The following is a 112,320-nucleotide window of genomic DNA, read 5'->3' as shown; positions in this document are numbered from 1 at the left end:
ACCGTGAAGTGGCGGTGGTGTTCGGCCCGCAGTTTGTACAGCGCCATGGGTTGGACGTAGCAAAACTTGAAGGGTTGTTCATGGCTCCGCTGAGGTGCCAGCAGAACGCGCTGTTCACCCGCTGGCTCAGTGGCACGCTGACACGTTTGTCGGCACTGACCGACCCCATCAGCCGCGATGCCCTTACCCAGCAACTGCTCGACGACTGCCTGTTTATCCTCGACAACGCCTGCGTGTGCCTGGACCGCGACTCATTGCAAAAGCGCAGCGAAGCACGCCGGTTGATGGCGCGCATCGGCGAATGGACGGCGGATGCGCCGGATGAAAGCGTCAACCTGCTGGAACTGGCGCAGATTGCCGGCGTGCCGTTGCGCCAATTGCAGCAAGGTTTCAAGACCTATACCGGGATGAGCCCGGCGCAGTGGTTAAGGATGCGCCGCTTGAATGGGGCGCGACGGGAGCTGTTGAGCGCGACGAACACGACGGTTGCCGAAGTGGCGATGAACTGGTCGTTCTGGCATTTGGGGCGGTTCTCTAACAGCTATCGGGGATTGTTCAAGGAACTGCCCAGCGAAACGCTCAAGCGCTCACTTTGAAATGCAGTCAAAAATGTGGGAGGGGGCTTGCTCCCGATGGTGGTAGATCAGTCACCTGATACTGAGACTGACCCACCGCTATCGGGAGCAAGCCCCCTCCCACAGGGGATCGCATTTCAAGGCTGGGATTCGAGGAAGGTTGCGATCAGTTGGTTGACCTGTTCCGCCGCTTCCAACTGCACCATATGCCCCTGGCCCGGCAGGATCTCCACCTGGGCCTCCAGGCCCTGGGCATGGTCGGCCGGGATGATTGCATCGTCACTGCCCCAGATCACCAGGCTCGGTTGCTGCCCCACCACGTTGCGCAAATCCACGCGCTGGCGCCCGCCGTCAAACAACTGCGCATTGAGTCGCTTCAAGGCCTGATCCACGCCTTCCAAGCGCTTGAACTTGAGCATGTCCTCCAGCATCTGCCGCGTCACCAGCGCCGGGTCGCTGAACAGTTGCACCAGTTGCGGCTTGAGCGCATTACGGTTGTTGGCCTCGGTAAAACCGTGCAGGTAATCGCCATTGATAGCCGCCCCCAGCCCGGCGCTGGCGATCAGGGTCAGTGAGGCAACGCGCGCGGGTGCCTGGCGCGCGACCGTCAGGCTGACCAGCCCGCCCATGGAGTGCCCGGCCAGGTGCACGCGATCAAGCCGGAGGTGATCGAGCAAGGCCAGCACCGCCTGGCTCAGTTCCTCGGCGTCCCCCGTTTGCAGGGCCTTGCCCGACTCGCCATGCCCTGGCAGGTCCAGGGCGATCACCCGGCGTTCGGCGGCAAGGGCCGGTTGGTTGAACAGCCAGTTGTTCAAGTCGCCGCCAAAACCATGCACCAGCACCAGCGGTGTAGCGCCTTCGCCCAGGTCGAGATAGCGCAACAGGCGCCCGCCCACCTCGATCTTCTGCGCACTCGGCCCGGTGGCTTCGGCTTCGGTGCGGCTGGAGACAAAGCCGGCGTTGAAGCTGTCGATCACCGCATCGATCTGCGCCTCGCTGGCCTCACCTTCCACCACGATCCCCAGCAGCGCGCCCACCGGCAAGGTCTCGTCGCTCAGCGCCAGCACTCGGCGCAATACACCGCTGAACGGCGCTTCGACACTGCTGGAGATCTTGTCGGTTTCCACGTCCAACACCTCCTCGCCCTTCTCCACCCGGTCGCCGGGCTGCTTGAGCCAGACATCGATGCGGCCTTCGGTCATCGACAGCCCCCACTTGGGCATGGTCAAGGTATGGATCATGCGGCATTCCTCCTGTCGGCGATCTTCAGCACCGCGGCCTCGATCTTCGTCGCGTTGGGGATGTACAGGTCTTCCAGCGCATCGGAAAACGGCACCGGTGTGTGCGGCGCAGTGACCATCTCGATCGGCGCACGCAGGAAAGAAAAGCCTTGCTGGGCCACCAACGCACTGATGTCGGTGGCGATGGAACAACGCGGGTTGGACTCGTCGATCACCACCAGGCGCCCGGTTTTTTCCACACTCTCAAGGATGCTGTCTTCGTCCAGCGGGCTGGTGGTACGCAGGTCCAGCACCTCGCAGTCGATGCCCTGACGCGCCAGGTTGGCGGCGGCTTCCAGGGCGACGTGCACCATGCGCCCGTAGGTCACCAGGGTCACATCGCGACCTTCGCGCACAAAATTGGCCTCGCCGAACGGCACGGTGTAGAGCTCTTCCGGCACTTCGCCTTGCAGGCTGTAGAGCATCTTGTGCTCGAGGAAGATCACCGGGTCATTGTCGCGGATCGCCTGGATCAACATGCCCTTGGCGTCATACGGCGTAGCCGGGCACACCACCTTGAGGCCGGGAATGTGCGTCCACATCGAGGTGAGCATCTGCGAATGCTGGGCGGCCGCGCGCAGGCCGGCGCCGTACATGGCACGCACTACCAGCGGCGTGGTGGTCTTGCCGCCGAACATGTAGCGAAACTTGGCGGCCTGGTTGAGCAACTGGTCTAGGCAGCAGCCGATAAAGTCGACAAACATCAACTCGCACACCGGGCGCATGCCACGAGTGGCGGCGCCGACGGCCATGCCGACGTAGCCGACTTCGGACAACGGCGCGTCGAGTACGCGCTCCGGGAACTCAGGGTAAAGACCTTTGGTCACCCCCAGCACACCACCCCAGGCGTCCTGCTCGCCGGGCGAACCGGTGCCGCCGGACACATCCTGGCCAATAATGAACACGCTCTGGTCCCGGCGCATTTCCTGGGCGAGGGCTTCGTTGATTGCCTGCTGATAGCTGATTTTGCGAGCCATGGGATTTTCTCCACCTGTTGTTGTTATTAGCGGTAAGCGACGTAGACATCACTGAGCAGGTCGGCGGCCTGGGGCTTGGGATCGGACTTGGCCAGGCGCACCGCGTCGTCGATCAATTGCGCGACCTCGCGGTCGATACGTTCGAACTGCGCGGCATCGAGCCAGCCTTCGGCATTGCAGCGCTGGCGGAACAGGGCGAGGCAGTCGTGGGATTCGCGCAGGTTCTTGACTTCATCCGGGCCCCGGTAGGTTTGTGCATCGCCTTCGAAGTGGCCATAGAAGCGGCTGAGCTTCACTTCCACCAAAGTCGGCCCTTCGCCCTGCCGTGCGCGCTCCACCGCCACGCCCAGCGCCGCGTGCACCGCGAAGAAATCATTGCCATCGACAATCCCCCCCGGCATGCCAAAGCCTACTGCCCGCTCGGCAATGTCCTTGCATGCCACCGACCAGCCGGAACCGGTGGCCTCGGCATAGCCGTTGTTCTCGGCGACGAACAGGCACGGCAGCTTCATGATCGACGCCAGGTTCATCGCCTCGAACACCGCGCCCTCGTTGGAGCCGCCGTCGCCGAAGAACGCCACGGCCACGCCCTGGCTGCCCTTGAGCTTGGAGGCCAGCGCAGCGCCTGCCGCCAACGGCGCACCGGCACCGACAATGCCGTTGGCGCCGAGCATGCCCTTCTCTTGGTCGGCAATATGCATGGAGCCGCCCTTGCCGCCGCACACGCCGGTTTTCTTGCCGTAGATCTCGGCCATCATGCCGAACACATCCACGCCCTTGGCGATGCAATGGCCGTGACCACGGTGGTTGGAGGCGATGCAGTCTTCATCGTTGAGGTGCGCCATGACCCCGGCAGCGCTGGCTTCCTGGCCGGCATACAGGTGCACGAAACCAGGGATCTCGCCGGTGGCGAATTCCACATGCAGGCGTTCTTCGAAGTCACGAATGGTGCGCATCACTGTGTAGGCATGCAGCAATTGATCGGTGGACAGGTGAGTGGACATCTTGTTGTTCTCCAGGTTGTCTCGACACACAAAAGGCTGGCTGCGGCCAGCTGTAATCGCTTGAGCACAGGCTGTGCCAAGGCCCACGAAAAACCGGCAAAGCCTTGACCCAGAGCAGTGCCGGACGGTTGTAACGCAGCGCCATGCCAGCGCAGAATGAGACCCGCCATTGCACAGTGCAGGCTCCGTCTCAGGCGGACTGAGACGCTGCGTCTCAGCGCTGGCTGTTGGTCAGGCCAACCTTGTCGGTCGGCGCCCATGGGCGCTTAATGGCGGGCATAACAACAAGGATCGAGAACCGGAGGCCTTATGCTCGCCGCGAACTCCAGAGAACACGTCGACTGCGTCAGTCGCGTGGTCCGCAATGCCGATCGACTGCCCCAGGCGCCGGTGCCGGCGCTGATTTTCGATTCATGGCGCCGTTCCATGGAGCAATACCACCTCGACCCCGGGTCGCTGCAGGGGCCGCGCATTCTCACCGAACCCTTGCTCAAGGAATGCCGCGAGCGCGCTGAGCTGTTCATGCGCATCGCCGGCGAAGAAGTCGGGCAACTGCACCACCGTGTGCGCCACGCCGACTACTGCGTGATGCTCACCGACGCCCAGGGCCAGACCCTCGACCACCGCGTGGACACCGCCATTCGCAGCGACTGTCGCAAAGCCGGCCTGTATCTCGGCACCTGTTGGTCGGAAGCCGAGGAAGGCACCTGCGGCGTGGCCACGGTGCTGACCAGCAAAGCCGCCGTGACCGTGCACAAGCGCGACCATTTCCGTGCCGCCTTTATCGGCCTGACCTGTTCCGCCGCCCCGATCTTCGACCCCCAGGGCAACCTGCTGGGGGTGATGGACGCCTCGGCGCTCAAATCCCCGGATGACCGACGCAGCCAGCACCTGGTGCGGCAGATGGTGGCGCAGAGTGCGCAAGCCATCGAAAACGCCTTCTTCATGCACAGTGCCCGCGAGCATTGGGTGCTCCAGGCCCACGGCACACCAGGCTATGTGGACAGCCAGCCGGACCTGCTGCTGGCATGGGATCAGGACGGCCGGCTACGGGCCCTGAACAGCAAGGCGCGCCAGGCATTGCGCCGGCGCTTCGGCCAGGTGCCCGACTACATCGGTGAAGTGTTCGACCTGGATGCGTTGCGCTCGGTGACGGACCAATCGACCCAACACCTGCAATGGCTGGGAGAGCCTGGCGTATTGCACGTGAGGGTCAATACCCCGCGACGCAAACCGACGCGAGCCGTTGCGCACACTCAGGTCGACCCGCGGGTGGAAGAACACCTGCGCCTGGCCGTACGCGTCAAGGACCGCAACCTGCCGGTACTGGTGCAGGGGGAAACCGGCGCCGGCAAGGAAGTTTTCGCTCGCCAACTGCACGAACGCAGCGCCCGGCGTACGGGGCCCTTTGTCGCGGTCAACTGCGCAGCGATCCCCGAGAACCTGATTGAAAGCGAGCTGTTCGGCTACGTGGCAGGGGCTTTTACCGGTGCATCCAGCAAAGGCATGCAGGGGCTGTTGGTACAGGCCGATGGCGGTACGTTGTTCCTCGATGAAATCGGCGATATGCCGCTGGCGTTGCAGACGCGCCTGCTGCGGGTGATGGCCGAAGGTGAAGTCGCGCCCCTGGGCGGGGCCAAGAGCCGCACTGTGGACATCCAAGTGATCTGCGCCAGCCACCGTGACCTGGCCGCGCTGGTCAGCGACGGGCGCTTTCGCGAAGACCTGTACTTCCGCCTCGGCTGCGCGCGCTTTTGCCTGCCGCCGCTGCGCGAACGCAGTGACAAGCTGGCACTGATCAACCGGTTGCTGGAGCAGCAAGCACGCGGCGGCGTCTCGGTCGGCATCGGCCAGGCTGCACTGGAACGGCTGCTGGGCTATGCCTGGCCGGGCAATGTGCGCCAGTTGCACCACGTACTGGCGTATGCCTGTGCCGTGTGTGAGGGCGGGACCATCCAGTTGGCGGATCTACCGGTGCAAGTGCGCGGCGAACAGGTTTCGCTGGCTGCAGAACCGAGCGTGAGCCCCGAACGTCAGGTGGTGCTGGATGCGTTGGTCCGGCACCGCTGGAAGCCGTTGCCGACGGCACAGGCACTGGGTATTTCCCGGGCTACCCTGTACCGCCGGGTCAACCAACTGGGCATCGACATGCCCGGCAAGCACTGATACAACGGGATCGAACATGTGGGAGGAGCGGTGCGACTTGCTCCTTCAGCTTATAGCTATCTAACTGATGCACCACGATCCAAATGTGGGAGGGGGCAAGCCCCCTCCCACATTTGACCGGGCAGGTCTTGAGAGGTCAGCGGTAGACCAAGCCACCGTCGATTAACGGCGCTTGCCCGGTCATGTAGTCCGCATCCGGCCCGGCCAGGTAGGCCACCAACCCAGCCACATCCTCCGGCGTTTGCGCACGGCCCAGGGCAATTCCGTCCACGTACTTCTTGTAGGTCGCCCCCACCTCGGCCCCGGTAATCTCGGCCATGCGCTTGTCGATCTCCACCCACATATCGGTACCCACCACGCCTGGGCAGTAGGCATTGACCGTGATCCCGGCGCTTGCCAGTTCCTTGGCCGCCGCCTGGGTCAGGGCACGCACGGCGAACTTGGTGGCCGAGTACACGCCCAGCAGCGCAAAGCCTTCATGGCCGGCGATAGAGCAGGCATTGATGATCTTGCCCTTTTGCTTGAGCGCCTTGAATTTCTTGCCGGCGGCCTGGATACCCCATAACACGCCTTGCACATTGATACCAAGGGTGCGCTCGACCTGTTCCGGGCTGACGTCCAGCAATGAGTCGATCTGCGCGATACCGGCGTTATTGACGATGATGTCGAAGCCGCCAAGGGTCTGGTGTGCATGCTCAACTGCCGCCACCACCTGATCGCGCTTGGACACGTCGGCGATAAACACCGAGGCCTTGCGCCCCAGGGCCAACACTTCTGCGGCCACGGCTTCAAGCTTGGCACCATTGATGTCGACCAGGGCGATGTCGGCCCCCTCCTGTGCCAGGCGCAGGGCGATGGCCCGGCCAATGCCCTGCCCGGCGCCGGTCACCAGCGCAACTTTTCCAGCAATACTCATGACGATCTCCTGCAAGGATGAGAGAGCCTTGTCTATCGCAGATGCCTGCCGGGGCTGTCGAGGCGCAAGGGGTTTGGCGTAGGGGTTGAGACGCCGTGTCTCAGCACACGCGCGCGTACCGAACGCTTGTAAAACCTGGCCGTTATGCCTAGCTTATGCGCCCCCGCCCTGCGCTATAAGGCCCTGCCCCATGGTTTTGCGTTTTCGTCCCGTCGTCAGTACACGTTTGGCTCTCGGCCTGCTGCTCAGCGGCGGTATCGGCAGCAGCCTGGCCGCGGAGATTGAACTGCCGGCGGTCAAGGTCCAGGGGCAGGATGAGTCCGGCTACCGTAACGAAACTGCCTCGGTGGGCGGTTTCGATGAAGCACCGTTGCTGGACACGCCGGCCTCGATTACGGTGATCAACGCCGCCCTGATCAAGGACCAGCAAGCGCGCCTGCTCAGTGAAGTGCTGCGCAACGATGCGTCGGTGGGTGACAGCTATGCGCCGATTGGCTATTACGAAAATTTCGTGGTGCGTGGCTTCTCGCTGAACGCGGCCAGCAGCTACAAGATCAATGGGCGCACCATCACCGGCGAGCAGAACGTCGCCCTGGAAAACAAGCAGCAGGTGGAAGTGCTCAAGGGCCTGGCCGGGTTGCAGAGCGGCATTTCCGAGCCCAGCGGCGTGATCAACTACGTGACCAAGCGCCCTGAAGATGTACGCTCGGTAACCATCTCTACCGACGATCGCGGCAGCGGCTATATCGCCACGGACGTCGGTGGCTGGTTTGGCAGCGAGCAGCAATTGGGCCTGCGCGCCAATGTCGCCCATGAAGACCTCAATTCCTATGTGGAACACGCCAATGGCCAGCGCGATTTTGTGTCCCTGGCCTTGGACTGGAACATCAGCCCCGACGCCCTGCTGCAACTGGATGCCGAATACCAGAACAAGCAACAGCGCTCGGTGCCGGGTTACCAACTGTTGGGTGGCACCGAAGTGCCCCACGACGCCTCACCGAAGAGGCTGCTGGGGCATCAGAGCGGCGGCAAGCAAGTGGGGATCGATTCGCTGAACCTCAACGGCAAGTTCGAGTACCGTTTCAGCGACCAGTGGAAGGGTAATATCAGCGCGGCGCGTAGCAAGGTGGTGATTGATGACTACAGTTCGTTTGCCTGGGGCTGCTATTACGTCAGCAACTGCAATGCCAACACCTTCAGCCCCGAAGGTGACTACGACATCTACGACTACCGCAGCCCCGACGACACCCGCCGCGATGATGAAATCCAGGCGACCATGACCGGGCTGTTCGACACCGCCGGCCTGGGCCATGAGTTGACCTTGGGCACCAGTGCGTTTCGCCGGGTGGTCGACAAGCGCGACTCGGTCAATGAATACATCGGCAGCGGCAATATCCATCAGGATGCGCCGAGCTTCCCACCCACCGACAAGCCGCTCAATGATAGCCATCGCAACCTCGACAGCCGCCAGTACGGGTTGTTCGTCACCGACCGAATTCGCTTCAATGAGCAATGGCAAACCATTCTGGGTGGGCGTGAAGTGCGCCTGGATGAAAAGGCTTTCGACAAGAACGGCACTGAGTCACGGCATACCCAGCAGTATGTGTTCCTGCCCCAGGCCTCGCTGATCTATAAGCCGATTGAGAACATCTCGCTGTACACCAGCTACAGCAAGGGCCTGTCACTGGGTGGCACCGCGCCGTGGTTCGCTGACAACAAGGATGTAACCCTGGCACCTACAGTGTCACGCCAGATCGAAGCCGGCGTGAAATACGACTGGCGCCGCATCAGTTTCGCCGCCGCCGTATTCCAGACACGCCAGGCTTATCAGTACGCCAAGCCCGAAGGTAGCCACTTCATCTACGTACAACAGGGCCAGCAGAAAAACACCGGCTTGGAACTGTCCGCCAACGGCTGGGCCACCGAGCGCCTGCAAATCGCAACCAGCGTGGCCGCCACCCGCGCACGGGTGAGTGGCAGCGGCACCCCGGACTATGAAGGCCATCAGGCGATCAATGTGCCCAAACTGCGTGCCAGTGTGTACGCCGACTATGCGTTGCCGTGGGTCAATGGGCTGGCGGTGCTGGGCGGTGTGCAATACAGCGCCAGGAAGTCGGCCAACCGCAACGGCACTGTGGAGGTGGGCGACTATGCAGTGGTCAATCTCGGCAGCCGCTACACCACCAAGGTCGATGGGTATGAAACGGTGTTTCGCCTGAGCGTCGACAACCTGTTCGACAAGCGCTACTGGCGCGATGCGGGCGAGTACATGGGCGATGACTACCTGTTCCAGGGCGCGCCGTTGACGGCGCGCTTGAGTGCATCGGTGAATTTCTGATTCACCCGGCCTGCAGAAGTTACTTGGGCATCTTGCGAAAGCCCACCGCCAGGCGGTTCCAGCTGTTGATGGTGGCGATGGCCACGCTCAGGTCGACTTGTTCCTGTGGGCTGAACTCGGCGGCCAGGGCATCGAAGTCTGCATCTGGGGCGTGGGTCTGGCTGAGCAGGGTCAGGCTTTCAGCCCAGGCCAGCGCGGCGCGTTCACGCGGGGTAAAGAATGGGGTCTCGCGCCAGGCCGACACGGTGTACAAGCGCCGCTCGGTTTCGCCACCCTTGCGGGCGTCGGCGGTGTGCATGTCCAGGCAGAACGCGCAGCCGTTGATCTGCGAGACGCGCAGGCGCACCAGTTCCAGCAGCGGCAATTCGATGGAGAGTTTGCCGACCGCCGCTTCCAGCGCCAGCATGGCTTTCATGGCGTCTGGGGAAGCGGTGTAGAAATCGGTACGGGTTTGCATGGTGTTGCTCCAGAACGGTGGGATTGGTGAGCAGGTTAGTCACCAAGGCGTCCTGGAGGAATAGCCAATCCGGGCGAAGAACAGGTGACCAATCTACAGGCCACGCTTGCGCAGCCATTGCAGGAAACCCTTCTTCACCGGCACCACGGGCGCGTCTTCGGTCAGGGCCTGGGCGGCATGCCGACGGAAGTCCAGCAGCGCCTTCATGGCTTCGCCGATATCATGCCGTGCGTCCAGGCAGGGCTTGAGGTATTCATTTTCGATGCGATAAAGCGTGCAGTAGGTCTTGGCCGAAAAATCTGCCAGCGCCGCCTGTTCCGAGAGGATGCCGGATTCGCCGATCACCTCCCCGGGGCCCATGCGCCCAGCCTCGAACTGGTGCCCGTCCTTGACCAACAGCACCGAGACCACGCCGGATTCGATGATGAACAAGTGATCGCTGACCTCCCCCGCCGCCAGGATCATCTCGCCGGCGCGGTAGGTATGCAGGGTCATGTTCTGGCTGAAGGTGTCTTTTTCTTCCTGGCGCAAGGTGGAGAAAATCGACGAGCGTTCCAGCAACGCCCGGGCGCCGGACACGGTTGGCGGCGTGCTGCCCTCGGTGGCGGACAGCAGCCCCACGCCCGCCGCCTGCAAGTGCCGGTAGGCCAAATCGTAAAGCAGGTTGCGCGTTTCGCGCTTGAGGCCCATGGCCGGTACGAACCCGCTGATTTCATATTCGACGCCGCCACTGGTCGAGGCTTTGAACGCCACGCTCGGGGCGGGCTGGGCCAGTAATGGCCGGCAGCCCTGCATTGCCCGTTCCAGGGCCTCGATCACGGTTTGCGGACGTGCGTGGGGGCTGACTTGCAGGCTCACTGCCAGGCCGAACATGTCCGCCGGGCGCGAGAAGTTGATGATCTTAGCCTTGGCCGCCAGGGAATTGGGGATCACCGCCAGGCTGCCCTGGGAGGTTTGCAAACGCGTGGCGCGCCAGTCGATATCGGTGACACGGCCTTCGGTGCCGTCGATGGAGATCCAGTCATCGATCTGGTAAGGCTTGGTGGTATTGAGGACGATCCCGGAAAACACGTCGCTCAAGGTACTTTGCAACGCCAGGCCGACGATGATCGCCACCGCCCCGGAGGTGGCCAGCACGCCCTTGACCGGCAGGTCGAGCACATAGGCCATGGCGGCGATGATCGCGATCAGGAAGATCACCGCGCCCATCAGGTCTTGCAACAAGCGCCCGGTATGCCCGACCCGCTGCATCATCACCGCGCCGAGCAACACCGTCAGGGTGCGCGCAGCGAACAACCACCAGCCGATCTGCAACGCCGTGGCGGCCAGGTGCAAGGTGGTGTCGTCAGCATAGGGCGCCCCTTGCATGGGGTTCATGCCGTCGTTGAACAACACGACGCTGAATACCGCGAAGATCACCAACCGCGCGGCGAGTTTCCAGTTGGCCAGGTCGGCGGAGATAAGACGCCACACGGCGATGTCGATAAAGATCAACGCCACGGCGCACAGCATCGGGTGATCAGCGATAAATGAGGGCATCCAGGCGACTCCAGGGCGAATGCCGAGAAGATCGCATGAAATCGATAAGACGGGTATAGCGCAGGAAAAAATGTGGGAGGAGGCAAGCCCCCTCCCACAAGGGTTATTTAAACCAACCCGGCATTCAGGCGTGCATCTGCCCGAACTTGCCCGACTGGAAGTCGGCGAACGCTTGGTGGATTTCCTGCTCGGTGTTCATCACGAACGGACCGTGGCCGACGATGGGCTCGTCGATGGGTTCGCCGCTGAGCAGCAACACCTTGGCGTCGTCATTCGACTCCAGGGTGACCTGGTTACCGTCACGCTCGAACAGCGCCAGCTGACCTTGGCGCGCAACTTCATCGCCATTGACCAGCACAGTGCCGCTGAGGATCACCAGCGCCGTATTACGCCCGGCGTGCAGGTCCAGCGTGACCGCCTTATTGGCATTGAGGCGCAAGTCCCACACGTCAATCGGCGTAAAGGTACGGGCCGGGCCATGAGCACCGGCGAATTCACCGGCGATCAGGCGCAGGTTGCCAGCGTCGTTCGCCAGTGGCAGCACCGGAATATCGCCATCGATGATGGTCTGGTAGCCGGCATCGGCCATTTTGTCCTTGGCCGGCAGGTTGACCCACAGTTGCACCATTTCCAGCGCCCCGCCGCGACGGGCGAAATCCTGGGAGTGGAACTCCTCGTGGAGAATGCCCTTGGCCGCGGTCATCCATTGCACATCGCCGGGGCCGATCTTGCCGCCGGCACCGGTGGAATCGCGGTGCTCGACTTCGCCGTCATAGACGATAGTCACGGTTTCAAAGCCGCGATGCGGGTGTTGGCCGACGCCACGGCGCTGTTCGGTGGGCGTGAATTCGGTCGGCCCGGCGTGGTCCAGCAACAGGAATGGGCTGATGTGCTTGCCCATGGTGTCGTAGGAAAACAAAGTGCGTACCGGGAAGCCATCGCCGACCCAGTGGGCGCGAGGGCTGGTGTAGATACCAATCAGCTTTTTCATGTGTACCTCCAAAGTGGGTACACAATAAATCGCCTCATCCCTGAGCACTAGACGGCAAAACCGGCCCTGATCGTTCTATGTATAGGACAATGTTTTAAGTTGGCGCTGGCGCAACAGCTGGAATGCAACAAAGGCCGACAGCGCAAACCCGGCTTGAATCATCACCATCGGCGCGGCACTGCCATCGCGCAGCTGGCTCAACAGCAAACCGCTGCAGGTGGCACCGAACATCTGCGCGAACCCCATCAGCCCTGCCGCCAAACCGGCACGGTGCGCATTGGGCATCACCGCGCCGGTCACCGCACCGGGCAACACCAGGCCACCGCCGAGGGTGACCAGGGCAATGGGCACGTCCAGCCCCACCACCGACAGCCCGAACAGTGCGTAGATCAACAGCGCTGCCACCCCGCCGAGCGCGACCATTGTCACGCCCATCGCCACAATCCGCTGCGGCCCCAGGCGCTGGATATTACGCCGGGTATAGGTGGAACCCACGATCAGCATCGACACGATCAACCCGAAGTTGAGGCCGTACTCCAGGCTGCTTAACCCCAGCAGGTTGATGAACACCGCCGAGGAGCCGGCGATCACTGCAAACATGGCGCCGTAGGTGCAGGCCAGGGCCACGGCATAGGCCCGGTACTGGCGGCCTTTGAGCAGGGGCTGGATTAATTTATATTTCGACCATAATATGCGTAAAAAATTATGCCCATAATTTTTTGCCCAATGGTTACCCCTGGAGCCCGCCATGCCCCCTCTCCCCCTGCGTCTTCTCACGCCCCTGGCCCTGTTGATGGTGCTCGGTGGCTGCCACAGCCAAGCTGACAACGCCGCTCAAGCGCCGCAGCCACGTCCCGTATTGGCGGCCACCGTCGAAGCCGCGGGCACCCAGCAAAGCGCGTATACCGGTGTGGTCGCTGCCCGCACCGAAAGCGACCTGGGCTTTCGGGTCAGCGGCAAGGTGATCGAGCGCAAGGTCGACCCCGGCCAGCGCGTTGCCCGTGGCGATACCTTGTTGGTGCTGGACATCGGCGACTTCGAACTGGCGCTGCGCTCGGCCAAGAATCGCGTCAACGCCGCCCAGGCCCAGCTGCGCCAACGCCGCGACGATGAAAACCGCTACCAGCGCCTGGCCAGTACCGGCGCAGTGTCAAGGCAGATCTTCGACCAGTCGGCCACCAACCTGCGTGTTGCCGAGGCGGAACTGGCCGCGGCGCAGTCCGATGCCAGCCAGATCGAAAACCGCCGCACCTACTCGGTGCTCAAGGCCGATGGCGACGGCATCATCACCGACGTGCGAGCAGACCGCGGCCAAGTGGTGGCCGAAGGGCAAATCGTCGCGCGCCTGGCCCACGACGGCGCCCGTGAAGCCATCGTCAACCTGCCGGAAAACCAGCGCGACCTGGCCGCGCAAAAAGCCCTGGCCTTCCCCTTCGGCGCACCTGACCAGGCCGTGGCCGCGAGCCTGCGCGAGCTGTCCGCCAGCGCCGACCCCATCACGCGCACCTACCGCGCCCGCTATGTGTTGCACGGTGCCGTCGAGCGTTTCGCCCTCGGTTCCACCATCACCGTACGCCTGCAAGGCAACGGCCAAGCAGCGCAAACCCGCGTGCCGATTGGCGCGTTGCAGGACGCAGGCCAGGGCCCCGGCGTGTGGCTGATCGGCGATGACAACACGCTGACCTTCGCGCCGGTGAAAGTCGCCCGCCTCGGCCAGGAAGACGCCCTGCTCGACAGCGGCGTTCAACCTGGGCAAACCATCGTCGCCCTGGGTGCGCACCTGCTGCACAGCGGCGACAAGGTGCGCTTGCTCCCCGCCCAGGCCCTGGCCCTCAACCGCAAACAGGACCAATGACCATGCGCGGGCTCAACCTCTCTGAACTGGCGGTCAAACACCGCGCAGTGACGCTGTTCTTGCTCATTGCAATCCTGGTCGCCGGAATGTTCGCGTTCGGCAAACTGGGGCGCGCCGAAGACCCCTCGTTTACCGTCAAGGTCATGACCATCACCGCCGCCTGGCCGGGCGCCACCGCCCAGGAAATGCAGGAACAGGTGGCCGACCGCCTGGAAAAACGCCTGCAGGAGCTGGACTATTACGACCGCGTCGAGACCATCGCCCAGCCGGGTTTTGTGTCGATGCGCATGACCTTTCTAGAATCCACGCGCCCGAGCGAAATCCAGGCACTGTTCTACCAGACCCGCAAGAAGCTCAGTGACGAAGCCGCGCAATTGCCCAAAGGCGTGATCGGGCCGTTTTTCAACGATGAATACTCTGATGTGTATTTCGCGCTGTACGCCCTGGAAGCCGAACACCTGCCCCATCGCCAGCAAGTGCAAATGGCCGAGACCCTGCGCCAGGGTTTGCTCAACCTGCCGGGGGTGAAGAAGGTCAATATTCTTGGCGAGCAGGCCCAGCGGGTGTTTGTCGAGTTTTCCTATGAGCGGCTGGCGACCATGGGCATCAAGCCCGAGCAGATTTTCGCCGCCCTCGCTGCGCAAAACGCGGTGGCGCCCTCGGGCTTTGTCGAAACCGCTGGCGCCCGTGCGTATATCCGTATCGACGGTGCCTTCGACAGCCTGGCGCTGATTGAAAATGTGCCCCTGCAAGTCAATGGTCACGTGCTGCGCATTGCCGATGTCGCCAGCGTCAGCCGCGGTTATGAGGACCCGCCCAGCTACCGTATCCGCCACCAGGGCGACCCGGCGCTGATGCTCGGGGTGATCATGGAGAAACACTGGAACGGCCTGGAACTGGACCAGAGCCTGCAGGCCCAGGAAGCCAAAATCCGCGCCGACCTGCCCCTGGGCGTGAACTTCGTCAAGGTTTCCGACCAGGCGAAAAACATCAGCCTGGCGGTGAATGAGTTCATGCTCAAGTTCTTCGTCGCCCTGGCCGTGGTGATGCTGATCAGCCTGCTGGCCCTGGGTTTTCGCGTGGGCCTGGTGGTGGCGGCAGCCGTGCCGCTGACGCTGTCGATCGTGTTCGTGATCATGCTGGTCACCGGGCGCGAATTCGACCGCGTGACCCTGGGCGCGCTGATCATTTCCCTGGGCTTGCTGGTGGATGATGCGATCATCGCCATCGAGATGATGGTGGTGAAACTCGAAGAAGGCTTTGATCGTATCCATGCGGCGACCTATGCCTGGAGTTCCACGGCCGCACCCATGCTGACCGGTACGTTGGTGACGATCATCGGTTTTTTACCCGTGGGGTTTGCGCGATCCGGTGCAGGCGAGTACGCCGGGAATATCTTCTGGATCGTCGGCTTTGCATTGATTTCATCGTGGTTGGTGGCGGTGGTATTCACGCCCTATCTGGGCGTGAAGCTGTTGCCGCAGATCAAGCCTGTGCCCGGTGGGCACGATGCGATTTATGCCGGGCGTTACTATCAGAAACTTCGTCGCCTGGTGGAGGCCTGCGTGCGCGGGCGCTGGCTGGTGACCGGGCTGGTGGTGGCCGCGTTTGTGCTGTGCGGCCTGGGTATGGCGGTGGTGAAGAAACAGTTCTTCCCCGATTCCGACCGTTCGGAGCTGATTCTGGAAGTGTATATGCCGCCCGGCAGCGCCTTCAAAAGCACTGAGGCAGTGGCGGCGCAGGTGGAGAAAGCCCTGCTGCAAGAGCCGCAGACGAGCATGGTCGACACCTATGTAGGCGGCGGCGCACCGCGGTTCTTCCTGTCGCTGAACCCGGAAATGCCTGACCCGGCATTCGCCAAGTTGATCGTGCAAACCCCGGACTCCCACGCCCGTGACGCATTGAAAGTGCGCATGCGCGAGCGCATCGCGGCGGGTGAGTTTCCAGCGGCGCGGGTGCGTGTCACCCAATTGGTGTTTGGCCCGCCGGTGCCGTTCCCCGTGGTGTTCCGTGTGTCCGGACCGAACCTGGACGAGTTGCGCGGGCTGTCCGAGCAAGTGCGCCAAGTGGTGGCCGCCAATCGGCTGACCCGTGACACCTTCCTCGAATGGGGCGAGCGCACCAGCGGTTATCGCCTGGTGCTGGACCAGGATCGCCTGCGCTTGCTCGGCTTCACCCCCGACGATGTCAAATCCCAACTCAACGCCCTGCTCAGCGGCAACCCGATCACCGAAGTGCGCGAAGGCAACCGCACCGTATCCGTGGTGGCCCGCGCCCAGGGCAGCCAGCGCGAAGACCTCGCCAATCTCAACAGCATGACCCTGACCAACAGCGCCGGCACGTCGGTGCCGCTGGCCCAGGTCGGGCATTTCCAGGCGGTGATGGAAGAGCCGATCCTCAAGCGCCGTAACCGCGCAACCACCGTAGAAGTGCGCGCCGACATTATCGACGGGGTACAACCGCCCGATGTGGAAATGGCCGTGTACAAAGACCTGCAACCCCTGATCGCCAAGCTGCCGCCCGGTTACCACATCGACATCGGCGGCCCGGTGGAAGAAAGCGCCAAGGCCAACGTGGCGCTGGCGGCGCTGTTCCCGATCATGATCCTGCTGACCCTCACGGTGATCATGTTCCAGGTGCGCTCATTCGGCGTGATGTTGATGGTCTTCGCCACCGCGCCCCTGGGCTTGATTGGCGCAGTGCCGACCTTGCTGCTGTTCAATCAACCGTTTGGGTTTAACGCGATCCTGGGCTTGATCGGCATCGGCGGCATCCTGATGCGCAATACGCTGATCTTCACCGATCAGATTCGCCAGAACCAGGACCACGGCATGGCGATTCGCGAGGCAATCATCGAAGCCACGGTGCGTCGAGCGCGTCCGGTGATCCTCACCGCACTGGCAGCGGCGCTAGCGTTTATTCCGCTGACGCTGTCGGTGTTCTGGTCGTCCCTGGCCTATGTGTTGATTGGCGGGGTGTTGGTGGGCACGGTGTTGACGCTGTTGTTCATGCCGGCGCTGTGCAGCCTGGTGCTACGCGACGAGGTTGCTGAAACGTCCCACGTAAACGCCGGATAAGCTCTACTCCCCCTCCCTGCAAACCTCTGCAAAGTCCCTCGCCTGATTGAACAGTGCGAGGGATTGCAGATGGTTTTTCTTGTTAGTGCGCTGGTTGCGTGGCCGTCCCCCGTGGGGAGTGGTCGCGGATGACCCACGCCACCCACATCGCCGCTATCGAACATGAGCTGGATGGTTTCCATCAAAGCCTGGTGGAGTACCGCCAGCAGATGGGTGCCTGGTATTCGCGTGCGCTGGATTCGGTCAGTCATGCAGCGGATATGCCGTCGTTGCTGGGCATGGACCGGGTGTTACGGGTTGGGGATTCCCAGCGTTCGGTAAGCCTTAGCGACGCGGATTTTTCTACCGTGGCCCGCTGCCCGGTGGGTGGCGTGCTGAAGATCGAGAGCAAATTCGAATCAGCGTATGACGTGCCGATTGGCGATATCCCTGTCGAGGTGATTAGCCTGGATGACGGCAGTTCCACGCGGGTGATGCTCGATAAGCACGGCAAGGGTTCGCACTACTGCGCCGCCGGCGGGCGCTATCAGGTGCGGGTTCAGGGTGGTGTTTCAGCGCAGCAAGTGGACGACTTGTTTACCTCCTATGCCGGGCTGACGGCGGACTTGGAACAGTGGCTTCGGTCGCAGTGGAAAAGCTTCAAACCCCACTGGGAAAGCTCTACTGCCAGCGCGATTGGCAGCGGCGTGCTGGCCGGCAGTTGGGCGGCGATCACGGATGTGTGGGACAGCATCAAGCTGGTGCAGGCGATGCTTGAAGACCCGTTGAAGTACGTCGAGCAACTGGGCAGCGAGGCGGCCAAGTTGGCGCAGATCGCCATCGATGCGCCCAAGGTCATGGAGCAGGCGATGCTGCTGGCCAGTGATGAAGCGGCGCTGTATCTGTTACTGCGCACCGCCATGATCTGGCTGGACGCGTTACCGCCCAGTGAAGTTGCGCAGGCAGCCGCCAGATTTATGGTGTCGCTGCTGATTGATCTGGTGATCGGCGCAGTGTTGACCATCGCGTTGCCAGCGGCGGGCGTGGCGTATTTGAGCATGCGCCTGGTCAAGTACGGCAAGCAGATTCTTGCGGCGGCAGTGGGCTTTGTGAAGGGCGTGCTGGCGATTCTCACGAAGTTCATGCAGGCGGTGGACCGCTACAAAGCGGTGGCGGTTCGCGGGGTGGTCGGCGGGCTGAAGCAAGGCACGATGCAGATGCGCTGGAAGGCGCGGCAGAACGCAGTGCTGAAGCAGAAAGAGCGTGTGGATGATGTGCCTGTCGTGGCGTCGAATCCCAAGGGGGATGCGGCGGCGCCTGCGGACAAGACGGTCACTCATGGCTGCCCGGTGTCGATGGTCACCGGGGAGGAATTGCTGACCCTCACCGATGGTGCGCTGGACGGGATCTTGCCGTTTGAGTGGACACGCTTGTATCGCACCAGTGCGGTGGAAGTGGATTGTGGGTTGGGGTTTGGCTGGAGTCATGCGCTGGCGCACCGGCTTGTTGTGTCGGGCGAATCGGTGGTGTGGACCGACCATGAGAATCGCCGTACGCAGTTTCCGTTGCCCACCGATTCTCGACCCGCGATCACCAACAGCCTGGCGGAAGCGGCGATCTACCTGGGCTCGGTTCCCGATGAACTGGTGCTGGCCCAGGCGTCACGGTTTTATCACTTTCGCGACGGTGTGCTGACGGCGATCAGCGATGCGTATGACAACCGCCTGCGCATTGTCCGTGATCGTTCCGGGCGGATTGAGCGGTTGGATAACGGTGGTGGCCGTTCGCTGTTGCTGCGCTATGAGCTGGATCGCATCGTCGCGGTGGACTACCAGGTTCATCGAGCCAAAGACCGTAAGCCCTACGTCTGGGAGACCGAGCAGAACGTTGTTTCCTACGCCTATGACGAAGACGGACGACTGGTTTGCGCGACCAATGCCGTAGGGGAAAGCGAGCGTTATCGGTACGACGAGCAGCACGTCATTGTCGAGCGGCAGTTGGCCGGTGGGGCGAGTTTCTTTTGGGCGTGGGAAGGCTCCGGCAAGGCGGCACGCTGCGTCCGGCATTGGGCGAGTTTTTCGCAGATGGACACGCGGTATGCCTGGGCGGATGACGGCCGTGTCACCGTGCATAACGCTGATGGTAGCCAGGAAGTGTATGTCCACGATCAGCGTGCACGCCTGGTGCAGCGCATCGATCCGGACGGCGCCCAGCATTTCAAATCCTACGATGACAAGGGTCGACTGACCGTCGAGCAAGATCCGCTGGGCGCGGTGACGGCCTATCAGTACGACGAAGCCGGACGCTTGGTAGCGTCGTTTCCGGGAGATGACGAGCCGACGTCCTACGAGCATGACAATGGTTTCGTACGGGTTGTCAGGCGTGGCGAGGCGGTCTGGAAATATGAGCGTAATGACCAGGGCGATGTTACGCGCAGAACTGATCCTGACGGGCAGGTCACGGACTATAGCTACAACAAACGCGGACAGTTAACCGGAGTTTGGTACCCCGATCACAGTTGTCATCGGCTGGTGTGGAACGAGCGTGGACAGTTGCTTGAGGAGCAATTGCCCAATGGCGGGATCAAGCGTTATCGCTATGACGATTTAGGGCGGCAGGTTGCCCGTGAGGATGAATACGGGGCGCTGACCCGTTACGAATGGGACGCCGTAGGACGTCTGCTGAAACTGACCCAGCCCGGCGGCGCTTGCCGGGAATTGAGCTACAACCCCTACGGCAAAATCATCGCCGAGCGCGATGAACTCGGCCACGTCACCCGCTACGAATACGAAGGCGGCCTACACCTGATCAGCCGCCGCCTCAACGCCGACGGCACCCAGGTCAAGTATCGCTACGACAACGTTCGCTTACTGCTCACCGAAATCGAAAACGAAGTCGGCGAAACCTACCAGCTCACCTATCACCCCAACGGCCTGCTCCAGCAGGAAACCGGCTTCGACGGCCAGCGCACCGCCTACGCCTACGACCTCAACGGCAACCTGCAGGAAAAGACCGAATACGGCGACGACGGCAGTCAGCTCATTACCCGCTACGAGCGCGACCACGCCGGGCGTCTTGTCCGAAAAGCTCTGCCCGATGGCAGCGTGGTCGATTATGCCTACGACCGCCAAGGCAACCTCCTCAGCGTCGAAGACGGCCACTGGGCCCTGGCCTACGAATACGACCAGCAAAACCGCCTCGTCGCCGAGCACCAAGGCTGGGGCACCTTGCGCTACGGCTACGACGCCTGCGGCCAGCTACAAAACCTGCGCCTGCCGGACAATAACCGCCTCACCTTCAACCACGACAAAGGCGGTCACCTCGCCACCGTCGAGCTCAACGGCGAAGTGCTCACCTCACACCTCTTCCGTGCCGGTCGTGAACACCAACGCCAACAAGGCCAGCTGCTCAGCCACTACCACTACGACGACCAGCACCGCCTGCACGCCCACGCCATCACCCAACACCAAAACCACCGCTACCAGCGCCAATACGACTACGACAAATCCGGCAACCTCACCCGCCTGCTCGACACCCGCAAAGGCGAACACCGCTACCACTACGACCCCCTCGCCCGCCTGACCCGCGCCGACCATTCGCAGGACGTCCAGGAACGCTTCGCCCACAACCCGGCCGGCAACCTGCTCATGCAAGACCGCCCAGGGCCGGACATCGTCGCGGCGAATCGCCTGGTGATCCAGGGCGACCGCCACTACGACTACGACGCCTTCGGCAACCTGATCCGCGAACGACGCGGCAAGGGTCATCAGCTCGTCACTGAATATCGCTACGACTGCCAGCACCGGCTGATCAGCGTGACGAAGCCCAACGGCGAAACCGCCAGTTACCGCTATGACCCATTCGGGCGGCGCATCAGCAAGACCGTGGAGGGCAAGACCACCGAGTTTTTCTGGCAAGGCGACAAGCTGATTGCCGAGCATCATGCAGAGTGTCACCGCAGCTACATCTACGAACCGAACAGCTTCCGCCCACTGGCACTGCTGGAAGGCTTCGGCCCAAAAGCCACAACGCCCTACCACTACCAACTCGACCACCTCGGCACACCGCAGGAACTAACCGACACCGCAGGCGAAATCGTCTGGTCTGCTCACTACCGCGCCTACGGCCAGATCGCCCGGCTCGACGTGGGCAAGATCGACAATCCACTGCGTTTTCAGGGGCAGTATTTCGATCAGGAAAGCGGGCTGCACTACAACCGCCATCGCTACTACAATCCGGATATCGGTCGTTACCTGACGCCGGACCCGGTGAAGTTGGCGGGTGGGGTCAACGCCTATCAGTACGCGTCCAATCCTACGGGGTGGGTGGACCCGCTGGGGTTGAATAATTGCCCGGGTAGCAATGGGTGTCTGTCAAGGACCGGCCCAGAAAACCCACTTGAGAAAGCAAGAGTTGGTGAGGGGCAACCTTCAGCCCCTCTGCCAGCCGGTGAGCAGAGACGGGATAGAATAAAGGAATTGAGCGAAGCGAACGCAAAACGGCGCGTACTAGAAATTGAAGAAACCTATGACATGCATACCGTTACTAAGCACGGACCTGAAATAACTGACGCCGCATTGAAGCAAAGGGCTATTGACGGAACAGATCCGATCACCGGATTGCCCAACCCGGGTGGAAGAGGCAATTTAAGCTCTCAGTTTCATAGCTGGAAAATGCAGTTGAATGCCTTGAATAAGGCGTTGACACGCAAATCTCTCGGACTCGACCCATTCAATGGCCAAGATCACAATAAAAATCCCACACTAAAATTGGAGTTACCGGGAGCAGGTCGAGGATACAGGCCGAACAACAGAAATCCTGAAAACCCACACCTAAACGAAAACATGAACTGGTTTGAGATAAAGTTTGATAGAAAGAACACCTCTCGACCATTTACCGCGTTTCCTGCCGAGAAAAAATAATGCTGAAAGATCCATTCTTAAACGAACCGTTTGATCCAAGCCTTATGTGGTTTATCGGGACTTTTGATATTTATGACCGTGAGCAAGGGCTCGGCATGGAGCTCGCGCAATATGATCCAAATAAAAAATCCGATAGAAAAAAGCTTATAATAAATTATGCTTTGAACTTGAAATATCTATCATACAGACACAAACACGCTTTAATTGAAAGCTTAAAAAACAAATTGAAGGACGAAAAGTACAACTTCGATAAGTTATTCGAGATAGACGAGAATGAAACTGGATCGTGGCCGAGAGCTGAGTGGTATGCGCTAGATGACCCGAGGGGTTTCTTAATGGACATTTATATTCTCGCTCAAGCTGTCTGGAAAGAAGATCTCCAAAAAGCCAGCCTCGAAGACCCTTCCACATGGTGACCCCCAGTATTGAATACACCGAATATCCAATGTGGGAGGGGGCTTGCTCCCGATAGCAGTGGTTCAGTCAATGCATGTGCAATACTGACCCACCGCCATCGGGAGCAAGCCCCCTCCCACATTTAAATCTGCTTCGCTCTGCAATCCGGCGATCTGATCAGCGCCATCCGATTACTGCGTACACGGAATTCTAAACATGAAGCTCACACCAGAACTATCAATACTCAAAAGCCTACTATTCACCTATAGCATTGAAAACTACGACGACCCTGAAAGAGAGCGCTTCATCGCTTCAAAAAATGTCAACAACGAAACAGAACTCGCTGAGCTTTTTGAAAAACTAACCAAGCCAGAATTCCTATCATACAAACTTGAAATTCAACAATGGCATATTGAAACACTTCAACACTATCTAAATACTGATGAAAATTTTAGTTCTGTTTTTTATCTTCTCGACACCTATTTCGATGACGAGATAATTGACCATAGGCAATTCATGAGCGTGCTATTACGCTGCTTACAAAACTACACAACGGAGGCTGCCGCGAGAAAACAATATGAAAACAAAACTACCCAGCATGTCAATAATCCGTGGACTCCTGTTCACTTACGACATTGAAAATACGGACGACTTAGAACGAGAGAAAATTATTTCATCAAGAAACATAAACAACGACGAAGAACTCGTAAAGCTTTTTGACGAACTGACAAAACCAGAATTCCTGTTTTACACAAGAACCGAGCAAGAGTGGTTCATTGATTCAATATCACACTTCCTAGCTATAAACGACAATTTCGATGCCGTTTTTAAAACCATGTCAACCTACTTTAGTGCACCCGTAACCGATCAGAAAAAATTTATGCAAATTCTTTTAAGCTGTTTGAAAAATTACCATAACGAATCAAATTTAAATTTTTAAAAAAAAGCTCTCCAGCGCCATATTGGCCCCTTGTGGCAAGCGAATTTCCCGCACGGGCTGCAAAGCGGCCCCTGTCCAGAAGACCGAACCAATGCGTGGACCGATATAGTGCAAAACGACATTACAGTTACACGAAGCTAAACAACGTATTTTCTTCATAGTTTTAAGGATCTCGAATGAAACTCAAGCCAAACCTCTCGATACTCCAAGGCCTGCTTTTCACTTACTGCATCGAAAATACCAGGGATGTAGACAGAGAAGAGCTCATTACCTCCATAAACGTGAATCATCACGAGGAGCTTACATGGCTATTCGATGAGCTAACCAAACCTGAATTCATGAAATATAGGCAGGACGAAAGAGAATGGTACATCAACACACTTCAGCATTTTCTTAGCACTGGGGAAAGCTTTGAATCAGTATTTTATCTGTTTGATACTTACTTTGATGATGAAATAATCGACAAACGGCAGTTCATGAAAACATTATTGGACTGCCTCAGCAGATACAACCTTGACATTGTCGAGAGCAGGTCAGACGTACCTTCTGCTAACCAGTAAGTGATGGAAAGATGACCCAAAGCCAGCTTCGAAGTCCACTCACTATGGTGCCCTCAGTTTTGGATGCGCTGAGTATCCAATGTGGGAGGGGGTTTGCCCCCGATAGCAGGGGTTCAGTCAATGCATGTGCAAGCTGACCCACCGCCATCGGGGGCAAGCCCCCTCCCACATTTGGACTGAGGCGCATCAGGTAATATTCGGCGGCTGAGATATCGCCACTGTTGCAAGCCCCGCACATTTGAATCTACTTCGTCCTGTGATCCCGGATCTGATCAGCGCTTGGCCAGTTCCATAATCATCCGGCTCAACAAATACACCCGCGGCACCACACTCTCCACCTCGGCATATTCCTCCGGCGTGTGAATATTCCCGCCCACTATCCCAAACCCATCCAACGTCGGCGTACCTACCCCGGCCGACAAACTCGCGTCCGCCGCCCCACCGCTGCCTTCAATGGTCAACTTACGTCCCAGCTCGGCATAAATGCCCTGGGCAATCGCCACCAATTTATCCGACTCAGCCGTCTGCGGCATCGGTGGCAGGCCGCGTTGCAGGCTGGTCTTCACGTCGGTGTCGGGGATCAACTTGTTGGCTGAAACCCGAGCCAGGTCCTTTTCGATCCGGTCAAATTCTTCCGGCAAGGCGGCGCGGACGTCGGCCTTGGCGGTGGCCTGGTCGGGGATGACGTTGGTGCGGTCGCCGGCCTTGAGCACGGTGAAGTTGATGGTGGTTTTCTTGTCTTCATCGCCCAGCTTGCCCAGTTGCAGGATCTGGTGCGCGGCTTCCATGGCGGCGTTGCGTCCCAGTTCCGGGGCGACGCCGGCGTGGGCGGCCTTGCCTTTGACTTCGACCACGGCGGTGGCGCTGCCTTTGCGCCACACCACCAGGCCGTCGGCTGGGCGGCCGGGTTCGAGGTTGAGGGTCACGTCGTGGCCCTTGGCAGTGTTGCGGATCAGTTCGGAGGCGGCTTCGGAGCCGGTTTCTTCGCTGGCGTCGAGCAGGAAGGTGATTTGCGCGTAGTCCTTGAAGCCCTGGTTTTTCAGGACTTTGAGCGCGTAGATGCCGGCGACGATGCCGCCCTTGTCATCCATTACGCCGGGGCCATAAGCGCGGCCGTCCTTGATGTGGAACGGGCGTTCGGCGGCCGAGCCTTCCTTGAACACGGTGTCCATGTGGGCCATCAGCAGGATTTTGGCCTTGCCTGTGCCTTTGAGCGTGGCGACCACATGGCTGTTGTTGGCGGCTTTATCCGGCACCAGTTCGATACTGAACCCCAACTGTTTCAACTCGTCCACGGCGATGTCGCGCACTTGCGTCAGGCCCGGCTCGTAGCCTGAACCTGAATCGATGTTCACCAGGCGTTCCAACAGTTTCAAGGCCTCGGCCTTGTACTGTTCGGCATCAGCCTGGATCTGTTTGTGGGGCTCGGCGCTGTAGGCCGGCAGGACGAAGGACAAGGCCAGGGTGGCGGCCAGGAGGGTACGGGGGAAGGTGAAGAGCATGGGCCGATCCTTGTTTTTTGTTGGAAAGTGCGCCAATACCCTACCCCACTAGACCGAACGCAACCAACTCCCCAGCACTGCGCTGACGCGGTTGCGCCCGCTGCTCTTGGCTTCGTACAACGCTTGGTCGGCATCGTTGAGCCAACTGATGGCGTCGGCATGGGCCGGCTGATACAGCGCCAGGCCGATGCTCAAGCTGACGCGCAGCGCAGGATCCTGAGCGTAGGCCAAGGCATTGAAGCGATCGCGCAGCGCCTCCATGACCTCAGTGGCACGGTTGAGCGGCATGTCCGGCAGGATCACACAGAACTCATCGCCACCGTAACGTCCGGCCAGGTCGGTGGTGCGCAGGTTCTGGCGCAACACCTTGCTCAACTGGCGCAGCACGATATCGCCGGTCACATGGCCGTAGGTGTCGTTGATGGTCTTGAAGTGGTCGATGTCGATCAAGGCGATGGCTGCACCAGCCGGGCCTCGGCGGCAGCGTTGGAATTCGATGTCCAGGTGGTCTTTCCAGGCCCCGTGGTTGAGCAGGCCGGAGAGGCTGTCGGTGCGGCTCAGGGCCAGCAATTCGCGCTTGTGGCGGGCCAGGGTTACCGCCTGGCGGTAGCATATCCAGCCCAAGGCCATCGGATACAGCATCAGGATCGGCAGGCAGGCATACACCTGGGCCTGGGTGGTCACGGTGATGAACGCCGGGGCGAATATCATCAGCGCCGTGCCCAGCCCCAGCGCCTGTGCCAGCCAGCCGGCGAGCATGAAGCGCGGGCCGCCGATGGCGACGTTGTTCATGCTCATCATCGACAAGGTGGTGACGCTGGGCAGCGGGTTGAAGTGCATCGCGCCGACCCAGAAGCCACCGCAGAAGGAGTCGAACAACAGGCTGCGGCGTTCACTGCGCAACGTGTGGGCCGCACGCAACGAAATTTGAAGAGCCACATGCGGCCACACAAACGCGTTGATCAGCATCCAAACCCACACCCATACAGAGGGACTCAGCGGATACATGCCAAACGCGACGCAGATAAAGCCGAGCGTGAGCCCCAGGACGCGTGATTTGTACAAGCGCGAAGCGAGCGGAAGTCCATTTCCTCCGACGGATGGCATGATGGGGTGCGATCCTGGGTGAGTGTCTCGAGTCTATCAGGGCAGCGGCAAATCGCCACTACCGCTTAGAAGCTGACGTCAGTGTGAAAACCCACGCGCCAGCATCAACGCAACACCCAACAGCAACACTGCGGTGATGCGCTGCAACAACACCCGCCGCTTGGGGTTTTCCAACACGTGCTTGATACGCTGGCCGAAATAGCAATACAGGCAGCCGCTGGCAAATTGCAGCAGCAGGAACGTCAGGCCGAGGATGGCGATATCCGCCGCTGAACTGTGCTCCCCCGACCCGGCGAACTGCGGGAACACCGCACTGAACATGATGATGGTCTTGGGGTTGGAAAACCCGGTCAATAGCCCTTTGCCGAACAGGCTGCGCGAACCCTCCACGGCGCCGGCGTTGTTGATCGCCACACCGCTGCTGGTCCACTGCTTGTAGGCCAGGTACAGGATGTAGGCCACGCCGACAAACTGGATGGTCTGGGTGATGGCGAGGTTGCCCTTGATCAACTCCGAGAAGCCGACGGCAAAGATCAGGATGGAAATCAGGTACGACACGCTGGCGCCGATCTGCGCCGGGATCGAACTGCGCAGGCCGTCCTTCAAGCCCAGGCTCAGCAACAGCAGCGTCATGGGGCCGGGGCTGAAGGTCATGGTGGCGCAAAACAGCAGGAAGTAGAGAAACGAAGACAGGGTTAACGCACTTGTCATGGCCAGGGACCTTGAGTGGATAGAAACAGCAACGGGGCGAGCGCCGCAAGCGCCCACCCCTGGGCCCGTCAGGCGACAGCGATTTCGGTCGTCAGGGATTCGCGGTACATCACCGCCAGGTCAGCCAGGGCTGCCTTGGCAGTCTGGTTACGGGTTTCGAAAGCCACCAAGCCCTTCCAGTTGGTCTCGACGATGGCCTGCATGACGTCGGCATAGTCACAGTTGCCGTCGTGAATGCCGAAATGCTGATCCTGCACGCCATTGTTGTTGCTGAAGGAAATGCCCTTGATCAGGTGGTGATACTTGCGCACCACCTCCGCCGGCAGGCCGTTCTCGATGTTGGCGTGGCCGGCATCGAGGAAAAAGTACAGATTGCTGTGGGCTTGCAGGCGTTCGAACACAAAGGCGTATTCCGCTTCATGGGTGAAGATGTAGTGGAACGGCCGGTAGTTGACGTAGTTGGACAGGTTTTCCAGGTAGATATCCGTGCCCTTGGCCTCGGCGTAAATCGCCAGTTCCTGCACCGACTTGAGGTAATGCTCCAGGGCGACCTTCTTGGCCATCAGCACCATTTTCGGTTCGACGATGCAACCGCCATGAATGATCAGTGGCGCGCCCAGGCGGCTGGCGATGTCGATTTCTTTCTTCACATATTCCACGGCTGCTGCACGGAACGCCTCGACGTCACTGGCCAGCGGCGCCTTGAAGTTGCCATGGAAGATCGGCTTGATGCCGGTGGCAGCGATTTGCGCCTGCAGACTTTCGATGCGTGCATCGGTCCAGTCGTCGACCATTTCGCCAAACAGGCTGCCGTCGATATACCAATGGGTGCAGTTGCCTTCGATGGCGGTTTCCAGGCCTTTCTCGGCGCCCAGGTATTTCTGGTGGGCTACACCGGTGCAGAACGGCACGGTGGCGTTGATCAGTTTGCTTTCCATGGGGCGATTCCTTTCGTGGATGGAGCGTTAGATTTCAATAGCCATGAAGTCGGCCTTGGTCACGCCCCAATCCGGGCATGTCCAGTCTTCAGGCACCTCTTCCCAAGGGGTGCCTGCGGGTATCCCGTCCTCCGGGATACCCAATTCTTCTACGTACATAAAACCGCAGGGAACACACATATAAGTCTTCATGAGAATGCAGAATCCATTGCCCGCTTGTAGGAAACTTCGCCAACTCCTGGCGAGATGCCGCGCAGTCTAGGGGACTGGCATTGCACAAGGCAGGTAAAGTGATGCCTAATCCGGCCTAACTTCACCGGTAAAAGCACCAGCAAAGACAAGGAATGTTCATGTTTGTATCGGCTATCGCCTTTGTGGATGGCACCCCCAAGGTGCAACAGATCGTCGAGGCGTTCAGCCAGGCCATCGAAAACGGCGAATGGGCACCGGGTAGCAAGTTGCCGTCGGTGCGTGAACTGACCCAGGTCCTGGGCGTCAGCAAGTTCACCCTCAACGAAGCGCTGGACCGCCTGCGCGGGCGCCACCTGCTCACCTCCAGCCAGGGTCGTGGGTATTTCGTGGCCATGGACAACGCCCGCCCGGCGTCGGTGACCTGGGTCGACCTGTTGCCCCAGGACCTGCTCAGCGTATTGCGCCGCCCCTTGGTCACCGCCAGTGGCGAGCTGCGTCCCGGTGGCGGGCACCTGCCAGAGGAATGGCTCAATGGCGAGGCAATTCGCCAGGCCATGCGCAGCGTGGTGCGCGCGCCGTCGTTGCGCATCGCCGGGCTGGGCACGCCGGCGGGGTTGCTGCCGTTGCGTCAGGCGTTGCAACAGAAGCTGCATGGCGAGGGCTTGTCAGTGCCGGTGGAGCAAATCATCACGACGCCCAATACCGTGCAGGGCCTGGACATGCTCATGCGCCTGCTCGCCCGGCAGGGCGATACCGTGCTGCTTGATGCGCCGTGCTATTTCAACTTCCACGCCAACCTGGCGCTGCACGGCGTCAAGGTCATCACTATCGAGCGCCGCCCCGACGGCTTCGACTTCACCGCCCTCGAACACCTGCTCGCCGAACATCGCCCCAGCCTGTACCTGACCACCAGCGTCCTGCATAACCCCACCGGCCACTCCTTCAGCCCAAGCCAGGCGTTTCGCCTGCTGCAACTGACCCAGCAGTACCACTGCCATATCGTCGAGGATGACCTCTACGGCGACCTGCACCCCAACCCGCCACCGCGCCTGGCCGCTGTCGCCGGGCTGGAGCAGGTCACCTACCTGTCGGGGTTCTCGAAGATCCTCAGCGCCAACACCCGAGTCAGCTACGTGGTGGCCGCGCCGCAACTGGCCGCCAACCTGACCAATATGAAATTGATGAGCGGCGGCGTGACCTCGGAATTGTTTGAGCAGATCGTCTACCGCATGCTCAGCGAAGGCAGCTACGCCAAGCATCGCAAGCGCATGGTGCAACGCCTGATGGAGGCCGGCGGACGCGTCGAGCAATGGCTCAAGCGTTGCGGCTGCGAACTGCCGATGGCCTATGAAGGCGGGATGTTCATCTGGGCGCGCCTGCCGCCGGGGGTCAACGGTGAACTGCTGGCCCAGGAGGCATTGAAACGCAGCATGGTGCTCGCGCCCGGCGCGCTGTTTGGCTACGACCCGGCCCATCGTGACTCGATGCGCTTCAATGTGGCCCATAGCGATGAGCCACGGGTGCAGCGGGTGTTTGAGGCGCTGTTGTTGCATGGAGTTGCCCAGCGCAATTGCCGCACGTAAGCGTCGCCCAATGAACCTTTCACCCCGGCAGCGGAATCACCCGCAACGGCCGCACCGACTTATAGGAAAAGCTCGAGTAGATCTCCTTGACGCAGGGCAAGGTCTGCAAGACCTCGCGGGCGAACTCGCCAAACGACTCCAGGTCCTTGGCCACCACTTCCAGCAAAAAGTCATAGCGCCCCGACACGTTATGGCAGGCCACGATTTCCGGAATTTCCAACAGCCGCTGCTCGAACGCCCGGGCGATGTCCTGGGTGTGGCTGTCCATCATGATGCTGACAAAGGCCGTCACGCCGTAGCCCAGCGCCTTGGGTGAGAGGATCGCCTGGTAGCCACTGATCACCCCGCTGTCTTCCAGGGCGCGCACCCTCCGCCAGCAGGGTGAAGTGGTCAAGGCTACCCGCTCGGCCAGTTCGGCCACGGTCAGGCGGGCGTTGCCTTGCAAGGCGTTTAACAGCGCTTTATCAGTACGGTCCAGCTTGATGGGCATGACGTGCCTCTAATCCTTGTTTTTATCGGTGTTTGATCCACAAACGCGGCTTTTCCCTGCATTTTTTGCAAGGTTCATCTGCGGTTATGAGCATAGCATTGTAGGAAATAAGGAGCGCCCGACATGAACAATAAACACCCCGCATCCGGCTTTTCTACCCGTGCAATTCATCACGGCTATGACCCCAAGGACCACCACGGCGCCCTGGTGCCGCCGATCTACCTGTCGGCCACCTTCGCCTTTCCTACCGCCGAGTATGGCGCCGCCTGCTTTGCCGGTGAAGCCAGCGGCCACTTCTACACGCGCATTTCCAACCCGACCCTGGCCTTGCTGGAATCGCGCATGGCCAGCCTGGAAAACGGCGAGGCCGCGGTGGCGTTCAGCTCCGGCATGGGCGCGATTGCTGCGACGTTCTGGACCCTGCTGCGCCCGGGCGATGAGATCATCGTCAGCCAGACCCTCTACGGCTGTACGTTCGCGCTGTTGCACCACGGCATCGGCGAGTTCGGCGTCCAGGTGCGGCACGTCGACTTGACCGACCTGGCCGCCCTGCAAGCGGCGCTGTCCCCGGCGACCCGCATGATCTATTGCGAGACCCCGGCGAACCCCAACCTGCGCCTGATCGACATTGCTGCCGTGGCAGAGCTTGCCCACCGCCAGCCGAATATCACCCTGGTGGTCGATAACACCTACTGCACGCCATACCTGCAACGTCCGCTGGAGTTGGGCGCGGATGTGGTGGTGCACTCAGCCACCAAATACCTCAGCGGCCATGGCGACATCACCGCAGGCATTGCCGTGAGCAGTCATGCCCTGGCGCAGCGCATTCGTCTGCAAGGGCTCAAGGACCTGACCGGTGCCGTGATGTCGCCCCAGGACGCGTCGTTGCTGATGCGCGGCCTCAAGACCCTGGCCCTGCGCATGGACCGCCATTGCAGCAGCGCCCAGGCAGTGGCCGAAGCCTTGCAGGCGCACCCGGCCGTGCAATGGGTAACCTACCCCGGGCTGCGGTCTTTCCCGCAGTACGCGCTGGCGAAACGACAGATGAAGCTGCCCGGCGGCATGATTGCCTTTGAACTCAAGGGCGGCATCGAGACGGGCCGGCGCTTCATGAACGCATTGCGCCTGTTCACCCGCGCGGTGAGCCTGGGGGACGCCGAGTCACTGGCCCAACATCCGGCGAGCATGACCCATTCCACCTACACCCCCGAGGAACGGGCGCAGCACGGTATCAGCGAAGGCTTGGTGCGTTTGTCAGTGGGGCTTGAGGATGTCGCGGACCTGCTGGCGGACGTGCACCAGGCCCTGGCCAAGTGCAGCCGCCCCAGCGTGCGCCCTGCCGCAACAGCAGCCCACGTCCTGAGATAACGCCTCATCAGGCGTTGTTCTTTCCTACAAGCGATGGTCGAACTTATCGCTCGTCGCTATAGGATTTGATCTGTTTTTTCGGTTGGAATCCCCTTCCCTTCGCCAGCCTGTACTAGCATGGGTCTCGGCGGGAAGTATTATCACTGCGGGTTATTCATATTGTTCACCTTGTTAAACCCCGTCGCTATATGGCTGGATGCCCGCGCTCGATACTCATGGACGAATTGATGAACTCACACCTGTTCCCCCATATAGGCAAGGTCATCGCCAGCACCGGCAGCCGCCACTTTCCACGCATGCTGCATGATCTTATCCTCACCCAATTGGCAGTGGATGCCACCCATATCACCCAGCTGCGGGTCAGCAGCAAAGGCCACAGCCGCCGCAAGATCAGCCCGGTGTACACCGACTCGGTGGCGGCCCTGGGGCCTGAGCAACCTGCGGCACAACTGCACCTCACACGGCGCAAGGACGATGTGCGCTACGTACTGTCGGTGTACCGCTCACACCCATCCGAGAGTTTTTCCGCGCAAGAGCGCAGCATGCTGCAGGACTTCTCCACGCTGTTGCTGCCCATGGTGGAAAAGCACATCACCGCGATCCAGCCGTGCCGCCAGGACAATGGGCCGCCAGTGCCGCACAACCAGGGCATCGACACCCTGCGCCGACGCATCCAGGAGCGCCTGGTGCAGGCGGGGCTGAGCCTGTCCAAGCGTGAGCTGGAAGTATGCGTGGGCCTGCTGGCCGGCCGCACCGCGCCGGAACTGGCCGAGCAAATGGCGTTGAAGGTCAACACCATCGAAAGCTACCTCAAGCGCGCAGCGATCAAGCTGGGCATCAGCGGACGGCATTCGTTGTTGCGGTGGATGTATGCCACAGACGACAGCACAAGCTTTTAATCCCACATTTGGCCTGTGTCGCCTGCTCGACATGCATTGTTAAAGGCCAGCAATCCATATCCCTTTAATTTGCAGGACGTTTCCTAGACAATCCTTCGGCCTTGCGCCTGCTCAATCCACTGGCTAGCCTTCGCTTCGTCGCTGCATATCAGCGATCGGGTGTGGAAACCTGGGAATGAGTAGGCGTCATGATCGTATGCAAACGCTCAATGGCGGCTGTGCGCGGGCAGACTTCGGTCTGACTGGGTCCTACTCCCCGGTTTCCACCCCGCGTATGGCTGCCACCCAATCTGCCGTGTGGAAACGGCACCGGATGGCGCCCCAACTGAGTAGGAGCTATATCCATGAGCAAAGTCGTCCCCGATCCACCCTATGCCGTTTTTGTTGCCCACGAAGACCTGAGCTTCGAAGATGCCATCACCAGCATTTCCTCGCTGCTACGTTGCGCCGCAACCACAGCAACCGAAACCGCCGAGGGCCTCAAAGGCACCCAACGCGACCTGGCTTGCTCCACCGCTCACTTGATCGAAATGGCCCGCACCCTCGCCGACCGCGCACTCGATTGCCTGCAACCCAAACCTACCAACACCCCATAACCCCTGTGGGAGGGGGCTTGCTCCCTCCCGCATTTTGTGTCCAGGGCTGACCGGCTACCAATCGCCCCCCAACCCCAACAACCCCAAAATGCTGCGCCGCAAATCCACCAGATAAGGATCATCCCGATGCCTGGGATACGGCCGCTCAATCGTCAACTGCGCCTGAACCTTGGCTGGCCGATCGCTGAACACAACCACCCGGTTGGCCAACAGCAGCGCCTCTTCCACATCATGGGTCACCAGCAACGCCGTATACCCCTGGCGCTGCCACAGCCCAATCAACTCCTTTTGCATGGTGATTCGCGTCAGGGAGTCCAGCTTGCCCAGTGGCTCATCAAGAATCAGCAGCCGCGGCTCATTGACCAGTGCGCGGGCCAGGGCCACCCGTTGCGCCATGCCGCCGGAGAGTTGTCGCGGGTAAGCCCGGGCAAACTGGCTGAGGCCGACTTTCTCCAGGGCCTGGTCGACCTTCGCCGCATGGCTCTTGAGCAAGCCCTGGGCCTCCAGGCCCACCGCGACGTTGTCCCACACCCGTCGCCACGGGTAGAGCGTGGGGTCCTGGAACACCACCACGCGGCTGGGGTCGGGGCCGGTGATGGGCTGCCCGTCGGCCAGCAACCTGCCGCTGTCCGCCGGCTCAAGCCCGGCCACCAGGCGCAGCAAGGTGGATTTTCCACACCCGGACGGGCCCAGCAACGCGACGAATTCTCCCGCTGCCACGTCCAACGAGACCCGTTCCAGCACCGGCAAATGCTGGCCGTCCAAGGCAAAGCCGTGGCTGAGGTTTTCAATGCTCAGCGCCAACCCTGTCGATGCCGCTGCTGTTGGTGCGAGGGCTACCATTTCATCGTTCCTTTCTGCCAGGCAAGCAACCGGTCACGCACCAGGAACAGCCCGGTGATCAACCCCGAACAGGCCAGGGCCATGATCAACAATGCCGCGTACATATTCGCGTAGGCCGCCCAGCCCTGGGCCCATTGCAGGTAAAAGCCGATGCCGGACTTGACCCCCATCATTTCCGCCACCACCAAGGTTGAGAATGAGGCGCCCAAGCCCATGAACAGGCCGACAAACACATGGGGCATCGCCGCCGGAATCGCCACTTTGAAGATCAGGAAACCGGGCTTGGCGCCGAGGGTGCGGGCCACGTCGTAATAAGCTTTATCGACACTAGCCACCCCCGACCAGGTCAGCACCGTGACCGGAAACCAGGTAGCCAAGGCGATTAGAAACACGCTGGCGCTCCAACTGCTGGGAAACAGGAAAAAACACAGTGGCAACAGCGCCGTGGAAGGCACCGGGCCGAGGATGCGCAGCACCGGGTGCAGCCAATAGCCGATGCGCGTGGACCAACCGATGGCCACGCCGGCGATAAACCCCGTCGCCGCGCCAAGGGCCACGCCCGAGCACAGCAGCAATGCCGAGTGCAGCAGGCTGTCGGCCAAGCGCGGGTAGTCTTCGATATACACCGCCAGCAGGGCCTGGGGCGGTGCGAAGAACGGCACCGGTAACAGCGCAAGCTTGGCCGTGAGCAGTTCCCAAAGACCCAGCAGCAGCGGCAACGCAATCAGCCAGGGCGTGGCATTGCGCAGGCGCAGCGCCAGTGTCGACAGCGTGCGCCCCAACAGGCTCAACGTACTGAACACCACGGCCACGCCCACGCAGAAATTGGCCAAGCCTTGGGTCATCGGCCAGTGGCGTGTCGCGTTGGGCCAATAGCTGATCAGCAGCGCGACGGCCAGCCAGGCTGCTACTACGGCTGCGCCCTGCCAGCCGAGCTTGAAGGCCAGGGGTGGGTTGAGGGTGCTGGCGTCAACTGAAGACATCGGCGGTGATCTCCTTGGCGAATTCCACCGGGTCGGTGCCTTTGCTGATCACCTCCACGGTTTTCAGGTCGGTCACATAGGTGGTGATTTCCTCAGTCAGCGCTGCGCCCACCGCGTGGTGGCCGTGGGTGTGATCGTGGAGAATCGCCTGCACTTCTTCGGTAGAGGTGTTCAGTGCAAAAGCCTGGAAGCCTTTGGCCACGGCTTCTGGGTGTTGCACGGAATAATCATGGGCTTCGAGGATCGCCTGGGTCAGGGCCGCGACCACGCGCTTGTCCTCGCGCACCAACTTGCCGGTGACGCCGACCACGCAGCAACTGAGGTTGGCGTATTCCTCCACCAGGTTGGTGGACAGCTCGCGTGCCACGCCGGACTTGATCAGGCGGTACATGAACGGATCACTGCCGCTGACCGCCTGCACTTCGCCACGCTCCAAGGCGGTGCCCAACAAGTCGGCCGGGTACAGGCGCCATTCCACATCGCGCACCGGATCGACCCCATGCTTTTTCAGTAGGATCGAAAAGAAATTGCGATCCGGGCTGGCCATGTCGGTGACGCCAATGGCCTTGCCCTTGAGGTCTTCCAGCTTGCTCACGCCGCCACTTGCCGCACTGAGCAAGCGCAGGCAACCACCGTGGGTGCCGGCGGTGAGCTTCACGTCGAAGCCCTGTTCCAGAGCCTTGAGCCAACGCAGCGCCATGCCCACCCCAGCGTCGGCCTTGCCGGTGGCGATGGCTTCGAGCAATACCTCGGTGGAGTTACCGAAGTTGACCAGTTCCACGTCCAGGTTGTGCTGAGTGAAGAAGCCCTGGCCGTGGGCGATCACCACCGGCGCCAGGCACACCGCGTTGAGATTGACTGCCAATTTCAACTTGCGCGGTGCGTCGAGGAGGATGAACTCACCGGTGCCGGCGGGTTCCTGAGGGGTGTTGTGGCTGGCGTGTGCGCCGCCAGCAAAGACCAGGCGCGGCAGCGTCAGGCTGGCCAGGGTCAGGCCAGCCATGCCGAGCAGACGGCGACGGGTTAAAGGGTCGAAGGCAGCCATGCACGATATCCTTGTTTATACGCAGATTGATTGTGCTTTTATTATATTAATGGCCAGATATTATGATAGAAACATATAACTCTATGGATATGCCAGATTCAGCAAAAGCCGAAAAAAGCGCCTTAAGCTCAGATCGAAAGAGTATTTATCGAATGGTTTTCAGAACCTTATGCTTCGGTTCATTTTGTTGAGAAATCGAGCGCCTCATGACCCTACGCCGCCCTCTCGCCGCTGTATTAGGATTGCTGGCTTTTGCTGTCGCTGTAAGTGCCCAGGCTCAGGAAACCCTGCGCATCGGCTACCAGAAATCCTCGACCCTGATCACCTTGCTGAAAACCCAGGGCACCCTGGAAAAAGCCCTCAAGGCCGACCACATCGACGTCAGTTGGCATGAGTTCCCCAGCGGCCTGCCCTTGCTCGAAGCGCTGAACGTCGGCAACGTGGATATCAGCGCCGATGTGGCCGATACCGTGCCGATCTTCGCCCAGGCTGCCCAGGCTCAGCTCACCTACTTCGCCCAGGAAGCGCCCTCGCCCGCGGCCCAGGCCATCGTTGTACGCAAGGACTCGTCGATCCAGCAGTTGGCGGACCTCAAAGGCAAGAAAATCGCCGTGACCAAAGCCGCCGGCACTCACTATTTATTGATCGCCGCGTTGAACAAAGCCGGCCTGGCGTTTGCCGATATCCAGCCAGCCTATCTGTCCCCCGCTGACGGCCGCGCCGCCTTTGAAAACAACAAGGTGGATGCATGGGTCACCTGGGAGCCTTTCCTCACCAGCGTGCAGCGGCAACTGCCCACACGCACCCTGGCGGACGGCGCCGGGTTGGCGAGCTACAAGCGTTATTACCTGACCGGCACGCCTTACGCCCGGGCTCATCCCGAGGTGTTGAAGGTGGTATACGCGCAGTTGGAACAAGCCGGTCAATGGGTGAAGGCCCATCCGCAGGACGCGGCAAAAGTGCTCGGGCCGTTATGGGGCAACCTGGATGCAGCGACGGTGGAAGCTGCCAATGCGCACCGCAGCTACCAGGTGCAGCCGGTGACACTCGAGCAACTGGGGGAGCAGCAGAAGATTGCCGATGCGTTCTTCAAGGCGGGGCTGTTACCCAAAGCGGTGGATGCCAAGGCAGTACAGACCTGGCAACCCTAAGGTAAACAAGGCCGACGGGAAGTGGTACAAAAGGAGCCCTGCCCCTTTTCCTGGAGAGCACCGCCATAATCTCCATCACATCCCTGCGTTGTTGTTCACGGGTCAGGTCCGACAGGCTGCTGGACAAACATGACCGCAACGATGTGCACATCAGCCTGCTCGCCCCGCAAGCGGAACTGCGGGTCCGCCCGCGGTTCTACGAGCCCGAGGTGCACAGCATGCTGGCGCCCTTGGGCCCGCTGTTCGATGCCGTGGGCGTGGCCTTTGTGCAAGGGGCCGCCGGTGACGTGGCCTATGCCGCCACCGATGAGCTGGGTAACTTCGCCGCCATGTCCTGCCAACACGCCATCGCCCTGGGCCGCTACGCCGGCAACAACGTCGCCGCCGACCTGATCGGCGTTGCGCTGAGGGCCTACAGCCAACCCAAATACGTGACCTGCCTCGACCTCGGCGCCTGGGGCGCGGTGTACACCGAAGGCTGGGACCGCCAGCTGAAACTGGTGGGCCAGGAGGCCAAGGCACTCAAGCAGCAGATCAACAGTGTGTGGATCTACCCACCGGCGGCGGATCGGGCAGTGGCGCTGGCGGCGGCGGATCCATTGATTGCGGTGGCATGAGGCAATTTGTCCGCTAAGAGATGGCTCCAGATCGTCAACCTTGCTTGATCACTCACCCCTGCATAACGCTAAATCAATATGCCTATATAATTAAAAGATCTAAATAACTGTCAATTTTGACAGTGCAAACCCACGCTGCCCTTATCTATCTTTAAGTTGCCTCAATACTTAAACACGTGTTGATGACTCAGATTGAATGCGTTTTTCTTCAACCAAGTTTTATATAAGGAAGACTGATATGGCACTGGTAGAAAATTACAAAGGCTATGAGATACATGAAGGCCTGACAGGAGGGCATTGGGAAGGTGATAACCTGGTTGGTCAAGTCAAGGCTTACACTTACCAAAAAAATGGCGAAACCAGTACACTGACTTACTATAGTGTAGATAGAGTCAAGGAGATAATTAAGAGCGGCCAAGCTCAATTTTGATGCACCGAGCGAAATGGGTTGATATTCCAAATCCGTCGCAGGGGATTTGATCTATTGATAAATCTCCTGCGACTATTAGATAGGCACCGTCCTTACTTCTCTACACCCTGCCCAAAGCGCCGAATCGCCAGGCAATACCCCACCAGCGCCAGCGCCGCCAGCAACCCGCCCGCCGCGCCGATCCAAGCGAATCCGAAGTGGCTGCCGACCCAGCTGCCCATCAGCGCGCCACCGCCGATGCCGATGTTGTAGATACCGGAGAACATCGCCATGGCCACGTCGGTGGCGTCCGGTGCCAGTACCAGCACCTTGGATTGCATGGCCAGGCCAAAGCCCATGATCGCCATGCCCCAGAAAATGCTCAGCACCACCAGGTAAGACTCGGCGCCGCTCAACGGCAGCATCAAGGCCAGGCACACGGCAAGCAGGAACACCGTGCTGATCACGAAGACATGGGGGTTGAAGCGATGCACCAGGCTGAACAACAACGAACCGATAATGCCGGCCCCACCGAACACCAACAGGATCAATGTCACCGCACTGCCGCTTAGCCCGGCGACGCCTTCGACGAAAGGTTCGATATAGCTGTAGGCGGTGAATTGCGCGGTGACCGTCATCGCGGTCAGCACGTAGAGCGCCACCAGTGCCGGACGCTTGAACAGCAGTGGCAGGCTACGCAGGGAACCGGAGTTCTGGCTGGGCAGCAGCGGCAAGGTGCGCGCCAGCCAGAACACCAAGGCGGCTGCGAACGCTGCGATCACCAGGAAGGTGGTGCGCCACCCCATGGCCTCGCCGAGCAGGCGGCCCAAGGGAATGCCGAGCACCATCGCCAGGGACGTGCCGGTGGCCAGCAAGCCAAGGGCCTGCACCTGCTTGCCCTGCGGCGCCAAGCGCACCGCCAGCGAAGCGGTGATCGACCAGAACAGCGCGTGGGCCAAGGCAATGCCGATGCGACTGACCATCAGCAGGCCAAAACTGGTAGCCACGCTGGAAAGGATATGGCTGGCGATAAACAGGCCGAACAGCACGATCAGCAATTTGCGCCGTTCGACGTTGCGGGTCAGCAGCATCACCGGCAGCGAGGTCAGCGACACGATCCACGCGTAGATGGTGAGCATCAGGCCGACGCTGGCCACGGGCATGTCAAAGCTGGCGCCGATGGCGCTGAGCAACCCGACAGGTACGAATTCGGTGGTATTGAACACAAACGCGGCCAGCGCCAGGGCGATGACCGGTTGCCAATTGGCTTGGGGGGTTGCGGCTGAAAGGCTCATTGACGGGCGCGGTACTCTGGCGATGGTCAGGCGCCGCCCAGGACAAGCGCCGCCGCCGAGCATTCTATAGGTTTCTCGGGCGGCTGTTGAGGCGGATCGTCGCCCCGGGAGCTATGGCGAGGTCATGGTAATCACGTAGTTGCCCGACTCGATGGGCTTACCGGCATTGTCCACCAGCAGATAGCGCTGGTCGTAATAGCGCCCCTCGCCACTGTCCGCCACCAGCCGTACATGGGCGGCATTGACGCTGGCAACCGGCGCTACATTGCGCACCTCGAAGCGGCTGCCGCGACTCACTCTGGCACAGCCGCGCAGTTCCATCACGGCACCGCTGCGCGCATTTGTCGCACACCCCGACTCGACGATGGCGCCGGTGAACCTGAGAGTGCCCTGCCCCACTATCTGCGCCGCGCCGCATGTGCTTGCCCATAGGCAAAGGAGGCTCGCCATTACCGAAAAACGACCAACGTTCATGCCGACACTCCTTCTTGGGCTAGTAAGAAGTTAGTCGTCGGCGCGGCGGTTAACTTGAGCTTATTTACCCGAGAATGAGAGGTGAATCACGGATCCACCTGCCCCATCAACTCAGGAATGCTCTCCGGGCGCTGGGCATAGCGCTGGGCCAGCGCCGCGCACACCATCAACTGGATCTGGTGGAACAGCATCAACGGCAAAATCAACACGCCCATGCTCGCCCCGGCGAACAGCACCTGGGCCATGGGCACACCGGTGGCCAGGCTTTTCTTCGAGCCGCAGAACAGGATGGTGATGCGGTCTTCCTGGTTAAAGCCAAACGCCTTGCTCAGCAACGTGGATGCCACCAGCACCAGCGCGAGCAATACGCAGCAGGCCACCACCAGACCGCCCAGTTGCCACAATGGGATCTGGTGCCAGATACCTTCGGTGACCGCTTCGCTGAACGCGCCGTATACCACCAACAGGATCGAGCCCTGGTCGACGAATTTCAGCCAGGCTTTATTGCGACCGACCCAGTCGCCGATCCAGCGGCGGGCGATTTGCCCGGCGATGAATGGCAGCAGCAACTGCACGCTGATCTTCAAGATCGCGTCGACCGTGGAGCCGCCGTCCCCCTGCACATTGAGCAGCAGCGCCACCAACAACGGCGTCAGGAAAATTCCGAACAGGCTCGAAGCCGCCGCGCTGCAAATCGCCGCCGGGATATTGCCGCGAGCCAGTGACGTAAAGGCAATCGCCGACTGCACAGTAGCCGGCAACGCGCAGAGGTAGAGCATGCCCATGTACAAATCTTTGCCAACCAGCGGCGATAACACCGGCTTGAGCGCCAGGCCCAGCAACGGGAACAGCACGAAGGTCAGGCTGAACACCAGCAGGTGCAAGCGCCAGTGACCGGCACCGGCAACGATGGCCTGGCGTGACAGCTTGGCGCCGTGCAGGAAAAACAGCAGCGCGATGGCCAGGTTGGTGACCCAGCCGAAGGCCACGGCGGTCTGGCCGCTGGCCGGTAGCAAGGAAGCAAGGATCACCGTGGCAATCAGGGTCAGGGTGAAGTTATCGGGTAGAAAGCGCGGGCGGGTCATAAGCAAGTCTTCCAGGGGTTGCCAAGAGCGTCGTGGCGACTCTAACGTAACCGCCTGTTACCGACTAACGCCAATGAGCCAGTAAATGCCGCCTAAAGGACATGAAAAAGCCGTGCGACGCAGTGTGCCCGGGCTTTCCAGCCTGCCCCGGCCGGTGTATGGGCGTACTGAATCCTTGCCCAATCGGGCGCTGACACGACGGCACAGTCACCCGTGGGTGCAGTTGTCCTATGCGATTTCCGGGGTGCTGGAGATCCAGACCAGCGTTGGCCGCTTCGTCGCGCCGCCGCAACGTGCAGTGTGGATCCCGGCGGGCATGCCCCATCGGGTGTTCAGTTCGCCCCATACGGAAATGCGCAGTTTGTACCTCGATTGCAGCGTCACGGCCTGGGCGGCCGAGCGTTGCCAGGTGCTGGAGGTGAGCAGCCTGCTACGCGAGTTGATCCGCAGTTTCAGCGAAGTGCCGGTGGAATATGCCCAGGACGGGCCCGATGGACGCCTGGCCCAGGTGCTGCTCGACCAACTCGCCGCCGCGCCCCAGGTGGACCTGATGTTGCCGTTGCCCCATGACCCGCGGTTGCGGCAGATCTATCGCAGCCTGAGCCAGCGACCGGAGCAGCAGAGCACACTGGGGGATTGGAGCGCCAAGCTGGGGGTCAGCGAAAAGACCCTCAGCCGCGTGTTCTTGAGTGACACCGGGCTGACGTTCCGCGCCTGGCGCCAGCGCCTGCGACTGCTGAGCGCCCTGCCCGCCCTGGAACGAGGTGAGCGGGTCACGGATGTGGCGTTGGGATGTGGGTATGAATCGACGTCGGCATTTATCAATGCATTTCGTCAGCAGTTTGAGACGACACCTGGTGAGTTTTTCCGCTGATCCTTTGGTGCTGTGAAGATCAAAATGTGGGAGGGGGCTTGCCCCCGATGAGGGAGTATGAGCACACACAACTGTGGCTGACACACCGCCATCGGGGGCAAGCCCCCTCCCACATTTTTGACGGCATTTCATGTCTAGAATGGGGGTTGGCCGCCTGCGCGCCATAGGGCCCGAACAGAATATCGGGATCTATTGTCATGCAAATAACCCACAAACCCGCGCTCGGCTGGTATTGTGCCGCGCTTGAAATACCGCTACTGACCTGCGAGGAAATGGACGTTGAACACTGACGAAAAAATGACCGGGGACCTGTTTGAGGTCGATAAGCGCCTGTCACTCAAGCCCGTGGTGGACTTCAACGCTTACCTGCGCAGCGCCTTTGGTGATGGCCCGTGCACCTGCGTACGTTGCGCTGCCAGCGGTGGTGATGAAAGCGGCTATGAGTTCCAGCACACGTTCACCTTCGACGGTAAGCCGATGCACCGTCGCTTTGCTTCGACAGCGGGCAGTGATGTGTTGATGGCGTTGAAGAAGGCGTGGCTGTCGTACACCAAGGTCGAGCTGCCGCTCAGTGGCGTGCTGGTGCTGGAGATGGTGAAGGAGTTTGTCGAGCCGCAGTTGCACAAGCGCCTGGCGCCGTTATTCGTGGCCAGCGGGCTGGTCAAGGATGTGGACGGCGAGTTGCGCATTCAGCCCCAAGCCATGGCCTGACACTGTAAATGTGGGAGGGGGCTTGCTCCCGATGGCGGCGTGTCAGTCAACCGATGTATGGGCTGACACACTGCTATCGGGAGCAAGCCCCCTCCCACATTTTTTAGTAGCCAGGCACGCCCTGCACGCGCAACTCAGGGGTCAGTTCCTCTTCCAGCGGCTCGGTCAGCGGCCGATCACTGATCCCCGGCAGCAGGATCACCTTGCGGCACTCTTCCTCGGCTTTATCAAACAGTTCATAGCCCCGCGCGGCCTGTTCCAGGGACAGCCGATGGGTGACGATCGCCTCGGGGTTCAGGTGCCCCAGTTCGATATGCTCCAGCAGCTCGGGTAAAAAGCGCTGCACATGGGTCTGGCCCATCTTGAAGGTCAGGCCCTTGTCGAAGGCATCGCCGAACATGAAGCCATGGATAAATCCGGCATACACCCCGGCTACGCTGACCACGCCACCGCGGCGCACGGCAGCGATGCACTGGCGCAGGGCCTTGCCGCTGCTGCCTTCGATCTTGAGGGTGGTGAGGATGGTTTCCGTGGTGCTGCCCTTGGCTTCGAAACCTACCGCGTCCACCACGCCATCGACGCCACGCATGCCGGCGGTCTGGCGGATGATCGTATCGGCCGGGTCATCGTCTTCTTCGAAGTTGATCGGGATCACGCCGTACATCTTCTGCGCATAGGCCAGCCGGTACGGATGGTCGTCGACCATGAAGATTTGCCCGGCCCCCAGCATCTGCGCACACGCCGCACTGAGCAGGCCCACGGGCCCGGCGCCATAGATCGCCACGCTTGAGCCCTTGCCAATACCGGCATTGGTCACCGCCTGCCAGGCGGTGGGCAGGATATCGGAGAGGAACAGCACCTTTTCATCGGCCAGGGTGCCCGGCACCTTGAATGGCCCGGCGTTGGCTTTGGGCACTCGCACCAACTCTGCCTGGCCGCCGGGAATGCCGCCGTACAGGCGGCTATAGCCGAACAGCGCGGCGCCCGGTGGAATGGCTTTTTTATTCAGGATCGCTCCGCGCCCGTCGTTGGTGGTTTCGCAGGCGGCGTATTGCTGGAGCTGGCAGAAAAAGCAATCGCCACAGGCAATCACGAATGGAATCACCACGCGGTCGCCGCGCTGTACGGCCGTGACCGCCGGGCCGGTTTCTTCGACGATGCCCATGAACTCATGGCCGAAGATGTCGCCGTGTTCCACGGTGGGGATCTTGCCGCGGTACAGGTGCAGGTCCGAGCCGCAGATGGCCGTGGCGGTTACACGCAGAATGATATCGTCGGGTTGTTCAATGGTCGGATCGGGCACCGTGTCGACCTGCACCTTGTGTGCGCCCTGGTAAGTCATCGCTCGCATGCTCTGCGCTCCTGCCGTTGAGGGGTTACTAGTTAAGGGCGGCGCAAGTGCGTCAGTGTTCCTTCAACCTGGTGCAGCACCCGATCAGTGGTCGCCCCTGCCCTGGGCCAGCAGCTGGTCGACCACATAGCGCAGGCACTCCAGGTCATCGGCACCATCGGCCCGCGCCTGGGCGTACCAGCGCAATTGTTCGGTCGCGCTGTTGCCGCGCCGCAGCAGTGCTTGCAGGGAATCGAACAGCTGCGCCTCGCCCATGGCTTCGGCGGTGGCGGCAAAGGTCTGTCGGGCGCATTGCAGCCATTGCTCAGCGCTGCCCATGGCACCCTTGTCGTCCAACGCAAACCGGCCCGCTGCGCCGTAGCGTTTAGCCTGCCAGCGGTTTTCCTTGAGCAGCCAACGCGCCTGGGCGCTGAATTCGGCGCCGGGGCGCTCCAGGGTGCACGCGTGGGTGACCATCACCCGAAACAGCGTGGCAAGGGCCAAGGCATCCGCCAGCCGTGGGCAGGCGTCAGTCATGCGCAGCTCAAGGGTCGGGTAACGCGCTGCCGGGCGAATGCCCCACCAGCCGTTGCCGTCGGCCTTGATCGCGCCCATGCGCTGCAGCAAGGCAAGGTAGTGCAGGTACTCGTCCCAATCGGCAAAATGTTCGGGCACGCCCATGCGCGGCCACTCATCACAAGCCGCCTGGCGATAACTCATGAAGCCGCTGGGCATGCCGTCCCAAAACGGCGACGAGCAACTGAGCAGCAACAACAACGGCAGCCACGGCGACACCTGGTTCATCACGGCGATGCGGTCCAGTGTTTGCGGGACCTGCACATGCACGTGCAGCCCGCACAACACACTGCGCCGCGCCACATACTGGATATCATCGAACAGTTGCTGGAAATGCGCCTGTGGGGTTGGCCGCTGCATGCGCCAATCGGCCAAGGGATGGCTGCCGGCACACACGGCACCTAGGCCGAATTCGCCCAAGGCGTCGGCGAGGTTGCCGCGCACTGTCGCCAGGTAATCCGCCGCTTCGCCGCTGGTAGTGAAGACTGGTGAGGCGGCCTCGATCTGCCCTTGGAACATCTCATAGGCGAAGCCACCGCCAATCGCCTCACGGCAGGCCGCCAGCACCGCCGTCGAGGGTTCGGCGAGCATGCAGCGGGTGCGCAGATCGGTGAGCAGGTATTCCTCTTCGATACCAAAGGTGAGCATGGACGTCAGCGCAGCCGTGTGACGGTAAGCGCGACCACGGCGATGCGCTCCACACCTTCATACCCCGGTTTGTCGAGTTCTTCGCCAAAGACGTCGGGGTCCAATTCACGGTAGGTCCAGCCATAGGCATCGTTGGCCAACAGCGGCTTGACTGCTTCCAGGAACGGATCGCCACCTGCCACCATCGCCACGCCGGTGTAGAGCACCAGGCTGCCGCCAAGGGACAGGCGCCCGATGGACTCGCTGACGATGCGCACCGACAACTGCTCGCCCAATGCGCCGCCGCCATGGCGATAGGCGCGCTGGCAATCGTCATTCATGTACGGAGGGTTGGCGACGATCAAGTCGAATTCACCCTCGACGCTGGCCAGCACATCGCTGTGATAGACGCTGACGTTACTCAGCCCGGCCAGCTCGGCATTCACGGCGGTCATGCGCAGGGCGCGGGGGTTGATATCCACCGCCAGCACCTCGGCGTCATGCCGTGCGCGGGCAACCACCAGGGCGCCGACACCAGCACCACAGCCGATATCCACTGCGCGCTTGAGCGGTTCGAAACGCTGTTGCAGATGGGCTTCGATCACCTGGGCAAAACGGTAGCTGTCGGGGCCGAAAAATACCGCATCCGCTTGCACGGTGGGAAATGGTGAATGGGCAAACAGCAGCCCATCGAGGCTCGACCAACGCACCGTGCTGCGCCATAAGGAGTCGTGCTTTTCGATCACGTCGGCTTGCTGCAGTTCTTCGCGAAACGCCTCCGGCAACAGCTCATTGTCGAACGGCATCGACCAGCCGAATACGTCACGCATGTTCATCGCCAGCGGCGTCGCCAAACGCCGGTAGACACGCTCGTGGGTCAGGGGCGTTGGCGTGATAAAGCGATAGCCACTTTCCTTCAACCCTCGGCCCAGGTTCAGCAAGGCGCGATCAGCGAGTTGTTGTGCAGACATGGGCAGGTTCCTTAGCGCAAACGCGCACGCAATTGGATAAAGCGGCGGGTCGCATACAGCCCCGCGGGCGTACAGTGACGGCGCGCCGACATCCAGGGGATCAGCGCTTTGAGCTGTTGGTCATCGGGCAGTTTCCACAATGAATCCACCAGGGCCTGAGTGTCCGGATCCGCCGGGCGATGCTGCTCGCGGGAGAAACGGCTGCCACGTCCCGGACGAACCGGCGGCACGCGCTGGCTGCTGATCCAGTCCCCGGCGATCCAGTCATGCATCAGTTGTTTTTCATAGCCGCTGAACACACCAAACATCGCCGCGCCGGCGCCCTCGATCAGTTGCCAGAAGCGGCTCTCGGCGGGATCCTCATTGCGTTTGATCCAACCCTTGTCTTCCAGGGCCTTGAGGAAATCGCCGATCTGCCCCGGCTTGGCCAGCCACTGGTTAACCGTCTTGCCTTCGAAGCGGCAGTAGTCTGAATGCATGTGCTGGCCGAAGGTGCGCTTGCGTTCAAGCATGGCGACCACCTCGTCCTGCAGGTTGAATTGCTTGATCACCGCCGTGGTGCCCGGGCCAAGATCATTGAGGCGATACCCTTGCGCCACGCGCCGGTAGAAATCCGCCCTGCCCTCGCCCAGCGGCAACAGGCTCAGCACCGATTGCGCCGCCTTGCAGGCATGGCCGCTGCTGGCGTTGTCGATGGTGACGTGGAGGGTGAAGTAATAGGGGTCGATGCCCAGTTCGCTCAGCTCGTAGGAGGTTATCAGCAGGTGCAGGGGCAACTGTTCGTAGCCCAGGTTGAAGCCGATGATCTCCGGCAGGAACTCTTCGGCGCACAGGCCCAGGGCTAATTGCAGCGCACCTTGCAGGTAGTGATCGTCGTCGAGGCCGGCTTCGCTGTCGGCATCATGTTCGCTGAGCAGCTTGCGATAGATCACCACGTGATTCTGCGCGGCCTCGCCATCGCCCAACTCTTCCAGATAGGTGGTGAGCAGGCCATCGAAACGCGGGTCCTGCCAATAGCGCAGCAAGCCGTTGAGCCAGGCGCCATCCACCTGTTTGGTCGGACCCACGCGTTGCAGGAAATACAACGCATGGGCCTTGTTCTGGAAATAGCGCCGAGGTCGGCCTTGCTGACGTTGCTCAAGATAGTCGGCGTAAGCCTGGGCCACGTCTGCGCAACGCTGTTCGATCCAGGCCGGCAATTGCTCGGGCATTTCGGGCAATTCACTGGGTGCCTCGCGTATCTGGGCCAATTGCGCTTGCAGGAAGTTGCGCGCGGCTTCTTCACAGCCATGGGTTTCCCCATAGAGCTGCTGGTAAAGCCCCTGGTACGGGCCGTAAGCCGATGGGGTCATGGAGGCCGGCTGGCCTGACAGCGCTGTAAGGAGTGTCATGATGGCAGTTTCCGCAAAGTCCGTTACAACAGGCCTCCCAACAAGGCGGCCCCGCAAGAGCGCTCGAACACGTGCGCTTCTAAAATGCAGAGCATTGGAATGTGCGAAAAATTCAAATGAGGTTGGGTTGGGGTGGATAAGCGGTCATTGACGGCACAACGCAGGTCCAAATGTGGGAGGGGGCTTGCTCCCGATAGCGGTGGTTCAGCCACTCCATCTGTGACTGAACCACCGCTATCGGGAGCAAGCCCCCTCCCACATTCAGCACACTCTGATGAACTATTTACGCGCCGCTTCCCACTGCTTGAGCAGGTCGTTGTAGTTCACGGTTTCGCCTTTCGGCTTCTCATTGGCCAGTTTCGGCTTCGGTGCACCCGGCTGGTCGAACCAGTATTGCGCGTCACGCTCGGGGTTCATTTTCGGGCCGCATACCGGTTGCACCTTGGAGCGTTCCAGGCGCGTCATGATCGCGTCCTGTTCCTTGGCCAGGTTGTCCAACGCCTGTTGCGGGGTTTTCTCGCCACTGGCGGCGGCGGCGATGTTGCTCCACCACAGTTGCGCCAGGCGGGGGTAGTCCGGCACGTTGGTGCCGGTCGGCGACCACTCGGTGCGAGCCGGGCTGCGGTAGAACTCCACCAGGCCGCCGAGTTTGGGGGCCATGTCAGTCATGGCCTGGGAGTTGATATCCGACTCACGAATCGGCGTCAGGCCCACGATGGTTTTCTTCAGCGACACAGTTTTGGAGGTGACGAACTGCGCGTAGAGCCAGGCCGCAAGTTTCTGCTTCTCGGGGGTGGACTTGAGGAAGGTCCAGGAACCTACGTCCTGATAGCCCTTTTTCATGCCCTTTTCCCAGTAAGGTCCGACCGGCGACGGCGCCATCCGCCATTTCGGCGTACCGTCGGCATTCACCACCGGCAGGCCCGGCTTGACCATGTCGGCAGTAAACGCGGTGTACCAGAAGATCTGCTGGGCGATGTTGCCCTGGGACGGCACCGGGCCGGATTCGGAGAAGGTCATGCCGGCTGCTTCCGGTGGCGCGTAGGCCTTCATCCAGTCCACGTATTTCTGCGTGGCGAACACCGCCGCCGGGCCGTTGGTGTCGCCGCCGCGGGTCACGCTGGAGCCCACCGGGTGGCAGTCCTCCACACGTATGCCCCATTCGTCCACCGGCAGGCCGTTGGGCAAGCCCTTGTCGCCTCCGCCGGCCATGGAGAACCAGGCGTCGGTGAAGCGCCAGCCCAGGGACGGGTCTTTCTTGCCGTAGTCCATGTGCCCATAGATGCGCTTGCCGTCGATTTCCTTGACGTCTTCGCTGAAGAACTTGGCGATGTCTTCATAGGCCGACCAGTTCACTGGTACGCCGAGGTCGTAGCCGTATTTTTCCTTGAACTTGGCTTTCAGCTCCGGGCGTTCGAACCAGTCGGCGCGAAACCAGTAGAGGTTGGCGAACTGCTGGTCGGGCAGCTGGTAGATCTTGCCGTCCGGCGCGGTGGTGAAGGACAGGCCGATAAAGTCCTTGAGGTCCAGGGTCGGCGAGGTGAAGTCCTTGCCTTCATTGGCCATCAGGTCGGTGATGGATTCGGTCTTGCCGTAGCGAAAGTGCGTACCGATCAAGTCGGAATCGTTGACCCAGCCGTCATAGATGTTCTTGTCGGACTGCATCTGGGTTTGCAGCTTCTCCACCACGTCGCCTTCCTGGAGCAGGTCGTGGGTCAGCTTGATCCCGGTGATTTCACTGAAAGCCTTGGCCAGCACCTTGGACTCGTACTCGTGTGTGGTAAGGGTTTCCGACACCACGTTGATTTTCATCCCACGGAAGGGTTCCGACGCCTTGATAAACCACTTCAACTCCTCGAGCTGTTGGGCTTCGGTGAGGGTGGAGGGCTTGAACTCGCTGCCGATCCATTTTTTCGCGGCATCTTCATAGGCATCGGCCCAGGCCGAGGCGCTCAACCCGCTGAGGGCCAGTACGGCGGCCAATGAAATGCTATGTCGCAGCTTATTGTTTTTATTCAACATAGAGACCTCCTGGTTGTTTATTCATAAGGGCACTAGCCCCAACGCATCACACTCAACAGCCATACCAGGGAGAGCGCGGACGCCACCCAGATGCTCCAGTCGGTAACGCCGATCACCAGCAAATGCAGGTAGGCGCTGCCGAGAAGTCCGATAAACAAGCGATCACCACGAGTGGTACTGATCGGCAGAAAACCGCGCCGGGGGATGCTCGGCGAGCGCAGTTCCCAGGTGGTCATGCCCGCCAGGATCAGCGCGATGCCGCCAAAAAACAGCGCAGTAGGGGTGGTCCAGGCCATCCATTCCATCATCGATTCCTCTAGACCCGGCCCAGGGCGAAGCCCTTGGCCACGTGGTTGCGAACAAACCAGATCACCAGCATGCCCGGCAGGATGGTCAACACCCCCGCCGCTGCCAGCACGCCCCAGTCGATACCCGAGGCCGAAACCGTGCGAGTCATCACCGCTGCGATGGGCTTGGCGTTGACCGAAGTCAGGGTGCGCGCCAGCAGCAACTCGACCCAGGAAAACATAAAGCAGAAAAACGCCGTGACGCCGATGCCGGAGCCGATCAGCGGGATAAAAATCTTCACGAAGAACTTGGGAAAACTATAGCCATCGATGTAGGCGGTTTCGTCGATTTCCTTGGGTACACCGGACATGAAGCCTTCAAGGATCCACACCGCCAACGGCACGTTGAACAGGCAGTGAGCCAGGGCCACAGCGATGTGGGTATCGAACAGGCCGATGGAGGAATACAGCTGGAAAAACGGCAGCAGAAACACTGCCGGCGGCGCCATGCGGTTGGTCAGCAGCCAGAAGAACAGGTGCTTGTCACCCAGGAAGCGGTAGCGCGAGAACGCATAGGCTGCCGGCAACGCCACGCTGAGGGAGATCACCGTGTTCAGACTCACGTAGTACAACGAGTTGAGGTAACCGGTGTACCAGCTCGGGTCGGTAAAGATCACCTTGTAGTTGGCCAGGGTGAAATCCTGCGGAAACAGCGTGAGGCCGCCGAGGATTTCGGTGTTGCTCTTGAAGGACATGTTCAACAGCCAGTAGATCGGCACCAGCAGGAACAGGATGTAGATCAGTAATGGGATAACCTTGCGCTTGCTCATGTTGGCGGCCTCAGCGATTGGCGTCGGAGTGGGTCATGGCGGTGTAGAACAGCCAGGACACCAACAGGATGATCAGGAAGTACACCAGGGAAAACGCCGCCGCCGGGCCCAGGTCGAATTGGCCTACGGCCATCTGGGTCAGCGTCTGACTGAGGAAAGTGGTGGCGTTACCCGGCCCGCCGCCAGTGAGGACGAAGGGCTCGGTGTAGATCATGAAACTGTCCATGAAGCGCAGCATCACCGCGATCAGCAACACGCTTTTCATCTTGGGCAGTTGGATATGCCGGAACACCGCCCAGGCGGACGCCCGATCAATACGCGCAGCCTGGTAGTACACATCCGGAATGGCACGCAGCCCCGAATAACACAGCAGCGCCACCAGTGAGGTCCAGTGCCACACGTCCATCACCAGCACGGTGACCCAGGCGTCCATGGTATTGGCCGCATAGTTATAGCTGATGCCCATGGCGTTGAGGGTCGAACCCAGCAGGCCGATGTCGGCACGCCCGAAAATCTGCCAGATGGTGCCGACCACGTTCCACGGAATCAGCAGCGGAATGGCGAGAATGATCAGCACCAGCGATGACCAACGGCCCTTGGTTGGCATGGTCAGGGCGATGGCGATGCCCAGGGGGATTTCAATCAGCAGCACGCAGGCCGAATAGATGAACTGGCGCAGCAGCGAGTCGTGCAGGCGCGGATCAAGCAGCACCTGCTTGTACCAGTCAGCCCCGACGAAATAGCGGCTGGACTGGTCGAAAATGTCCTGCACCGAGTAGTTGACCACGGTCATCATCGGGATCACCGCACTGAACGCCACCAGCAGGAACACCGGCAACACCAGCCACCAGGCCTTGTTGTTCTGCACCTTGTTCATGGCGCCACCTCCAGCAGGTAATCGTCGGCGTAGAGCATCAGCCATTGCGCGGGGAAGCTGATCGACGCCCTGCCCTCCGGCACTGGCTTGTCTTCGGCCAGGCGCACTTTCAGCGGCGCGCCGTCGAGGTTGAGGGTCATGATCTTGTAGGTGCCGAGGTCTTCCACGTGCACGATCTCGGTTTGCAGGGCGTCAGGGTTGTACTCGTCCCATACGTGGATAAATTCCGGGCGGATGCCCACTTGGAGCTTTTGGTAGTCGGTGGCGCTGATACGTTGTTGCAACGCCTCGGACAACGGCAGCAGCGTGTCGGCAAAGCCCACGCCGCCGGGCTTGGCCTGCACCTCAATCAGATTCATCCCGGGGCTGCCGATGAAATAGCCGACAAAGGTATGGCTCGGGCGCTCGAACAATTCACGCGGGGTGCCGAACTGCACGATCTGCCCGCCGTACATCACCGCGATCTTGTCGGCAAAGGTGGAGGCTTCCAGTTGATCATGGGTGACGTAGACCATGGTGATATTGAACTGCTCATGAATCTGCTTGAGCTTGCGCCGCAGCTTCCATTTCAGGTGCGGGTCGATCACGGTCAACGGCTCGTCGAACAGGATCGCCGAGACGTCATCGCGGACCAGGCCACGGCCCATGGAGACTTTCTGTTTTTCGTCGGCGGTGAGGTTGCGGGCTTTTTTGCTCAGCAGGTTTTGCAGGTCGAGGACTTCGGCAATTTCCTGCACCTTGCTGTGGATTTTCGCCTCAGCCATGCCCTGGTTTCGCAGCGGGAAGGCCAGGTTATCGAACACCGTCATGGTGTCGTACACCACCGGGAACTGGAACACCTGGGCGATATTGCGTTTCTCCGGGGTCAGGTCGTTGACCACCTGGGTGTCGAACAGCACCTGGCCCTCGGAGGGGCTGAGCAGGCCGGAGATGATATTGAGCAACGTGGACTTGCCGCAGCCCGACGGCCCGAGCAAGGCGTAGGCGCCGCCCTGCTCCCATACGTGGTTCATTTCCCGGATAGCGTAGTCCTCTGGCCCCGCTGGCGTAGGGCTGTAGCTATGGGCTAGGTTACGCAAATGGATCTCGGCCATCAGGCAACCCTCGCGATACGGCGCCCTGGGGCCTGGACCAAACGGCCCTGGCCATCGAACACAAACAGTTTATGGGTGGGGATATACACGCGGATCGGCGCGTCGACGTCGTACTCGTGCACCCCCGGCAGGTGCAGCACCAGCAGGAAATGCTCGCTGCGTACATGCAGGAAGGTTTCCGAGCCGCTGATCTCGGCGACTTCCACGGTCACCGCCAGCTCCAGGTCATCGTCATTACTCGGCACCAGGCTGATGTGGCTGGGGCGCACGCCAAAGCGAAATTCGCCTTCGCCGATGGGACGCAGGTCGACGTTGAGCGGGAAATGCACGAAGTTGGCAAAACTGACTTCGTTGCCGCTGATGCGCCCGGGCATCAGGTTGATCGGCGGCTCGGAGAACAGCTCGGCGGCAAGCACGGTCTGCGGCTGGTGATAGACCTCGGCCGCCTTGCCGCTCTGGATCACGCGGCCCTCGTGAAGAATGGTGGTGGTGCCACCCAGGGCCAGGGCCTCGTTGGGTTCGGTGGTGGCATAGATGGCGATGGTATGACGTGCCTTGAACAGCTCGCGCATTTCCTGACGCAGCTCTTCGCGCAGTTTGTAGTCCAGGTTGACCAGCGGCTCATCGAACAGAATCAGTTCTGCGTCCTTGACCAAGGCGCGGGCCATGGCGGTGCGTTGCTGCTGACCGCCGGACAGTTCCAGCGGATGACGCTGCAGGAATTTCTCGATGCGCAGCATCCTGGCGGTTTCCAGCACCTTGCTCTGGATCAGCTCGTTGGACACACCGGCCTGGCGCAACGGCGAGGCGATGTTTTCGAATACGGTCATGGTCGGGTAGTTGATGAACTGCTGGTAGACCATCGACACATTTCGCAGGCGCACCGGTTTTTGCGTGACGTCCACGCCGTTCATCAGGATGCGGCCGCTGTCGGGCTTGTCCAGGCCGGCCATCAGGCGCATCAGGCTGGTCTTGCCGGACAGCGTGCGACCGAGCAAGACGTTGAACGAACCGGCTTCGAAACGCAGGTTGGCGTCGTCGATCCAGGTTTGGCCGTCGACAACGCGGGAGACATGTTCCAGGGTCAATGACATGACACGACCTTTTTATTATTGGAATGAATCTGGCCAGTCGTCAGAGCGAGTTTCGTGCCAAAACTGCAAGCGCTTGATGCGTAAGGAAATGGGTTAATGGGGATGTTCAGGAGTGAACAAAGTGGCTGAACAACTGAACACTTTCGGGGTTGACAATGAACAGTTCTGAACAACACTCTCATGACCAACACAGGGTAAAAATGTGGGAGGGGGCTTGCTCCCGATAGCGGTGTATCAGTCAGCATCTTTTCACTGACACACCGCTATCGGGAGCAAGCCCCCTCCCACACTTGAACTCATTTCAATGGTTGAATGTGCACATCCAATAACAATAAAAATGAAGGTCGCACCATGGCCGAACCACTGGCTCACGACACCCTTATCCAGGATTCCTGGCGCCGTTGCCGCGCCTTTGGCCTGGATCACCAGAGCGCTCCCAGCTTTGACCAACTCCCCGCCGAAGGCATTCGCCAACTGTTGGAGAGCCAGCATTCACTGGTGCAGACCACCCACCAGGAAGTGCTGCCCTACTACGAGAACATCCTCAGCAATTCCAACTGCCTGATCATGCTGGCCGACAACCAGGGCCAGGTGCTGACCTCGTGGGGCACCCAGCGCTTTATCGAGCCCAAGCTGGCCCGTGGTTTCAGCCCTGGCGCCAGCTGGAAGGAGCGTTCCAGCGGCACCAATGCCATTGGCACCGCGCTGGCCTGCGCCCAAGCCGTGCATATCGAACACGATGAACACTTTCTCAAGGCCAACCGCTTCATGACCGGCTCGGCCGCCCCCATTTTCGATGCCCAGCGCGAAATCATCGCGGTGCTGGATGTGTCCAGCGACAGCTACCTGCCGCCCTCCCACACCCTGGGCATGGTCAAGATGATGAGTCAGACCGTGGAAAACCGGCTGATCCTCAACCTGTTCCGCGGCGAACATTTCCAACTGACGTTCAATACCGGCTTGAGCAACCTCGACAGCCAGTGGGCCGGCCTGTTGATCTTCGATGAAAGCGGTCAGGTGCTGTCGGCCAACCGGCGTGCGGACAACCTGCTGGGTATCAGCCTGTCGCGGGTGATGATCGATCGTTTGTTCAAGGTCTCGCTGCTGGAGCTGCTCAACCAGCCGGAGGGCTTGCCGTTCTCGCTGCAGGCCGCGGGACGCAATCGGTTCCAGTGCCTGTTGAAGCGGCCCACGCAGATGCCGGTGCAAGCGCGGGTGTTCAATGAACCGACGCCGCCGCCAACCCCGACCTCGATCAACCTCAAGACCCTGCATTTTGGCGATGCACGGGTGGAAAAAGCCGTGCGCCAGGCCGAGCGCCTGTTGGAAAAGGACATTCCGTTGTTGATCCACGGCGAGACCGGCGTGGGCAAAGAGGTGTTCGTCAAGGCCCTGCATCAGGCCAGTTCCCGCAGCCGCCAGGCGTTTATCGCGGTGAACTGTGCGGCGATTCCCGCTGAGTTGGTGGAATCGGAACTGTTCGGCTATGAAAAAGGCGCCTTCACCGGCGCCAATCAGAAAGGCAGCATCGGCCTGATCCGCAAAGCGGACAAGGGCACGCTGTTCCTCGATGAGATTGGCGATATGCCATTGCCGACCCAGGCCCGGCTGTTGCGGGTGTTGCAAGAGCGCTGCGTGCAACCGGTGGGCAGCAGCGAGGTGTTCCCGGTGGACTTGCGCATTATCTCGGCGACCAACCGGGCCCTGCGTGAGCTGGTGCAGGCCGGGCGTTTTCGTGAGGACTTGTACTACCGCATCGGCGGCCTGACCCTGGAGTTGCCGCCGTTGCGCGAGCGTACCGACAAGCAGGCGTTGTTTCAGCAACTGTGGCAGCAACACCGCGAGCCGACCCAGTGGGCCGGGCTGAGTGCCGAGGTGCTGGGGTTGTTCGAGCAACATCCGTGGCCGGGGAATTTGCGCCAGGTGAGCAGCGTGTTACAGGTGGCACTGGCAATGGCCGAAGAGCAGCCGATCCGTGCGGAGCATCTGCCCGATGATTTTTTTGTCGATCTAAAAGAGGCGGCGCCGCTGTCTACACGTGAGCGCCTGGATGACAACCTGGATCTGAGCCAACGCCTTGAGGCCGTGGGCGGAAATATTTCCCACCTGGCGCGGGAACTGGGGGTAAGCCGCAACACCCTGTACAAACGCCTGCGCCAGCACGAAGGCTGATTTAACGCCAACTCCAAGACACACCGGTGTAAACACCACGTCCATCGGCAGGGGTAGAGCGTGCTGCGTCCATGCCCTTGTCGTCGTAACCCGGCGTAACGGTATTGGCATAACGACGGTTGGTGAGGTTGCGCAAGTCGACCCAGGCTTGCCAGTCCTGTTTGGGTGCGTCGTAGCCGAAGGTGGCACCGAAGGTAGTGTAGGCCGCGGCATAGTAGGAATTGGCGTAGTCCACAGCAACCCGTGAAGCATGCTCGGTGTTGAGGCTGGTGTAGAAACCCGTCGGGTGGCTGTAGCGCACCTGCGCCTGGTAGTAGTGCTTGGGGATGCCGGGCAGGGTGTTGTCACCGAAACGCTCATCGTCGCGGTAGTGGAAATCGCTGAAGGTGTAGGCCTGGCGCAGGTCGAGCTTGCCGCTGCGGCCGCCGTCCCATAACGGGCTGAGCAGGCCCAGTTCCACACCCTGGTGCACGGTGGGGCTGGCGTTGGATTCGGCGATAACGGCATTGCTGGTGGAGGTCTGGGCCTGGGTTTCCACGGAGAGCAGTTCGTGGCGTACTTCGGAGCGGTAGAGGGCCAGGTCCCACTGGCCGAGCCAGGCTTCGCCGCGCCCGCCGACTTCCAGGGTGGTGGCGGTCTGGTTCTTCAGGCTGACGCCTTCGCGTGCCAGCCCATTCGCGGGTCCGGTGCTGAAGTACTTGTTGGAACCCCAGATCATCGACCAGGCATGGGGCGGCTCCACCGAGCGGCTCAGGTTGGTGTACAGCTGCAATTGCGGGGTGAAGTCGTAACGCAGGCCGATGCGCGGTGCGTAGTCCCAGTCATGCTGACTGAGCGGGGCCTGGCCCTCGGGGTAAGTCACCTGGGTTTCGCGGCGGGTGTAGATCGCGGCGAGGCCGGTGGTGAGCCATAGGTCGGGGACCAGCTCCAGGTCGTTGCCGATGTGCAGCACGGTGTCTGACCCCAGGTAGCTGTAGTCGCGGGTCTTGGTGCCGGGGGCGTAGCTGGCGGTATTGCCAGTGGGGGTGCGTACGTACTCGGAGGCGCCATTGTTGGGCATCGCCTGGGTGGTACGCAGGCCGACGGTGGTTCTGCTGGCATGGCCGAACAGGCTGTCCTGGCGGATGTAGTTGAGGGTGCCGCTGATATCGGTGTAGGCGACTTTCAGGCGGTTGCTGCCTTCGCGCAGGTCCATGGGGTAGTCATGATAGGCCAGCCCGACCTCGACCCTTGATGCGTCGTCCAGTTGCAAGGTGGTCTTGTTGGCGATCCAGGTAGAGCCCGGTTGCAGGCGTTTGGAATCGCGAGCGGCATTCACGCTGTTGGCGGCACGTGGGTCATGGCTGACCTGGTAGCGCGTGAGCTTGCCGGGGGAATCGTTGGTAGTTTCGCGGTAGCGCAGGTAGAAACGCGTTTCCAGGTCCGGGTTGAAGCGGTAGCCAAAGTTGGCGGCAATGCCCTTGCCGGTGCCGGCGCTCTGGTGCTGGTAGCCGTCGGACTCTGAATCGGTAAGGCTGATGTAGTAGTCGGCATCCCCCAGCACCTGGCCGGAACTGACCTCGCGCTGGGCGTAGCCGCGACTGCCGACCTCGTAGCGCATTTGCAGCTTGGGCGCGTCGTAGCCGGTGTGGGTGACGTAATTGACCGAACCGCCCAAGGCCAATGCGCCCTGATCGAACCCATTGGCGCCCCGCAGCACTTCCACCCGGCTTTGCCACAGCGGGTCCTTGAGCTCATAGGGCGTGCCGCCGGGGCCAGTCAGCGGCAGGCCGTCGAACATCTCATACAGGCCGGAGCCATGGGCACCCGGGCTGCGGTTCAAGCCCGAGCCGCGAATGGATAACTTCACCCCTTCGTTATTCGCCGCCTTGGCGTACACCCCGGCCTGGTACTTGAACACATCTTCGTTAGTGCTGACACGCCCCTGTTGCACGCTGCTCATATCGATGTAGTTGGTGCCGCCGGGCACGCTGTTGAGCTGCGCCTGGGCGATTTCGCCAGCGCTGGCCTCAGTGGTGGTGACTTCGACCGGCGCCAATTGCAGGCCTTCGGCCTGTACCAGCGAGCTGAGAGTCAGGGCGGCAAAAAGGAACGGGGGTTGACGCAGCAACATTGGCGCGGGTCCTTGGAATTCAGGAGCGTGGCAGGCCGGGCCCACCACGCGAACAGTGATGGGAAGGCAGGCACGCCCGCCAAGTCACGCCTTATTGACGGACCAGGCGGCGTTCAAAACAGTATCGAACCTGATTTAGCCGTCCGGCGCCGCCAAAGCCCGCATCAGATCATCGGCCTCCGATCCTGCCGGGAAGCGGAAACCGCACATTTGCTCCGTGGCCAGAATCTCACCCAGTGCATCGCGCAACTGGGCCTCCGTGGGCGAGTCACGCAGCAGCTTGTGGGCCGGCAACAGCAACTCGGCAGAGACGCCCTGGACAGTCGCCGCATCGATCACGGCGAAGAGGATAAACCGCAAACGTATTTCGCGATCCGTGGGCCAAACCGTTTTTCGTTTACCCAAGGTAGGGCCTCGTGTTTAAGAAAAATCCGAGGCTATTGCCCGCAGGGACGCGTTTCAAGCAGCAGGAGGCAAGATAGGCCGCTTCCTACAGTGGAAAGGGAAACACCGCACCGTTTGAGCTATTTATGCGCGTTGTCGCGTCTCACTGGACCGGCAGAAAATTCATCAGCAACAGGCTTTGTGCGTAATTGAGGCCGATGCGGCGGTAACGCTCATCGAGGATTTCGGTGAGCAAGTCGAGGCGCGCGACGATCTTGCCGAACTCGACAGCGAAACTGAGGTTGCTGCCCTCTTCCGATATCTCATTGGAAAACAGCAGCAATACACCGTTGGCATCCTGGCGTTGGCTGAGCAGCCAGGTGGCCTTTTCGATATTGCGTGCGGCATTGCTGACGAACTGCGGGTTGATCGAGTCAGTCACATAAAACTGCGTGCGCCCGCCGTGGGCGGTCACGAGCATGCTGCCGATCGCGTAGATAAACGCACCGACCCGGTCGCCACGAAAGTCGGGACTCAACGAATAACTCAGCGCGGCCAAATCACGCCGGTCTCCCAGTGCGGGCAAGGGTTGACGGTTTTCGATGGCCTGGCGGATTTCCCGCGCAGCGCTCACCGCATCCGGGTAACCCGACTGGCGCCACTGGTTGGGGTTACGCAGATAGAGCTTGCTCATCAGCAAGTAGAGGCTTTGCAGGTTGTCGCGCATGCCCAGGGTCGCCATGCGGTCGACGCTGGTCTGGAAGAACTCATCGGGCTTGCCGCTGCTGAACTGCCTGGCGATATCGCGGCCTTGTTGCTGGCTGCAGCCCACTGCGCAGAGCGCGAATACCACAGCCAACAACAGCGGCCATAGCGAGGTAAAAACAGTTGACGTTCGATCCATCGGCACCGGGTCTGATTCTGTGGGCTACCCGCGGGAGTCGGGTGGCCGGGACAGGGATAGATCAGCAGAATGGAAAAAAGTGCAGCCGCACGGGTCAGATAAGCATAGGACTACAGGCGCTGATCTGACCCGGCACTGGATGAACGGGTGCGTTAAAGCAGTATCGTGGCAAGCATGCCCAAGGCGCCCAGGCAAAACCCGACCAGCGCGCCGCGCCCTGGCGCTTCATGAAACAGCGACCACACCACCACTGGCTCAAGCAGCAACAAGGACGTGACCGAGACCACGGTGACAATCCAGATGTCACCCACCGCCCTGTACCCCAGCCAATAGGCGCCCAGCAGGCAAAACCCGGCAAAACACATCACCACGACGGGCAGCACAAACGCTCCCCAGGAGCCGCCACCGGTGTGGGCCAGCCTGGCGGTTACCACCTCGCTGTAGATTGCACAAAACTCCCCGATCACCATCAACCCTAAAGCAAAAACTCCGAGTAGTTCTTTGGACATATCAAAAATTCCTTCGTATTCAGCGCGATATTTTTCAGCTCCCAGCCAGTGATGCTGGCGTCCAGGGAGGCATTGCCTTCATACGAAGTGCGTTTGAAAAGGCCTGAATTATCGAAGTACTTGTCCATGCTCGTATCCTTCAAAGGGGGTTGAGGCTCAGCGGCCCGATGCCGGGCGCGTGCTGATCATAGAGGCATCGTGATGTCATTCACAAATAGGGAATGCCGATACGTGTTTGCGCAGCTTTTGGCGCCTTGCTGACGGCAATGGCCTGCCACACAGCCACTGCCCATGCTAACCAAGCGCCGTGTCCAGAAACATCATCACCGCAAAGCCCAACATCAACCCCAATGTGGCAGATGTCTGGTGCCCATTGCGGTGGGTTTCTGGAATGACTTCGTGAGACACGACAAAAATCATCGCCCCTGCGGCAAGTCCTAATGCGATGGGATAACCCAAGGCAAATCCACTTGAAATCCCCAGGCCGACCACAGCGCCCAGCGGCTCCATCAGTCCGGAGCCGATGGCAACAAGCGCGGCGCGCAATGCCGAAATGCCGGTCACGCGCAGCGCCAGTGCCACTGCCAGGCCCTCAGGAATATCCTGGATGGCGATAGCGGTTGTCAGGGGCATGCCAACGGTCAGGTCTCCATGGGCAAAGCTGACACCAATGGCCATGCCCTCGGGCAGGTTATGCAGCGTGATCGCAAGAACAAACAACCAGACACGGTTGAAGCGCTCGGTCTGTGGACCTTGGCGTCCAATCTCGGCATGTTCGTGAGGTACGAAGCGGTCAAGTCCGACCATCAGCGCAACGCCAAGGGCAAGCCCCAACACGACGACGCCCGCGGCCAACAGCTGATTGCCACTGATGGCTTGAGCAGCGTCAATGCCTGGCAGGATCAATGAGAAGGAACTCGCTGCAAGCATCATCCCGGCGGCGAACCCCAGCATCACATCCTGGGTCTTCGCGCCGATATCACGCAAAAGTATTGCAGCGATGGCACCGGCTGCCGTCGCGACAAAACCACTCGCGCCCCCCAATACGGCGTAGCGAAGGTGGTTTTTATCGGCATCTACAATCGCGCTATACCCGCAAACGAGCAGCAGGACAGTGACCGTCGCAAGAACCGTCCAGAATAACCTTCCTGACCAGCCCAACTGCGCAGCACGCTGGACCCAGCCGTTCTTCAAGCCTTCAGGCGCCGTGGTCAATTCCGACATCAGCCGCCCCGCTTGATTGAACCGCGCCGCGCAGGACGTTTCATCAACGCCAGTTGCTGGGCAATACGCCCAGCATCACGCTCGAACGAAGCGGCTGCCGAGCGGAATAGAGCGTCCAATGCTGTAACTGAAGTCGAAGCCATATTCACGTGATCACGACTCATGGGAATCTCCTGATTATAATTTTTCAGCTTGGGCCGCACGCCACTACGGGCGTGCGGCAATGGTTGCTCAAACATTCATGTCAGGTTGGCCGCCCGAGCCGAGATCAGCACCGGTAATCGGGTCTGAATCCGGGTCCGACATCGTCCTGGCTTGCATGTCCATTAGCAGCGCTTCATCATCGGCATCCAGGTTAACGCTCGCAGAACCGTCCCCTCCATCGACAGCCGGCCCTGGCTGCTCGACGAACTCCCAATCGTCCCCCTGGTTCCAGGGCCCGCGCGTGCTCTCAGCGCCCTGGGACATATTGAAGTAAACGTTGGTGAACTCCGGCATACCCGGAAGTTTCCCTTGAGGAAAGTTTGGTTGAATGGCATGCAACGCTTTTTCAAACGAGAGTTGATGGGCAATCTCGCGGGTCATCAAGAACCCCAACGCCTCCTTGACACCGGGGTCGTCCGTAACATTCATCAAGCGTTCATAAACAATCTTGGCGCGCGCTTCTGCGGCGATATTGGAGCGGAAGTCGGCCGTCGGCTCACCGATGGTGTCGACGTACGCGGCTGACCAAGGCACCCCAGCGGAGTTGGTCAACGGCGCCCCGGCGCCATAGAGCAGGCTGGTGATATGCGAATCGTTGCCCGCGCCGTTAATCGCCCGGTACAGCTCGCCCTCCTCTTCCACACCTTCGGCCACTCGGCCCTTTGCGCCCTTGTTGAGCATCACGATGATGGAGCCGACGATTTCAAGATGGCTCAGTTCCTCCGTGGCAATATCCATCAACAAGTCTTTACGCCCAGGGTCATCCTCGGCCAAGGCCTGGGTAAAGTATCGGGATGCCGCGGCGAGCTCGCCATTGGCGCCGCCAAACTGTTCGAGCAGCAGGTTGGCAAGCCCCGGATTGGGTTCTGCAACACGTACCGTGTATTGAAGTCGCTTGTTATGTAAAAACATGACAAATCTCCTCAGGCTGGAAGACGAAACTCAATCGGCAAGACGTCGACTGCGTCCTCTCAGTTATCTGAAGTGGCCCGTCGGGCAAAATTTCAAATAGATTTGGCGGTGGGTGACAAGCGGTCGAAGAGCCGATGTAGAAACCCAGGCAGGAAGATCTGCTGCACGCTGATCCGGTACGGTGGGGGTGGCGTCCCCACTGGGCCAAAGACCGCGCCGCAGCAGTCAACACCCGGGTTATCTGCCGTGCACGGCCCAGCGCGATATAAATGCTTTAATGCACGCGATACCCAGATAGCAAAGGAAAATGCGCGATGAACAAATACCTGCTGTGTTCGCTGTTGGCACTGGTCGCGGGGTGCAGCACGGGGCCCTACCTGCATCCGGAATCGTCGGTGGGCCAGAATGCCCTGCTCTCACGAACCTGCCCGGGTGCACACGCCGCAATCAGTTTTACGCCACTGTCCGAGGAGCTCAACTGGGTTCGCGTGCTGGTGTATGTGGCCCCGCCGGGGACACTCAGTTGGCCGGGTAAGGTGAGGGCTACCGACACAGAACTTCGCCTGTTCGGTCGCCTGTATAAACCGCATCTGGGCAACGCCGCCACATCGCTTTGGGTGAGTGCGGCCTCGCCTGACGTAACCGTGAAACTGGCTTCGGGGCAGACCTATCAGGTCAGTATTGAGCAGTTGAAAACTGGGTTCGACCCCAAGCAAATATCCACGTCCTCGATTAAAGGCACAGCTTTGGGTAAAGGCGACATGGACGACTTCACGCTGACCTTTCCGGATATCTTCGTCAACGGTGAAAAAGTCCCCATGGCGCCGATTCACTTCAAAAAGCGCGAAGAGCGTTATGCGCCGGTGTTCAACTGCTGAATCGAATCGGTCGGTGCTTATGAAACCGAATTACCTTGGACAAAAGCCAGCTTGACTCCGAGCCCTACAAAAGCGGCGGCAAAACTCCTGCGCATCCACTTGAGTATGTCTGGATTCGCCAGAATGCGGCCGCGAACACCCGCGGCAAATACTCCGTAGCCGATGAACACCATGAATGTCATTGCCATGAAGATGAACGAGAGTTGCAGCATGAGCAGAGTGGGTTGCTCGACGTTTTGGCCAATGAATTGTGGCAGGAAGGCAAAGAAGAAGATCGACAGCTTGGGGTTAAGCAGATTCACCAGGATGGCATGCCGGATCACCCCCCAATCGGATTGGGCGCAGCTATCGGCATCCAGTTGTAATGGACCGTCGGCCTTGAGCGTCATCCATGCCATATAAAGCAGGTAGGCGACTCCAGCGTATTTGAGCGCTTCAAAAGCAGCGGTGCTGGTATGTAGAAGAGCAGCCAGGCCCGTAATCGCTGCGAGCATGTGGGGCAAAATGCCCAGCGTACAACCCAGGGCCGCGATGACCGCCGCCCGGGGTCCCCGCGACAAGCCAGCGGCCAAAGTGACCAGCGCACCAGTCCCAGGTGAAGCAATGATGATCAGGGACGTAAGAAGAAACTCGGTATTCATGGCACCAGCGCCTTTGTGAGGGATATGGAGGGATATTCAGCCTCGATCCTCACTCACAGTGGTCTATGCGTCTTGAATAAAATTGCAGCAACGTTGAATCAATCGAACGCCTTTGCATAAGCGCCGGGTGATATACCGAAGCAACGTACGAACAGCCTTGTCATATGGCTCTGATCAGAGAAACCGCTGTCTGCGGCGACCTCGGCCAACCGGACGCCGCGGCCGATTAGTTGGCGCGCGTGATGGATTCGTCGCTGTATGAGGTAGGCATGGGGTGTAAGCCCCGTAGCCCGAGTGAAACCGCGCAAGAACTGATAGCGGCTCAGGCCAGCTTCGTTTGCCAGTGCAGCGAGGGTCAACATTGATGCCGGGGCGTCGTCGATCATGGCGCGAGCTGATGCAATCCCACTAGGTATTGCACGCTCGGCGCCAGGTTTTGGCCGCAGTAAGCCCGCGATGAAAAGTAACAGTGCTTCGTCCGCTGCGAATTCATCAGGGTTATTGCCGCCTTCGGTCATCGTATGAAAAAGCGTTCGAAAAAGCCCCGCCATGCACTCGTCACGGACTGTGGGTTGGGCGAACTCTACGGCGCAGCAAAGCCTTCCTTCATCAATGTCAGCGCCCAGTTCGAGGATGATCGCAGGGTCCAGATACAGCATCCGCCAGGCACGCCCGTTGTCGCCGAGCGGTGCGCCATCATGCACTTCACCTGGATTGACGGTGATGATATCGCCCGCACCCGCTTCAACCATGCCCCGGCCACTGGCTGACTTCTGCGCCCCACGATCGATAAGACCAACACCGAACTGCTCGTGGGTGTGCCGTCCAAAGCTGAGCGCGGTGTCCGCCTTCACGGCTTCCACACCGACCTTTTGGCAACGCAATAAATTGAATGGTGCGCTCTTCATCGTGTTCCCTACGCCCAATGCCGCACAAGGAGCATGCTGCAACGATGGAGCCTGTACATGCGTTTAAATGCCAAGTTCCTGACTCACTTGGCTGGGGTACAAATACAAGGGTTTCAGAGACTCCTGAACGCAGCCGGCCAGCAGAAGCAGGGGCAAAAGGTATTTGAAATTCATGATCACCGTCCTTAGTCGCGAAGAAGATGTTCTTCATGACTATATCCCGTTTTTATCGGAGGGTATTACCCCCATGGGGGACAACTCAGGCACTGACGACCGAGGGTATGGCCTATCCATGATTACCTTGAGCTTGAAATAGTAGAGCGTTGCCGGTATTGATTAAAGTCATTCAGTGCAAGGAGCAGGACAGTGATCACGATTAGAGAGGCAACAATTGATGACCTTCAAACGCTCCAAGCCATCGGCATAGAGACTTACAAAGAACACTTTTCTGATATCTGGACCGATGCAGGGCTACAGACCTTCCTGAGCGAAGATTTCTCAGCATGTAAACTGCAGAAATCTATCGAATCGCCTACCCATCATTGTTGGCTCATTGCACTCAACGAGAAGGAAGAGGCCGTAGGCTTTTCGAAGGTCAACTGGTCCAAGCCCATCCCAATGTCTGATCAGATTGGCGCCGAACTCCAGAAAATTTACTTCCTTAAGTCTCAGGCGGGTAAAGGCTACGGAAAGCAGCTTCTCCAGTTCATCCAACACGCGGCGCAAAATCGCAATGAAGGTTTCTTATGGCTGGACGTACTGAAGACCAACTCAAACGCGCAGCGCTTCTATGAGAGCTTCGGATTTAGGGCGTCGGGCGAAATCCCCTTCAGTACCGACATAGCCGAAATTGGAATGATCGTGATGTGCCACGACGTTTCCCGGTAGGCACGTTCATCGATCACGCAACCAACCCAGTCCGTTGCCAATAGTGGGCGGGGAGATTTTACCGCACGTTATGCGCAACGGTTATTTTCGCAGATAGGCAAACATGTGCTGTACATAATCGGCCTTTCCGAGAGGTACGCCGTTATGACGCAGGATGTTGTAAGCAGTGACCAGATGAAAGTAGAACTGTGGAATAGCCCAGTTCACAGCATACTCACTGCCGGTCATATCGAAAACCATGCCATTTGGCAATTCAATAGCGATTTTACGCTCTGCCCCTTCCTCTATCTGAGCGCGGTCCATCGAATCAAGAATTATCAAAGTACGTTCAATGAGTGCTTTCGCTGTGGTCAAGTTTTCAGGAGGAGTGAGTGTTCGCACTGGCTGCTGTGTAAGTCGCTGAACAGCCTCAAGGGCTTGAGTGCAAGCGTACTGAATCTGCCGGGCTAGATCATGCATATCCGGTGCAAGTCGAGCTTCGAGTAGAGTTTGCGGATCATAACCGCGCTCGAATGCAGCGGCCTCGCCCTTAGACAAAAGAGACAATAACGCTCGTAGCATTTGCGCAAAGCAGGGGATGGTAACTGTGTAGACCGACATGTCTTTTCCTTAAGTAGTCATACATGCTGGCAAAAGGATCATCTTTCTCCGAAGCAGCGGAGTGAAGCCTAGCAGACGGTTCAATTTTTTCCGCCCACACGAAGATCAGCAGCTGGAGGGCGACCAAAATCAGCATGCCCGCGGTGGAATGAGCGCCCAGAGTTCAGTGGCTTTGGCCGCCAGGAGCGAACCGCCGAAGGTGCCCCACTGATCGCACATGCCCACCCGCTGGGCGCCGATTACTTCACAATTTCGCGCCACGATTTGGCAGTATCCAAAAACGTTGCGCGCAAATTACGGCAGGCAGACTTTGCGCAATCCCTACGAATGGACATCGAAGGCGACGGTGAAGGCGAGTGAATCAGCCATGCTGATAAATTTGATTTAAACCTACTTATTAGGCTCGAATTTCGCGAATATCATGCCGAAGAAAAAAACCTCCGACCATGGCCAGAATCATATAACTAGGGTTTTACTGAGCTCTTGATCACCCAAACACCAACAAGAACAAACGCTGCTGATTTAGCCACGGCGAACAGAGAATCTCTTCCAGCAAACAACTCAAACGCCGAAAATAGTAGCGAAATCGTCCCTACTACCACCAACCAATAGCCAACTGGGCGCACGTACCTGTGGAACATTTTTTCGTCTCCCTGATAAAAATGAAATTGTAGATTTCCTCACATCGTAACCTTATCAACCTTTGCGCCACCATCCGCGATCACGGAGAGCGGCGCCTGAATGCACATAATCCATGAGCAACGACGTGTACAAGGCCACCGCACCTGCTGTGGTTTTTTGATTGCGGCATCATCTTCTGGCTATCGTCCTCAACACCACCGGAACCCTGGGCCTATAGCGGTCTATCCCAGCGTTAATCCACGACGAACAACTTCGCCCCACAGGTGCTGGAAGATCGGTGCCCCTCAGCGTTGCTGCCCACCTGATAGCTCATCCCCGCGGTGAGTGTGAACTGACGACCATCCTCCAACTCCGTGTGCAACTCGCCTTCCAAGCACAACAGGATATGACCTCTCCAGCACCAGTGATCGGCAAGATAGCCAGGACTGTATTCAACCATTCGCACACGTGTCGAACCAAACTGGCAAGTTCGCCAATAGGCGGTACCCGTCTGTCCAACGTACTCGATAGGTTCGACAGTTGACCAATCGGTCGTACCAAATGGAACAGCGGTCAGGTCCATGTTTACCTCATCAATGGAAGGGGGTCTGCGGACCGTACCTATGCAGTGATCCTTTTCGGTAGACACAGATGCCCCGCATTTATGAGATACAGGCGCCAATCAAGCGTGCAACCCCGAGGGAAGTTCTCGGTCGAGGATGTGTAAAAACGTTTATCACCGCGATTGGCGCCCAGTGTTGGACTGAAAATCGTGCTTCTACGCAAAACCCAGATCGGCTGAGCATTCGATAATTTTCGGATTTCTCATAGATGCGCAAGCTTCAATTTTCCCGAAGCGTTTTTTACACGCTATGGTGGGTGGCCATTGATGCGGAATCGTCAACATTAATAGCCCGACATAACCAAGCCCCAGAAACGCAAAAGCCCCGCTTTCGCGGGGCTTTCGTTTAAATCTTGGCGGGAAACCAGGGATTCGAACCCTGGGAACGCTATTAACGTTCGCCGGTTTTCAAGACCGGTGCATTCAACCACTCTGCCAATTTCCCTTGTGCATCACAGGATTATAGTAGCTCATCCCGTCTCAGCGGGCGCCATAATACCCGAATGAAACACACTGTCAAACTCTCTGCATCGCTTGTTACAGGGCGTCTGTTATGATCTTTGCGACTGAACGTTTCAAAACTGAAGGAGTGTCGCCATGCGCGAACAGAATTACGCAGTGAATGGTAACGCGCAGGCTGAGCAGCTTGAAGTCAGCCGCGTCTTGCGCAACACGTACGGACTGCTCGCCCTTACCCTCGCATTCAGCGGCGTGATGGCCTACGTGGCCCAGCAGATGCGCGTTGGTTATCCGAATATCTTTGTCGTGCTGATCGGCTTCTATGGTCTGTTCTTCCTGACCAACAAGTTGCGCGATTCGGCCTGGGGCCTGGTGTCGGCGTTTGCCTTGACCGGTTTCATGGGCTTCATCCTCGGCCCCATCCTCAACCGCTACCTCGGCATGGCCGGCGGTGCGGAAGTGGTCAGTTCGGCGTTTGCCATGACTGCCCTGGTGTTTGGTGGCCTGTCGGCCTACGTGCTGATCAGCCGTAAGGACATGAGCTTCCTGGGTGGCTTCATTACCGCGGGCTTCTTCGTGTTGCTGGCGGCAGTAGTGGCCAGCATGTTCTTCCAGATCAGCGGCTTGCAACTGGCGATCAGCGCGGGTTTTGTGCTGTTTTCCTCGGTGTGCATCCTGTTCCAGACCAGCGCCATCATCCACGGCGGTGAGCGTAACTACATTATGGCGACCGTGAGCCTGTATGTTTCGATCTACAACCTGTTTATCAGCCTGTTGCAGATCTTCGGCATCATGAGCCGCGACGACTGATCAGTCGTCACAATAAAAAATGCCCCGTATCGTGAGATACGGGGCATTTTTATTTTCAGGCCTGCACGAATGGTCAGTACTGGTTGGGCTCCATTTCCAGCTCGACCTTGAAGCGCTTGAAGATATCCTGCTGGATACGCAACGCCAGGTTGGCAATCTCGCGGCCTGTGGCGGTGCCGTAGTTGACCAGCACCAGCGCCTGCAGCTTGTGTACCCCCGCATCGCCGTCTCGAAAGCCCTTCCAGCCTGCCTTGTCGATCAGCCAGCCGGCGGCGAGTTTCATTTGCCCGTCGGCCTGGGGGTAGGCCACCAGGTCCGGGTACTGGCTTTTCAGCTCATCAGCGAGGGCCTGGGATACCAGCGGGTTCTTGAAGAAGCTGCCGGCATTGCCCAGCTCTGCCGGGTCGGGCAGTTTTTCCCGGCGAATGCTGCAGATCGCCTGGCTTACGTCGCTCGGTGTTGCGTCGATGATGCCCTGGGCGGCCAGGCGTTGTTGTACCGGGCCGTAGTCGAGTTTCAACTGGCTGGCGCGGCTGAGGGCAAAGCGTACCCGTAGGATCAACCAACGCCCCACTTCATGCTTGAACAGGCTGTCACGGTAAGCAAACCTGCATTCGTCCAGGCTGAAATCCCGCAGCTCGCCGGTCTGGCGATCCAGAGCGGTGAGGCCGGCGAACACATCCTTGATCTCCACGCCGTAGGCACCGATGTTCTGCATGGGTGCCGCACCGACGGTGCCGGGGATCAGGCTGAGGTTTTCCAGACCGCAAAAGCCGTGCTCAAGGGTCCACAACACAAACGGATGCCAGGCTTCGCCTGCTTCGGCCTCGACGATGACCTGCTCGCCATCGTCATGCAGCACGCGAATGCCTTGGGTGGCCATGCGCAATACCAGGGCAGGCACATCCTGTGTCAGCAACAGGTTGCTGCCACCACCGATCACCAACAGCGGCAGCGCTTGTGCAGCCGCGTAGGCCAGCGCCTCGCGGACATCCGCATCACTGTGGGCCTCGGCAAACAATTGCGCACGCACATCAATGCCAAAGCTGTTGAATGGCTTGAGCGATACCTGCGCAAGCACTTGCAAGGTCATAACCGCCCCTTCAATTCGATCACCAATAAATCGCAGGCGCGCTCGATCAGGTCCAGGACCCGCTCGAAACCTTGCTCACCTTCATAGTAAGGGTCTGGCACCTCGTCCACTTCGCCGTCAAAGCGATGCAGGAACAAATCCAGTTCTGCCTTGCCCTGCCCCGGCTGCATGGCCTTGAGGTTGCGCAGGTTGCTGTGGTCCATGGCCAGAATCAGGTCATAGCGCGCAAAGTCAGCGCGGCTGACCTGTTGGGCACGCTGGGACGACAAGTCATAACCCCGCGCCAGCGCCGCACGTTGACTGCGCTGGTCCGGCGGGTTGCCGATATGCCATTCGCCGGTGCCGGCAGACGCCACTTCAACCTGGCCGGACAAGCCTGCGTCGCGCAATTTATGGCGTAGCACGCCTTCAGCGGTCGGCGAGCGGCAGATATTGCCCAGGCATACAAACAGGACTTCCATCAGGCGCCCAGCAGGCGACGGACGCGCTCCAGGTCTTCCTGGGTGTCGACACCTGCTGGCGGCGCCTCCAGGGCATCGCTGACATGGATGCGCACCCCGTGCCACAGGGCACGCAGTTGCTCCAGGGATTCGGTGTTTTCCAGCCAGCAGGGCCCCCAACTGACGAAGTCATGCAGGAAACCGGCACGATAGGCATATATGCCGATGTGGCGGCGATACGGCACGCCTTCCGGCAATATGTCGCGATTGCTGGCGAAGGCATCCCGCGCCCAAGGCAGGGTCGAGCGACTGAACGTCAGTGCCAGGCCATTGATGTCGCTGACCACTTTCACCACGTTCGGATTGAACAGCGTTTCAATATCTTCGATCGGTTCGGCCAGGGTCGCCATGCGGGCTTCGCCATGGGCCGCCAGGTTGGCGGCAACCTGGTCGATGACGCTCGGCGGGATCAACGGCTCGTCGCCTTGTACGTTCACCACGATGGCGTCTGGCGCCAAACCGAGCTGGGTGGCCACTTCGGCCAGGCGATCAGTACCGGAGTTGTGGTCTTCACGGGTCAGTACCGCTTCAGCACCAAAGCCTTTGCACGCCTCGATAATACGCGGGTCATCGGTGGCGACCACCACGCGCTCGGCGCTGCTTTTGCAGGCCTGTTCCCACACCAGCTGGATCATCGGCTTGTCGCCGATCATTTGCAGCGGCTTGCCCGGCAGGCGCGTCGAGGCATAGCGGGAGGGAATGACAACGGTAAAGGCGGTGGTCATTTATCCAGGCGCTCATCGGTAGTCAAGGTGCGGGCTTCGCTTTCGAGCATGACCGGGATGCCGTCACGGATGGGGTAAGCCAGGCCGGCGCCCTTGCTGATCAGCTCGGTCTTGTCGGCGCTGAGCTTGAGCGGGCCTTTGCAGATCGGGCAAGCGAGGATATCGAGCAGTTTGGTGTCCATGAGTGTTTCCTGGAAAGAAGCGTTTTAAGGCAAGAGACGGTCGGGCAGCAGACGCATCAGCTGCGTGTCGAACCAGGCGACGAACGCCGGTGACGGCACCGCATCCACCGCAAGGTACCACCAGTCGGGCTGGGCAAAGGCGCGGCACTTCACCGCGTCCTTTTCGGTCATGACCAGCGGCAATGACGGGGTAAAACTCAAGACCTCGGCGCTGTAGGGCGCGTGGTCGGCAAAAGCATGGGGTATCGGCTGCCAGTGTAGCGTTTCAAGGGTATTGAAGAAACGTTGCGGATTGCCGATGCCAGCGACTGCATGCACCTGCTGGCCTTCAGGAAAGTAGGCTACCGGCTGGCGCTCGCCACTGTGCAAGTTAACCAGCGCGTTGGGTTGCAAGCGAAAGGCAAAGCCATCTTCACGGTCCGTCGCGGCACCGTTATACAGCAGCGCATCGACGCTCTGCAGGCGCTCCACCGGCTCGCGCAACGGCCCGGCAGGCAGGCAGCGGCGATTGCCAAGCCCGCGGGCGGCATCGATCAGCACCAGTTCGAGATCGCGGGCCAGGCGGTAATGCTGCAAGCCGTCGTCGGAAAGGATCAGGTCCAGGGGTTCACTGGCCAGCAGGGCCTTTACCGCGCGACTGCGGTCGGGGTCGATCATCAGCGCTACGCCGCTGCGCTGTACGATCAGCAAGGGCTCGTCGCCGGCCACGTCGGCGCTGTGGCTGGCCTCGACCCGCCACGGCAGTTGCGGTGGCTTGGCGCCGTAGCCACGGCTGACCACACCCACGCGCAAACCGCTGCGCCGGCAGTGTTCGATCAGCCACAGGATCAACGGCGTCTTGCCGGTGCCTCCTACGGTGATGTTGCCGACCACCACTACCGGCACCGGCGATTGATAGATCTCGCCCTCGCCCGCCACAAAGCGCGCACGCTTGCGTTGCACTATCCGGCGATACAGTGACTCCAGCGGGCGCAACAACACCAGCGCCGGATGGCCCTCGTACCAGGCCTTGAGCAAACGATCGGACATGGCCATCAGGGTGGGCTCGCCGCCTCGACGGTGGTCATGCGCAAATGACTGAAACCGAGCTTGCCGGCAGCGTCCATGGCGGTGATCACGGCTTGGTGCTGGGTCTTGCCGTCAGCGCTGATGGACAGCGGCAACTGGGTGTCACCACCGGATTCCTTCTGCAAGGCTTCCATCAGGCTGGCGAGGTCGTTTTTCTCCAGCAACTGATTATTCACCGAAAACACGCCATCGGCGCTGATGGCGATATCCAGTTGCTTGACCTGCTGGTCCTCGGCAGGCGAACCGCTCACTGCTTCAGGCAAATCGACACGCAGCTGGGTTTCCCGGGTGAAGGTGGTGGTCACGACAAAGAACAGCAGCAGGATAAACACCACGTCGATCAATGACGCGAGGTTGATATCGACATTTTCCCGTTGCTTGCGGCGAAATTTCACGCTTTGCCCTCGACCAGGTCCACGTCACGGTCGCCCTGCACCACTTCCACCAGCTTGATGGCTTCCTGTTCCATGCCGACCACCAGCTCATCGATGCGCCGTTGCAGGAAGCGGTGGAAGAACACCGCGGGAATCCCCACCATCAGGCCCGCAGCCGTGGTGATCAAGGCCTTGGAAATACCGCCGGCAAGTACCGCCGCGTTGGTCGCCATGCCCGCGCCCATGAACGAGCTGAAAATGTCGATCATGCCCAGCACCGTGCCGAGCAGGCCGAGCAGCGGTGCCATGGCGGCGATGGTACCGAGGGCGTTGATGTAACGCTCCAGTTCATGGATCACCCGCGCAGCCGCTTCCTCAATGCACTCTTTCATGATCTCGCGACCATGCTTGGAGTTGGCCAGGCCGGCGGCTAGGATTTCACCCAGCGGCGAATTGGCGCGCAGCTCCTTGAGTTTTTGCTTGTCGAGCTGCTTGTTCTTGATCCAGCCCCAGACTTGCCCCAGCAAGTGCTCGGGGGTGACGCGACTGGCGCGCAGGGTCCACAGGCGTTCGGCAATGATGCCGAGTGCGGCGATGGAGCTCAGAATGATCGGCAACATCATCCAGCCACCGGATTTGACCAATTCCCACACAGTGAATGTCCCCTCGAAAAAGTGCGCCACTTTACCATATAGGTTCGGCAGCGGGGTTCGTCGGCTACAGGCCCGCCCGTCGCGGCCCAGAGTCTTTGGTAACGCCGGATTACGGTAACGGTTCGCGCCAGAACCTGCGTTGACTGCGCGCAACAGTCGGTGGCAGGAACGTTCCCAGGCGCAGGCGCACAGCGCCTTGTTCAGCGCTGTCATATACCCGACTGCCCAAGGCCTGATAGCGCTCCATTACTTGTGGATGAGGATGGCCGAATGCATTGCTGCGCCCACGGGAGATCAGCACCGATGCCGGCGCCAGCCGCTGCAGGAAGGGCCAGGACGAAGAGCTGCGGCTGCCATGGTGCGGGGCCTGCAGCCAATCGGTCGGCACCGCCAGCGGCGAGGCCAGGAATGCCTGTTCGGCGACGCGATCAATATCGCCGGTGAGCAGCAGGCGTTCGCCATTGGCCTCGACCTGCAGTACGCAGGACTTCGGATTGCCATCAATCGCACCGGCCCATTGCCACAGTTCAAAGGCCACGCCATCCCATTCCCACCGCTCGCCGCTGGTACAGGGCTGGGTACCGAGAAACCCTGGCAGGCCTTCGGTTTCGCCGCCCACCACGCGCTTGACGGGCAGCCCCCGGGCCACTGCCGCCGCACCACCGGCATGATCGGCATCAGCATGGCTGAGCAGCATCATGTCCAACTGCCCTACCCCGAGCTTGTTCAACGACGGCAAGACGACCCGCGCCCCCTGGTCGACAGGCCCCGACCGGGGCCCGGCATCATAAAGCAAGGAGTGATGGCGAGTGCGCAGGATCAGGGCCTGCCCCTGGCCGACATCCAGCTGCACCACGTCCACCTGCCCATGGGGTATCGACTCCCTGGGTGGAAACACCGCCAACAACAGCATGGGCCAGCCCAAAAACCGAAACGGGAGGCCCTTGGGCAATAGCAAAATCACTGCGCCGGCCAGGCTCACCAGCCAATAGCCCAAAGGTACTTCGGCCGGTATCCAGGCCGGCAGTTGCGCGGCCAATAGCGCCAGGCCCTTGAACAAGCCGTCCAGCGCACCACCGGCCAACCACAGCAAACCTCCGCCCGCCAACGGCACCCACAGCAGCGCCGTGCCCAGCAGCGCCAGGGGTAGCACCACCAGGCTGATCCACGGCACGGCAACCAGGTTGGCCACGGGTGCACTGAGGCTGATGGGCAAACCCAACACCAGCAGCAGCGGGAACAAACCAATGGCGATCAACCACTGGGGACGCGTCCAGACCTGCCAGGCGCTCCACGGCCCCAGGCGCCCGCTGAATGCCAGAACCAGCGCAGCGACCGCCGCAAACGACAGCCAGAACCCCGGTTGCAGACTGGCCAGGGGCTCAAGCATCAGCACAGCGTTCAGCGCCAGTAACAACGGCCACCAAACACCCAAGTGACGAAAGCGCAAACGCCACAGCAACACCAGCCCCACCATGACGCAAGCCCGCTGCACCGGCACGCCGAACCCCGCCAGCAGGCCATAAGCCAACGCCCCGGTAAATGCCAGGCCGCACGCCCACGGCAGCCACGGCCAGGTTCGGGGCCAGCACCCATGGCGCGCCAACAAAGCGATCAGGCCGTAGATCAACCCCGCCAGCAAGCCAATGTGCTGCCCGGAAATCACCAGCAGATGCACCGTGCCGGTGTCCTGCAACACCTGCCAATCCTCAGGCGCCAGCCCGGAACCGTCGCCCAGTACCAATGCAGCCAAGCCCGCCTCGCGACCCTGGGCATCCACGGCCAGCAGGCGCTGGCGGACAGCATCGCGCCAGGCATTGCGGGCCGGCGCCAGGCGCTCGCCGTCCTTCACCGTTGCGGTGGCGCCGATGCGCTGGGCCAGCAGCCAGGCCTCATGGTCAAACCCGTGGAAATTAAGCAGGCCGGCAGGCCGCTTCAGTGTCAATGCCAGGCGCCAGCGCTCCCCGCTGTTAACCGTGGGCCCGCCGTGCCAGGACACGCGGATGCGCTTGGGCAGCCGCGCAGCGCGCGACCGGCTGTCGGCCAGTTCGAAGCGCACGCTCGTGCCCGTCTGTTGCGGCAGGCCGATGACACGCCCTTCGACCCAGCGCGTCTGCCCATCCAGCACCGGGCGCAAGCGGTCATCCAGCACCCACTGCGCACTGATACAGGCCCAACTCAAACCCAACAGGAAGAACGCCACGGGATAGGTGCGAAAAGGCAGCAGCATCAACGCCAGCACCAACATGCCCAACACCCCTGCGCCAGGCGGCAACGCAGGTAACCAACGCAACGCCAGTAACCCCAGCGCCAACGCCAACATCGCTGTTTTCATGGATCATCCTTTTCCACTGATCCATTCAGTCTTAGCTGGCTGACCGGCAGCGCCTATGATGTTTTGTCACAAAGTCTGAATTTTCTGTTTATAGAATCCGGGCATACTTGCCCCTCAAATTGACCTGGACCCCTTATGCCCCGGCGCTTATTCAAACGGTACATGCCCGATCCCAGCAGTATCAGGGAACATAAGTCATTACAGTTTCTTGGCACCCTGCTGCATGATCCGAACCTCTGGCACCTGAACCGGCATTCAGTGGCTCGTGCCATGGCGGTGGGTTTATTTGCGGCTTTTATACCGATTCCGTTGCAGATGCTGCTCGCGGCAATCCTGGCGATTGTCGTGCGCGGCAATATGCCGATCGCCGTCAGCCTGGTGTGGCTGACCAACCCGATCACCATGCCGGTGGTGTTTGTGTGTACCTACATGACCGGCGCCTGGCTGATGAACGTACCGCCGCGCAGCCTGCCCGATAACCTCACATGGGAATGGATCAGCGGCCAGCTGAGCACGCTCTGGCAGCCGTTCCTGCTGGGCTCGGTGGTGCTGGGGCTGGTGTTGGGGGCGCTGGCCTATTGCTTGACGATGACGTACTGGCGCTGGTGGGTGGCGCACCAGTGGAAAAAACGTAAATTGCGTCGGCGCTGAACAGCTAACGCGCCAGCAAGCGCAGATGCACCCGCAGGCCCTGTCCGGTATTTTCCGCCCATAAGCGCCCGCCCTGGCGCTGCACGGCGTTGCGGGCGATGCTCAGGCCCAGGCCGAAACCACCATCGCCGGGCCGCGAGCCGTCCAAACGGGTGAAAGGCGCGAAGATGCGTTCCAAATCCCGCTCATCAATACCGCCGCCCTGATCCTGCAGCCAGATATGCCAATAACCCCCCTCGCGGCACCCGTCGAGTTGCACGCAGCCATCGTCGGGAGAATGGCGTATGGCGTTGCGCAGGATGTTTTCCAGAGCCTGGGCCAGTGTGTTCAGGTTGCCACGCACCCAACTGTCAGCCGGCAACAGGCACGGCAAGCGCGACGCCGGCCAGTGGCTTTCGAAACAGGCGTTTTCGCGCAACATGTCCCATAACGCCTGCAACTGAATGTCTTCCTGGGGCAGCGGCGCTGTTTCGCTGTCGAGCCAGGCCAGTTGCAGGCTGTCTTCCACCAGGCGTTGCATGGCGTCGATTTCCCGGCCCAGGCGCTCGCGCAGGCGGGTCGGGTCTTGCTCGCTGTCGCAAGCCACCCGCAGACGGCTCAAGGGCGTACGCAGTTCATGGGACATGTCGCGCAGCAACTGCTGCTGCAAGCGCACCGTGCCCTGCAAGCGTTCGGACATATGGTCAAAGGCGCGCCCCAACTCTCCCAATTCATCCTGGCGGCTGGTCGCATCCCGGGACAGCCGCGTATGCAACTGGTCGGCACGCCAGGCATTGGCCTGCTCGCGCAATTGATTGAGGGGCATGATCAGCAGCCGATAGAGGCCGATGCACAGCAACAGGGTGAACAGGCCCGGAATCACACCGTTGGTGACTACCCGCCAGAACAGTTGATAGCGCCCCGGCATAAAACGTTGCGGCAACTCGATCACCAGTGACCCCAGGCCAGGATTGACCGGAAACGGCACCTTCATCCACGGCACCCCTATGACATGCCGGCTGACCGGCCAATCCAGCCCGCGCAAAAAGGTCAGGCGCTGGCTTTCCTTGTCACTCAGGGGCGTGTTGCTGAGGGATTGCAAATCGTTGCCGATCACGCCAACCCAGGTGGTTTCACGCTTGGCCATCAGTTGCAACCAGGCATCCACCCCGGCGCGACCTTGTGTGCTCCAGGCCAGCTCGGCACCTGCCGCATAGCCACCGAGGATCTCCCGCGACTTGTCCGACAGGTACGCGCTCTGCTGCTCCATATAGCGGCCCCACGACCAACTGAGCCAGATCATCAGCAAACAGAAGGCGATCAACAGGCAGGCCAGTTTCCAGAACAGCGAGTGCTTGCCCGGCAGCCGCTCAAAGCCCTTCATCATGACCGCTCAGCATGTAGCCCTTGCCCCACACCGTGCGCACTTCACGCTCGGCATAGCCGATGGCCTTGAGTTTGCGGCGAATCTGGCTGACGTGCATGTCGAGGCTGCGGTCATGGGGAGCATAACCACGCTGCAGCACCTGCTGATACAGGAAGGCTTTGCTGAGGACTTCTTCAGCGTTGCGGTGCAGGGTTTCCAGCAGCCGGTACTCGCTGCGCGTCAGCCCGCCCCACTGTGCCTGGCAGCACACATCACAGCGCTCATCATCAAAATGCAGCATCGGGGCATTCTCCCGCATCACTGCGCGCGGCGGCTCAGGCCGGCGATCCAGGGCCACCCGGCGCAGGATGGCTTCAATGCGCACGCGCAATTCAGCCATGCTGAACGGCTTGGGCAGATAGTCATCCGCGCCCAGGCGAAAGCCGCTGATGCGGTCGGCTTCGGCGCCCAGGGCCGACATCAGAATCACCGGCATGGCGTGGCTCTGACGCAAATGCGTGAGGATCGACAGACCGTCCAGCCCCGGCAACAGGATGTCCATCAACACCAGGTCAAATGCCTGGTCTCGGGCCATTTGCAGGCCTTGCTGGCCGTTGCGACACCACGTCACCTGAAAACCACTGCGGCCAAGCTGCTCATGCACGTAGGCCCCCAACACAGGGTCATCTTCGATGGTCAGGATAGTAGGTAGGGCAACTGTTGCGGGAGTCATTAGCGTCTGCAAGTCATTCTCAATCACTGATTATTCAAGATTAAATGGTTACAGGCAATCGCCACGCGGCGCCGAATGGCCCGAAGATTGCCGCATGTCATTAATTTGCAAGATTCCAGACCGTGCAAATGGCTACACTGCGCAGGTGGCGCGGGCCGGATGCCAGCGTGGATAATTGATAACAACGTGGTAGCAGGAGAGTGGCGTGCTTAGAAGAATGGGGATAAAAGGCCGCGTACTGTTGCTGACCTTATTACCGACCAGCCTGATGGCCTTGGTGTTGGGAGGGTATTTCACCTGGATGCAACTGTCGGAATTGCAGAGCCAGTTGCTGCAACGCGGCGAAATGATCGCCGAACAATTGGCGCCGCTGGTGGCGCCTGCCCTGGGCCATAAGAACACTGAACTGCTGGAGCGCATCGCCACTCAATCCTTGGAGCAGTCAGACGTGCGCGCGGTGTCGTTCCTCGCTCCAGACCGTTCGCCCTTGGCGCACGCCGGCCCGACCATGCTCAACCCGCCGCCTACCGGTAACAGTTCGCATCTACTGCAGCGCACCGGCAACGATGCCACCCGTTATCTGCTGCCGGTATTCGGCCGGCATCGCAATCTGGCCGGCGAACTCATCCCCGATGAGTCTGACCGCCTGCTGGGGTGGGTCGAAGTGGAGCTGTCCCACAACGGCATGCTGCTGCGCGGCTACCGCAGCCTGTTCGCCAGCCTGTTGCTGATCGCCATCGGTCTGATGTGTACCGCTGCCCTCGCCCTGCGAATCAGCCGCACCATCAATTCGCCGATTGGTCAGATCAAGCAAGCCGTGGCCCAGCTCAAGGACGGCAACCTGGAAACACGTTTGCCGCTGTTAGGCAGCCAGGAGTTGGACCAGCTCGCGTCGGGCATCAACCGCATGGCCGAAACCCTGCAGAATGCCCAGGAAGAATTGCAACACAGCATCGACCAGGCCACCGAAGACGTGCGCCAGAACCTGGAGACCATCGAGATCCAGAACATCGAGCTGGACCTGGCTCGCAAGGAGGCTCTGGAAGCCAGCCGCATCAAGTCGGAGTTCCTGGCCAATATGAGCCATGAGATCCGCACGCCACTTAACGGCATCCTCGGCTTTACCCACCTGCTGCAAAAAAGCGAGCTGTCACCGCGCCAGCTGGATTACCTGGGCACCATCGAAAAATCCGCCGACAACCTGCTGGGTATCATCAACGAGATCCTTGACTTCTCGAAGATCGAGGCCGGCAAGCTGGTACTCGACAGCGTGCCGTTCAACCTGCGGGACCTGCTGCAAGACACCCTGACCATCCTCGCCCCCGCCGCCCATGCCAAGCAGCTCGAACTGGTCAGCCTGGTGTACCGCGACACGCCGCTGGCGCTGGTGGGCGACCCGCTGCGCCTCAAGCAGATCCTGACCAACCTGATCAGCAACGCGATCAAGTTCACCCGCGAAGGCACCATCGTTGCCCGGGCGATGATCGAGGATGAGCAGGAAGACAGCGTGCAGTTGCGCATCAGCGTGCAAGACACCGGCATTGGCCTGTCCAACCAGGATGTCCGCGCACTGTTCCAGGCGTTCAGCCAGGCCGACAACTCGCTGTCGCGCCAGCCCGGCGGCACTGGCCTGGGGTTGGTAATTTCCAAGCGTTTGATCGAGCAGATGGGCGGCGAAATCGGCGTCGACAGCACACCAGGTGAAGGCTCCGAGTTCTGGATCAGCTTGAACCTGCCAAAGACCCGTGACGACGTTGAAGATCTGCCCGGCCCGCCGCTGCTGGGTCGCCGCGTGGCTGTGCTGGAAAACCACGAACTGGCGCGCCAGGCCCTGCAACATCAACTGGAAGACTGCGGCCTGGAAGTCACACCGTTCAACACCCTGGAAAGCCTGACCAATGGCATCACCAGTGCGCACCAGACCGAACTGGCGATCAGCCTTGCGGTGCTCGGCGTCACCGCCAATGACATTCCACCCGAGCGTCTCAACCAACACTTATGGGACCTCGAACACCTGGGCTGCAAGGTCCTGGTACTGTGCCCGACTACCGAGCAGATGCTGTTCAACCAATCGGTGCCCAACCCCAACAGCCAGTTGCAGGCCAAGCCCGCTTGTACACGCAAGCTGCGCCGCTCCCTGGCCGACCTGATCAGCCCGCGCCCCTCGCGCAGCGAACCGGGAGAGCCGCTGTCCAGCCGTGCGCCACGGGTGCTGTGCGTGGACGACAACCCGGCCAACCTGCTACTGGTGCAAACCCTGCTGGAAGACATGGGCGCCAAGGTGCAGGCGGTGGAAAGCGGTTATGCGGCCATTGATGCGGTGAAGCAGGAAACCTTCGACCTGGTGTTGATGGATGTACAAATGCCCGGCATGGACGGGCGCCAGAGCACCGAGGCCATTCGCCAGTGGGAAAGCGAACGCCACGGCACGCCGCTGCCGGTGGTCGCCCTCACGGCCCACGCCATGGCCAACGAAAAACGCGCCCTGCTGCAAAGCGGCATGGACGACTACCTGACCAAGCCCATCAGTGAGCGGCAATTGGCCCAGGTGGTGTTGAAATGGACCGGCCTGGCCCTGCGCAATCAAGGCCCGGAGCGCGTCAACGACGGCCTGGCCCAGGGCGTGCAACTGCTGGTGCTCGACCACGAGGAAGGCCTGCGCCTGGCCGCCAACAAGGCAGACCTCGCCGCTGACATGCTCGCCATGCTGCTGGCTTCCCTGGAAGCTGATCGCCTGGCAATCACCCTCGCCCGCGAAGCCAATGACAACCATGCCCTGATCGAACGCGTCCACCGTCTGCATGGCGCCACGCGCTACTGCGGCGTGCCGCAACTGCGCGCAGCCTGCCAACGCGCCGAAACCCTGCTCAAGCAGGATGATGCCAAGGCCATGGCCGCGCTGGATGAACTGGACATGGCAATTGCGCGGCTGGCCAGTGAAGCCAGGGTCAGTGCCTGATCCTGTATTCATGGGCACCCGAATCAACAATGTGGGAGGGGGCTTGCCCCCGATAGCGGTGTATCAGTTACAGATATTCGACTGAAACACTGCCATCGGGAGCAAGCCCCCTCCCACATTCAGTCAGCATTTCCAACGTGTAAATTGCAGGGAGCCTTTTGATGCGCGTCATTCTGTTCAGCAGCCAAGCCTACGACCGTGACAGCTTTCTCGGAGAGCCGCGCCCCCAGGGCATCGAGCTGCAATTCCAACCCGCCCGCCTCAACCTCGACACCGTGGCCCTGGCCGAACATCACGAGGTGGTCTGCGCCTTTATCAACGACGACCTCAGCGCACCGGTATTGGAGCAACTGGCCAAAGGCGGCACGCGCCTGGTCGCCCTGCGTTCGGCCGGCTACAACCACGTCGACTTGCGGGCTGCCAAGCGCCTGGGCCTGACCATCGTGCGCGTGCCCGCGTATTCGCCCCACGCCGTGGCCGAGCACGCCGTGGCGCTGATCCTGGCGCTCAATCGGCGGCTGCACCGGGCCTACAACCGCACCCGCGATGGCGATTTCAGCCTGCACGGGCTCACCGGTTTCGATCTGGTCGGCAAGACCGTCGGCGTGGTCGGTACCGGGCAAATCGGCGCCACGTTCGCCAAGATCATGGCCGGCTTCGGCTGCCAGCTGCTGGCCTGCGATCCCTTCCCGAATCCTCAGGTCCAGGCCCTCGGCGCCCGTTACGTGAGCCTGCCCGAATTGCTGGCCGAGGCGCAGATCATCAGCCTGCACTGCCCGTTGACCGTCGACAGCCAGCACCTGATCAACGCCGGCTCCCTGGCGCAGATGCAGCCCGGCGCGATGCTGATCAATACTGGGCGCGGTGGTCTGGTCGATACCCCGGCGCTGATCGAAGCGCTCAAGGAGGGCCAGTTGGGCTATCTGGGGCTGGATGTATACGAGGAAGAAGCCCAGCTGTTTTTCGAGGATCGCTCGGACCTGCCCCTGCAAGACGACGTGCTCGCCCGCCTGCTGACCTTCCCCAATGTGATCATTACCGCGCACCAGGCATTCCTCACCCGCGAGGCCCTGGCGGCGATTGCCGGCACGACACTGGCCAACATCGCGGCCTGGGCCGAGGGACGGGCGCAGAACCGGGTCGAGGGATGATCAGCGGTCACATACCGGGCTCATGATAGGCCGGCACCCGTGATAGGATGCCGCGCCTATTTGGAGGATCCATGGCCGAACACGATTTCCGCTTCAGCTTGCTGAGCCCGCAACACACCCTGATCGAATGCCGCGCCCTGGTGCCGGGCCGTTACCAAGTCACCGGCAACGGTGGTTCGATCAAGCATGGCGACGTGCTGATCGTCACCTTGCGCGGCAGTAAAACCCTGTCGATGCGCCTGACCGTCGAAGGGGATGCGCGCTACTCCATCCGCCCGGCCGGCCAATGGGTCGCCATGGCCCAGGGGCCGAAGTTCGGTGAGCTGGAGATTCATACCTGGAAGGTCAATTGCGACAGCTGCGACACCGTGCTGGAGTTTGAATTTGCGGTGGAAACCAAGCTGACCAAGGAACCACTGCAGCCGGCTGCCAACGCACGCATCAAAGAACTCGGCTGGGCCAGCGAAGGCGACAAGCACCGCTGCCCCAAATGCCAGCAGGCTGCGCAATGAAAGGCGCGTTGTTGCTCGCCGCGATCGGCGTTGGCCTGGCCGGCTGCGCCGCGGATGGCGCGAAGCTGGAGCGCGACCACAGCTATGTGGTGGAATGGATCGGTGAACGACCGCTGATGGACTATGCGCACCTGACCGTCACCCTCGGTGCCGATGGCCGTGCCTATGGCAATGGCGGCTGCAACCACTGGTTCGCGCCGTACACCGTCGAGGGCGACAAGCTCAGCTTCGGCCAGATCGGCAGCACCCGCAAACTCTGCGCCGAGGCCCTGATGGAGCAGGAGCAGCGCTTCTTCCAGGCTCTGCAAGGCGTGCAGCGCTGGGACATCTCGCCGATCGAACAGACGCGGTTCTGGCCGGCCGAGGGTAAGCCGATCCGCTTGTGGCTTGAAGAAGGCTGATATCCTCAATCTTCGGATTGATGGGATCTCAATGTGGGAGGGGGCTTGCTCCCGATATCAGTGTGTCAGTCAATACATCAATTGACTGTTACACCGCTATCGGGAGCAAGCCCCCTCCCACATTTTCTCTGAGGTGTTGCTTTAACCGCGCAGGGCCTTGAGCTTGCCCAGCACCCCTTCTGCGGTCTGTTCCCCCATCAATTGCTCCCGCACCTTGCCCTTGTCATCGATGATATAGGTCACCGGCAAGGCCTCGCTGCGCGGAATCTCGAAGATCCCATCCGGGTTCTGGGCCAGGACCGTGAACTTGATCCCCAGTTTGTCGCTGGCGGCCTTCAGTTCCTCACCCTGCACATTATCGAAATTAACCCCGAACACGCCCACACCCTGCCCTTTCAGTTGCTCAGCCAAGGCATTGAGCTCAGGGATTTCCGTGCGGCACGGTCCACACCATTCGGCCCAGTAATTGACCACCAGCCACTGCTTGTCCAGCCGTTCGGCCGCCACTTTCTGGCCGTATTGGTCAACGCCGTAATCGTTACCGCAGCCGCTGAGCAGCAGGGTTGTGATGATCGCCAATGCACCGATCAGTCGCCTTGTCATGGGGTATTCCTTCGCAAAAATGAACGTTGGCTGCGGCCTATCGCCTCTTACGGTTTAAGGACAGGCGCCAGCGCAGGTAGAATACCCGCCACCTTACGTAAGATGCGACCCGCACATGACCGATCTGACGCTTTATCACAACCCGCGCTGCTCGAAATCCCGCGGTGCGCTCGAACTGCTGGAAGCCCGTGGCCTCGCCCCGACCGTGGTGCGCTACCTGGAAACCCCACTGGACGCGGCGCAAATCAAGGCCCTGCTGAAAAAGCTGGGGATCAGCGCCCGTCAGCTGCTGCGCACCGGCGAAGACGAATACAAGACCCTCAACCTGGCCGACGCCAACCTCAGCGAAGCGCAATTGATCGCCGCCATCGCCGCCCATCCCAAGCTGATGGAGCGCCCGATCCTGGAAACCGCCGATAAAGCCATCATTGGCCGCCCACCCGAGAACGTGCTGGAGATCCTGCCGTGAGCGCGCCCTATGTGCTGGTGTTGTATTACAGCCGCAATGGCTCGGTGAGCGAGATGGCCCGGCAGATTGCCCGCGGTATCGAGCAAGGCGGCATGGAAGCGCGGCTGCGCACGGTGCCGGCGATTTCCACAGAGTGCGAAGCCGTGGCGCCGAGCATTCCCGATGAAGGCGCGCTGTATGCCAGCCTGGATGACCTGAAGCACTGCTCGGGCCTGGCCCTGGGCAGCCCGACCCGTTTCGGCAACATGGCCGCGCCGCTCAAGTACTTCCTCGACGGCACCAGCAACCTGTGGCTCACCGGCGCGCTGGTGGGCAAGCCGGCCGGCGTGTTCACCTCCACCGCCAGCCTGCATGGCGGCCAGGAGACCACGCTGATGTCGATGCTGTTGCCGCTGTTGCACCACGGCATGCTGATCACCGGCCTGCCCTACAGCGAGCAGGCGCTGCTTGATACCCAGGGCGGCGGCACGCCTTACGGCGCCAGCCACCATTCCGGGCCCGACGGCAAACGTATGCTCGACCCCCATGAAATCACCCTGTGCCGAGCCCTGGGCCTGCGCCTGGCCAAGACCGCCACGCTGCTGGAGAACGGCCGTGGCCAGGAAGCCTAAAATCCTGCCGCCCCAGGCGTGGCTGGAACCGCGGGTCAAGGTTGCACGGGCACTGAGCCTGCTGGCGTTTTTTGGCCTGGTGGGTTTGTTGTGCGTGTACTACCTGTTCATCGCCGACCTGCATGGGGCGCGTCCATGGGTGATCCTGCTGATCGAACTGGTGCCGCTGCTGGTACTGGCGCCCGGGATGATCATAGGGAGCGCCCGCGGGCATTCGTGGATGTGCTTTGTGGTGAACCTGTATTTCATCAAGGGCGCACTGGCGGCGTACGACCCGAACCGCCAGTGGTTCGGGGTGTTGGAGATGCTGGCGAGCCTGGCGGTGTTTTGCACGGCGCTGTTGTATGTGCGTTGGCGGCATCAACTGAACCGTCGACTGGCCGATTGACACGCTCCTGCAATGATCAATGGTTGACGGTATACGCCAGCATCATCGACAGCTGGCACATCGGCCGCCCACTCTCGGCATGCCACTGGTTGAAGGCGCCCTGCACCGTTGCCAAATCCCGCAGGCTGGTGGGTGCCTTGTCGACGATCTTCTGTGCGTTCAACGCCGCCACCACGTCATAGCTCGGCACAAACGTATCCTTGCCCACCATCCGCAGAAACCGCGGCGCCGACAGCCCGCCCAACTGGTGGCCGTGTTTGCTCAGGTATTTCCATAACCCGACGATATCGGTTACCGGCCAATCGGCGACGAACGCACCGAAGCTGCCCTTTTCCTGCTCGATATCGAGGATCATCTGCGCGTTGCGCGGCACACTTTTGAGCTTGCCCAGGTGGCGGATGATGCGCGTGTCCTGCATCAGGCGCTCCAGGTGCTCGGCACCCATCAGCACGACTTTTTCCGGATCGAAACCGAAAAACACTTGCTCGAATGCCGGCCATTTGGCATCGACCACACTGTGCTTCAAGCCCGCACGAAACACCCGTAGCGCCAAGGTCGACAGGTAACGGTCATCGGGGATCTTGCGCAATTGCGCCGGAGTCTTGGGCACAGGCAGGTGGGCCTCCAGCTCGGCCGCCGAACCGAAGCGGTTCAGACAATATTCGTGCAGCCACTTGTAATCGCGCATGCCCTCTCCTGGCAGTTGAATTGAAAACGGCGCCCGCAAGCGCCGTGTACTAGAGCCTTGATAAGGCTCAGAGGTTCACTACATTGACGAAACGCGATGCGGCCGTCTCATCGATTTTCAGGCTGGTGAAGTCGAACAGGTTGCGATCGGCCAACTGCGATGGGATGACGTTCTGCAGGCTGCGGAAGATGCTCTCGGTACGCCCGGGGGTCTTGCGCTCCCAGTCCAGCAGCATGTCCTTGACCACCTGGCGCTGCAGGTTTTCCTGGGAGCCGCACAGGTTGCAGGGGATGATCGGGAATTGCTTGAAGTCGGAGTACGCCTGGATGTCCTTCTCGTTGCAATACGCCAGCGGGCGGATTACCACATTGCGCCCGTCATCGGCGCGTAGCTTGGGCGGCATGGCCTTGAGGGAGCCATTGAAGAACATATTCAGGAAGAAGGTCTCGACGATGTCATCGCGGTGATGACCCAGGGCCATCTTGGTCGCGCCGATCTCGTCGGCAAAGGTGTAGAGCGTGCCACGGCGCAGGCGCGAGCACAGCGAGCAGGTGGTCTTGCCTTCCGGGATCAGCTCCTTGACCACCGAGTAGGTGTCTTTCTCGACAATGTGGTACTCGATGCCCAGTTCTTTCAGGTAGGCCGGCAGCACGTGCTCGGGAAAGCCAGGCTGTTTCTGGTCCATGTTGACGGCGACGATCTCGAACTGGATCGGCGCAACCTTTTGCAGGTGCAGCAACACGTCGAGCATGGTGTAGCTGTCTTTGCCGCCGGAGAGGCAGACCATGACCTTGTCGCCATCCTCGATCATGTTGAAATCGGCGACCGCTTCACCGGCCAGGCGACGCAGGCGTTTTTGCAGTTTGTTCTGGTTGACCGTAAGAGTGCCCATGGCGCTTGGATCCGCTGAAGGTGTGTGACGAAAAGCCGGGTATTTTAGCGATGTCGAGTACTTACATTCAATGTGGGAGCAAGCCCCCCATATTTGACAGGCCCAGCGGCGATTAAACCCCAGGTTTACAGTGCGATTTGCTCTAAAGGCCCTACAGTTATTCCGGTCATCACTTCCTATACTGCGACTTGAGGTCGCACACATATATCCAGACCTTTCAGGCCATCTGGCCCGTGGGCGCTCCGATGGGGGGCGATGGTAATAACGACAGGAGTGACTGGCATGATCCATCACGTCGTGGGGCTGTTTACCCATCCCGACCAGGAATGGCGGGAAATTCGTGGCGATAAGGAAGAAAGCATCGGCCACATGTACCTCACTCATACCCTGATACTTGCAGCGATCCCCGCCGTATCTGCCTTTATCGGCACCACCCAGGTCGGCTGGGTCATCGGCAACCGCGCGCCGGTCATGCTGACCCAGGAAAGCGCGCTGTGGATGACCCTGATGTCTTACGCCGCCATGCTCGGCGGTGTAGCAGTGATGGGGGCGTTCATTCACTGGATGGCGCGCACCTACGACGCCAGCCCCAGCATGGCCCGTTGCGTGGCCTTTGCCACCTACACCGCGACCCCACTGTTTATCGGTGGGCTGGCGGCGCTCTACCCGCATATGTGGCTGGGCATGGTCGTCGGCACGGCGGCGATCTGCTACACGGTGTACCTGCTGTATGTGGGCTTGCCGACTTTCATGAGCATCGACCCGGACGAAGGCTTCCTGTTCTCCAGCTCGGTATTGGCCGTGGGCCTCGTGGTACTGGTGGCGATCATGGCCTTTACTGTCATCGTCTGGGGCTTGGGCGTCGGGCCGATCTACACCAGCTGAACAAACAAAACCCTGGGGCAAGGCCACCGCAAGGTGGCTTTGTGCGTCATGCATGACCATTCGGCGCCTGACAGATTCGGAAACACCTGGTTTTGCGGCATACTGGGTGCCTCTGGAGATATGTACAGCATGCCCGAGCAACTCAATACCCGCGTCGAAGATTGTTTCCTGCAAGCCGAATCCTTTTTCAAACGAAGCTTCAAACGCCCCCAGGTCAGCCTCAAGCTGCGGGGCCAGAAGGCCGGTGTCGCGCATTTGCACGAGAACCTGCTGCGCTTCAACCCTCAGCTGTACCGTGAAAACAGCCAGCACTTTCTCAAGCAAACCGTGGCCCACGAAGTGGCGCACCTGATTGCCCACCAGTTGTTCGGCGAACGTATCCAGCCCCATGGCGAGGAATGGCAGCTGATTATGCGCGGGGTTTATGAACTGCCGCCGGATCGTTGCCATACCTATGAGATCAAGCGTCGCCAGGTAAAGCGCTATATCTACCGATGCCCATGTGCGGACAGTGATTTTCCGTTTTCGGCGCAGCGCCATGGCCTGGTGAACCAGGGACGGCGGTATTTGTGTCGGCGGTGTCGGCAGACCTTGGTATATACCGGGGAGACTCGGGTGGAATAAGGGCCTCATCGGGAGCAAGCCCCCTCCCACATTTAGAATGTATTCACAGATTCAAAGGTGAGAGGGGGCTTGCTCCCGATAGCGCCAATACATTCACCCAACCACCCTGGCCTGCCGCAACGCCTCTATCCGCTGAGCACTGAACCCCAACTGCGCCAACACTTCATCACTGTGCGCCCCCACTGCCACACCAATATGCCGAGGCTCTGGCAAACCTTCGGAAAACTTCAGCGGGCAGGCCAATTGCGCTTGTGTCGAGCCATCCCCTCTGGGCACCTGGCTGACCAGTTCTCGAGCCTTCAACTGCGGATGTTCAACAGCCTCCGCCAGGCTCAACACCGGTTCCACACACGCATCCACCCCGGCGAACAGCTCGCAAAGCTCCTCAAAGCTGCGCTTCTCAAACTCCACCCGCAGGGCCTGCTTAAGAACGGCCTGCTGTTCAGGCTTCACGCTGTGGGCCGCCAGCTCCGGCTGTCCCAGTGCCTCGCATAATTGCTGCATAAACGCTGGCTCCAAACTCCCCACCGACATCCAGCGTCCATCACGACTGCGATAGTAGTCGTAGAAACTCCCACCATTGAGCACATGGTTCTCCCACTCAGGCTCCACCCCGCAGGCCAGGTAACCGGCGCCGGCCATGGCGTTCAGGCTGAACGAGCAATCGGTCATGCTCACATCCAGGTACTGCCCCACCCCGCTCTGCTGCCTGGCAATCACCGCCGCCAGCAAGCCCACCACCGCATGCAGCGACCCGCCTGCCACATCGGCCAGTTGTACCCCCAGCGGCAGCGGCCCGCTGTCCCGGCGCCCGGTGTGGCTGGCCACGCCGGCCAACGCCAGGTAATTGATATCGTGGCCGGCGCGGTCCTTATAAGGGCCGGTCTGGCCGTAGCCCGTAATCGATACATAGATCAGCCGGGGGTTGATCGCTTTCAGCGCCGCGTAACCCAAACCCAGGCGCTCCATGACCCCGGGGCGAAACTGCTCGACCAGAATGTCATGTTCCTTCACCAACTCACGCACGATCTCCACCGCCTCAGCCTGCTTGAGATCCAGGGCCAGACTGCGCTTGTTGCGATTGAGATAGGCATGGCTCGCCGACGTGCCGCGGTCATGGGGCGGCAATACGCGCAGCAGGTCCATGCGCGTAGGCGATTCGATACGCAACACCTCGGCGCCCATGTCCGCCAGCAACAAGGAGGCAAACGGGCCGGGCAGCAAGGTGGAAAAATCCAGCACTTTAAGGGACGCCAAGGGACCTGACATACGGACTCCATCCGGGTTGCGAATCCCCACAGACTAGGCAGCCTTGCGCCTGCCGGCAATCGTCAGAACGATCAGCGGCAGTGACCGTTTTGATCACGGCGGGCTTTTTCGCGGCGGCGGCTTTATCATTGGCCCACGTTAGTTGGCAGAGTGTTCCATGAAGTTCGCGATTGCACTGTATAGCGCCGCCCACACGCCCTCCTCGCGCCGCGCCCTGTTGTTCGCCCAGGCGGCGCTGGCCGGCGGGCATGAGATTGTGCGGCTGTTTTTTTATCAAGATGGCGTGTACAGCGCATCCAATAACATCGTTGCTCCCCAGGATGAGCAAGATATCGCCCGCCAATGGCGCGAATTTGTCAGCCAGCACCAGCTTGATGGCGTGGTGTGCATCGCCGCGGCCTTGCGCCGTGGCGTGCTCAATGCCGAGGAAGCCACGCGCTATCAACGCAGCGCGGTTAACCTGGAGGCACCCTGGGCGCTGTCGGGCCTGGGGCAATTGCATGACGCTATACAGGGCGCCGACCGCCTGATCTGTTTTGGAGGGCCATGACATGTCCAAATCCCTGTTGGTAATCAGCCGCCAGGCCCCATGGTCCGGGCCGAGTGCGCGGGAAGCGCTGGATATCGTGCTGGCCGGTGGCGCGTTTGATCTGCCCATTGGCCTGCTGTTTCTTGACGACGGTGTGTTTCAGCTGGCACCGCACCAGGACGCCAAGGCTGTGCAGCAAAAGGACCTCGGTGCCAACCTGCAGGCATTGGGGCTGTTTGGCATTGATGACGTATTCGCTTGCAGCCATAGCCTGGCGGAGCGCGGGCTCACCCCGCCGGCCAGCGCCCAGCCCCTGGGCAACGAAGACATTTGCAGGCTGATTGACCGTTACGACCAGGTGATAACCCTCTGATGTCAACTTTACATGTGCTGTCTCATTCTCCGTTCACCGATAGCCGCCTCGACAGCTGCCTGCGCCTGTGTGGGCGCGAAGACGCGATCCTGCTCTGCGGCGATGGCGCCTACGGCTTGCACAGCCCTGCCCTGCACACCAAGGGCGTGAAGGTGTTTGTACTGGCCGAAGACATGCAGGCGCGTAATTTGCCCCTGCCCGACTGGGCCGACAGTGTGGACTACCCAGGTTTCGTACAACTGTCGATCGACTACGACAAGGTCAACACCTGGCTATGAACGCCTTGACCGTAGGCGCTCGCGCCCTGGAACTGGACAAGGACGGCTACCTCGTCGACCTGGATGACTGGTCCGAGGAGGTGGCGCAGGCCCTGGCCGCCGCCGAAGCCCTGGAGCTGACCCCGGATCACTGGGAGATCCTCCGGCTGCTGCGCCAGTTCTATGCCCAATTCCAGCTGTCCCCGGCCACGCGCCCGCTGATCAAGTACACCGCCTTGAAGCTGGGCCCGGAAAAGGGCAACAGCCTGCACCTCAACAAATTGTTCAATGGCACTCCCGCCAAACTCGCCGCCAAGCTGGCGGGCCTGCCCAGGCCGACGAATTGCTTATGACCGACTTTGCCCCCCTGACCCTCGTAACGCCTGAAGAGCACCCCTTTGCGCAGTTCGTGCGTATCCTCGGCAAAGGCAAGCGCGGCGCGCGCAACCTCACCCGCGAGGAAGCCCGGGAAGCCATGGGCATGCTGCTCGATGAAAAGGTCGAGGATACCCAGCTCGGTGCCTTCCTGATGCTGCTGCGTCACAAGGAAGAAAGCCCCGAAGAGCTTGCCGGCTTCACCGAAGCGGTACGTGAACGGCTCAACGCACCAGCCCTGAATGTGGACATCGACTGGCCGACCTATGCCGGCAAGAAACGCCACCTGCCGTGGTTCCTGCTCGCGGCCAAGTGCCTGGCACAAAACGGTGTGCGCATCCTAATGCACGGCGGTGGTGCCCACACGGCGGGCCGGTTGTACACCGAGCAGTTGCTGGAGACTCTACAGATCCCGCTGTGCCGCAATTGGCAGCAAGTCGAGAGCGCCTTCGAGCACGGCAACCTGGCGTTTATCCCGCTAGGCGACTGGGCACCGCAATTGCAACGCATGATCGACCTGCGCAACACCCTCGGCCTGCGCTCGCCCATCCACTCGCTAGCACGGTTGCTCAACCCGCTGAATGCGCGTTGCGGCCTGCAAAGCATCTTCCACCCGGGTTACCAGGGCGTACATCGCGATGCCAGTGGCCTGCTCGGTGACAATGTGATTGTGGTCAAGGGCGACGGTGGCGAGATCGAGATCAACCCCGACACCCTCAGTCACTTGTATGGCACCACTGGCGGCCAGAGCTGGGACGAAGAGTGGCCCGCCCTCTCCGCCCAGCGTCACGTCAAGCCGGCGACGCTGGAACCTGAACACTTGAAAGCACTGTGGCGCGGTGAGATCGAGGCCAGCTATCCACAATTAGCCCTGATCGCCACCATGGCCCTGGCCTTGCGCGGCCTCGGTCACCCACGGCAACAGGCGTTCGAATTGGCCCGACAATACTGGGACGCGCGGGACAAATCGATTTAATCGATAATTAAGCCCGGGTCTTTGCGCTTTTAGTTCGAACTCACCCCGCTAGACTGGCTCCAACGCTTATAGCCAAGGAGTCAGTCATGGGTTTGCTGATTGAAGGACACTGGAAAGACCAGTGGTACGAAAGTAGCGCAGATGGCGCATTCCAGCGGGAGCAGGCAAAACGCCGCAACTGGGTGACCGCCGATGGCCAGCCTGGCCCCAGCGGTGAAGGCGGCTTCCAGGCCGAGGCCGGTCGTTACCATCTCTATGTTTCCCCCGCCTGCCCCTGGGCGCACCGCACCTTGATCCTGCGCAAGCTCAAAGGCCTGGAAAGCCTGATTGACGTCTCGGTGGTCAGCTGGTTGATGCTGGAAAACGGTTGGACCTTCGACAAGGCCCACGGCTCCAGCGGCGACAAACTGGACGGTCTGGACTTCATGCACCAGCGCTACACCGCCGAAACCGCCGATTACACCGGGCGCGTCACCGTGCCGGTGCTATGGGACAAGAAGCTCAAGCGCATCGTCAGCAATGAGTCGGCGGAGATCATCCGCATGTTCAACAGCGCGTTCAACGGGCTGACCGGCAACAGGCTGGACTTCTACCCCGAGCCACTGCGCGCAACTATTGATGCGCTGAACGAACGCATCTACCCGGCCGTGAACAACGGCGTGTACCGCGCAGGCTTCGCCACATCACAACAGGCTTATGAAAGTGCTTTTGATGATGTGTTTGCCGAACTGGACCATTTGGAACAGCACCTGGGCACCCATCGCTATCTGGCCGGCGAATACCTGACCGAGGCCGATGTGCGGCTGTTCACCACGCTGATTCGTTTTGATGCGGTGTACTACAGCCACTTCAAGTGCAACCTGCGGCGGATTGCGGATTATGCGAATTTGTCGAACTGGCTGAGGGAGATGTATCAGTGGCCGGGCGTGGCGGAGACGGTGGATTTCGCCCATATCAAGGGGCATTACTATGCCAGTCATCGCACGATCAATCCGACCGGGATTGTGCCGAAGGGGCCGTTGCAGGGGTTTGACAACAGCCATGATCGGGCGCGACTTTCCGGTAAAGGTGTCTTTAGTTGATCGGGATCATCGGTTGTATTTGATGGCCCCATCGGGAGCAAGCCCCCTCCCACATTTTGACTGTGTTCACAAACCAAAATGTGGGAGGGGGCTTGCTGCCGATGCTTTTAAGGCTCAGACCTGAGACTGGGCCCCTTCGAACCATTTGAGCTTCTCGCGCAGTACCACCACCTCACCCACGATCACCAATGTCGGCGCATGCACTTCATGCTCCGCCACCATGCGCGGCAAATCGGCCAGGGTGCCGGTGAACACGCGCTGGTTGGAGGTGGTGCCCTGCTGGATCAAAGCGGCCGGAGTTTCCGCCGAGCGCCCGTGCTTGATCAACTGCTCGCAAATGATCGGCAAGCCAATCAAGCCCATATAGAACACCAGGGTCTGCGACGGCCCCACCAGGTCCTGCCAGGGCAGATCCGACGTACCGTTCTTAAGGTGTCCCGTGATAAAGCGCACCGACTGCGCATAGTCGCGGTGCGTCAGCGGAATCCCGGCATACGCCGCGCAACCACTGGCCGCCGTAATCCCCGGCACCACCTGGAACGGGATGCCATGGGCCGCCAATTCCTCGATTTCTTCGCCACCGCGCCCAAAAATGAACGGATCGCCGCCCTTGAGGCGCAGCACGCGCTTGCCTTGCTTGGCCAGGTCGACCAGTTGCTGGTTGATCCGGGCTTGCGGTACGGCGTGGTCAGCGCGGCGCTTGCCGACGTACACACGTTCGGCGTCGCGACGGCACAGCTCGAGAATCGCCGGCGCCACCAGGCGGTCGTAGAGCACCACGTCGGCTTGCTGCATCAGGCGCAGGGCGCGGAAGGTCAACAGGTCCGGATCGCCCGGGCCAGCGCCCACCAGGTAAACCTCACCGGGCGCGTGCGGCGGTGCGCCGTTGACCTTGTCGATCAACAGGCGCTCGGCCTCGTCGCCCTGCCCGGCCAATTGACGGTCGGCAATCGGCCCCTGGAATACCTCTTCCCAGAACGCCCGGCGTTGCTGCACATCCGGGTACAAACCTTTGACCTGGGCACGAAAACGCGCCGCCAACCCGGCCAACTGACCGTAGGTAGAAGGAATCCAGGTTTCCAGCTTGGCCCGGATCAAGCGCGCCAGTACCGGCGCATCGCCGCCACTGGAGACCGCAATCACCAAGGGCGAACGGTCGACAATCGCCGGGAAGATCACGCTGCACAAGGCCGGCGCGTCCACCACGTTGACCGGTACGCAGCGACGCCTGGCGTCACTGGACACCTGCGCGTTCAGTGGTTCATCGTCGGTCGCCGCGATGATCAGGGTGCAACCGTCAAGGTCGGCCTCCTGATAACCGCGCAAAATCAGTTCCCCGCCACTGCCCAGCACCAGCTCGCGCAGCTGGTCTTCGATCTGGGGAGCAACCACCCGCAGCAATGCACCGGCGTCAGCCAGCAGCCGGGATTTGCGCAAGGCAATCTCCCCGCCACCGACGACCAACACACGACTGCCGCGCAGGTTATGAAACAGCGGCAGAAATTCCATTTAGCCGATGACCTCAACGCCGCCCATGTACGGCTTGAGCACCTCAGGTACACGGATCGAGCCGTCAGCCTGCTGGTAGTTTTCCAGCACGGCCACCAGGGTACGGCCTACGGCCAGGCCCGAACCGTTAAGGGTGTGCACCAGCTCCGGCTTGCCGGTTTCCGGGTTACGGAAACGCGCCTGCATGCGACGGGCCTGGAAATCACCGCAGTTGGAGCACGACGAGATTTCCCGATACTTGTCCTGGCTCGGCACCCACACCTCGAGGTCGTAGGTCTTCACGGCGCTGAAGCCCATGTCGCCGGTGCACAGGGCCAGGACGCGGTATGGCAACTCCAGCAGTTGCAGCACGCGTTCGGCATTGGCGGTCAGGCCTTCCAGGGCTTCCATGGAAGTCGACGGCTCGACCACCTGCACCATCTCGACCTTGTCGAACTGGTGCTGGCGAATCATGCCGCGCGTATCGCGACCCGACGCGCCGGCTTCACTGCGAAAGCATGGGCTGTGGGCAACCAGCTTCAATGGCAATTGCTTGGCATCGAGGATCTCGCCGGCCACGATGTTAGTCAGCGACACTTCGGCAGTCGGGATCAAGTACAGGTCAGCTTCACCGTCGCGAGTGATCTTGAACAGGTCTTCCTCGAACTTCGGCAACTGACTGGTGCCCATCAGCGCCGGCGCCTGGACCAGATACGGGGTGTAGGCCTCTTCGTAACCATGCTCACCGGTGTGCAGGTTGATCATGAACTGCGCCAGTGCACGGTGCATGCGCGCAATCGGGCCGCGCAGCAGGGCAAAGCGCGCGCCGGACATTTTTGCCGCGGTCTCGAAATCCAGGCCACCGGTCAGTTCACCCAGGGCCACATGGTCCTTGATCTCGAAATCGAAGGCTTTGGGCGTGCCCCAGCGACGCACTTCAACGTTGCCGTCTTCGTCTTCGCCAACCGGCACGGATTCGTGGGGCAGGTTCGGGATGCCCAGCAGGATCGAATCCAGCTCGGTCTGAATACCTTCCAGCTCGATCTTGCCCTCGGACAGCTCAGTGCCCATGCGCTCGACATCTGCCATCAACGGCGCGATATCTTCGCCGCGCTGCTTGGCCTGGCCGATGGATTTGGAACGCGCATTACGCTCAGCCTGCAGTGCTTCGGTGCGGGTCTGGACGGTCTTGCGCTGTTCTTCCAGCGCTTCGATGCGCGCAACATCCAAGGCAAAGCCACGGGATGCCAGGCGGTCCGCTACGTCCTGAAGGTTGCTACGTAACAGTTTGGAATCGAGCATGTCGGTCTCTCGTTTATCAAAGTTTGGTCAAGGACAGGCCGGCCCAGGTGGCGAGCAGCCCGCCGAATACGCTGATGGCCGCATAGCCAATCGCCAGCGGCACTTGCCCGCTTTCCAGCAGGCGCACGGTATCCAGTGAAAAGGATGAAAAGGTCGTCAGGCCGCCGAGGAAGCCAACCATCAATCCGGCACGCACCTCGACAGGCACCTCCGGGCGTAACAAAAACAGGCCGTATAACACGCCGATCAGCAGGCAGCCCACGATATTAACGGCGAGCGTCGCCGTATAGAAGTGTTTCGGCCAATTGGCGTTAATCCAATTGCCGGTGGCAAAGCGCAGCAGTGTACCGGCAACACCACCTGCCGAGACGGCGACAACCAAGGGAATCATGATTTTCTCCGCTGCCGGGGGCTTAAACGGTCGAGAGTGGCCAAGTGATTGAGTTTTTCACCGATCTTCAGCTCCAGGCCACGGGGCACCGGCTGATAGAACGGCTGCGGCGCCAGTTCATCGGGAAAATAGTCTTCGCCAGCTGCGTAGGCATCCGGCTCATCATGGGCGTACCGGTATTCATCGCCATAGCCCAGCTGCTTCATCAGCTTGGTCGGCGCATTGCGCAGGTGCAGCGGCACCTCGAGGGAGCCATGTTCGGCCGCCGCACGCAGGGCCGATTTGAAGCCCATGTACACCGCGTTGCTTTTCGGCGCGCAAGCCAGGTAGGTGATGGCCTGGGCCACCGCCAGCTCGCCTTCGGGGCTGCCAAGGCGCTCCTGCACCTCCCAGGCGGCCAGGCATAGGCTCAAGGCACGCGGGTCGGCGTTGCCGATGTCTTCGCTGGCCATGCGCACCACGCGGCGTGCCAGGTACAGCGGATCGCAACCGCCGTCGATCATGCGCGCAAACCAGTACAGCGCGCCGTCGGGGTTGGAGCCGCGTACGGATTTGTGCAGCGCGGAAATCTGATCGTAGAAGGCTTCGCCGCCCTTGTCGAAGCGCCGGCGCGTATCACCGAGCAGACTTTGCAGCAGGTCGACGCCAATCTCACCACCGTCTTCGGCCAGGTCGGAGGCGTTCTCCAGCAGGTTGAGAAAGCGTCGGCCATCGCCATCGGCAGCGCTCAGCAAAATCTTGAAGCCTTCCTCGCTGAGACTCAGCTGACGCTTGCCCAAGCCCTTGTCTTCGCTCAAAGCGCGCTGCAGCAACTTTCGCATCGCGGTTTCGTCGAGGCTCTTGAGCACATAGACCCGTGCCCGTGACAACAACGCGTTGTTCAATTCAAACGAAGGGTTTTCGGTTGTGGCGCCGATAAAGATCAGCGTGCCGTCCTCGACATAAGGCAGGAACGCATCCTGCTGCGACTTGTTGAAGCGATGCACTTCGTCGACGAACAGGATGGTGCGCTTGCCGTATTGCCCGGCCTGCTGCTTGGCGACCTCCACCGCCTGGCGGATTTCCTTGACCCCGGCCAGCACCGCCGAGACCGTTTCAAAGTGCGCATCCGAGACTTTCGCCAGCAGTCGCGCCAGGGTGGTCTTGCCCACACCTGGCGGGCCCCAGAAAATCATCGAGTGCAGCGCGCCCTGCTCCAGGGCTTCGCGCAAAGGCTTGCCGCGAGCGAGCAGGTGTTCCTGACCGACGTACTCATCCAGGTTGGTCGAGCGTAGGCGCGCGGCCAGGGGCTGGGCAATCGGGTCACTTCGAAACAGATCCATGGGCAGCGCTTGAAACCTCTGGGCAGTTTATTCCTGGATCACGTCGGCACCCTTGGGGATGTCGAACTTGAACTTGGAGGCAGGCACCGGCTGGTTGGCCTTGACCCCGGAAAACAGGATATCGGTGCGCTGGCCAACGCTGTCGACCAGGCGCATGTTATTGATCACGCCGTTGCCGAACGACAGGGACAGCGTGTCAAACAGCGTGTCCTTGGATTTTGGCTTGAGGGTGAACTCGATCACGTTGCTGGTCTGCTTGGAAGTGATGTCGAAACTGTCGTTGATTTTCGACACGTCACCCGAGAGCAGCAGCGCCGGGGTCTGGTTCAGGCGCGGGTCGAGCTTCTTGATGGTCGCCTGTTCCAGGTCCGGATCCCACAGGGTGACTTTCTGGCCATCGGAAACGATGGTCTGCTCGGCCTTGCCTTCGGTATGCCAGTAGAACAAACCAGGACGCTGCACCGCCATTTCACCGGCAGTTTCCTGCAGTTGGGTGCCACCGGCATCCAGGGTCAACTGCGAGAAACGCGCGGTCAAGGTCTGGGATTTGTCCAACAGGTTCTTCAGGCTGGCGACGGAAGCCGGATCAGCATGGGCCGAGACAGCGGTCAGGGCCAAGGCCGGCAACAACAGCATGCGGATAAAGCGCATGGGAGTCCTCATTGAATGGTCAGGGCGTGGCGCGTGTTGCCACGCGCCACGGGGTCAGTCGCGCATCTGCCCGGGGGCGATGATTTCACGCGAGCCGTTGGTGTTCATGGCCGTCACGACGCCGGCGTGTTCCATGGCTTCGATCATGCGGGCGGCGCGGTTGTAGCCGATTTTCAGCTTGCGTTGTACAGCAGAGATCGAGGCACGACGGCTTTCCAGCACGAAGGCCACCGCTTCGTCGTACAACGCGTCGGTTTCGGCATCATCGTCGCCACCGCCACTGCCACCGTCGAAGCCGCTGCCGGCCTCTTCGACGCCAGCGAGGATGTCATCGTTGTATTCCGGTGCACCGCGCAGTTTCCAGGCTTCGACCACGCGATGGACTTCGTCATCGGACACGAAGGCCCCGTGCACGCGGATCGGCAGGCTGGTGCCGGGCGGCATGTAGAGCATGTCACCGTGGCCCAGCAGTTGCTCGGCGCCACCCTGGTCGATGATGGTGCGCGAGTCGATCTTGCTGGACACCTGGAACGCCATGCGTGTCGGGATGTTGGCCTTGATCAGGCCGGTGATCACGTCAACCGAAGGACGCTGTGTCGCCAGGATCAAGTGAATCCCGGCGGCACGGGCCTTCTGGGCGATACGCGCGATCAGTTCTTCAACCTTCTTGCCGACGATCATCATCATGTCGGCAAATTCATCGACCACCACCACGATGGTCGGCAGCTTGGTCAGCAGCGGGGCTTCATCATGGATGCTCTCGCGCTTGTACAGCGGGTCGGTCAGCGGCGTACCGGCATCCTGGGCTTCCTTGACCTTGGCGTTGAAGCCCGACAGGTTGCGCACGCCCATCTTAGCCATCAGCTTGTAGCGGCGCTCCATCTCGGCCACGCTCCAGCGCAGAGCGTTGGCGGCGTCCTTCATGTCGGTGACCACCGGGCACAGCAGGTGCGGAATGCCTTCGTAGATCGACAGTTCCAACATTTTCGGGTCGATCATGATCAGCTTGGCATCATCGGGCCCGGACTTGAACAGGATCGACAGGATCATCGCGTTCACACCCACCGACTTACCGGAACCGGTGGTACCGGCCACCAGCAGGTGGGGCATTTTCGCCAGGTCGGTGATCACCGGCTTGCCGCCGATGTCATGGCCGAGGGCCAGGGTGACCGGTGACTTGAAGTTGTCATATTCCGGGGTCGACAGTACTTCGGAGAAACGCACGATCTGGCGGTCTTCGTTGGGAATCTCGATACCCACGGTGGTCTTGCCCGGGATCACTTCCACCACCCGCACGCTGGTCACGGCCAGGGAGCGTGCCAAATCTTTCGCCAGGTTGGAAATGCGGCTGACTTTCACCCCTGCGGCGGGCTGGATTTCGTAACGGGTAATCACCGGGCCTGGGTGGATCGAGTCCACCGAAACCTCGACACCGAACTCCTTGAGCTTGATTTCCAGCAAGTGGCCGACGGCCGCCAGGGATTCCGGGGAATAATTGAGTTGTTTCTTTTCTGCCGGGTCGAGAATCGAGATCGGCGGCAAGGTGCCTTCCACGGCGCTGTCGATGAACAACGGCGCCTGTTTCTCTTTCTGCACGCGATGGCTGGGTTCCGGCGCTTTGGGCGGTGCCGGCGCGATCACCGGCGGCACCTGCTTCTCGCGGTCCGACATGTGCTTGCTCAGGGCTTGCTCACGTTCGATCAAGCGCTCCTTGACCTTGGCCTGCTCGCGCCGGTCCGGGGTGCTTGGGGCCACCACCTCGTTGACACGGGTGTCCACCTCGCGAAGCTGCGCAACCATCTGCTTGCGCTCCACACGGGCGGCCCACCAGCGGTTGGCGGCCCCTTGGAACAGTTCGAACAGGTCAAGGGTGATCTTGCCGGTCACATCCATCACCTTGAACCATGACAGGTCGGTAAAGACCGTAAGGCCGAACAGGAACAGCGCGATGAACATTAAGGTACTGCCCTGGATATTCAGGGTCCTGCGGGCCAGGTCACCAAGGCTTTCGCCCAGGGCCCCGCCCGCGCCCGCCGGCAGGCCGGTCGGTGCATGGAAGTGAATATGGGCCAGCGCCGCGCCGGAGAGCACCAGGAACACCAGGCCGATCAGGCGCCAGGAGAACAGCCAGCCACTCCACTGCCATGGCTCATGGCGCTGGCGGAAGATCTGCCAGGTCTTGATCGCCAGCAGCAGCGGGAAAATGTAGGCGAAGTAACCCAGGATCATGAACAGGATGTCGGCACTGTAGGAACCTACGGGGCCACCGAAATTCTGCACATCATCGATCTTGCTGTTATGGCTCCAGCCCGGGTCGTCCTTGCCGTAGGTGAGCAAGGCCATCATCAGGAACAGGCACAGGGCACCGATGGCAATCAGTGCGCCTTCCTTGAGTCGATAATGCAGGTGCTGGCGCCAGGCCGGTACGACTGCTGCTTTAGGTGCTGCGGCGGATTTCTTCAAAACGGGTCTTTTCCTGCGCCTTTAGCGCGTCCATCTGTTGAATGACTACACATGACTGCTCTATCCCGAGCAGCTGAAAAATGAACGAATGTTGCTGAATCTACTTTTAACACCGGGTAATGGATAGGTGAAATGGCGATAACGCCACAATGGCCGCATTGTACGGGTTTGCGTGCGCGATGCCACACACTTGCCCTTCACCCGGCCGACTGGACAATTGCCTTGTCACAGCCTGTTCAATTTGAGCATGCATTGTCTTTGCTGACAAAGGCTTATGAGCTGTATTTAGCAATCCAGGCAAGCTTGGCAGATGGCCGGCATGCCTCAGCCCCGATTACGACCACGCCTGATGCACGGAGTTGCAGAAACACCCGCTCATGCTAATCCTGGCCGATAACCTATTCGGGCTGGCCCCCTGGCGCCGGGTCGACAATAATCAACGCTTGCGGGGCAGGCGTTGCCTGCCACTCCCCTCCCCTGCCATAAGCCTGGATGCCATGCTGACCTGGTTACAACGCGACACCCTGACTTTCCCACCCTTGGCCAAGGCCATGCGCGAACCCAATGGCCTGCTCGCCGCCGGTGGTGACCTGACGGCCGAACGCCTGATCCAAGCCTATCGCCACGGCTGCTTTCCGTGGTTCTCCGAAGGCCAGCCGATCCTCTGGTGGTCACCCGACCCGCGCACAGTGATCTTCCCCGACGAGCTGCATGTTTCACGCAGTCTCGCCAAGCTATTACGCCAACAACGCTATACAGTGACTTTCGACCAGGACTTCGCAGCAGTCATCCAGGCCTGCGCCGCGCCCCGAGCCTATGCGGATGGCACCTGGATCACCGAAGGCATCCAGAGCGCCTATCTGGCGCTGCACCAGCGTGGCTACGCCCATTCCGTCGAGGTGTGGGACCAGGGCGAACTGGTGGGTGGCCTGTATGGCCTGGCGATGGGCCAACTGTTCTTTGGCGAGTCCATGTTCAGCCGCGCCGACAACGCCTCAAAATTTGGTTTCGCCACACTCACCCGCCAATTGCAGGCCTGGGGCTTTGTGCTCATCGACTGCCAGATGCCCAACGATCACCTGCATAGCCTGGGTGCCCGCGCCATACCGCGCAGCGACTTCGCAGACTTCCTGCGTAAACATTTGGACCAGCCCAGCTCTGGGCCATGGGTTTCCTAGGCGACTTTCGCCCACCTGGCTTACACTTATTTCAAAGCTTTAACCCGAGGGTTGATCATGACCGAGCTGGCGCGCTTGAAGTTTTATGCCACTCAAGCCCACTCTTGCAGCTACCTGCCCGACGAGCAGGCCACCACGCTGTTCCTCGACCCCAGCCAGCCGATGGACGTGTATGTGTACGCCGACCTGTCCGAGATGGGGTTTCGGCGCAGCGGTGATCACCTGTACCGACCTCATTGCCAGAATTGCAATGCCTGCGTACCGGCGCGCATCCCTGTCACGCAATTTCTGCCGGATCGAAATCAGAAACGCATCCTCAAGCGCAACGCCGACCTGACGGTAACGGCCACCAAGCCGCTGTACAGTGAAGAATATTTCGATCTTTACCAGCGCTACATCGAACAACGCCACGCCGATGGCGATATGTTCCCGCCCAGCCGCGATCAATTTTCTACCTTCCTGGTACGCGACCTGCCGTTCTCGCGCTTCTACGAGTTCCGCCTCGACGGCCGCCTGCTGGCCGTAGCCGTCACCGACCTGCTGCCCAACGGCCTGTCGGCGGTGTACACCTTCTATGAACCGGCCGAAGAACGCCGCAGCCTCGGACGCTTTGCCATCCTCTGGCAAATAGGCGAGGCACTGCGCCAGGAATTGGACGCGGTATACCTCGGATACTGGATCAAGAACTGCAAAAAGATGAACTACAAGACCCAATATCGGCCCATTGAGCTGCTGATTAATCAAAGATGGGTCACGCTTAACTAGAACCCCTTGGCTTAAACACCCTTTTTCGGGCACAATGCACGCCGCTTTTGCCTGGCGCAGTTGCACCGGGCCATTCACTGGATACCGAGGGCTTTACTGCATGTCGAAAGAAGACAGCTTCGAAATGGAAGGCACTGTCGTCGACACCCTGCCCAACACCATGTTTCGTGTGGAGTTGGAAAATGGGCACGTCGTAACCGCGCATATCTCCGGCAAGATGCGCAAGAACTACATTCGTATTCTTACCGGTGACAAAGTGCGCGTCGAGCTGACGCCCTATGACTTGAGCAAAGGGCGCATCACTTACCGCGCTCGTTAAGCAAGTCAATACAAGACGCCCGGTTATGCCGGGCGTTTTTGTGTGTGCGGGATTTACCAAGCAATGAGGAACCTTGTGGGAGGGGGCTTGCTCCCGATAGCGGTGTGTCAGGCAACTAATCTGTTGCTGAGCCACCGCCATCGGGGGGCAAGCCCCCTCCCACAGTGGATCTCCACTGTTCTGGGAATTGCATTTCAAGTCAGCAAAAAGGCGCCTTTCGGCGCCTTTTTTTGTTGCTGCAGAACGATCAGGCCATTTCCGCCGTGGTCTCGAAATCGAAGGTCAGCTCGCCGTCCTTCAGGTCGATATGCACCACGCCGCCATGGTCGGAGAGTTCGCCGAACAGGATCTCTTCGGCCAACGGCCGCTTGATCTTGTCCTGGATCAGACGCGCCATCGGGCGAGCGCCCATTGCCGCGTCGTAGCCGCCCTCTGCGATCCAGCTGCGCGCCGCTTCCGTCACATCCAGCTGCACGCGCTTGTCTTCCAGTTGCGCTTGAAGCTCGGTGAGGAACTTGTCCACCACGCTTTTGATGACCTCATGGCTGAGGCGACCAAACTGGATAATGGTGTCCAGACGGTTGCGGAACTCCGGCGTGAAGCTCTTCTTGATCACTTCCATGGCATCGGAGGAGTGATCCTGATGCGTGAAGCCAATAGAGGCCCGCGCAGCGGTTTCAGCACCGGCGTTGGTGGTCATGATCACGATTACGTTGCGGAAGTCCGCCTTGCGCCCGTTGTTGTCAGTCAGGGTTCCGTGGTCCATGACCTGCAGCAGCAGGTTGAAGACTTCCGGGTGAGCCTTCTCGATTTCATCGAGCAACAGTACGCAATGCGGCTGCTTGGTGATCGCCTCGGTCAACAGGCCGCCCTGGTCGAAGCCGACATAGCCCGGAGGCGCACCGATCAGGCGCGACACGGTGTGGCGCTCCATATACTCGGACATGTCGAAACGCACCAGCTCGATCCCCATGGCCTTGGCCAATTGCCGCGCCGCTTCGGTCTTGCCGACCCCGGTAGGGCCTGCGAACAGGAACGACCCGACCGGCTTGTCCGGCGACTTGAGGCCCGCACGGGACAACTTGATCGCGGTGGACAGCGAATCGATCGCCGCATCCTGACCAAACACGGTGAGCTTGAGGTCGCGCTCCAGGTTACGCAGCAGCTCCTTGTCGGAACTGGTGACGTGTTTTGGCGGAATCCGCGCGATCTTCGCCACGATATCCTCGACCTGAGGCACGTCAATGCGCTTCACACGCTTCTCGACCGGTTGCAGGCGCTGATAGGCCCCGGCCTCGTCGATCACGTCGATGGCCTTGTCCGGCATGTGCCGGTCATTGATGTAGCGCGACGCCAGCTCAGCCGCGGCACGCAGGGCCTCATCGGTGTATTCGATGCCATGGTGCGCCTCGAAGCGCCCCTTGAGCCCGCGCAGGATGCCGATGGTGTCTTCAACCGAAGGCTCGGACACGTCGACTTTCTGGAAACGACGCGCCAGGGCACGGTCTTTCTCGAAGATGCCACGGAATTCCTGGAACGTGGTCGAACCGATGCAGCGGATATCGCCCGACGACAGCAACGGTTTGAGCAGGTTGGAGGCGTCCATTACCCCTCCGGATGCTGCACCAGCGCCGATAATGGTGTGGATCTCGTCGATAAACAGGATCGCCTGCGGGCGTTTTTTCAGCTCGCCGAGCAGCGCCTTGAAGCGCTTCTCGAAATCGCCCCGGTACTTGGTCCCGGCGAGCAAGGCGCCCAGGTCAAGGGAGTAGACAACGCTGTTGGCCAACAGGTCTGGGACCTGATTGTCGACAATGCGCTTGGCCAGGCCTTCGGCGATCGCGGTTTTACCCACGCCCGCCTCCCCAACCAGCAACGGATTGTTCTTGCGCCGACGAGCAAGGATCTGCGCCACACGCTCAACCTCAAGCTCACGCCCCACCAGCGGATCGATCCGCCCCTGGCGCGCCAATTCGTTGAGATTGCTGGCGTAGGCATCCAGTGGATTGCCCGAAGAAGAAGACTCACCGCCCTCGTCATCCTGCATTTCCTGCTCACCCTCGGAATGATCGCCGTGCCCAGGCACTTTGGAGATACCGTGGGCGATGTAATTGACTACATCAATACGGGCAACGCTCTGCTGCTTGAGCAGGAACACGGCCTGGCTTTCCTGTTCGCTGAAAATTGCCACAAGCACGTTCGCGCCCGTGACCTCACGCTTACCGGAGCTCTGAACGTGGAAAACAGCACGCTGCAATACCCGCTGGAAGCCCAGGGTTGGCTGGGTTTCACGGTCCTCGTCATGCACGGGGATCAGTGGCGTGGTGGAGTCGATGAACTCCTGCAGGTCATGCTTGAGCTTGTCGAGGTTGGCGCCGCACGCACGCAGAACGGTGGCGGCAGCTTCGTTATCCAAAAGTGCCAGCAGCAGGTGTTCGACGGTCATGAATTCATGACGCTTCGAACGAGCCTCCTTGAAGGCAAGATTAAGGGTGACTTCGAGCTCGCGGTTTAACATAGCTTCACCTCATACCCAAGTGGTCGGCGTTAACCGTCCTTCTCGATTTCACAGAGTAGCGGATGCTGGCTTTCCCTGGCGTACTGGTTGACCTGCATGGCCTTTGTCTCGGCGATGTCGCGGGTAAACACTCCACATACTGCCCGTCCTTCTGTGTGAACGGCCAGCATTACCTTGGTCGCCAACTCGCGGTTCAGGTTAAAAAACACCTCGAGCACTTCGACGACGAAATCCATCGGTGTGTAGTCATCATTGAACAAAACCACCTTGTACATCGGCGGCGCCTGTAAAGCAGGCTTGGCCTCCTGGACAGCAATGCCTGCAGAACCGTCGTCATCATGTTCCTGATCCGGGCGATCCTGATTGAATGTTAGTCGAATCTGGCTGTTTGCATGCATGGAAAGAAAGGTTCGTCAGTGGTTCAATTACAGTGGTGGGGGCGACCTGTCAGAATTTCAACTCTGACCGGCTGGTCGCCTTGACTATCGGCGAATCGGTGTTACAACCAATAGAACCCACAGTGGGTAAAAAAGGTCCGCGCAGTCAACCTTATTTATTCGGGTTAGGACGGATAGACAGGATGATACTCCAGTGATGGAGTCTGGTGCAGAGGGATATGGGAATGGCTAGCGGTAAGGTCAAGTGGTTCAACAATGCCAAGGGTTACGGCTTCATTATCGAGGACGGCAAGGATGAAGACCTTTTTGCGCATTACTCGACGATCAAGATGGATGGGTACAAGACACTTAAAGCGGGCCAGCCTGTCTGCTTTGAAATTATTCAAGGCCCCAAGGGCATGCACGCTGTGAATATCAGTACGCCCAACGACCCTAAAGACACTGCAAAAACGGAAGCGCCCGCTCAAAAAATCAAAAAAGCGACTGGCCTGATCAGCCACTGAGCAAAGCCTTGAATGCCAAACCGGCCATTCTGAGTCATCAGAACGGCCGGTTGTTTTGCCTGCTTACATGTGCTTGATCAACGCATCGCCAAACCCAGACGACGACACCAGCGTGGCGCCCTCCATCAGGCGCTCGAAGTCATAGGTCACGGTCTTGGCCGAAATCGCACCATTGGTGCCCTTGATAATCAGGTCAGCCGCCTCGGTCCAGCCCATATGGCGCAGCATCATTTCTGCCGACAAGATCAATGAGCCCGGGTTGACCTGGTCCTTGCCCGCATATTTGGGCGCCGTACCGTGGGTCGCTTCGAACATCGCCACGGTGTCGGACAGGTTGGCCCCCGGCGCGATGCCGATACCGCCCACTTCCGCCGCCAAGGCGTCAGACAGGTAGTCGCCGTTCAGGTTAAGCGTCGCGATGACGTCATATTCAGCTGGACGCAGCAGGATCTGCTGGAGCATGGCGTCGGCGATGGCATCCTTGACCACCACATTCTTGCCGGTCCTGGGGTTCTTGAACTGCATCCACGGGCCGCCGTCCAGCAGGGTCGCACCGAACTCTTCAGCCGCCACTTCGTAGGCCCATTCCTTGAAGGCACCTTCGGTGAACTTCATGATGTTGCCTTTGTGCACAATGGTCAGCGAGTCACGGTCGTTATCCACCACATATTGCAGGGCCTTGCGCGCCAGGCGCTTGGTGCCTTCTTTCGACACCGGCTTGACGCCGATCCCGCAATCCTGGTCGAAACGAATCTTGGTAACCCCCATTTCCTCCTTGAGAAACTTGATTACCTTGATCGCTTCCGGCGAACCCGCCTTCCACTCGATGCCGGCGTAAATATCCTCGGAGTTCTCGCGGAAGATGGTCATGTCCACGTCGCCAGGTTTCTTGACCGGGCTGGGCACGCCTTCGAACCAGCGCACCGGGCGCAGGCACACATACAGGTCGAGCTGCTGACGCAGCGCCACGTTCAGCGAGCGAATACCACCACCGACCGGTGTGGTCAGCGGTCCCTTGATGGACACCACGTAATCCTTGACCGCATCCAGGGTTTCCTGGGGCAGCCAGGTATCCTGGTCGTAGACCTGTGTAGCCTTTTCGCCGGCGTAAACCTCCATCCACGAGATCTTGCGCTTGCCGCCGTAAGCCTTTTCAACAGCTGCGTCGACCACCTTGATCATCACCGGGCTGATGTCGACACCGATACCGTCACCTTCGATGTAGGGAATGATCGGTTGGTCAGGAACATTGAGAGAATGGTCTGCATTGACGGTGATTTTGTCGCCGACTGCCGGAACCTGAATCTTCTTGTATCCCATGCTGAACTCCATCTATGGATTGAACATCTGGCTGCGTTCGAGCCTACTCCAGATAAATGGCGACTGAAACCTCGCGCCATGCTCATTTGCATCGAAAACAGCATAATTTGTCGCCTACAAGCCTGAAATCAAAGGGAAAAGTGCCAATCCTGAGCACAACGTGCGACTTTAGGCGTAACCCGGCACCTGCGACCTTTAGACCAATGGGCGACCCGCCTTTTGTATGAAGGCTCGGCGTAAGCATAGCGACCTATGTATAATGCCGCCGCTGACCAAAGAGTCACGACGGCGGACCGCTCTAGAACATGGCCCTCCGCTGCAAAGCAGGACTAATACAATAGTCCACCCGCTTGACGCTCGACTGATGCAACCCAACATCACCGCGAAGAAACCTCGACCTTTCGCTCATGGATGACTTGAACGAACGCGCTCCACCCGGCGCATCTCGAGTTTCTGCGCACGCTTTCAGCAAAGAAGAGAGTTAATCCGAATATGCCCACCCGCTCGAAGATCATCTACACCTTCACCGACGAAGCCCCAGCCCTCGCCACCTATTCACTGCTGCCTATCGTAGAGGCCTTCACCGCTTCCGCTGATATTGCCGTGGAAACCCGCGACATTTCCCTCGCAGGGCGCATCCTCGCAAGCTTCCCCGAGCAACTGGGCGACAAGGCTATCCCGGACCACCTCGCCGAACTGGGCGACCTGGCCGTTACACCTGAAGCCAACATCATCAAGCTGCCGAACATCAGTGCCTCGACCCCGCAGCTGCAAGCCGCGATCAAGGAACTGCAGGCCCAGGGCTATGCCCTGCCGGACTACCCTGAAACCGTAACCACCGACGCGGAAAAAGAAACCCGTGCACGTTACGACAAGGTCAAGGGCAGCGCCGTGAACCCGATCCTGCGCGAAGGCAACTCCGACCGCCGCGCACCACTGTCGGTCAAGAACTATGCACGCAAGCACCCGCACAAGATGGGCGCCTGGGCTGCCGACTCCAAGTCGCATATCGCCCACATGAGCAATGGCGACTTCTACGGCAGCGAAAAAGCCGTGCAGATCGAAGCCGCTGATGCTGTCAAAATTGCGCTGGTTGCCCAGGACGGCACCACCACCGTGCTGAAGGAAAAGACCAGCGTCCAGGCCGGCGAAATCATCGACACCGCCGTGCTGAGCAAAAAAGCCCTGCGCAGCTTCATCGCCGCTGAAATCGAAGACGCCAAGAAACAAGGCGTGCTGCTGTCGGTTCACCTCAAAGCCACCATGATGAAGGTCTCCGACCCGATCATGTTCGGCCAGATCGTTGCCGAGTTCTACAAAGACGCCCTGAGCAAGCACGCTGCGGTGCTGGAGCAGATCGGCTTCAACCTGAACAACGGCATCGGCGACCTGTACGCCCGCATCAAGGCGCTGCCGGCCGACCAGCAAGCGCAGATCGAAGCTGACATCCAGGCGGTGTACGCCGCTCGCCCTGCCCTGGCGATGGTCAACTCCGACAAAGGCATCACCAACCTGCACGTGCCGAGCGACGTCATCGTCGACGCCTCGATGCCCGCCATGATCCGTGACTCCGGCAAGATGTGGGGCACTGACGGCCAGCTGCACGATACCAAGGCGGTGATCCCGGATCGCTGCTACGCCACCATCTACCAGGCGGTCATCGAAGACTGCAAGGCCAATGGCGCCTTCGACCCGACCACCATGGGCAGCGTGCCAAACGTTGGCCTGATGGCCAAGAAAGCCGAAGAGTACGGTTCCCACGACAAGACCTTCCAGATCAAGGCCGACGGCGTCGTCCGCGTCACCGACAGCCAGGGCAACCTGCTGATGGAACAGAAAGTCGAAGCCGGCGACATCTTCCGCATGTGCCAGACCAAGGACGCGCCGATCCAGGACTGGGTCAAGCTCGCCGTCAACCGTGCCCGCGCCAGCAACACCCCGGCCATCTTCTGGCTGGACCCTCAGCGCGCCCACGACGGCGTGGTGGTCGAGAAAGTCCAGGCGTACCTGAAAGATCACAACACCGAAGGCCTGGACATCCGCATCATGGCCCCGGTCGACGCGATGAGGTTCACCCTGGAGCGCACCCGCAAGGGCCTGGACACCATCTCGGTGACCGGTAACGTACTGCGCGACTATCTGACCGACCTGTTCCCGATCATGGAACTGGGCACCAGCGCCAAGATGCTGTCGATCGTGCCGCTGATGAACGGCGGCGGCCTGTTCGAAACCGGCGCTGGCGGTTCGGCGCCGAAGCACGTGCAGCAACTGCTGGAAGAAAACTTCCTGCGCTGGGATTCCCTGGGCGAGTTCCTGGCCCTGGCCGCATCCCTTGAGCACCTGGGTGTGACCTACAACAACCCCAAAGCGCTGGTACTGTCCAAGACCCTGGACCAGGCCACCGGCCAGTTCCTCGACAACAACAAGTCGCCATCGCGCAAAGTCGGCAACATCGACAACCGCGGCAGCCACTTCTACCTCGCGCTGTACTGGGCACAAGCCCTGGCCGCCCAGACCGAAGACACTGCACTGCAAGCGCAGTTCGGCGAACTGGCCCAGACCCTGGCCGCGAACGAGGCAACCATCGTTGCCGAGCTCAACGCCGTACAGGGCAAGCCCGTGGACATCGGCGGCTATTACGCGCCGAACCCGGAGCTGACCAGCAAGGCCATGCGCCCAAGCAACACCTTGAATGCGGCGATTGCCAAGTTGAAGTAAGGTTGTAAAGCTGCAAAGAAGCCCCGGCCCAGTGCCGGGGTTTCTGTTTCTACCATTCAACTGTAGAAACCGGATAAAAATGTGGGAGGGGGCTTGCTCCCGATGGCAGTGGGTCAGCCCCAGATGTATTTACTGACCCTCTCTCATCGGGGGCAAGCCCCCTCCCATACTGACTGTAATCCTGCTGTAAGACGCACTGCGTCCTGAATCGAGGCATCCCATGACCTGGCTCCCCCACATCACCGTCGCCACCATCGTCGAAGACAACGGCCGTTTCCTGATGGTCGATGAACTCAAGGGCGGCCGCGCCGTGCTCAATCAGCCCGCCGGCCACCTGGACCCGAACGAAACCCTGACCGAAGCCGCCGTGCGCGAGACCCTCGAGGAAACCGGCTGGGATGTCGAAGCCACCGGCATCGTCGGCATCTACCTCTACACTGCCCCCAGCAACGGCGTGACCTATCAACGGGTCTGCTTTATCGCCAAAGCGCTGAAACACCACCCAGGCTATAAACTCGACGACGGCATCCTCCGCGCCCGCTGGATGACCCGTGACGAGCTGATGGCCATGCGCGATGACTGGCGCAGCGAGCTGATCATCCGCTGCATCGATGATTATCTGGCAGGCCACAGCCACAGTCTCGAATTGATCCGCCCTTCTCTTTAGCCTTAGCGGCCCGGGCCTGATAGAATCGCGTCCTTTTTCAAGACACCCGTTGAAACCCTATGCGTGATCCAGCCCCTTCTGACACACAAAAGAAGCGCGTCATCGTCGGCATGTCCGGCGGCGTGGATTCTTCCGTTTCCGCCGTTCTGCTCATGGAGCAGGGTTATGAGGTGGAAGGCCTGTTCATGAAGAACTGGGAAGAAGACGATGGAACGGAATATTGCACCGCCATGGACGACCTGGCGGACGCCCAGGCCGTGTGCGACAAGATCGGTATCAAGCTGCACACCGCCAACTTCGCAGCGGAGTATTGGGACAACGTGTTCGAACACTTCCTGGCCGAATACAAGGCCGGGCGCACACCGAACCCGGACATCCTGTGCAACCGCGAGATCAAGTTCAAGGCGTTCCTTGACTACGCGATGATGCTCGGCGCCGACCTGATTGCCACTGGCCACTACGTGCGCCGTCGCGATATCGATGGCCGCACCGAACTGCTCAAGGGCCTGGACCCGAACAAGGACCAGAGCTACTTCCTGCACGCCGTCGGCGGTGAACAGATCGCCAAGACCCTGTTCCCGGTGGGCGAACTGGAAAAGCCCGAAGTACGCAAGATTGCCGAGAAACACGGCCTGGCCACCGCCAAGAAGAAAGATTCCACCGGTATCTGCTTTATCGGCGAGCGCCGCTTCAGCGACTTCCTCAAGCAGTACCTGCCGGCGCAGCCGGGTGAAATCAAGACCACCGAAGGTGAAGTGATCGGCCGCCACCACGGCCTGATGTACCACACCATCGGCCAGCGCCAGGGCCTGGGCATCGGC

General features: G+C 60.3%; 109 protein-coding genes, 1 tRNA gene and 2 pseudogenes (2 of these 112 only partly in view). 46 read left to right on the top strand and 66 right to left on the bottom strand.

The genetic code is table 11. From position 1 onward, the window contains the following. A protein-coding gene (locus tag NMB39_RS12240) for a helix-turn-helix domain-containing protein (RefSeq protein WP_198720542.1) crosses the window boundary here: on the top strand, positions 1-596 show its 3' portion. Its footprint begins 301 nt before the window's first position; 596 of the gene's 897 nt are visible here — the last part of the coding sequence; its start codon lies beyond the left edge, outside the window; the stop codon is at positions 594-596. A 116-nt stretch (positions 597-712) separates the two neighbouring features. On the opposite strand, the gene NMB39_RS12235 is transcribed toward NMB39_RS12240, so the two are convergent. Genes NMB39_RS12235 through NMB39_RS12225 form a run of 3 tightly spaced genes read right to left on the bottom strand, consistent with a single transcriptional unit; the run spans position 713 to position 3,836 of the window. Next, entirely contained in the window at positions 713-1,816 is a 1,104-nt protein-coding gene (locus NMB39_RS12235) for an acetoin dehydrogenase dihydrolipoyllysine-residue acetyltransferase subunit (RefSeq protein ID WP_494339170.1), read from the bottom strand. Further along, on the bottom strand, positions 1,813-2,832 hold the full coding sequence (locus NMB39_RS12230; protein ID WP_057025616.1) for an alpha-ketoacid dehydrogenase subunit beta: 1,020 nt from the start codon (positions 2,830-2,832) through the stop codon (positions 1,813-1,815). The genes NMB39_RS12235 and NMB39_RS12230 overlap by 4 nt, the downstream gene beginning before the upstream one ends. 26 nt (positions 2,833-2,858) lie before the next feature. Beyond that, positions 2,859-3,836 carry a thiamine pyrophosphate-dependent dehydrogenase E1 component subunit alpha gene (locus NMB39_RS12225; RefSeq protein ID WP_494339171.1) on the bottom strand — a complete coding sequence of 326 codons (978 nt, stop codon included), beginning with the start codon at positions 3,834-3,836 and terminating at the stop codon, positions 2,859-2,861. 309 nt (positions 3,837-4,145) lie between these two features. On the opposite strand from NMB39_RS12225, the gene NMB39_RS12220 reads away from it, so the two are divergent. Next, complete coding sequence (locus NMB39_RS12220) at positions 4,146-6,002, top strand: sigma-54-dependent Fis family transcriptional regulator (protein ID WP_494339172.1); 1,857 nt, start codon at positions 4,146-4,148, stop codon at positions 6,000-6,002. A 136-nt stretch (positions 6,003-6,138) separates the two neighbouring features. Here the strand turns inward: NMB39_RS12220 and NMB39_RS12215 are convergent, their stop codons facing one another. Then, entirely contained in the window at positions 6,139-6,918 is a 780-nt protein-coding gene (locus tag NMB39_RS12215) for an acetoin reductase (protein WP_494339173.1), read from the bottom strand. Positions 6,919-7,108: 190 nt separating this feature from the next. On the opposite strand from NMB39_RS12215, the gene NMB39_RS12210 reads away from it, so the two are divergent. Continuing rightward, on the top strand, positions 7,109-9,256 hold the full coding sequence (locus NMB39_RS12210; RefSeq protein ID WP_494339174.1) for a TonB-dependent siderophore receptor: 2,148 nt from the start codon (positions 7,109-7,111) through the stop codon (positions 9,254-9,256). A 19-nt stretch (positions 9,257-9,275) separates the two neighbouring features. On the opposite strand, the gene NMB39_RS12205 is transcribed toward NMB39_RS12210, so the two are convergent. From NMB39_RS12205 to NMB39_RS12190, 4 genes are all read right to left on the bottom strand, one after another. After that, positions 9,276-9,713 carry a carboxymuconolactone decarboxylase family protein gene (locus NMB39_RS12205; protein ID WP_494339175.1) on the bottom strand — a complete coding sequence of 146 codons (438 nt, stop codon included), beginning with the start codon at positions 9,711-9,713 and terminating at the stop codon, positions 9,276-9,278. 93 nt (positions 9,714-9,806) lie between these two features. After that, positions 9,807-11,252 carry a mechanosensitive ion channel domain-containing protein gene (locus tag NMB39_RS12200; RefSeq protein ID WP_494339176.1) on the bottom strand — a complete coding sequence of 482 codons (1,446 nt, stop codon included), beginning with the start codon at positions 11,250-11,252 and terminating at the stop codon, positions 9,807-9,809. A gap of 124 nt (positions 11,253-11,376) precedes the next feature. After that, positions 11,377-12,243 (bottom strand): pirin family protein, encoded by an 867-nt coding sequence (locus NMB39_RS12195; protein WP_057025609.1) that lies wholly within the window; start codon positions 12,241-12,243, stop codon positions 11,377-11,379. 75 nt (positions 12,244-12,318) lie between these two features. Further along, positions 12,319-13,020, bottom strand: a complete 702-nt coding sequence (locus tag NMB39_RS12190; protein WP_494339177.1) for an MFS transporter — start codon at positions 13,018-13,020, stop codon at positions 12,319-12,321. On the opposite strand from NMB39_RS12190, the gene NMB39_RS12185 reads away from it, so the two are divergent. From NMB39_RS12185 to NMB39_RS12160, 6 genes are all read left to right on the top strand, one after another. Beyond that, a complete protein-coding gene (locus NMB39_RS12185) occupies positions 12,992-14,098 on the top strand; it encodes an efflux RND transporter periplasmic adaptor subunit (RefSeq protein ID WP_494339178.1) in 1,107 nt (368 codons plus the stop codon). The genes NMB39_RS12190 and NMB39_RS12185 overlap by 29 nt on opposite strands. Positions 14,099-14,100: 2 nt before the next feature. Continuing rightward, entirely contained in the window at positions 14,101-17,175 is a 3,075-nt protein-coding gene (locus NMB39_RS12180) for an efflux RND transporter permease subunit (protein ID WP_494339179.1), read from the top strand. Positions 17,176-17,303: 128 nt separating this feature from the next. Next, a complete protein-coding gene (locus tag NMB39_RS12175) occupies positions 17,304-22,076 on the top strand; it encodes an RHS repeat-associated core domain-containing protein (RefSeq protein WP_494339180.1) in 4,773 nt (1,590 codons plus the stop codon). Then, the gene (locus NMB39_RS12170; protein ID WP_057025606.1) at positions 22,076-22,492 is read left to right on the top strand and encodes a hypothetical protein; all 417 of its coding nucleotides are present in this window, start codon (positions 22,076-22,078) and stop codon (positions 22,490-22,492) included. The genes NMB39_RS12175 and NMB39_RS12170 overlap by 1 nt, the downstream gene beginning before the upstream one ends. Before the next feature lie 196 nt (positions 22,493-22,688). Then, a complete protein-coding gene (locus tag NMB39_RS12165; protein ID WP_198731025.1) occupies positions 22,689-23,111 on the top strand; it encodes a hypothetical protein in 423 nt (140 codons plus the stop codon). A 477-nt stretch (positions 23,112-23,588) separates the two neighbouring features. Next, positions 23,589-23,972, top strand: coding sequence for a hypothetical protein (locus NMB39_RS12160; RefSeq protein WP_056846500.1), 384 nt, complete (start codon positions 23,589-23,591; stop codon positions 23,970-23,972). A gap of 272 nt (positions 23,973-24,244) precedes the next feature. Here NMB39_RS12160 and NMB39_RS12155 read toward each other — a convergent pair whose 3' ends face one another. From NMB39_RS12155 to NMB39_RS12135, 5 genes are all read right to left on the bottom strand, one after another. Further along, positions 24,245-25,474, bottom strand: a complete 1,230-nt coding sequence (locus NMB39_RS12155; RefSeq protein ID WP_057025603.1) for a M20/M25/M40 family metallo-hydrolase — start codon at positions 25,472-25,474, stop codon at positions 24,245-24,247. 48 nt (positions 25,475-25,522) lie between these two features. After that, positions 25,523-26,581, bottom strand: coding sequence for a diguanylate cyclase (locus NMB39_RS12150; protein ID WP_494339181.1), 1,059 nt, complete (start codon positions 26,579-26,581; stop codon positions 25,523-25,525). Between the two features lie 78 nt (positions 26,582-26,659). Next, positions 26,660-27,292 carry a LysE family translocator gene (locus NMB39_RS12145; RefSeq protein ID WP_046068573.1) on the bottom strand — a complete coding sequence of 211 codons (633 nt, stop codon included), beginning with the start codon at positions 27,290-27,292 and terminating at the stop codon, positions 26,660-26,662. A 68-nt stretch (positions 27,293-27,360) separates the two neighbouring features. Then, positions 27,361-28,230 (bottom strand): sugar phosphate isomerase/epimerase family protein, encoded by an 870-nt coding sequence (locus tag NMB39_RS12140; protein ID WP_046068574.1) that lies wholly within the window; start codon positions 28,228-28,230, stop codon positions 27,361-27,363. A 27-nt stretch (positions 28,231-28,257) separates the two neighbouring features. Then, positions 28,258-28,422 carry a rubredoxin gene (locus NMB39_RS12135; protein ID WP_494339182.1) on the bottom strand — a complete coding sequence of 55 codons (165 nt, stop codon included), beginning with the start codon at positions 28,420-28,422 and terminating at the stop codon, positions 28,258-28,260. Between the two features lie 158 nt (positions 28,423-28,580). Here NMB39_RS12135 and NMB39_RS12130 point away from each other — a divergent pair, with 158 nt between their 5' ends. Next, the gene (locus NMB39_RS12130) at positions 28,581-30,005 is read left to right on the top strand and encodes an aminotransferase-like domain-containing protein (protein WP_494339183.1); all 1,425 of its coding nucleotides are present in this window, start codon (positions 28,581-28,583) and stop codon (positions 30,003-30,005) included. A 19-nt stretch (positions 30,006-30,024) separates the two neighbouring features. Here the strand turns inward: NMB39_RS12130 and NMB39_RS12125 are convergent, their stop codons facing one another. Further along, positions 30,025-30,495: an Lrp/AsnC family transcriptional regulator gene (locus tag NMB39_RS12125; RefSeq protein WP_056846504.1), complete on the bottom strand. Its 471-nt coding sequence runs from the start codon at positions 30,493-30,495 to the stop codon at positions 30,025-30,027. 123 nt (positions 30,496-30,618) lie between these two features. Here NMB39_RS12125 and NMB39_RS12120 point away from each other — a divergent pair, with 123 nt between their 5' ends. The 3 genes from NMB39_RS12120 to NMB39_RS12110 all read left to right on the top strand — a co-directional run bounded on the left by NMB39_RS12120 (position 30,619) and on the right by NMB39_RS12110 (position 33,358). Beyond that, positions 30,619-31,863: a methionine gamma-lyase gene (locus tag NMB39_RS12120; protein WP_494339184.1), complete on the top strand. Its 1,245-nt coding sequence runs from the start codon at positions 30,619-30,621 to the stop codon at positions 31,861-31,863. 227 nt (positions 31,864-32,090) lie between these two features. After that, a complete protein-coding gene (locus tag NMB39_RS12115; protein WP_198720178.1) occupies positions 32,091-32,762 on the top strand; it encodes a helix-turn-helix transcriptional regulator in 672 nt (223 codons plus the stop codon). Between the two features lie 344 nt (positions 32,763-33,106). Beyond that, positions 33,107-33,358, top strand: a complete 252-nt coding sequence (locus tag NMB39_RS12110) for a DUF6124 family protein (protein ID WP_494339185.1) — start codon at positions 33,107-33,109, stop codon at positions 33,356-33,358. A gap of 54 nt (positions 33,359-33,412) precedes the next feature. Here the strand turns inward: NMB39_RS12110 and NMB39_RS12105 are convergent, their stop codons facing one another. The 3 genes from NMB39_RS12105 to NMB39_RS12095 are packed head-to-tail and all read right to left on the bottom strand — an operon-like array spanning position 33,413 to position 36,229. Next, positions 33,413-34,201 carry an ABC transporter ATP-binding protein gene (locus tag NMB39_RS12105; RefSeq protein ID WP_057025596.1) on the bottom strand — a complete coding sequence of 263 codons (789 nt, stop codon included), beginning with the start codon at positions 34,199-34,201 and terminating at the stop codon, positions 33,413-33,415. After that, on the bottom strand, positions 34,195-35,184 hold the full coding sequence (locus tag NMB39_RS12100; protein ID WP_494339186.1) for an ABC transporter permease: 990 nt from the start codon (positions 35,182-35,184) through the stop codon (positions 34,195-34,197). The genes NMB39_RS12105 and NMB39_RS12100 overlap by 7 nt, the downstream gene beginning before the upstream one ends. Next, entirely contained in the window at positions 35,171-36,229 is a 1,059-nt protein-coding gene (locus NMB39_RS12095) for an ABC transporter substrate-binding protein (RefSeq protein WP_367236802.1), read from the bottom strand. The genes NMB39_RS12100 and NMB39_RS12095 overlap by 14 nt, the downstream gene beginning before the upstream one ends. A gap of 206 nt (positions 36,230-36,435) precedes the next feature. Here NMB39_RS12095 and NMB39_RS12090 point away from each other — a divergent pair, with 206 nt between their 5' ends. The 3 genes and pseudogenes from NMB39_RS12090 to NMB39_RS12080 all read left to right on the top strand — a co-directional run bounded on the left by NMB39_RS12090 (position 36,436) and on the right by NMB39_RS12080 (position 38,427). Next, on the top strand, positions 36,436-37,380 hold the full coding sequence (locus NMB39_RS12090; RefSeq protein WP_057025593.1) for an aliphatic sulfonate ABC transporter substrate-binding protein: 945 nt from the start codon (positions 36,436-36,438) through the stop codon (positions 37,378-37,380). 275 nt (positions 37,381-37,655) lie between these two features. Beyond that, a pseudogene (locus NMB39_RS12085) lies at positions 37,656-37,997 on the top strand (NAD(P)/FAD-dependent oxidoreductase); the annotation flags it as partial. A gap of 238 nt (positions 37,998-38,235) precedes the next feature. Then, positions 38,236-38,427 carry a hypothetical protein gene (locus NMB39_RS12080; protein ID WP_494339187.1) on the top strand — a complete coding sequence of 64 codons (192 nt, stop codon included), beginning with the start codon at positions 38,236-38,238 and terminating at the stop codon, positions 38,425-38,427. Between the two features lie 92 nt (positions 38,428-38,519). Here the strand turns inward: NMB39_RS12080 and NMB39_RS12075 are convergent, their stop codons facing one another. The 3 genes from NMB39_RS12075 to NMB39_RS12065 form a co-directional block, all read right to left on the bottom strand. Continuing rightward, a complete protein-coding gene (locus tag NMB39_RS12075) occupies positions 38,520-39,701 on the bottom strand; it encodes a sugar transporter (RefSeq protein WP_494339188.1) in 1,182 nt (393 codons plus the stop codon). Positions 39,702-39,812: 111 nt separating this feature from the next. Continuing rightward, positions 39,813-40,175, bottom strand: coding sequence for a type 1 fimbrial protein (locus NMB39_RS12070; protein ID WP_494339189.1), 363 nt, complete (start codon positions 40,173-40,175; stop codon positions 39,813-39,815). Between the two features lie 86 nt (positions 40,176-40,261). Continuing rightward, positions 40,262-41,260 carry a bile acid:sodium symporter family protein gene (locus NMB39_RS12065; protein WP_056846515.1) on the bottom strand — a complete coding sequence of 333 codons (999 nt, stop codon included), beginning with the start codon at positions 41,258-41,260 and terminating at the stop codon, positions 40,262-40,264. 85 nt (positions 41,261-41,345) lie between these two features. Here NMB39_RS12065 and NMB39_RS12060 point away from each other — a divergent pair, with 85 nt between their 5' ends. Both NMB39_RS12060 and NMB39_RS12055 read left to right on the top strand, forming a co-directional pair. Continuing rightward, positions 41,346-42,134, top strand: a complete 789-nt coding sequence (locus tag NMB39_RS12060; RefSeq protein WP_494339190.1) for an AraC family transcriptional regulator — start codon at positions 41,346-41,348, stop codon at positions 42,132-42,134. A 279-nt stretch (positions 42,135-42,413) separates the two neighbouring features. Further along, positions 42,414-42,845, top strand: a complete 432-nt coding sequence (locus NMB39_RS12055; protein WP_056846517.1) for a hypothetical protein — start codon at positions 42,414-42,416, stop codon at positions 42,843-42,845. A gap of 103 nt (positions 42,846-42,948) precedes the next feature. Here NMB39_RS12055 and NMB39_RS12050 read toward each other — a convergent pair whose 3' ends face one another. The 10 genes from NMB39_RS12050 to NMB39_RS12005 form a co-directional block, all read right to left on the bottom strand. Next, positions 42,949-44,196 (bottom strand): zinc-dependent alcohol dehydrogenase, encoded by a 1,248-nt coding sequence (locus tag NMB39_RS12050; RefSeq protein WP_043046718.1) that lies wholly within the window; start codon positions 44,194-44,196, stop codon positions 42,949-42,951. 84 nt (positions 44,197-44,280) lie between these two features. Then, positions 44,281-45,399: a carboxylate-amine ligase gene (locus NMB39_RS12045; protein WP_057025587.1), complete on the bottom strand. Its 1,119-nt coding sequence runs from the start codon at positions 45,397-45,399 to the stop codon at positions 44,281-44,283. A 5-nt stretch (positions 45,400-45,404) separates the two neighbouring features. Then, the gene (locus NMB39_RS12040; protein WP_057025586.1) at positions 45,405-46,349 is read right to left on the bottom strand and encodes a methyltransferase; all 945 of its coding nucleotides are present in this window, start codon (positions 46,347-46,349) and stop codon (positions 45,405-45,407) included. Positions 46,350-46,360: 11 nt separating this feature from the next. After that, positions 46,361-47,740, bottom strand: a complete 1,380-nt coding sequence (locus NMB39_RS12035; RefSeq protein ID WP_494339191.1) for an iron-containing redox enzyme family protein — start codon at positions 47,738-47,740, stop codon at positions 46,361-46,363. A 279-nt stretch (positions 47,741-48,019) separates the two neighbouring features. Beyond that, positions 48,020-49,762 carry an ABC transporter substrate-binding protein gene (locus NMB39_RS12030; RefSeq protein WP_003192009.1) on the bottom strand — a complete coding sequence of 581 codons (1,743 nt, stop codon included), beginning with the start codon at positions 49,760-49,762 and terminating at the stop codon, positions 48,020-48,022. A 32-nt stretch (positions 49,763-49,794) separates the two neighbouring features. Beyond that, complete coding sequence (locus NMB39_RS12025) at positions 49,795-50,067, bottom strand: DUF2160 domain-containing protein (protein ID WP_003232363.1); 273 nt, start codon at positions 50,065-50,067, stop codon at positions 49,795-49,797. 11 nt (positions 50,068-50,078) lie between these two features. Then, positions 50,079-50,879, bottom strand: a complete 801-nt coding sequence (locus tag NMB39_RS12020) for a carbohydrate ABC transporter permease (RefSeq protein ID WP_003174634.1) — start codon at positions 50,877-50,879, stop codon at positions 50,079-50,081. Positions 50,880-50,889: 10 nt separating this feature from the next. Further along, the gene (locus tag NMB39_RS12015; protein WP_005789024.1) at positions 50,890-51,756 is read right to left on the bottom strand and encodes a carbohydrate ABC transporter permease; all 867 of its coding nucleotides are present in this window, start codon (positions 51,754-51,756) and stop codon (positions 50,890-50,892) included. Next, entirely contained in the window at positions 51,753-52,850 is a 1,098-nt protein-coding gene (locus NMB39_RS12010) for an ABC transporter ATP-binding protein (protein WP_494339192.1), read from the bottom strand. Before NMB39_RS12010 ends, NMB39_RS12015 begins: the two co-directional genes overlap by 4 nt. Further along, positions 52,850-53,944, bottom strand: a complete 1,095-nt coding sequence (locus NMB39_RS12005) for an ABC transporter ATP-binding protein (RefSeq protein WP_043046713.1) — start codon at positions 53,942-53,944, stop codon at positions 52,850-52,852. The genes NMB39_RS12010 and NMB39_RS12005 overlap by 1 nt, the downstream gene beginning before the upstream one ends. A gap of 351 nt (positions 53,945-54,295) precedes the next feature. Between NMB39_RS12005 and NMB39_RS12000 the strand changes: the two genes are divergently transcribed. After that, positions 54,296-56,116 (top strand): sigma-54-dependent Fis family transcriptional regulator, encoded by a 1,821-nt coding sequence (locus tag NMB39_RS12000; protein WP_494339193.1) that lies wholly within the window; start codon positions 54,296-54,298, stop codon positions 56,114-56,116. Position 56,117: 1 nt separating this feature from the next. Here the strand turns inward: NMB39_RS12000 and NMB39_RS11995 are convergent, their stop codons facing one another. From NMB39_RS11995 to NMB39_RS11960, 8 genes are all read right to left on the bottom strand, one after another. Further along, positions 56,118-58,229, bottom strand: coding sequence for a TonB-dependent receptor family protein (locus NMB39_RS11995; protein ID WP_494339194.1), 2,112 nt, complete (start codon positions 58,227-58,229; stop codon positions 56,118-56,120). Positions 58,230-58,364: 135 nt separating this feature from the next. After that, a complete protein-coding gene (locus NMB39_RS11990) occupies positions 58,365-58,634 on the bottom strand; it encodes a hypothetical protein (protein ID WP_124356155.1) in 270 nt (89 codons plus the stop codon). 142 nt (positions 58,635-58,776) lie between these two features. Beyond that, positions 58,777-59,517 carry a hypothetical protein gene (locus NMB39_RS11985; protein WP_057025577.1) on the bottom strand — a complete coding sequence of 247 codons (741 nt, stop codon included), beginning with the start codon at positions 59,515-59,517 and terminating at the stop codon, positions 58,777-58,779. Between the two features lie 152 nt (positions 59,518-59,669). After that, positions 59,670-59,987 carry a hypothetical protein gene (locus NMB39_RS11980; RefSeq protein ID WP_046068601.1) on the bottom strand — a complete coding sequence of 106 codons (318 nt, stop codon included), beginning with the start codon at positions 59,985-59,987 and terminating at the stop codon, positions 59,670-59,672. Positions 59,988-59,992: 5 nt separating this feature from the next. Further along, a complete protein-coding gene (locus NMB39_RS11975; protein WP_164484442.1) occupies positions 59,993-60,154 on the bottom strand; it encodes a hypothetical protein in 162 nt (53 codons plus the stop codon). Between the two features lie 166 nt (positions 60,155-60,320). Then, the gene (locus NMB39_RS11970) at positions 60,321-61,250 is read right to left on the bottom strand and encodes a ZIP family metal transporter (RefSeq protein ID WP_057025576.1); all 930 of its coding nucleotides are present in this window, start codon (positions 61,248-61,250) and stop codon (positions 60,321-60,323) included. Beyond that, positions 61,250-61,414 carry a hypothetical protein gene (locus tag NMB39_RS11965; protein WP_156422425.1) on the bottom strand — a complete coding sequence of 55 codons (165 nt, stop codon included), beginning with the start codon at positions 61,412-61,414 and terminating at the stop codon, positions 61,250-61,252. Before NMB39_RS11965 ends, NMB39_RS11970 begins: the two co-directional genes overlap by 1 nt. 67 nt (positions 61,415-61,481) lie before the next feature. Next, the gene (locus NMB39_RS11960; RefSeq protein ID WP_494339195.1) at positions 61,482-62,366 is read right to left on the bottom strand and encodes a manganese catalase family protein; all 885 of its coding nucleotides are present in this window, start codon (positions 62,364-62,366) and stop codon (positions 61,482-61,484) included. Between the two features lie 149 nt (positions 62,367-62,515). Between NMB39_RS11960 and NMB39_RS11955 the strand changes: the two are divergent. Beyond that, a pseudogene (locus NMB39_RS11955) lies at positions 62,516-62,605 on the top strand (DUF159 family protein); the annotation flags it as partial. A gap of 75 nt (positions 62,606-62,680) precedes the next feature. Beyond that, positions 62,681-63,244, top strand: a complete 564-nt coding sequence (locus NMB39_RS11950) for a hypothetical protein (protein ID WP_367236814.1) — start codon at positions 62,681-62,683, stop codon at positions 63,242-63,244. Between the two features lie 17 nt (positions 63,245-63,261). Here NMB39_RS11950 and NMB39_RS11945 read toward each other — a convergent pair whose 3' ends face one another. Together NMB39_RS11945 and NMB39_RS11940 are read right to left on the bottom strand one after the other, a co-directional pair. Continuing rightward, positions 63,262-63,885 (bottom strand): LysE family translocator, encoded by a 624-nt coding sequence (locus tag NMB39_RS11945; RefSeq protein ID WP_057025573.1) that lies wholly within the window; start codon positions 63,883-63,885, stop codon positions 63,262-63,264. Positions 63,886-63,983: 98 nt separating this feature from the next. After that, on the bottom strand, positions 63,984-64,793 hold the full coding sequence (locus NMB39_RS11940) for an AraC family transcriptional regulator (RefSeq protein WP_057025572.1): 810 nt from the start codon (positions 64,791-64,793) through the stop codon (positions 63,984-63,986). Positions 64,794-65,159: 366 nt separating this feature from the next. Here NMB39_RS11940 and NMB39_RS11935 point away from each other — a divergent pair, with 366 nt between their 5' ends. Continuing rightward, positions 65,160-65,681: a GNAT family N-acetyltransferase gene (locus NMB39_RS11935; protein WP_057025571.1), complete on the top strand. Its 522-nt coding sequence runs from the start codon at positions 65,160-65,162 to the stop codon at positions 65,679-65,681. A gap of 81 nt (positions 65,682-65,762) precedes the next feature. On the opposite strand, the gene NMB39_RS11930 is transcribed toward NMB39_RS11935, so the two are convergent. The 3 genes from NMB39_RS11930 to NMB39_RS11920 form a co-directional block, all read right to left on the bottom strand. Continuing rightward, entirely contained in the window at positions 65,763-66,281 is a 519-nt protein-coding gene (locus NMB39_RS11930) for a DUF1993 domain-containing protein (protein ID WP_494339196.1), read from the bottom strand. A gap of 874 nt (positions 66,282-67,155) precedes the next feature. Then, on the bottom strand, positions 67,156-67,485 hold the full coding sequence (locus NMB39_RS11925) for a DHCW motif cupin fold protein (RefSeq protein WP_057025569.1): 330 nt from the start codon (positions 67,483-67,485) through the stop codon (positions 67,156-67,158). Between the two features lie 393 nt (positions 67,486-67,878). Continuing rightward, positions 67,879-67,969, bottom strand: a tRNA-Ser gene (locus NMB39_RS11920). 152 nt (positions 67,970-68,121) lie between these two features. On the opposite strand from NMB39_RS11920, the gene NMB39_RS11915 reads away from it, so the two are divergent. Further along, entirely contained in the window at positions 68,122-68,793 is a 672-nt protein-coding gene (locus NMB39_RS11915) for a Bax inhibitor-1/YccA family protein (RefSeq protein ID WP_046068609.1), read from the top strand. A 73-nt stretch (positions 68,794-68,866) separates the two neighbouring features. On the opposite strand, the gene murB is transcribed toward NMB39_RS11915, so the two are convergent. The 8 genes from murB to NMB39_RS11875 all read right to left on the bottom strand — a co-directional run bounded on the left by murB (position 68,867) and on the right by NMB39_RS11875 (position 75,723). Beyond that, positions 68,867-69,886 carry a UDP-N-acetylmuramate dehydrogenase gene (murB, locus tag NMB39_RS11910; RefSeq protein ID WP_494339197.1) on the bottom strand — a complete coding sequence of 340 codons (1,020 nt, stop codon included), beginning with the start codon at positions 69,884-69,886 and terminating at the stop codon, positions 68,867-68,869. Further along, entirely contained in the window at positions 69,883-70,347 is a 465-nt protein-coding gene (locus NMB39_RS11905; protein WP_124401034.1) for a low molecular weight protein-tyrosine-phosphatase, read from the bottom strand. Before NMB39_RS11905 ends, murB begins: the two co-directional genes overlap by 4 nt. Beyond that, the gene (kdsB, locus tag NMB39_RS11900) at positions 70,347-71,111 is read right to left on the bottom strand and encodes a 3-deoxy-manno-octulosonate cytidylyltransferase (RefSeq protein WP_494339198.1); all 765 of its coding nucleotides are present in this window, start codon (positions 71,109-71,111) and stop codon (positions 70,347-70,349) included. Before kdsB ends, NMB39_RS11905 begins: the two co-directional genes overlap by 1 nt. Continuing rightward, complete coding sequence (locus tag NMB39_RS11895; RefSeq protein ID WP_003174668.1) at positions 71,108-71,293, bottom strand: Trm112 family protein; 186 nt, start codon at positions 71,291-71,293, stop codon at positions 71,108-71,110. Before NMB39_RS11895 ends, kdsB begins: the two co-directional genes overlap by 4 nt. Positions 71,294-71,317: 24 nt before the next feature. Further along, on the bottom strand, positions 71,318-72,328 hold the full coding sequence (lpxK, locus tag NMB39_RS11890; RefSeq protein ID WP_494339199.1) for a tetraacyldisaccharide 4'-kinase: 1,011 nt from the start codon (positions 72,326-72,328) through the stop codon (positions 71,318-71,320). Further along, positions 72,328-72,756 (bottom strand): ExbD/TolR family protein, encoded by a 429-nt coding sequence (locus tag NMB39_RS11885; protein WP_043046643.1) that lies wholly within the window; start codon positions 72,754-72,756, stop codon positions 72,328-72,330. The genes lpxK and NMB39_RS11885 overlap by 1 nt, the downstream gene beginning before the upstream one ends. Beyond that, a complete protein-coding gene (locus NMB39_RS11880; protein WP_043046641.1) occupies positions 72,753-73,388 on the bottom strand; it encodes a MotA/TolQ/ExbB proton channel family protein in 636 nt (211 codons plus the stop codon). Before NMB39_RS11880 ends, NMB39_RS11885 begins: the two co-directional genes overlap by 4 nt. A gap of 109 nt (positions 73,389-73,497) precedes the next feature. Then, positions 73,498-75,723 (bottom strand): DNA internalization-related competence protein ComEC/Rec2, encoded by a 2,226-nt coding sequence (locus NMB39_RS11875; RefSeq protein ID WP_494339200.1) that lies wholly within the window; start codon positions 75,721-75,723, stop codon positions 73,498-73,500. Between the two features lie 135 nt (positions 75,724-75,858). Between NMB39_RS11875 and NMB39_RS11870 the strand changes: the two genes are divergently transcribed. Beyond that, positions 75,859-76,374 (top strand): DUF2062 domain-containing protein, encoded by a 516-nt coding sequence (locus NMB39_RS11870; RefSeq protein ID WP_043046639.1) that lies wholly within the window; start codon positions 75,859-75,861, stop codon positions 76,372-76,374. Between the two features lie 4 nt (positions 76,375-76,378). On the opposite strand, the gene NMB39_RS11865 is transcribed toward NMB39_RS11870, so the two are convergent. Both NMB39_RS11865 and NMB39_RS11860 read right to left on the bottom strand, forming a co-directional pair. Continuing rightward, positions 76,379-77,737 (bottom strand): sensor histidine kinase, encoded by a 1,359-nt coding sequence (locus tag NMB39_RS11865; protein WP_494340597.1) that lies wholly within the window; start codon positions 77,735-77,737, stop codon positions 76,379-76,381. Beyond that, entirely contained in the window at positions 77,724-78,452 is a 729-nt protein-coding gene (locus NMB39_RS11860) for a response regulator transcription factor (RefSeq protein WP_306958195.1), read from the bottom strand. Before NMB39_RS11860 ends, NMB39_RS11865 begins: the two co-directional genes overlap by 14 nt. Before the next feature lie 205 nt (positions 78,453-78,657). Between NMB39_RS11860 and NMB39_RS11855 the strand changes: the two genes are divergently transcribed. The 4 genes from NMB39_RS11855 to NMB39_RS11840 all read left to right on the top strand — a co-directional run bounded on the left by NMB39_RS11855 (position 78,658) and on the right by NMB39_RS11840 (position 83,475). Beyond that, complete coding sequence (locus NMB39_RS11855; protein ID WP_124356195.1) at positions 78,658-81,411, top strand: response regulator; 2,754 nt, start codon at positions 78,658-78,660, stop codon at positions 81,409-81,411. A gap of 161 nt (positions 81,412-81,572) precedes the next feature. Further along, complete coding sequence (locus NMB39_RS11850; protein ID WP_057024338.1) at positions 81,573-82,562, top strand: 2-hydroxyacid dehydrogenase; 990 nt, start codon at positions 81,573-81,575, stop codon at positions 82,560-82,562. A 71-nt stretch (positions 82,563-82,633) separates the two neighbouring features. After that, positions 82,634-83,074, top strand: coding sequence for a hypothetical protein (locus NMB39_RS11845; protein WP_043046633.1), 441 nt, complete (start codon positions 82,634-82,636; stop codon positions 83,072-83,074). Then, on the top strand, positions 83,071-83,475 hold the full coding sequence (locus NMB39_RS11840; protein ID WP_057024337.1) for an META domain-containing protein: 405 nt from the start codon (positions 83,071-83,073) through the stop codon (positions 83,473-83,475). The genes NMB39_RS11845 and NMB39_RS11840 overlap by 4 nt, the downstream gene beginning before the upstream one ends. A gap of 141 nt (positions 83,476-83,616) precedes the next feature. On the opposite strand, the gene NMB39_RS11835 is transcribed toward NMB39_RS11840, so the two are convergent. After that, positions 83,617-84,078: a TlpA disulfide reductase family protein gene (locus tag NMB39_RS11835; RefSeq protein ID WP_043046629.1), complete on the bottom strand. Its 462-nt coding sequence runs from the start codon at positions 84,076-84,078 to the stop codon at positions 83,617-83,619. Positions 84,079-84,193: 115 nt separating this feature from the next. Here NMB39_RS11835 and arsC point away from each other — a divergent pair, with 115 nt between their 5' ends. The 3 genes from arsC to NMB39_RS11820 are packed head-to-tail and all read left to right on the top strand — an operon-like array spanning position 84,194 to position 85,546. Further along, positions 84,194-84,547 (top strand): arsenate reductase (glutaredoxin), encoded by a 354-nt coding sequence (arsC, locus tag NMB39_RS11830; protein ID WP_124401042.1) that lies wholly within the window; start codon positions 84,194-84,196, stop codon positions 84,545-84,547. Further along, the gene (gene wrbA, locus NMB39_RS11825) at positions 84,544-85,158 is read left to right on the top strand and encodes an NAD(P)H:quinone oxidoreductase (protein WP_057014436.1); all 615 of its coding nucleotides are present in this window, start codon (positions 84,544-84,546) and stop codon (positions 85,156-85,158) included. Before arsC ends, wrbA begins: the two co-directional genes overlap by 4 nt. Continuing rightward, on the top strand, positions 85,142-85,546 hold the full coding sequence (locus NMB39_RS11820; RefSeq protein ID WP_057024335.1) for a DUF2069 domain-containing protein: 405 nt from the start codon (positions 85,142-85,144) through the stop codon (positions 85,544-85,546). Before wrbA ends, NMB39_RS11820 begins: the two co-directional genes overlap by 17 nt. A gap of 16 nt (positions 85,547-85,562) precedes the next feature. On the opposite strand, the gene NMB39_RS11815 is transcribed toward NMB39_RS11820, so the two are convergent. Both NMB39_RS11815 and ttcA read right to left on the bottom strand, forming a co-directional pair. Continuing rightward, a complete protein-coding gene (locus NMB39_RS11815; RefSeq protein WP_057014438.1) occupies positions 85,563-86,234 on the bottom strand; it encodes a DNA-3-methyladenine glycosylase I in 672 nt (223 codons plus the stop codon). A 67-nt stretch (positions 86,235-86,301) separates the two neighbouring features. Beyond that, a complete protein-coding gene (ttcA, locus tag NMB39_RS11810; protein WP_005789069.1) occupies positions 86,302-87,126 on the bottom strand; it encodes a tRNA 2-thiocytidine(32) synthetase TtcA in 825 nt (274 codons plus the stop codon). 282 nt (positions 87,127-87,408) lie between these two features. Here ttcA and NMB39_RS11805 point away from each other — a divergent pair, with 282 nt between their 5' ends. Together NMB39_RS11805 and NMB39_RS11800 are read left to right on the top strand one after the other, a co-directional pair. Next, on the top strand, positions 87,409-88,011 hold the full coding sequence (locus NMB39_RS11805; RefSeq protein WP_043046623.1) for a Yip1 family protein: 603 nt from the start codon (positions 87,409-87,411) through the stop codon (positions 88,009-88,011). 129 nt (positions 88,012-88,140) lie between these two features. Continuing rightward, positions 88,141-88,635 (top strand): SprT family zinc-dependent metalloprotease, encoded by a 495-nt coding sequence (locus NMB39_RS11800; RefSeq protein WP_043046725.1) that lies wholly within the window; start codon positions 88,141-88,143, stop codon positions 88,633-88,635. A gap of 93 nt (positions 88,636-88,728) precedes the next feature. Here the strand turns inward: NMB39_RS11800 and NMB39_RS11795 are convergent, their stop codons facing one another. Continuing rightward, positions 88,729-89,904, bottom strand: coding sequence for a CaiB/BaiF CoA transferase family protein (locus tag NMB39_RS11795; RefSeq protein ID WP_057024333.1), 1,176 nt, complete (start codon positions 89,902-89,904; stop codon positions 88,729-88,731). A gap of 157 nt (positions 89,905-90,061) precedes the next feature. On the opposite strand from NMB39_RS11795, the gene tusD reads away from it, so the two are divergent. The 6 genes from tusD (at position 90,062) to NMB39_RS11765 (ending at position 93,496) form a co-directional block, all read left to right on the top strand. Further along, complete coding sequence (gene tusD, locus NMB39_RS11790; RefSeq protein ID WP_057024332.1) at positions 90,062-90,454, top strand: sulfurtransferase complex subunit TusD; 393 nt, start codon at positions 90,062-90,064, stop codon at positions 90,452-90,454. A 1-nt stretch (position 90,455) separates the two neighbouring features. Further along, the gene (gene tusC / locus NMB39_RS11785) at positions 90,456-90,806 is read left to right on the top strand and encodes a sulfurtransferase complex subunit TusC (RefSeq protein ID WP_043046620.1); all 351 of its coding nucleotides are present in this window, start codon (positions 90,456-90,458) and stop codon (positions 90,804-90,806) included. Continuing rightward, positions 90,806-91,084: a sulfurtransferase complex subunit TusB gene (gene tusB, locus NMB39_RS11780; protein ID WP_057024331.1), complete on the top strand. Its 279-nt coding sequence runs from the start codon at positions 90,806-90,808 to the stop codon at positions 91,082-91,084. Before tusC ends, tusB begins: the two co-directional genes overlap by 1 nt. Next, entirely contained in the window at positions 91,081-91,416 is a 336-nt protein-coding gene (locus NMB39_RS11775) for a TusE/DsrC/DsvC family sulfur relay protein (protein WP_494339201.1), read from the top strand. Before tusB ends, NMB39_RS11775 begins: the two co-directional genes overlap by 4 nt. After that, complete coding sequence (locus tag NMB39_RS11770; RefSeq protein ID WP_494339202.1) at positions 91,413-92,414, top strand: glycosyl transferase family protein; 1,002 nt, start codon at positions 91,413-91,415, stop codon at positions 92,412-92,414. The genes NMB39_RS11775 and NMB39_RS11770 overlap by 4 nt, the downstream gene beginning before the upstream one ends. Positions 92,415-92,500: 86 nt before the next feature. Then, entirely contained in the window at positions 92,501-93,496 is a 996-nt protein-coding gene (locus tag NMB39_RS11765) for a glutathione S-transferase family protein (RefSeq protein WP_494339203.1), read from the top strand. 114 nt (positions 93,497-93,610) lie between these two features. Here NMB39_RS11765 and cysG read toward each other — a convergent pair whose 3' ends face one another. From cysG to ftsK, 6 genes are read right to left on the bottom strand one after another with little or no spacing between them, the layout of a single operon-like run. Then, the gene (gene cysG / locus NMB39_RS11760) at positions 93,611-95,005 is read right to left on the bottom strand and encodes a siroheme synthase CysG (protein ID WP_494339204.1); all 1,395 of its coding nucleotides are present in this window, start codon (positions 95,003-95,005) and stop codon (positions 93,611-93,613) included. Then, positions 95,006-96,286, bottom strand: coding sequence for a serine--tRNA ligase (gene serS, locus NMB39_RS11755; protein WP_046068630.1), 1,281 nt, complete (start codon positions 96,284-96,286; stop codon positions 95,006-95,008). A gap of 16 nt (positions 96,287-96,302) precedes the next feature. Then, the gene (gene crcB, locus NMB39_RS11750) at positions 96,303-96,677 is read right to left on the bottom strand and encodes a fluoride efflux transporter CrcB (protein ID WP_057024327.1); all 375 of its coding nucleotides are present in this window, start codon (positions 96,675-96,677) and stop codon (positions 96,303-96,305) included. Then, a complete protein-coding gene (locus tag NMB39_RS11745; RefSeq protein ID WP_198720283.1) occupies positions 96,674-97,999 on the bottom strand; it encodes a replication-associated recombination protein A in 1,326 nt (441 codons plus the stop codon). Before NMB39_RS11745 ends, crcB begins: the two co-directional genes overlap by 4 nt. Positions 98,000-98,026: 27 nt before the next feature. Then, on the bottom strand, positions 98,027-98,650 hold the full coding sequence (gene lolA / locus NMB39_RS11740; RefSeq protein WP_003174700.1) for an outer membrane lipoprotein periplasmic chaperone LolA: 624 nt from the start codon (positions 98,648-98,650) through the stop codon (positions 98,027-98,029). Between the two features lie 54 nt (positions 98,651-98,704). Further along, complete coding sequence (gene ftsK, locus NMB39_RS11735) at positions 98,705-101,113, bottom strand: DNA translocase FtsK (RefSeq protein ID WP_034120236.1); 2,409 nt, start codon at positions 101,111-101,113, stop codon at positions 98,705-98,707. Between the two features lie 497 nt (positions 101,114-101,610). Between ftsK and aat the strand changes: the two genes are divergently transcribed. The 3 genes from aat (at position 101,611) to infA (ending at position 103,375) form a co-directional block, all read left to right on the top strand. Next, positions 101,611-102,291: a leucyl/phenylalanyl-tRNA--protein transferase gene (gene aat, locus NMB39_RS11730; protein WP_198720282.1), complete on the top strand. Its 681-nt coding sequence runs from the start codon at positions 101,611-101,613 to the stop codon at positions 102,289-102,291. 57 nt (positions 102,292-102,348) lie between these two features. Next, positions 102,349-103,056: an arginyltransferase gene (locus NMB39_RS11725; RefSeq protein WP_494339205.1), complete on the top strand. Its 708-nt coding sequence runs from the start codon at positions 102,349-102,351 to the stop codon at positions 103,054-103,056. 100 nt (positions 103,057-103,156) lie between these two features. Further along, the gene (gene infA, locus NMB39_RS11720; RefSeq protein ID WP_002553999.1) at positions 103,157-103,375 is read left to right on the top strand and encodes a translation initiation factor IF-1; all 219 of its coding nucleotides are present in this window, start codon (positions 103,157-103,159) and stop codon (positions 103,373-103,375) included. A 247-nt stretch (positions 103,376-103,622) separates the two neighbouring features. Here infA and clpA read toward each other — a convergent pair whose 3' ends face one another. Both clpA and clpS read right to left on the bottom strand, forming a co-directional pair. After that, positions 103,623-105,893 carry an ATP-dependent Clp protease ATP-binding subunit ClpA gene (gene clpA, locus NMB39_RS11715; RefSeq protein ID WP_057024324.1) on the bottom strand — a complete coding sequence of 757 codons (2,271 nt, stop codon included), beginning with the start codon at positions 105,891-105,893 and terminating at the stop codon, positions 103,623-103,625. A gap of 29 nt (positions 105,894-105,922) precedes the next feature. Continuing rightward, entirely contained in the window at positions 105,923-106,291 is a 369-nt protein-coding gene (gene clpS, locus NMB39_RS11710) for an ATP-dependent Clp protease adapter ClpS (RefSeq protein ID WP_005789091.1), read from the bottom strand. Between the two features lie 224 nt (positions 106,292-106,515). Between clpS and cspD the strand changes: the two genes are divergently transcribed. After that, positions 106,516-106,794, top strand: coding sequence for a cold shock domain-containing protein CspD (cspD, locus tag NMB39_RS11705; RefSeq protein ID WP_057024323.1), 279 nt, complete (start codon positions 106,516-106,518; stop codon positions 106,792-106,794). Positions 106,795-106,857: 63 nt separating this feature from the next. On the opposite strand, the gene icd is transcribed toward cspD, so the two are convergent. Continuing rightward, positions 106,858-108,114, bottom strand: coding sequence for an NADP-dependent isocitrate dehydrogenase (gene icd / locus NMB39_RS11700; protein WP_057014646.1), 1,257 nt, complete (start codon positions 108,112-108,114; stop codon positions 106,858-106,860). Positions 108,115-108,606: 492 nt separating this feature from the next. Here icd and NMB39_RS11695 point away from each other — a divergent pair, with 492 nt between their 5' ends. The 3 genes from NMB39_RS11695 to mnmA all read left to right on the top strand — a co-directional run. Next, positions 108,607-110,832: an NADP-dependent isocitrate dehydrogenase gene (locus NMB39_RS11695; protein WP_494339206.1), complete on the top strand. Its 2,226-nt coding sequence runs from the start codon at positions 108,607-108,609 to the stop codon at positions 110,830-110,832. A gap of 220 nt (positions 110,833-111,052) precedes the next feature. Next, on the top strand, positions 111,053-111,499 hold the full coding sequence (locus tag NMB39_RS11690) for an NUDIX hydrolase (RefSeq protein ID WP_494339207.1): 447 nt from the start codon (positions 111,053-111,055) through the stop codon (positions 111,497-111,499). A gap of 59 nt (positions 111,500-111,558) precedes the next feature. After that, positions 111,559-112,320: the 5' portion of a tRNA 2-thiouridine(34) synthase MnmA gene (gene mnmA / locus NMB39_RS11685; RefSeq protein WP_046068636.1), read on the top strand. The gene runs 363 nt beyond the window's last position; 762 of the gene's 1,125 nt are visible here — the first part of the coding sequence; it begins with the start codon at positions 111,559-111,561; its stop codon lies beyond the right edge, outside the window.

Source organism: Pseudomonas sp. FBCC-B545 (assembly GCF_059134095.1).
The sequence above is the reverse complement of the archived record's forward strand: the minus strand, read 5'-3'. Positions and strand labels throughout refer to the sequence as shown.

What these genes read in the sequence shown, in the direction of transcription:
- kdsB (WP_494339198.1), bottom strand. Translation starts at nt 71,111, where the DNA reads ATGACCACCGCCTTTACCGTTGTCATTCCCTCCCGCTATGCCTCGACG.
- ttcA (WP_005789069.1), bottom strand. Translation starts at nt 87,126, where the DNA reads ATGGGCACTCTTACGGTCAACCAGAACAAACTGCAAAAACGCCTGCGT.
- NMB39_RS12105 (WP_057025596.1), bottom strand. Translation starts at nt 34,201, where the DNA reads ATGGTAGCCCTCGCACCAACAGCAGCGGCATCGACAGGGTTGGCGCTG.
- NMB39_RS12185 (WP_494339178.1), top strand. Translation starts at nt 12,992, where the DNA reads ATGCCCCCTCTCCCCCTGCGTCTTCTCACGCCCCTGGCCCTGTTGATG.
- tusC (WP_043046620.1), top strand. Translation starts at nt 90,456, where the DNA reads ATGTCCAAATCCCTGTTGGTAATCAGCCGCCAGGCCCCATGGTCCGGG.
- lolA (WP_003174700.1), bottom strand. Translation starts at nt 98,650, where the DNA reads ATGCGCTTTATCCGCATGCTGTTGTTGCCGGCCTTGGCCCTGACCGCT.
- NMB39_RS11980 (WP_046068601.1), bottom strand. Translation starts at nt 59,987, where the DNA reads ATGGTGATCGGGGAGTTTTGTGCAATCTACAGCGAGGTGGTAACCGCC.
- clpA (WP_057024324.1), bottom strand. Translation starts at nt 105,893, where the DNA reads ATGTTAAACCGCGAGCTCGAAGTCACCCTTAATCTTGCCTTCAAGGAG.
- NMB39_RS11725 (WP_494339205.1), top strand. Translation starts at nt 102,349, where the DNA reads ATGACCGAGCTGGCGCGCTTGAAGTTTTATGCCACTCAAGCCCACTCT.
- NMB39_RS12045 (WP_057025587.1), bottom strand. Translation starts at nt 45,399, where the DNA reads ATGCTCACCTTTGGTATCGAAGAGGAATACCTGCTCACCGATCTGCGC.
- NMB39_RS11800 (WP_043046725.1), top strand. Translation starts at nt 88,141, where the DNA reads ATGCCCGAGCAACTCAATACCCGCGTCGAAGATTGTTTCCTGCAAGCC.
- lpxK (WP_494339199.1), bottom strand. Translation starts at nt 72,328, where the DNA reads ATGGCCATGTCCGATCGTTTGCTCAAGGCCTGGTACGAGGGCCATCCG.
- NMB39_RS12100 (WP_494339186.1), bottom strand. Translation starts at nt 35,184, where the DNA reads ATGTCTTCAGTTGACGCCAGCACCCTCAACCCACCCCTGGCCTTCAAG.
- NMB39_RS11895 (WP_003174668.1), bottom strand. Translation starts at nt 71,293, where the DNA reads ATGGACACCAAACTGCTCGATATCCTCGCTTGCCCGATCTGCAAAGGC.
- NMB39_RS11815 (WP_057014438.1), bottom strand. Translation starts at nt 86,234, where the DNA reads ATGCGCGATTACAAGTGGCTGCACGAATATTGTCTGAACCGCTTCGGT.
- NMB39_RS11875 (WP_494339200.1), bottom strand. Translation starts at nt 75,723, where the DNA reads ATGAAAACAGCGATGTTGGCGTTGGCGCTGGGGTTACTGGCGTTGCGT.
- aat (WP_198720282.1), top strand. Translation starts at nt 101,611, where the DNA reads ATGCTGACCTGGTTACAACGCGACACCCTGACTTTCCCACCCTTGGCC.
- cspD (WP_057024323.1), top strand. Translation starts at nt 106,516, where the DNA reads ATGGCTAGCGGTAAGGTCAAGTGGTTCAACAATGCCAAGGGTTACGGC.
- NMB39_RS12200 (WP_494339176.1), bottom strand. Translation starts at nt 11,252, where the DNA reads ATGCCCTCATTTATCGCTGATCACCCGATGCTGTGCGCCGTGGCGTTG.
- NMB39_RS12140 (WP_046068574.1), bottom strand. Translation starts at nt 28,230, where the DNA reads ATGGAAAGCAAACTGATCAACGCCACCGTGCCGTTCTGCACCGGTGTA.
- NMB39_RS12010 (WP_494339192.1), bottom strand. Translation starts at nt 52,850, where the DNA reads ATGGCCGAGATCCATTTGCGTAACCTAGCCCATAGCTACAGCCCTACG.
- NMB39_RS11850 (WP_057024338.1), top strand. Translation starts at nt 81,573, where the DNA reads ATGCGCGTCATTCTGTTCAGCAGCCAAGCCTACGACCGTGACAGCTTT.
- NMB39_RS11915 (WP_046068609.1), top strand. Translation starts at nt 68,122, where the DNA reads ATGCGCGAACAGAATTACGCAGTGAATGGTAACGCGCAGGCTGAGCAG.
- NMB39_RS11770 (WP_494339202.1), top strand. Translation starts at nt 91,413, where the DNA reads ATGACCGACTTTGCCCCCCTGACCCTCGTAACGCCTGAAGAGCACCCC.
- NMB39_RS12095 (WP_367236802.1), bottom strand. Translation starts at nt 36,229, where the DNA reads ATGGCTGCCTTCGACCCTTTAACCCGTCGCCGTCTGCTCGGCATGGCT.
- NMB39_RS11995 (WP_494339194.1), bottom strand. Translation starts at nt 58,229, where the DNA reads ATGTTGCTGCGTCAACCCCCGTTCCTTTTTGCCGCCCTGACTCTCAGC.
- NMB39_RS12175 (WP_494339180.1), top strand. Translation starts at nt 17,304, where the DNA reads ATGACCCACGCCACCCACATCGCCGCTATCGAACATGAGCTGGATGGT.
- NMB39_RS11745 (WP_198720283.1), bottom strand. Translation starts at nt 97,999, where the DNA reads ATGGATCTGTTTCGAAGTGACCCGATTGCCCAGCCCCTGGCCGCGCGC.
- NMB39_RS11795 (WP_057024333.1), bottom strand. Translation starts at nt 89,904, where the DNA reads ATGTCAGGTCCCTTGGCGTCCCTTAAAGTGCTGGATTTTTCCACCTTG.
- NMB39_RS12035 (WP_494339191.1), bottom strand. Translation starts at nt 47,740, where the DNA reads ATGACACTCCTTACAGCGCTGTCAGGCCAGCCGGCCTCCATGACCCCA.
- NMB39_RS12005 (WP_043046713.1), bottom strand. Translation starts at nt 53,944, where the DNA reads ATGTCATTGACCCTGGAACATGTCTCCCGCGTTGTCGACGGCCAAACC.
- NMB39_RS12125 (WP_056846504.1), bottom strand. Translation starts at nt 30,495, where the DNA reads ATGCCCATCAAGCTGGACCGTACTGATAAAGCGCTGTTAAACGCCTTG.
- NMB39_RS11930 (WP_494339196.1), bottom strand. Translation starts at nt 66,281, where the DNA reads ATGTCGGTCTACACAGTTACCATCCCCTGCTTTGCGCAAATGCTACGA.
- NMB39_RS11865 (WP_494340597.1), bottom strand. Translation starts at nt 77,737, where the DNA reads ATGAAGGGCTTTGAGCGGCTGCCGGGCAAGCACTCGCTGTTCTGGAAA.
- NMB39_RS11975 (WP_164484442.1), bottom strand. Translation starts at nt 60,154, where the DNA reads ATGGACAAGTACTTCGATAATTCAGGCCTTTTCAAACGCACTTCGTAT.
- NMB39_RS12225 (WP_494339171.1), bottom strand. Translation starts at nt 3,836, where the DNA reads ATGTCCACTCACCTGTCCACCGATCAATTGCTGCATGCCTACACAGTG.
- NMB39_RS11960 (WP_494339195.1), bottom strand. Translation starts at nt 62,366, where the DNA reads ATGTTTTTACATAACAAGCGACTTCAATACACGGTACGTGTTGCAGAA.
- NMB39_RS11940 (WP_057025572.1), bottom strand. Translation starts at nt 64,793, where the DNA reads ATGAAGAGCGCACCATTCAATTTATTGCGTTGCCAAAAGGTCGGTGTG.
- NMB39_RS12220 (WP_494339172.1), top strand. Translation starts at nt 4,146, where the DNA reads ATGCTCGCCGCGAACTCCAGAGAACACGTCGACTGCGTCAGTCGCGTG.
- NMB39_RS11805 (WP_043046623.1), top strand. Translation starts at nt 87,409, where the DNA reads ATGATCCATCACGTCGTGGGGCTGTTTACCCATCCCGACCAGGAATGG.
- crcB (WP_057024327.1), bottom strand. Translation starts at nt 96,677, where the DNA reads ATGATTCCCTTGGTTGTCGCCGTCTCGGCAGGTGGTGTTGCCGGTACA.
- NMB39_RS11925 (WP_057025569.1), bottom strand. Translation starts at nt 67,485, where the DNA reads ATGGACCTGACCGCTGTTCCATTTGGTACGACCGATTGGTCAACTGTC.
- NMB39_RS12080 (WP_494339187.1), top strand. Translation starts at nt 38,236, where the DNA reads ATGGCACTGGTAGAAAATTACAAAGGCTATGAGATACATGAAGGCCTG.
- serS (WP_046068630.1), bottom strand. Translation starts at nt 96,286, where the DNA reads ATGCTCGATTCCAAACTGTTACGTAGCAACCTTCAGGACGTAGCGGAC.
- NMB39_RS12060 (WP_494339190.1), top strand. Translation starts at nt 41,346, where the DNA reads ATGCCGCCTAAAGGACATGAAAAAGCCGTGCGACGCAGTGTGCCCGGG.
- infA (WP_002553999.1), top strand. Translation starts at nt 103,157, where the DNA reads ATGTCGAAAGAAGACAGCTTCGAAATGGAAGGCACTGTCGTCGACACC.
- NMB39_RS11965 (WP_156422425.1), bottom strand. Translation starts at nt 61,414, where the DNA reads ATGAGTCGTGATCACGTGAATATGGCTTCGACTTCAGTTACAGCATTG.
- NMB39_RS11695 (WP_494339206.1), top strand. Translation starts at nt 108,607, where the DNA reads ATGCCCACCCGCTCGAAGATCATCTACACCTTCACCGACGAAGCCCCA.
- NMB39_RS12015 (WP_005789024.1), bottom strand. Translation starts at nt 51,756, where the DNA reads ATGAACAAGGTGCAGAACAACAAGGCCTGGTGGCTGGTGTTGCCGGTG.
- NMB39_RS12090 (WP_057025593.1), top strand. Translation starts at nt 36,436, where the DNA reads ATGACCCTACGCCGCCCTCTCGCCGCTGTATTAGGATTGCTGGCTTTT.
- NMB39_RS11835 (WP_043046629.1), bottom strand. Translation starts at nt 84,078, where the DNA reads ATGACAAGGCGACTGATCGGTGCATTGGCGATCATCACAACCCTGCTG.
- NMB39_RS12070 (WP_494339189.1), bottom strand. Translation starts at nt 40,175, where the DNA reads ATGAACGTTGGTCGTTTTTCGGTAATGGCGAGCCTCCTTTGCCTATGG.
- NMB39_RS11945 (WP_057025573.1), bottom strand. Translation starts at nt 63,885, where the DNA reads ATGAATACCGAGTTTCTTCTTACGTCCCTGATCATCATTGCTTCACCT.
- tusD (WP_057024332.1), top strand. Translation starts at nt 90,062, where the DNA reads ATGAAGTTCGCGATTGCACTGTATAGCGCCGCCCACACGCCCTCCTCG.
- tusB (WP_057024331.1), top strand. Translation starts at nt 90,806, where the DNA reads ATGTCAACTTTACATGTGCTGTCTCATTCTCCGTTCACCGATAGCCGC.
- cysG (WP_494339204.1), bottom strand. Translation starts at nt 95,005, where the DNA reads ATGGAATTTCTGCCGCTGTTTCATAACCTGCGCGGCAGTCGTGTGTTG.
- NMB39_RS11775 (WP_494339201.1), top strand. Translation starts at nt 91,081, where the DNA reads ATGAACGCCTTGACCGTAGGCGCTCGCGCCCTGGAACTGGACAAGGAC.
- clpS (WP_005789091.1), bottom strand. Translation starts at nt 106,291, where the DNA reads ATGCATGCAAACAGCCAGATTCGACTAACATTCAATCAGGATCGCCCG.
- arsC (WP_124401042.1), top strand. Translation starts at nt 84,194, where the DNA reads ATGACCGATCTGACGCTTTATCACAACCCGCGCTGCTCGAAATCCCGC.
- NMB39_RS12000 (WP_494339193.1), top strand. Translation starts at nt 54,296, where the DNA reads ATGGCCGAACCACTGGCTCACGACACCCTTATCCAGGATTCCTGGCGC.
- NMB39_RS11985 (WP_057025577.1), bottom strand. Translation starts at nt 59,517, where the DNA reads ATGGATCGAACGTCAACTGTTTTTACCTCGCTATGGCCGCTGTTGTTG.
- NMB39_RS12230 (WP_057025616.1), bottom strand. Translation starts at nt 2,832, where the DNA reads ATGGCTCGCAAAATCAGCTATCAGCAGGCAATCAACGAAGCCCTCGCC.
- NMB39_RS11690 (WP_494339207.1), top strand. Translation starts at nt 111,053, where the DNA reads ATGACCTGGCTCCCCCACATCACCGTCGCCACCATCGTCGAAGACAAC.
- NMB39_RS12205 (WP_494339175.1), bottom strand. Translation starts at nt 9,713, where the DNA reads ATGCAAACCCGTACCGATTTCTACACCGCTTCCCCAGACGCCATGAAA.
- NMB39_RS11970 (WP_057025576.1), bottom strand. Translation starts at nt 61,250, where the DNA reads ATGTCGGAATTGACCACGGCGCCTGAAGGCTTGAAGAACGGCTGGGTC.
- NMB39_RS11765 (WP_494339203.1), top strand. Translation starts at nt 92,501, where the DNA reads ATGGGTTTGCTGATTGAAGGACACTGGAAAGACCAGTGGTACGAAAGT.
- NMB39_RS11840 (WP_057024337.1), top strand. Translation starts at nt 83,071, where the DNA reads ATGAAAGGCGCGTTGTTGCTCGCCGCGATCGGCGTTGGCCTGGCCGGC.
- NMB39_RS12110 (WP_494339185.1), top strand. Translation starts at nt 33,107, where the DNA reads ATGAGCAAAGTCGTCCCCGATCCACCCTATGCCGTTTTTGTTGCCCAC.
- NMB39_RS12130 (WP_494339183.1), top strand. Translation starts at nt 28,581, where the DNA reads ATGTTTGTATCGGCTATCGCCTTTGTGGATGGCACCCCCAAGGTGCAA.
- NMB39_RS12025 (WP_003232363.1), bottom strand. Translation starts at nt 50,067, where the DNA reads ATGGAATGGATGGCCTGGACCACCCCTACTGCGCTGTTTTTTGGCGGC.
- murB (WP_494339197.1), bottom strand. Translation starts at nt 69,886, where the DNA reads ATGACCTTGCAAGTGCTTGCGCAGGTATCGCTCAAGCCATTCAACAGC.
- NMB39_RS12180 (WP_494339179.1), top strand. Translation starts at nt 14,101, where the DNA reads ATGCGCGGGCTCAACCTCTCTGAACTGGCGGTCAAACACCGCGCAGTG.
- NMB39_RS11860 (WP_306958195.1), bottom strand. Translation starts at nt 78,452, where the DNA reads ATGACTCCCGCAACAGTTGCCCTACCTACTATCCTGACCATCGAAGAT.
- NMB39_RS12075 (WP_494339188.1), bottom strand. Translation starts at nt 39,701, where the DNA reads ATGAGCCTTTCAGCCGCAACCCCCCAAGCCAATTGGCAACCGGTCATC.
- icd (WP_057014646.1), bottom strand. Translation starts at nt 108,114, where the DNA reads ATGGGATACAAGAAGATTCAGGTTCCGGCAGTCGGCGACAAAATCACC.
- NMB39_RS11845 (WP_043046633.1), top strand. Translation starts at nt 82,634, where the DNA reads ATGGCCGAACACGATTTCCGCTTCAGCTTGCTGAGCCCGCAACACACC.
- NMB39_RS12030 (WP_003192009.1), bottom strand. Translation starts at nt 49,762, where the DNA reads ATGTTGAATAAAAACAATAAGCTGCGACATAGCATTTCATTGGCCGCC.
- NMB39_RS11950 (WP_367236814.1), top strand. Translation starts at nt 62,681, where the DNA reads ATGAACAAATACCTGCTGTGTTCGCTGTTGGCACTGGTCGCGGGGTGC.
- NMB39_RS12040 (WP_057025586.1), bottom strand. Translation starts at nt 46,349, where the DNA reads ATGTCTGCACAACAACTCGCTGATCGCGCCTTGCTGAACCTGGGCCGA.
- NMB39_RS12170 (WP_057025606.1), top strand. Translation starts at nt 22,076, where the DNA reads ATGCTGAAAGATCCATTCTTAAACGAACCGTTTGATCCAAGCCTTATG.
- NMB39_RS12155 (WP_057025603.1), bottom strand. Translation starts at nt 25,474, where the DNA reads ATGCTCTTCACCTTCCCCCGTACCCTCCTGGCCGCCACCCTGGCCTTG.
- NMB39_RS12160 (WP_056846500.1), top strand. Translation starts at nt 23,589, where the DNA reads ATGAAACTCAAGCCAAACCTCTCGATACTCCAAGGCCTGCTTTTCACT.
- NMB39_RS12165 (WP_198731025.1), top strand. Translation starts at nt 22,689, where the DNA reads ATGAAGCTCACACCAGAACTATCAATACTCAAAAGCCTACTATTCACC.
- NMB39_RS11905 (WP_124401034.1), bottom strand. Translation starts at nt 70,347, where the DNA reads ATGGAAGTCCTGTTTGTATGCCTGGGCAATATCTGCCGCTCGCCGACC.
- NMB39_RS11870 (WP_043046639.1), top strand. Translation starts at nt 75,859, where the DNA reads ATGCCCCGGCGCTTATTCAAACGGTACATGCCCGATCCCAGCAGTATC.
- NMB39_RS12050 (WP_043046718.1), bottom strand. Translation starts at nt 44,196, where the DNA reads ATGCGAGCGATGACTTACCAGGGCGCACACAAGGTGCAGGTCGACACG.
- NMB39_RS12215 (WP_494339173.1), bottom strand. Translation starts at nt 6,918, where the DNA reads ATGAGTATTGCTGGAAAAGTTGCGCTGGTGACCGGCGCCGGGCAGGGC.
- NMB39_RS12195 (WP_057025609.1), bottom strand. Translation starts at nt 12,243, where the DNA reads ATGAAAAAGCTGATTGGTATCTACACCAGCCCTCGCGCCCACTGGGTC.
- NMB39_RS12020 (WP_003174634.1), bottom strand. Translation starts at nt 50,879, where the DNA reads ATGAGCAAGCGCAAGGTTATCCCATTACTGATCTACATCCTGTTCCTG.
- NMB39_RS12065 (WP_056846515.1), bottom strand. Translation starts at nt 41,260, where the DNA reads ATGACCCGCCCGCGCTTTCTACCCGATAACTTCACCCTGACCCTGATT.
- NMB39_RS12135 (WP_494339182.1), bottom strand. Translation starts at nt 28,422, where the DNA reads ATGAAGACTTATATGTGTGTTCCCTGCGGTTTTATGTACGTAGAAGAA.
- NMB39_RS12120 (WP_494339184.1), top strand. Translation starts at nt 30,619, where the DNA reads ATGAACAATAAACACCCCGCATCCGGCTTTTCTACCCGTGCAATTCAT.
- NMB39_RS12150 (WP_494339181.1), bottom strand. Translation starts at nt 26,581, where the DNA reads ATGCCATCCGTCGGAGGAAATGGACTTCCGCTCGCTTCGCGCTTGTAC.
- NMB39_RS12115 (WP_198720178.1), top strand. Translation starts at nt 32,091, where the DNA reads ATGAACTCACACCTGTTCCCCCATATAGGCAAGGTCATCGCCAGCACC.
- NMB39_RS12235 (WP_494339170.1), bottom strand. Translation starts at nt 1,816, where the DNA reads ATGATCCATACCTTGACCATGCCCAAGTGGGGGCTGTCGATGACCGAA.
- NMB39_RS12210 (WP_494339174.1), top strand. Translation starts at nt 7,109, where the DNA reads ATGGTTTTGCGTTTTCGTCCCGTCGTCAGTACACGTTTGGCTCTCGGC.
- NMB39_RS12145 (WP_046068573.1), bottom strand. Translation starts at nt 27,292, where the DNA reads ATGACAAGTGCGTTAACCCTGTCTTCGTTTCTCTACTTCCTGCTGTTT.